General features: G+C 71.9%; 93 protein-coding genes, 1 pseudogene and 2 riboswitches. Of the genes and pseudogenes, 40 read left to right on the forward strand and 54 right to left on the reverse strand.

The features are described 5' to 3' along the window. Positions 1-140: 140 nt before the first annotated feature. The 5 genes from ABH928_RS28505 to ABH928_RS28525 all read right to left on the reverse strand — a co-directional run bounded on the left by ABH928_RS28505 (position 141) and on the right by ABH928_RS28525 (position 8,471). Positions 141-2,720: a glycosyl hydrolase gene (locus tag ABH928_RS28505; RefSeq protein WP_370071492.1), complete on the reverse strand. Its 2,580-nt coding sequence runs from the start codon at positions 2,718-2,720 to the stop codon at positions 141-143. Between the two features lie 179 nt (positions 2,721-2,899). Continuing rightward, entirely contained in the window at positions 2,900-4,042 is a 1,143-nt protein-coding gene (locus ABH928_RS28510; protein ID WP_370071493.1) for an amidohydrolase family protein, read from the reverse strand. Then, positions 4,042-5,535 carry a glutamine synthetase gene (locus ABH928_RS28515; RefSeq protein WP_370071494.1) on the reverse strand — a complete coding sequence of 498 codons (1,494 nt, stop codon included), beginning with the start codon at positions 5,533-5,535 and terminating at the stop codon, positions 4,042-4,044. Before ABH928_RS28515 ends, ABH928_RS28510 begins: the two co-directional genes overlap by 1 nt. Positions 5,536-5,628: 93 nt before the next feature. Further along, the gene (locus ABH928_RS28520; RefSeq protein ID WP_370071495.1) at positions 5,629-7,032 is read right to left on the reverse strand and encodes a hypothetical protein; all 1,404 of its coding nucleotides are present in this window, start codon (positions 7,030-7,032) and stop codon (positions 5,629-5,631) included. Between the two features lie 320 nt (positions 7,033-7,352). Further along, positions 7,353-8,471, reverse strand: a complete 1,119-nt coding sequence (locus ABH928_RS28525; RefSeq protein WP_370071496.1) for an alpha/beta hydrolase family protein — start codon at positions 8,469-8,471, stop codon at positions 7,353-7,355. A 314-nt stretch (positions 8,472-8,785) separates the two neighbouring features. Between ABH928_RS28525 and ABH928_RS28530 the strand changes: the two genes are divergently transcribed. The 8 genes from ABH928_RS28530 to ABH928_RS28565 all read left to right on the forward strand — a co-directional run bounded on the left by ABH928_RS28530 (position 8,786) and on the right by ABH928_RS28565 (position 21,141). Beyond that, entirely contained in the window at positions 8,786-10,186 is a 1,401-nt protein-coding gene (locus ABH928_RS28530; RefSeq protein WP_370071497.1) for an NAD(P)/FAD-dependent oxidoreductase, read from the forward strand. 147 nt (positions 10,187-10,333) lie between these two features. Continuing rightward, positions 10,334-10,489: a hypothetical protein gene (locus ABH928_RS28535; RefSeq protein ID WP_370071498.1), complete on the forward strand. Its 156-nt coding sequence runs from the start codon at positions 10,334-10,336 to the stop codon at positions 10,487-10,489. A gap of 29 nt (positions 10,490-10,518) precedes the next feature. Then, positions 10,519-10,712: riboswitch (cobalamin riboswitch) on the forward strand. 33 nt (positions 10,713-10,745) lie between these two features. After that, positions 10,746-11,696: a cobalamin biosynthesis protein gene (locus ABH928_RS28540; RefSeq protein ID WP_370071499.1), complete on the forward strand. Its 951-nt coding sequence runs from the start codon at positions 10,746-10,748 to the stop codon at positions 11,694-11,696. Next, on the forward strand, positions 11,693-13,207 hold the full coding sequence (locus ABH928_RS28545; RefSeq protein WP_370071500.1) for a cobyric acid synthase: 1,515 nt from the start codon (positions 11,693-11,695) through the stop codon (positions 13,205-13,207). The genes ABH928_RS28540 and ABH928_RS28545 overlap by 4 nt, the downstream gene beginning before the upstream one ends. 119 nt (positions 13,208-13,326) lie before the next feature. After that, on the forward strand, positions 13,327-16,998 hold the full coding sequence (cobN, locus tag ABH928_RS28550; RefSeq protein ID WP_370071575.1) for a cobaltochelatase subunit CobN: 3,672 nt from the start codon (positions 13,327-13,329) through the stop codon (positions 16,996-16,998). A gap of 44 nt (positions 16,999-17,042) precedes the next feature. Next, the gene (locus ABH928_RS28555) at positions 17,043-19,151 is read left to right on the forward strand and encodes a putative cobaltochelatase (protein WP_370071576.1); all 2,109 of its coding nucleotides are present in this window, start codon (positions 17,043-17,045) and stop codon (positions 19,149-19,151) included. A 2-nt stretch (positions 19,152-19,153) separates the two neighbouring features. Continuing rightward, positions 19,154-19,750, forward strand: a complete 597-nt coding sequence (cobO, locus tag ABH928_RS28560) for a cob(I)yrinic acid a,c-diamide adenosyltransferase (protein ID WP_370071501.1) — start codon at positions 19,154-19,156, stop codon at positions 19,748-19,750. Then, positions 19,744-21,141: a cobyrinate a,c-diamide synthase gene (locus ABH928_RS28565; RefSeq protein ID WP_370071502.1), complete on the forward strand. Its 1,398-nt coding sequence runs from the start codon at positions 19,744-19,746 to the stop codon at positions 21,139-21,141. Before cobO ends, ABH928_RS28565 begins: the two co-directional genes overlap by 7 nt. 278 nt (positions 21,142-21,419) lie before the next feature. On the opposite strand, the gene ABH928_RS28570 is transcribed toward ABH928_RS28565, so the two are convergent. The 4 genes from ABH928_RS28570 to ABH928_RS28585 form a co-directional block, all read right to left on the reverse strand. After that, entirely contained in the window at positions 21,420-21,800 is a 381-nt protein-coding gene (locus ABH928_RS28570; protein WP_370071503.1) for a DUF397 domain-containing protein, read from the reverse strand. 335 nt (positions 21,801-22,135) lie between these two features. Further along, positions 22,136-22,987: a helix-turn-helix domain-containing protein gene (locus tag ABH928_RS28575; RefSeq protein ID WP_370071504.1), complete on the reverse strand. Its 852-nt coding sequence runs from the start codon at positions 22,985-22,987 to the stop codon at positions 22,136-22,138. After that, entirely contained in the window at positions 22,984-23,496 is a 513-nt protein-coding gene (locus ABH928_RS28580; protein ID WP_370071505.1) for a DUF6879 family protein, read from the reverse strand. The genes ABH928_RS28575 and ABH928_RS28580 overlap by 4 nt, the downstream gene beginning before the upstream one ends. Beyond that, a complete protein-coding gene (locus ABH928_RS28585) occupies positions 23,480-23,674 on the reverse strand; it encodes a hypothetical protein (RefSeq protein ID WP_370071506.1) in 195 nt (64 codons plus the stop codon). Before ABH928_RS28585 ends, ABH928_RS28580 begins: the two co-directional genes overlap by 17 nt. Before the next feature lie 136 nt (positions 23,675-23,810). Here ABH928_RS28585 and ABH928_RS28590 point away from each other — a divergent pair, with 136 nt between their 5' ends. Together ABH928_RS28590 and ABH928_RS28595 are read left to right on the forward strand one after the other, a co-directional pair. Continuing rightward, entirely contained in the window at positions 23,811-24,224 is a 414-nt protein-coding gene (locus ABH928_RS28590) for a YchJ family protein (RefSeq protein ID WP_370071507.1), read from the forward strand. Between the two features lie 97 nt (positions 24,225-24,321). Beyond that, positions 24,322-25,614: a xylan 1,4-beta-xylosidase gene (locus ABH928_RS28595; RefSeq protein WP_370071508.1), complete on the forward strand. Its 1,293-nt coding sequence runs from the start codon at positions 24,322-24,324 to the stop codon at positions 25,612-25,614. A 15-nt stretch (positions 25,615-25,629) separates the two neighbouring features. Here ABH928_RS28595 and ABH928_RS28600 read toward each other — a convergent pair whose 3' ends face one another. The 7 genes from ABH928_RS28600 to ABH928_RS28630 are packed head-to-tail and all read right to left on the reverse strand — an operon-like array spanning position 25,630 to position 33,203. Continuing rightward, on the reverse strand, positions 25,630-27,705 hold the full coding sequence (locus tag ABH928_RS28600) for a hypothetical protein (protein ID WP_370071509.1): 2,076 nt from the start codon (positions 27,703-27,705) through the stop codon (positions 25,630-25,632). Then, on the reverse strand, positions 27,702-29,114 hold the full coding sequence (locus ABH928_RS28605) for a lipopolysaccharide biosynthesis protein (RefSeq protein WP_370071510.1): 1,413 nt from the start codon (positions 29,112-29,114) through the stop codon (positions 27,702-27,704). The genes ABH928_RS28600 and ABH928_RS28605 overlap by 4 nt, the downstream gene beginning before the upstream one ends. Beyond that, on the reverse strand, positions 29,111-29,959 hold the full coding sequence (locus ABH928_RS28610) for a polysaccharide deacetylase family protein (RefSeq protein WP_370071511.1): 849 nt from the start codon (positions 29,957-29,959) through the stop codon (positions 29,111-29,113). The genes ABH928_RS28605 and ABH928_RS28610 overlap by 4 nt, the downstream gene beginning before the upstream one ends. Beyond that, the gene (locus tag ABH928_RS28615) at positions 29,956-31,005 is read right to left on the reverse strand and encodes a glycosyltransferase family 2 protein (RefSeq protein ID WP_370071512.1); all 1,050 of its coding nucleotides are present in this window, start codon (positions 31,003-31,005) and stop codon (positions 29,956-29,958) included. Before ABH928_RS28615 ends, ABH928_RS28610 begins: the two co-directional genes overlap by 4 nt. Then, positions 31,002-31,496, reverse strand: coding sequence for a hypothetical protein (locus tag ABH928_RS28620; protein WP_370071513.1), 495 nt, complete (start codon positions 31,494-31,496; stop codon positions 31,002-31,004). The genes ABH928_RS28615 and ABH928_RS28620 overlap by 4 nt, the downstream gene beginning before the upstream one ends. Continuing rightward, positions 31,493-32,422, reverse strand: a complete 930-nt coding sequence (locus tag ABH928_RS28625) for a hypothetical protein (protein ID WP_370071514.1) — start codon at positions 32,420-32,422, stop codon at positions 31,493-31,495. The genes ABH928_RS28620 and ABH928_RS28625 overlap by 4 nt, the downstream gene beginning before the upstream one ends. After that, positions 32,415-33,203, reverse strand: coding sequence for a glycosyltransferase family 2 protein (locus ABH928_RS28630; protein ID WP_370071515.1), 789 nt, complete (start codon positions 33,201-33,203; stop codon positions 32,415-32,417). The genes ABH928_RS28625 and ABH928_RS28630 overlap by 8 nt, the downstream gene beginning before the upstream one ends. A 546-nt stretch (positions 33,204-33,749) precedes the next feature. On the opposite strand from ABH928_RS28630, the gene ABH928_RS28635 reads away from it, so the two are divergent. From ABH928_RS28635 to cobC, 9 genes are all read left to right on the forward strand, one after another. Further along, a complete protein-coding gene (locus tag ABH928_RS28635) occupies positions 33,750-34,994 on the forward strand; it encodes an ATP-grasp domain-containing protein (protein WP_370071516.1) in 1,245 nt (414 codons plus the stop codon). Positions 34,995-35,122: 128 nt separating this feature from the next. After that, the gene (locus ABH928_RS28640) at positions 35,123-36,346 is read left to right on the forward strand and encodes an FAD-dependent oxidoreductase (protein WP_370071517.1); all 1,224 of its coding nucleotides are present in this window, start codon (positions 35,123-35,125) and stop codon (positions 36,344-36,346) included. 106 nt (positions 36,347-36,452) lie between these two features. Next, positions 36,453-36,577: riboswitch (cobalamin riboswitch) on the forward strand. A gap of 29 nt (positions 36,578-36,606) precedes the next feature. Next, positions 36,607-37,374: a precorrin-2 C(20)-methyltransferase gene (cobI, locus tag ABH928_RS28645; protein WP_370071518.1), complete on the forward strand. Its 768-nt coding sequence runs from the start codon at positions 36,607-36,609 to the stop codon at positions 37,372-37,374. Continuing rightward, positions 37,371-38,237 (forward strand): precorrin-4 C(11)-methyltransferase, encoded by an 867-nt coding sequence (gene cobM / locus ABH928_RS28650; protein WP_370071519.1) that lies wholly within the window; start codon positions 37,371-37,373, stop codon positions 38,235-38,237. Before cobI ends, cobM begins: the two co-directional genes overlap by 4 nt. Then, the gene (gene cbiE, locus ABH928_RS28655) at positions 38,234-39,541 is read left to right on the forward strand and encodes a precorrin-6y C5,15-methyltransferase (decarboxylating) subunit CbiE (RefSeq protein WP_370071520.1); all 1,308 of its coding nucleotides are present in this window, start codon (positions 38,234-38,236) and stop codon (positions 39,539-39,541) included. The genes cobM and cbiE overlap by 4 nt, the downstream gene beginning before the upstream one ends. Next, complete coding sequence (gene cobJ, locus ABH928_RS28660) at positions 39,538-41,274, forward strand: precorrin-3B C(17)-methyltransferase (RefSeq protein WP_370071521.1); 1,737 nt, start codon at positions 39,538-39,540, stop codon at positions 41,272-41,274. Before cbiE ends, cobJ begins: the two co-directional genes overlap by 4 nt. Positions 41,275-41,339: 65 nt before the next feature. Continuing rightward, positions 41,340-41,975, forward strand: a complete 636-nt coding sequence (locus ABH928_RS28665) for a precorrin-8X methylmutase (RefSeq protein ID WP_370071522.1) — start codon at positions 41,340-41,342, stop codon at positions 41,973-41,975. Then, a complete protein-coding gene (locus tag ABH928_RS28670) occupies positions 41,972-42,904 on the forward strand; it encodes a sirohydrochlorin chelatase (protein WP_370071523.1) in 933 nt (310 codons plus the stop codon). Before ABH928_RS28665 ends, ABH928_RS28670 begins: the two co-directional genes overlap by 4 nt. Continuing rightward, positions 42,894-43,970 carry an Rv2231c family pyridoxal phosphate-dependent protein CobC gene (gene cobC, locus ABH928_RS28675; protein WP_370071524.1) on the forward strand — a complete coding sequence of 359 codons (1,077 nt, stop codon included), beginning with the start codon at positions 42,894-42,896 and terminating at the stop codon, positions 43,968-43,970. Before ABH928_RS28670 ends, cobC begins: the two co-directional genes overlap by 11 nt. Before the next feature lie 15 nt (positions 43,971-43,985). Here the strand turns inward: cobC and ABH928_RS28680 are convergent, their stop codons facing one another. Beyond that, the gene (locus ABH928_RS28680; RefSeq protein ID WP_370071525.1) at positions 43,986-45,092 is read right to left on the reverse strand and encodes an SCO1860 family LAETG-anchored protein; all 1,107 of its coding nucleotides are present in this window, start codon (positions 45,090-45,092) and stop codon (positions 43,986-43,988) included. Positions 45,093-45,417: 325 nt separating this feature from the next. Next, positions 45,418-48,090 (reverse strand): MXAN_6230/SCO0854 family RING domain-containing protein, encoded by a 2,673-nt coding sequence (locus tag ABH928_RS28685; protein ID WP_370071526.1) that lies wholly within the window; start codon positions 48,088-48,090, stop codon positions 45,418-45,420. Between the two features lie 494 nt (positions 48,091-48,584). Between ABH928_RS28685 and ABH928_RS28690 the strand changes: the two genes are divergently transcribed. Then, entirely contained in the window at positions 48,585-49,814 is a 1,230-nt protein-coding gene (locus ABH928_RS28690; RefSeq protein ID WP_370071527.1) for a peptidase S8, read from the forward strand. A gap of 110 nt (positions 49,815-49,924) precedes the next feature. Here the strand turns inward: ABH928_RS28690 and ABH928_RS28695 are convergent, their stop codons facing one another. Further along, the gene (locus ABH928_RS28695; protein ID WP_370071528.1) at positions 49,925-50,158 is read right to left on the reverse strand and encodes a hypothetical protein; all 234 of its coding nucleotides are present in this window, start codon (positions 50,156-50,158) and stop codon (positions 49,925-49,927) included. Between the two features lie 324 nt (positions 50,159-50,482). Here ABH928_RS28695 and ABH928_RS28700 point away from each other — a divergent pair, with 324 nt between their 5' ends. Then, positions 50,483-51,136, forward strand: a complete 654-nt coding sequence (locus ABH928_RS28700) for a MerR family transcriptional regulator (RefSeq protein WP_370071529.1) — start codon at positions 50,483-50,485, stop codon at positions 51,134-51,136. A 312-nt stretch (positions 51,137-51,448) separates the two neighbouring features. Here ABH928_RS28700 and ABH928_RS28705 read toward each other — a convergent pair whose 3' ends face one another. The 4 genes from ABH928_RS28705 to pepN form a co-directional block, all read right to left on the reverse strand. Next, the gene (locus tag ABH928_RS28705; protein WP_370071530.1) at positions 51,449-52,126 is read right to left on the reverse strand and encodes a uracil-DNA glycosylase; all 678 of its coding nucleotides are present in this window, start codon (positions 52,124-52,126) and stop codon (positions 51,449-51,451) included. Between the two features lie 80 nt (positions 52,127-52,206). Beyond that, positions 52,207-54,933, reverse strand: a complete 2,727-nt coding sequence (locus ABH928_RS28710; RefSeq protein ID WP_370071531.1) for an AAA family ATPase — start codon at positions 54,931-54,933, stop codon at positions 52,207-52,209. A gap of 175 nt (positions 54,934-55,108) precedes the next feature. Beyond that, a complete protein-coding gene (locus ABH928_RS28715) occupies positions 55,109-56,203 on the reverse strand; it encodes an amidohydrolase family protein (RefSeq protein ID WP_370071532.1) in 1,095 nt (364 codons plus the stop codon). A 2-nt stretch (positions 56,204-56,205) separates the two neighbouring features. Next, complete coding sequence (pepN, locus tag ABH928_RS28720) at positions 56,206-58,791, reverse strand: aminopeptidase N (RefSeq protein ID WP_370071533.1); 2,586 nt, start codon at positions 58,789-58,791, stop codon at positions 56,206-56,208. A gap of 276 nt (positions 58,792-59,067) precedes the next feature. Here pepN and ABH928_RS28725 point away from each other — a divergent pair, with 276 nt between their 5' ends. The 3 genes from ABH928_RS28725 to ABH928_RS28735 all read left to right on the forward strand — a co-directional run bounded on the left by ABH928_RS28725 (position 59,068) and on the right by ABH928_RS28735 (position 60,857). Further along, positions 59,068-59,760, forward strand: coding sequence for a hypothetical protein (locus ABH928_RS28725; RefSeq protein ID WP_370071534.1), 693 nt, complete (start codon positions 59,068-59,070; stop codon positions 59,758-59,760). 66 nt (positions 59,761-59,826) lie between these two features. Further along, the gene (locus ABH928_RS28730) at positions 59,827-60,015 is read left to right on the forward strand and encodes a hypothetical protein (RefSeq protein ID WP_370071535.1); all 189 of its coding nucleotides are present in this window, start codon (positions 59,827-59,829) and stop codon (positions 60,013-60,015) included. A 191-nt stretch (positions 60,016-60,206) separates the two neighbouring features. Then, positions 60,207-60,857 carry a LysE family transporter gene (locus ABH928_RS28735; protein WP_370071536.1) on the forward strand — a complete coding sequence of 217 codons (651 nt, stop codon included), beginning with the start codon at positions 60,207-60,209 and terminating at the stop codon, positions 60,855-60,857. Here the strand turns inward: ABH928_RS28735 and lgt are convergent. From lgt to ABH928_RS28770, 7 genes are all read right to left on the reverse strand, one after another. Further along, positions 60,851-61,792, reverse strand: coding sequence for a prolipoprotein diacylglyceryl transferase (gene lgt, locus ABH928_RS28740; protein WP_370071537.1), 942 nt, complete (start codon positions 61,790-61,792; stop codon positions 60,851-60,853). The genes ABH928_RS28735 and lgt overlap by 7 nt on opposite strands. Positions 61,793-61,880: 88 nt before the next feature. Then, the gene (locus tag ABH928_RS28745; RefSeq protein ID WP_370071538.1) at positions 61,881-62,120 is read right to left on the reverse strand and encodes a hypothetical protein; all 240 of its coding nucleotides are present in this window, start codon (positions 62,118-62,120) and stop codon (positions 61,881-61,883) included. Positions 62,121-62,604: 484 nt separating this feature from the next. Further along, positions 62,605-62,787, reverse strand: coding sequence for a hypothetical protein (locus ABH928_RS28750; protein ID WP_370071539.1), 183 nt, complete (start codon positions 62,785-62,787; stop codon positions 62,605-62,607). A gap of 354 nt (positions 62,788-63,141) precedes the next feature. Beyond that, a complete protein-coding gene (locus ABH928_RS28755) occupies positions 63,142-63,996 on the reverse strand; it encodes a helix-turn-helix domain-containing protein (protein WP_370071540.1) in 855 nt (284 codons plus the stop codon). Further along, a complete protein-coding gene (locus ABH928_RS28760) occupies positions 63,993-64,529 on the reverse strand; it encodes a DUF6879 family protein (RefSeq protein ID WP_370071541.1) in 537 nt (178 codons plus the stop codon). Before ABH928_RS28760 ends, ABH928_RS28755 begins: the two co-directional genes overlap by 4 nt. A gap of 5 nt (positions 64,530-64,534) precedes the next feature. Then, a complete protein-coding gene (locus tag ABH928_RS28765) occupies positions 64,535-64,735 on the reverse strand; it encodes a hypothetical protein (protein WP_370071542.1) in 201 nt (66 codons plus the stop codon). Between the two features lie 116 nt (positions 64,736-64,851). Beyond that, positions 64,852-65,265: a hypothetical protein gene (locus ABH928_RS28770; protein ID WP_370071543.1), complete on the reverse strand. Its 414-nt coding sequence runs from the start codon at positions 65,263-65,265 to the stop codon at positions 64,852-64,854. 99 nt (positions 65,266-65,364) lie between these two features. Here ABH928_RS28770 and ABH928_RS28775 point away from each other — a divergent pair, with 99 nt between their 5' ends. Beyond that, a complete protein-coding gene (locus ABH928_RS28775) occupies positions 65,365-65,952 on the forward strand; it encodes a hypothetical protein (protein ID WP_370071544.1) in 588 nt (195 codons plus the stop codon). 240 nt (positions 65,953-66,192) lie between these two features. Here ABH928_RS28775 and ABH928_RS28780 read toward each other — a convergent pair whose 3' ends face one another. Beyond that, entirely contained in the window at positions 66,193-67,122 is a 930-nt protein-coding gene (locus tag ABH928_RS28780; RefSeq protein ID WP_370071545.1) for a proline dehydrogenase family protein, read from the reverse strand. A gap of 240 nt (positions 67,123-67,362) precedes the next feature. After that, on the reverse strand, positions 67,363-68,991 hold the full coding sequence (pruA, locus tag ABH928_RS28785) for an L-glutamate gamma-semialdehyde dehydrogenase (protein ID WP_370071577.1): 1,629 nt from the start codon (positions 68,989-68,991) through the stop codon (positions 67,363-67,365). Between the two features lie 214 nt (positions 68,992-69,205). On the opposite strand from pruA, the gene ABH928_RS28790 reads away from it, so the two are divergent. After that, positions 69,206-70,960 (forward strand): PucR family transcriptional regulator, encoded by a 1,755-nt coding sequence (locus tag ABH928_RS28790; protein ID WP_370071546.1) that lies wholly within the window; start codon positions 69,206-69,208, stop codon positions 70,958-70,960. Positions 70,961-71,020: 60 nt separating this feature from the next. Continuing rightward, on the forward strand, positions 71,021-71,215 hold the full coding sequence (locus ABH928_RS28795; protein ID WP_370071578.1) for a hypothetical protein: 195 nt from the start codon (positions 71,021-71,023) through the stop codon (positions 71,213-71,215). A gap of 3 nt (positions 71,216-71,218) precedes the next feature. Here ABH928_RS28795 and ABH928_RS28800 read toward each other — a convergent pair whose 3' ends face one another. Beyond that, entirely contained in the window at positions 71,219-72,427 is a 1,209-nt protein-coding gene (locus ABH928_RS28800; protein WP_370071547.1) for a hypothetical protein, read from the reverse strand. 149 nt (positions 72,428-72,576) lie between these two features. On the opposite strand from ABH928_RS28800, the gene ABH928_RS28805 reads away from it, so the two are divergent. Then, positions 72,577-73,569 (forward strand): hypothetical protein, encoded by a 993-nt coding sequence (locus tag ABH928_RS28805; RefSeq protein WP_370071548.1) that lies wholly within the window; start codon positions 72,577-72,579, stop codon positions 73,567-73,569. Positions 73,570-73,592: 23 nt separating this feature from the next. Here the strand turns inward: ABH928_RS28805 and ABH928_RS28810 are convergent, their stop codons facing one another. Continuing rightward, complete coding sequence (locus ABH928_RS28810; protein ID WP_370071549.1) at positions 73,593-74,243, reverse strand: TetR/AcrR family transcriptional regulator; 651 nt, start codon at positions 74,241-74,243, stop codon at positions 73,593-73,595. Positions 74,244-74,347: 104 nt separating this feature from the next. On the opposite strand from ABH928_RS28810, the gene ABH928_RS28815 reads away from it, so the two are divergent. After that, the gene (locus tag ABH928_RS28815; RefSeq protein ID WP_370071550.1) at positions 74,348-75,850 is read left to right on the forward strand and encodes an APC family permease; all 1,503 of its coding nucleotides are present in this window, start codon (positions 74,348-74,350) and stop codon (positions 75,848-75,850) included. Between the two features lie 154 nt (positions 75,851-76,004). Here ABH928_RS28815 and ABH928_RS28820 read toward each other — a convergent pair whose 3' ends face one another. Continuing rightward, positions 76,005-77,768: a hypothetical protein gene (locus tag ABH928_RS28820; protein ID WP_370071551.1), complete on the reverse strand. Its 1,764-nt coding sequence runs from the start codon at positions 77,766-77,768 to the stop codon at positions 76,005-76,007. A gap of 357 nt (positions 77,769-78,125) precedes the next feature. Here ABH928_RS28820 and ABH928_RS28825 point away from each other — a divergent pair, with 357 nt between their 5' ends. Continuing rightward, positions 78,126-79,412: an MFS transporter gene (locus ABH928_RS28825; RefSeq protein WP_370071552.1), complete on the forward strand. Its 1,287-nt coding sequence runs from the start codon at positions 78,126-78,128 to the stop codon at positions 79,410-79,412. Here the strand turns inward: ABH928_RS28825 and ABH928_RS28830 are convergent. From ABH928_RS28830 to ABH928_RS28875, 10 genes are all read right to left on the reverse strand, one after another. Next, the gene (locus ABH928_RS28830; protein ID WP_370071553.1) at positions 79,339-79,836 is read right to left on the reverse strand and encodes a hypothetical protein; all 498 of its coding nucleotides are present in this window, start codon (positions 79,834-79,836) and stop codon (positions 79,339-79,341) included. The two genes, ABH928_RS28825 and ABH928_RS28830, sit on opposite strands and share 74 nt — an antisense overlap. Before the next feature lie 241 nt (positions 79,837-80,077). After that, a complete protein-coding gene (locus ABH928_RS28835) occupies positions 80,078-81,169 on the reverse strand; it encodes a hypothetical protein (protein WP_370071554.1) in 1,092 nt (363 codons plus the stop codon). A 94-nt stretch (positions 81,170-81,263) separates the two neighbouring features. Continuing rightward, entirely contained in the window at positions 81,264-81,551 is a 288-nt protein-coding gene (locus ABH928_RS28840; protein WP_370071579.1) for a metal-sulfur cluster assembly factor, read from the reverse strand. A gap of 98 nt (positions 81,552-81,649) precedes the next feature. Continuing rightward, positions 81,650-82,105, reverse strand: coding sequence for a Fe-S cluster assembly sulfur transfer protein SufU (sufU, locus tag ABH928_RS28845; protein WP_196196415.1), 456 nt, complete (start codon positions 82,103-82,105; stop codon positions 81,650-81,652). Between the two features lie 21 nt (positions 82,106-82,126). Further along, positions 82,127-83,383: a cysteine desulfurase gene (locus ABH928_RS28850; protein WP_370071555.1), complete on the reverse strand. Its 1,257-nt coding sequence runs from the start codon at positions 83,381-83,383 to the stop codon at positions 82,127-82,129. Further along, on the reverse strand, positions 83,380-84,144 hold the full coding sequence (gene sufC, locus ABH928_RS28855) for a Fe-S cluster assembly ATPase SufC (RefSeq protein WP_370071556.1): 765 nt from the start codon (positions 84,142-84,144) through the stop codon (positions 83,380-83,382). Before sufC ends, ABH928_RS28850 begins: the two co-directional genes overlap by 4 nt. 4 nt (positions 84,145-84,148) lie before the next feature. Next, positions 84,149-84,475 (reverse strand): non-heme iron oxygenase ferredoxin subunit, encoded by a 327-nt coding sequence (locus ABH928_RS28860; protein WP_370071557.1) that lies wholly within the window; start codon positions 84,473-84,475, stop codon positions 84,149-84,151. Continuing rightward, positions 84,472-85,674, reverse strand: coding sequence for a Fe-S cluster assembly protein SufD (gene sufD, locus ABH928_RS28865; RefSeq protein WP_370071558.1), 1,203 nt, complete (start codon positions 85,672-85,674; stop codon positions 84,472-84,474). The genes ABH928_RS28860 and sufD overlap by 4 nt, the downstream gene beginning before the upstream one ends. A gap of 59 nt (positions 85,675-85,733) precedes the next feature. Then, positions 85,734-87,146: a Fe-S cluster assembly protein SufB gene (gene sufB, locus ABH928_RS28870; RefSeq protein ID WP_370071559.1), complete on the reverse strand. Its 1,413-nt coding sequence runs from the start codon at positions 87,144-87,146 to the stop codon at positions 85,734-85,736. Further along, complete coding sequence (locus ABH928_RS28875; protein WP_370071580.1) at positions 87,143-87,931, reverse strand: helix-turn-helix transcriptional regulator; 789 nt, start codon at positions 87,929-87,931, stop codon at positions 87,143-87,145. Before ABH928_RS28875 ends, sufB begins: the two co-directional genes overlap by 4 nt. 285 nt (positions 87,932-88,216) lie before the next feature. On the opposite strand from ABH928_RS28875, the gene ABH928_RS28880 reads away from it, so the two are divergent. Both ABH928_RS28880 and ABH928_RS28885 read left to right on the forward strand, forming a co-directional pair. Continuing rightward, positions 88,217-89,146 (forward strand): ABC transporter ATP-binding protein, encoded by a 930-nt coding sequence (locus tag ABH928_RS28880; RefSeq protein WP_370071560.1) that lies wholly within the window; start codon positions 88,217-88,219, stop codon positions 89,144-89,146. A 92-nt stretch (positions 89,147-89,238) separates the two neighbouring features. Next, on the forward strand, positions 89,239-89,958 hold the full coding sequence (locus ABH928_RS28885; protein ID WP_370071581.1) for an ABC transporter permease: 720 nt from the start codon (positions 89,239-89,241) through the stop codon (positions 89,956-89,958). Between the two features lie 114 nt (positions 89,959-90,072). Here ABH928_RS28885 and ABH928_RS28890 read toward each other — a convergent pair whose 3' ends face one another. Beyond that, positions 90,073-91,425, reverse strand: a complete 1,353-nt coding sequence (locus ABH928_RS28890) for a Cys-Gln thioester bond-forming surface protein (RefSeq protein WP_370071561.1) — start codon at positions 91,423-91,425, stop codon at positions 90,073-90,075. A gap of 407 nt (positions 91,426-91,832) precedes the next feature. Between ABH928_RS28890 and ABH928_RS28895 the strand changes: the two genes are divergently transcribed. Next, positions 91,833-92,801: a heme A synthase gene (locus tag ABH928_RS28895; protein ID WP_370071562.1), complete on the forward strand. Its 969-nt coding sequence runs from the start codon at positions 91,833-91,835 to the stop codon at positions 92,799-92,801. A 131-nt stretch (positions 92,802-92,932) separates the two neighbouring features. On the opposite strand, the gene ABH928_RS28900 is transcribed toward ABH928_RS28895, so the two are convergent. Further along, a complete protein-coding gene (locus ABH928_RS28900; protein ID WP_370071563.1) occupies positions 92,933-93,256 on the reverse strand; it encodes a hypothetical protein in 324 nt (107 codons plus the stop codon). Between the two features lie 91 nt (positions 93,257-93,347). After that, complete coding sequence (locus ABH928_RS28905) at positions 93,348-94,289, reverse strand: heme o synthase (protein ID WP_370071564.1); 942 nt, start codon at positions 94,287-94,289, stop codon at positions 93,348-93,350. A gap of 354 nt (positions 94,290-94,643) precedes the next feature. On the opposite strand from ABH928_RS28905, the gene tkt reads away from it, so the two are divergent. The 6 genes from tkt (at position 94,644) to ABH928_RS28935 (ending at position 101,634) form a co-directional block, all read left to right on the forward strand. Further along, entirely contained in the window at positions 94,644-96,719 is a 2,076-nt protein-coding gene (gene tkt / locus ABH928_RS28910) for a transketolase (protein ID WP_370071565.1), read from the forward strand. Between the two features lie 31 nt (positions 96,720-96,750). Beyond that, entirely contained in the window at positions 96,751-97,893 is a 1,143-nt protein-coding gene (tal, locus tag ABH928_RS28915) for a transaldolase (protein WP_370071566.1), read from the forward strand. Between the two features lie 74 nt (positions 97,894-97,967). After that, positions 97,968-99,488, forward strand: coding sequence for a glucose-6-phosphate dehydrogenase (gene zwf, locus ABH928_RS28920; protein ID WP_370071582.1), 1,521 nt, complete (start codon positions 97,968-97,970; stop codon positions 99,486-99,488). Next, positions 99,485-100,534, forward strand: coding sequence for a glucose-6-phosphate dehydrogenase assembly protein OpcA (gene opcA, locus ABH928_RS28925; protein WP_370071567.1), 1,050 nt, complete (start codon positions 99,485-99,487; stop codon positions 100,532-100,534). Before zwf ends, opcA begins: the two co-directional genes overlap by 4 nt. Then, positions 100,531-101,313, forward strand: a complete 783-nt coding sequence (pgl, locus tag ABH928_RS28930) for a 6-phosphogluconolactonase (protein WP_370071568.1) — start codon at positions 100,531-100,533, stop codon at positions 101,311-101,313. The genes opcA and pgl overlap by 4 nt, the downstream gene beginning before the upstream one ends. 108 nt (positions 101,314-101,421) lie before the next feature. Further along, the gene (locus tag ABH928_RS28935) at positions 101,422-101,634 is read left to right on the forward strand and encodes a ribbon-helix-helix domain-containing protein (RefSeq protein WP_370071569.1); all 213 of its coding nucleotides are present in this window, start codon (positions 101,422-101,424) and stop codon (positions 101,632-101,634) included. Between the two features lie 34 nt (positions 101,635-101,668). Here the strand turns inward: ABH928_RS28935 and ABH928_RS28940 are convergent, their stop codons facing one another. Further along, a complete protein-coding gene (locus tag ABH928_RS28940; RefSeq protein ID WP_370071570.1) occupies positions 101,669-102,220 on the reverse strand; it encodes a PadR family transcriptional regulator in 552 nt (183 codons plus the stop codon). Between the two features lie 90 nt (positions 102,221-102,310). Here ABH928_RS28940 and ABH928_RS28945 point away from each other — a divergent pair. Then, positions 102,311-103,424: pseudogene (locus tag ABH928_RS28945) on the forward strand (LLM class flavin-dependent oxidoreductase). A 116-nt stretch (positions 103,425-103,540) separates the two neighbouring features. On the opposite strand, the gene ABH928_RS28950 reads toward ABH928_RS28945, so the two are convergent. The 5 genes from ABH928_RS28950 to gap form a co-directional block, all read right to left on the reverse strand. Then, entirely contained in the window at positions 103,541-103,828 is a 288-nt protein-coding gene (locus ABH928_RS28950) for an RNA polymerase-binding protein RbpA (protein WP_370071583.1), read from the reverse strand. A 248-nt stretch (positions 103,829-104,076) separates the two neighbouring features. Continuing rightward, positions 104,077-104,316 (reverse strand): preprotein translocase subunit SecG, encoded by a 240-nt coding sequence (secG, locus tag ABH928_RS28955; protein WP_370071571.1) that lies wholly within the window; start codon positions 104,314-104,316, stop codon positions 104,077-104,079. Positions 104,317-104,465: 149 nt separating this feature from the next. Next, positions 104,466-105,260 carry a triose-phosphate isomerase gene (gene tpiA, locus ABH928_RS28960; protein ID WP_370071572.1) on the reverse strand — a complete coding sequence of 265 codons (795 nt, stop codon included), beginning with the start codon at positions 105,258-105,260 and terminating at the stop codon, positions 104,466-104,468. 11 nt (positions 105,261-105,271) lie between these two features. Beyond that, positions 105,272-106,489 (reverse strand): phosphoglycerate kinase, encoded by a 1,218-nt coding sequence (gene pgk, locus ABH928_RS28965; RefSeq protein ID WP_370071573.1) that lies wholly within the window; start codon positions 106,487-106,489, stop codon positions 105,272-105,274. Between the two features lie 138 nt (positions 106,490-106,627). Continuing rightward, positions 106,628-107,632 (reverse strand): type I glyceraldehyde-3-phosphate dehydrogenase, encoded by a 1,005-nt coding sequence (gene gap, locus ABH928_RS28970; RefSeq protein ID WP_370071574.1) that lies wholly within the window; start codon positions 107,630-107,632, stop codon positions 106,628-106,630. Positions 107,633-107,954 lie beyond the last annotated feature (322 nt).

The raw sequence follows: 107,954 nt of genomic DNA on the forward strand, positions 1-107,954 counted from the left end.
TTGCCGGCCGCGCCCCCGGCCGCCCGCCCCCCGGGTGCCGCGGGGCGGGGGGGGGGGGGGGGCCCGCCCCCGGGGGGGGGGGGGCGCCCCCCCCCCCCCCCCCCCCCCCCCCCCCCCGCGCCCCTTGGGGCACGAAGTGCCTAGTCCCGACCGCCGGCGAGTTCACGGAGCGGCATGGTGTAGATGCCGCGCCCGTGCGTCGCCGCGTACACGTTGCCGTCCGGGCCGACGAGGATCTGGTCCACCGCCACTGCGGGCAGCTCGCCGATCGCGGCCCAGTGGCTGTGGCCCGGGGCGCGGTACATCGCGCCGAGGTCCGTGCCCAGCAGCAGGCCGCCCTGAGGCGTCAGCGACAGCGAGTCCGCCGGGATGTCCGGCAGGTTCGCCGAGATGTCGGACCAGGTCGCGCCCGAGTCGTGGCTCTCGAAGACGTGGCCGATGCCCGCTCCGGGGCCCTCGTTCCAGTTGCGCGAGAACCCACTGACCGTCAGATAGACGTGGCTGCTGTCCTTCGGGTCCACGACCACGTCGCTGAGGTAGCGGTCCGGTACGCCCGCCGGGAGCGTGAGCTGCTGCCAGCCCGTGCCGTCCGCGTTGCCGACGGCCACGCCGCGCTGGAAGCCCTGCGGGTTGCACGGGCCGCACCACGCCGCGTAGATCTTGCCGCCGGAGGAGGCGACCGCCGTCGCCACGCGTCCCGCGCCCAGGTCGTACGCGCTCGTCCACGCGCTGGAGGAGCGGATCGCGAAGCCCTGCGACTGCACCCAGACGTTCTCGCCGCCCGCCACCCACAGGTTCGGGTTCTGCAGGTCGGAGGTGAACGGCGCGATGAAGCGGGCGTTGGACGTCGCGTTGTCCGGCGGGGCCACGTTGTACGTGGTCGGCGCCACCAGACCGCTGTTGACCGCGCAGTCCTGGGTGACGTTGATCTCCAGGTAGACGTACTCCTGGGCCTCGTTGCAGCCGTTCTTCGGGTCGACCAGCGACATGCCGCCGTCGCCGCCGAAGTTGGAGCCCATCACCGTGTCGACGGCCTTGGAACCGTAACCCCGGAGGATCGACTGGCCGTTGTCCTGCATGCCGCCGGTGACGACGGTGCCCTTGCCGTTCGGGTCGGCGCCGACGCCCACCGAGTAGTACTGGAGGGTGTCGATCGTGCCGTCGTTGAGCGAGACCCAGTCGGTGGCGTGGCCCAGCGAGTTGGCCTGGCCGTCGAGCGGACGGCGGTAGGCGCCACCGTCGTTGCCCGCGTAGACGTAGGTCTGGCCCTTGTAGCTGCCGATGGCCAGGGCGTGCTGGTCCGGGTGGGTGGTCTGCGGGCAGGTGCCGCTCTGCTCGCTGGGGTCGAGGCTCCAGCAGGCGAGCGGGAAGTTCCAGTACGGGCCGGGCGTGGTCCACGTGGTGCCGCCGTCGGTGGTCTCGAAGACCTCCTCCAGACCGGCGTAGACGTGGTCGTGGTTGTTCGGGTCCACGATCAGCGACTCGTCGTACCAGGACTGGCCACCGACGTTGGTGAGCACCGAGCCGGAGGCCCCCAGCGAGGCCGCCGTGGCGACCTGCGTCCACGGGCCGAACGGCGAGCCGTTCTTGGAGACGTAGATGCCGCCCAGGCCGCCGCCCGCGTTGAGCGAGTTCGGGGACTGGACCAGGGCGTAGTAGCGCTGGTGGTCCGCGGAGGGCGCGAAGGTGACCGTGCCGATGTCGCCCGGGTCGGTCGGCAGCGCGCCCATCGAGGTGAGCAGCTGCCAACTGCCGTTGACCTTGGTGTAGTAGCCGTTGTAGGTGTCGCCGGAGCGCCAGCCCGCGGCGACGACCACCCGGCTCGGGTCGGCCGGGTCGAACGCGATGTCGTTGACGATGTTCTTGTAGGCCGCGTTCGGGTCGTTGGCCAGCGAGTGGCCGGGCAGGTAGTCGGGGCTCGGAGCGAACTCCAGCTTCCAGGGCCCGCCCAGGTGCGTGACCGAGTGCGACCAGAGGCCCTCGGAGGTGGCGGCGTAGATGGTGTCGCCGCTGATGCGCAGCTCGTGGATCGCGGTCGACTGGAGTTCGTCGCCGCCGACCCGGTCGCGCGAGGTGAACTGGCCGTGCCGCGGGTCGGCCAACAGGTAGACGCCGGAGCCGAGGTAGGCGTCGGCGTTGGTGTTGGCCTCGCCGGTGCCGAGCCAGAGGCGGCCCCGGCCGTCCAGCGCCAGCGCGCCGGTGGCCTGCGCGGAGAGCCCGTCGCTGATCGGCGTCCAGTTGCCGCCGGCCTGCGTGGACCGCCAGACGCCGCCGCCCGCCGAGCCCGCGTAGACGTCGCCGTTGCTGTCGGCGGCCATCGCGGTCATGCGGCCGGTCACCTGGCCCATACCGGCCGTGGAGTTGGAGTCCTGGTCGCGGTAGCGCGAGTCGTCCGAGTTGTACGGGAGCATGGTGGCCTGGCGCCAATTGCCGCCCGTACGCGGCATGTTCTGCAGAGCGGTCCAGGCCGCGCCGTACGCGCCGGGGGCGACGATGCCGGGAGCGTTGACCTCGTCGGCCGCCTGTTGGGCGCCGTTGGATATGTCGTCCGACTCGTCGTCTCCGCCGTCACCACCGCCGACCATGGCGTGCACGCCGCCGCTCTGCGGGTGGTTGTGGTGGACCGGCATGGCGATGGCCGGAGTTGCGGCCATCAGGCCGCCGACCGCGGCCAGGGTTATCAGTGTGAAGCGACGGCTGGTGCGGTGCGGGGTCGTCAACAAGTCCTCCCCGAGACTGTGGGTGTGCACCGGGTGATGGAGCTGGGCAGGGCCTGTCGGTTCCAGGCCGCGTGCGACTTGACCACACGGGGAGGGGTGGCAGCTAGTGCCATGGCACACGAATTTACGGAACCGTTATGGCATCACTTCTCGCTCAGTGATCGCATTCTCACGTACCGTCACATCGTGCAGGTGGCAAGGCCGTAGAGCTGCCCCGCGTTCTCGCTGCCGATCAGCGAGGCAATCCTGGCCGCTTCAACGGCGTTGCCGGGCACGGCCTCTGCCAACCAGGAGCCGAGCGCGTGGCGAAAGGCAGCCGCACCCGCGCGGTGCAGCTCCGGCAGGCCGTAACCGTCGGTGGAGAACAACACCTTCCGGAACGGTGCGAGTTCGAGCGTCTCCGCCAGTACCTGACGTGCGCCGGCAGCGCCGGTGTGGGTGAGCGTCAGACCGACGTCGCAGTAGACGTGCGGGAACGACTGCGCCAGCCAGGCCGCCTGGCGGTGGTAGGGCCAGCAGTGCAGCAGCACCAGCGGGGTGCCCAGCGGTTGGGCCGCCCGGACGAAATCCGTCAGCAGGGACGGGTCGGACCGGTGCAGGGTGAGGTCGGGATCGCCGAAGCCGGTGTGGAGTTGGAGCGGAAGGCCCAACTGGAGCGCCGTCCAGAGCAGGTGGCGCAACAGCACCGGATGCGTCAACCGGCCGCCCCCGGAGGCCAGATACTCCCCCGCCGCACGCCGCGTCTCGGCCGGCGACGGTCGTGCGGGATCGAGGTCGAGCCCGTAACGGTAGGCGACAACGGACTTGAGGCCGACCGCATGCCGGGCGGCCCGGTGCAGCGCGGCTCCGACACCCTCCGCCCAGCCGTCGGCGGTCAGTCCCGGGGCCACGTGCTCGGCGACGCGCTCGATCCGGACGATCTCGTGCACGTCCGCGCCGGCCAGACCGCCGAACTCGTCGGGCGAGAGCAGCGGGACGCCCGCCGCCTCGGTCAGGCCGGTGTCGACCAGGCAGACGTCGAAGCCCGAGCGGCGCAGCATCCGCCGGGTGACCTCGGCCGCGCCGAGCTCGCGGCGGCGCTCCAGATAGGCCGCCACGGGCGCGAACGCGGGCAGGTCCAACTCCGGTGCGCACCAACGGCGGACGGCCAGCCCGAGCGAACTGTCCCAGACGGCGTGCGGATCGGCGGGCGGCTGGTCCGACTCGGTCAGCAGCGAGGCGAACGCCGCGTCGCCCAACTCCGAGGCGACGACGGAGTGGCAGTGCTGGTCCACCAGCCCGCCGATGTCCCAGAGCGCCGACTCCCCCTCGCCCGCCGGCATCAGTAGCGCCAGCGGGTCGCGGCGATGACATCCTCGGGCGGCCGGGCCCCGTAAGCCTCCTGCTCGGCGGCACGAACGGCGGCGACGGCCTCGAAGAGCACCTCACCGAGCGCCTCGTGGAGCACCGTCGAGACCCGGAAGGCCGCGAGCGACTCCCCCAGGTCGGTCGGCAGTCGAGGCGGCCGGCGGTCCGGCGGCAGCAGCGCCGGGTCGCCCTGGGCCGGTTCCGGCAGCTTGGCGCCCGTGTCCATCCCGGCCAGGCCCGCCGCGATCACGCCGCCGACCGCGAGGTACGGGTTGGCGGACTGGTCGAAGCACTTGACCTCGACATTGGCCGGAGCGCCCGACTCCGCCGCGGCCTGCTCGGCGTAGCGGCGGCGCTCGCTCTCGTCCAGGTCGCGCAGCAGCGCCTGCGTCGCCTCCTCGGCATCCGTGTCCTGCCGCAGCAGCCCGGGGACGGGCGGGTAGGCCCGCGTGGCGGGCCTCGGCGGACGGGGCAGCAGGTGCGGCGCCTCGACGACGCGAAGGGCGGCCTCGCGGTTCTCCACGCCCCAGCAGCGGTACACACCCGCCCAGTGCGACGGCACCAGCCGCAGGTAGCTGGCCACGCTGGGCGCGCCGAGCGCCAGCAGGGCGGGCAGCTCGTCGAGGATCCCGCCCAGGAACGACTCACGGGCGACGGGGTCGGCCATCAGGTTGTGCCCGTCCTGCCAGGCGCTGAGGTGCAGGTGGCCGCCGTTGCCGACGCCGCCCGCCTCGAAGGCCGGTGCGAACGAGGCCCGCAGCCCGTGCCGCGCCGAGACGGCCCGGATCGTCGCCCGGACCAGCACCGCGTCGTCCGCCGCCGCGACCGGGTCGGCGGCGGCGATGGAGACCTCGAACTGCCCTGGCGCGTACTCCGGGTGAATCTGCTGCACCGTCAAACCCTGGGCTTCCAGGGCCAACAGCACGTCGCGCAGGTAGTCGGACAGGTCGGTCAGCCGGTGCAGCCCGTACGCGGGGCCGTCGGTGGGGTAGGTCGGCGGCTCGCCCGGAGCCGCCTGCCGCTGGACGATCCACTCGGTCTCGAACGCGGCGCGGAAGGTGATCCCGAACTCGGCCCCCCGCGCCGCCATCGCGGCGGCGAACTGCCGCTGGCAGGCCGGATGCGGCGTCCCGTCCTGCGCGTACCGGTCCACCGGCACGAAGGCCCAACCGGGCTGCCCGGCGAGCCTGACGGCGCGGTCGAGGTCCGGGAAGAGTCGCAGATCGCCGTCGGGGCCGCCGATATGACGGCTGGTCGTGATCGCGTCGTCGACCAGGAAGACGTCGAAGACCGGCGACATCCCGATCCCGTGCACGGCCGCGTCGGGGAGGCGGCTCAGCGGGATGCCCTTGACCCGGGCGATCCCCGCGTTGTCCACCCAGGTCAGCGCGACCGCGTCGACCTCCTCGGCGCTGAGCCGCGCGGCGGTCAACCGCGCCTGCGCCCGGGCCTCGTCCCGCTCCGCCACCTGCCGGCCTCCCGTCGTCGCACCCACGTCGAACCGTTGTCGAGCCGTCCTGGAACCAGGGTCGTCGAGCCGTCGTCGTCAGGCGGCGTCTGCTCAGGCCCCGCCGTCGTGCACGCTGAACGCGCTGCGCCGCGCGGCCCGCGCGACTCCAGGATCGGGGTGCGCCGACGCCACCGCCGCCAGGACATGCCCGGCACGCGGGTGACCGACCTGGCGGGCCAGCGCGAAGAGCCGTCCCGGGTCGCCGTCGGCGGCGCCCTGGACGTGGCGGACCAGCATCCCGGTGTCACCGTGCTCCAGCACCGCCGCCCCCGTGTCCACCCAGAGCCAGGCGGCGTCCTGCTGGTCCAGCACGTCGGCGGGCAGCACGCCCTCGTCGCTCTGCTCGGCCAGCCACAGCAGCGCGTAGGGCCGCAGCATCGGCTCGTCGCAGGCGTGCCGGACGGCGGGCTCGGCCGGATGTCCGGCGACGCGCAGCGCCTCGAAGGCCAGACCGCGCAGCAGCGCGTCCTCGCCGCGCGCGACGTCGAGCAGGTCGGTCACGGCGCGGTCGACCTGACGGGCCGCCAGCCAGGCCCGGTACTCGGCGCGCGCGGGGCCGGGCGTGTACCCGGCACAGGCGGCCAGCAGCTCGTAGGCCGACTGCTCGATGTGCCCGGCGGCGGTCTGCGCCACCGTGCAGATCTCCTCCAGCTTGGCCCGCACGGCCCAGTGGCCCAGCGGGGTCAGCTCGACGCTGTCCTCGGGTCTGCGCACCAGCGCGCCCACGGCCGCGAAGCCCTCCAGCATCCAGCGCAGCACCGCGGCGATCTCCCCCGGCGTCGGCGGCAGCGCTGCGCCGGCACGCGCCTCCGCGTCGCGTGCGTCGGCGCGGATCGCCGAGACGGCCAGAGCGGCGTGCGGCACGGGTGAGGCGACGGTCGGGTGCAGGCCCGCATGCCACTGCTCCTCCATGCCGCGACGCAGCAGCTCCAGCAGCTCCGCCTCGTCGACCGGACCGGCCACCAGGTGCAGGAACGAGAGCAGTTGCGGGGCGTGGTCGACCGCCTGCCCCGCGAGCTGGGTCAGCGCCCGGTCGGGCACGGAGACCAGCAGCGTCCAGGCGTCGAAGAGCGCGGTCCAGCCGCGCAGGACGGCCTCGTCGTCGTGCTCCCAGGCGTGCAGTCGCCAGCCCGGCCCCGCGCCGCTGCCGCGCAGCTCGATCAGGCCGGTCAGCCGCGCCCGTTCCCAGGCCGCGACGGCCTGGTCCAGCGTCAGCGCGAGCGACTTCGCGGCGGCCTCGGCGTCGCCGGGCAGGAGGTCCCCCCGGCGGTCCACGGCCGGCAACTCGCCCGCCCAGTGCGCGATGCGGACTGCGTCCGCGAGCAGGCGCCGGGCGAGGGGCGCGAGGCGCGCCGGGGCAGACTGGTAGGAGGGGGGCGTGCGGCGCACCTGACCGGCGGGTCGGGGCAGTCTCGCTACGCGGGCATCACGGTCGCGCGGATTCCGGGACGTCACGCCGTGCAGTCTTCCCCGTCGCACGGCAACTTGTCACATCCTCAGGCGTGGCGCAGGTCAGGAGTGCGACGAGGTGCGCGAGTGGCGCACGATTTGCGCCTACAACGGCGGAGGTTGGGCGTTGCGAGGCTTTTACTCCGGGTCGATACGGGGACATTTTTCGCTCCACGGGTAGGTGCACAACCAGGGGCGCGGGGAACTGCGCGACAAGCCACCGGCGTGCAGATGGTCCTCAAAGCGCAGGGCCATCCGCACAGGGTGGGTTACTCGCGCAGTTCCCCGCGCCCCTGGGCAAAGTGCAACCGTCCTCTCGGCAACCGTTAAAGGAGGGGCGTCAGGAACCGCCTCAGCAGATCCTCGTACCCGTGGGGATCCGCGTTCCACAACGCCTCGTGCTCGGTGCCCGGAAACTCCCGGTACAGGACGAGATCGTCCCTCCGCTCCGCAAGCCGCCGTACCGGTGCGATCGGGGCCACCGTGTCGTCCGGGCTGTGGAGCAGCAGCGCCGGCGCGGTCAGGCCGTCGCCCTCCGCCAGGCGGTCGAACGCCGCCGTGTCGACGCCGCTGCGGCCCTCCGCCGCGCGCATGCCGAGCTCCGCGAGGGGCTGGGGGACGCCGCGACGGGTGGCGCGGCGTCGCGCCGCCTCGCGCCAGTCCAGCACCGGCGAGTCCAGCACGAGCCCGCGCACGATGTCCCGCCACGCGGACCGCTCCGCCGCCTGCAGGGCCATCGTCGCGCCGATGCCCCACCCGTAGAGCAGGACCCGGCTCGCGCCCGAGTCGACCGCCAGGCGGATCGCCGCCTCGACGTCGCGCCACTCCGTCTCGCCGAAATGGCCCATGCCGTCCGGGGACGCCGGTGCGCCCGGGTCGTTGCGGTAACTGATGGCCAGCACCGGCATCTTGAAGTGTTCGAACACCGGCAGCAGCGGCAGCACCTGTCCCCGGTCCGCGCCGTCGCCGTGGATCGCGATCACCCACGGGTCGCGCAGTCCGGGCAGGTACCAGGCCGGCATCGGGCCGAGCTCGCCGCTGACGTGGGTGTCGGAGAAGTCCATGCCCAGCGCCTGCTTGGGGTCGCCGCGCAGCACCCACGGTGTCAGGACGACGGTCTCGCCCTCCTCCGGCAGCACGGAGCCGCCCGGCAGGACCTGGCGGATCACTGTCTGCGCGGTGGTGGAGAGGACCGGACCGATCACCACATGGCCGTCCGTGCCCCACTCCAGCGCCCAGCGGCCGTGCCGCTCGGTCTCCGGGGTCCGGGTCAGCTCGATCATGCCCGGCGCGACGGAGTGGACGCGCAGCCCCCCCGTCGAGGCGGGCGCCGCGCCGCTGGAGCGCACCGAGAGCTCGGAGACCACCCGTCCGACCGCCAGGGCGACCGCGCCCACGCCGACGGCGGAGACGGTGGCCACAGCGGCTGCCTTGCCCCAATGCATGTCGCTACCCCTGCTCCCCGCTGCCGCCGTACCGGCACGTGCTGCCGCACCGGAACCGCTGCCGCACCGGATCGTGCCGACGTTCTCTCCATCCCAGTACCCGCTGGGCGCCCGCGCCACCGGAGCGCGGCCGGACGGGAACACGGGACGCGGGTGACCGCACCCTCGACGGTTTGTCCGGAAACCCGCGCAGGACCTTGACACTGTGTGCATTGCCGCTGCTCCCGGCCCTGGATAGCGTGCCCGAACCGGCGGAGCCCGGCGCTCCGCACCGAGGCACCCGCTCCGCACCTCCTCAAGGAAGCAGGTCTCCCGTGGGCACCTCCGCCACCGCCAACGGCGGTGTCTCCTTCTGGTACTCGGCCATCGGCCTCCCCGACCCGCGACGGCCGCTGGACGGTTCGACGGAGGTCGACGTGGCCGTCGTCGGCGGGGGCTACACGGGGCTGTGGACGGCCTACTACCTCAAGCAGGCGGACCCCTCGCTGCGCGTCGCCGTGCTGGAGCAGCGCTTCTGCGGCTACGGCGCGTCCGGCCGCAACGGCGGCTGGCTGTACAACGGCTTCGCCGGGCGCGGCGTCTTCGCCAAGCACTACGGCAAGCCGCGCGCCATGGCGATGCAGCAGGCGATGAACGAGAGCGTCGACGAGGTGCTGCGCGTCTGCGACGCCGAGCGGATCGACGCCGACCAGGTCAAGGGCGGGGTCCTGGAGGTCGCCTACACGCCCGCGCAGGTCGGGCGGCTGGACGCGTTCGTCGCGGGCGAGCACGCGTACGGCGAGACCGAGGTGGAGCGGCTGACGGCCGCCGAGGCCTCGTCCCGGATCGCGGTCTCCGGTGTCCTGGGCGGCAGTTGGACCCCGCACGGCGCGCGGATCCAACCGGCCAAGCTGGTCCGGGGCCTTGCCGAGGCGGCGGAGCGACTGGGCGTCAGGATCTACGAGGGCACGACGGTCACCGAGATCCTGCCCGCCGTCGGCACGGCCCCCGCGCGCGCCGTCACCGACCAGGGCACCGTCTCGGCCCGGTACGTGCTGCGCTGCACGGAGGGCTTCACCGCCAACCTGCGCGGCGAGAAGCGCACCTGGCTGCCGATGAACTCCTCCATGATCGTCACCGCACCGCTGCCCGCCTCCTTCTGGGACTCCGTCGGCTGGGACGGCCGCGAGACGCTGGGCGACTTCGCGCACGCGTACATGTACGCGCAGCGGACGGCGGACGACCGGATCGCGCTCGGCGGACGCGGCGTCCCCTACCGCTTCGGCTCTCGCACGGACAACGACGGCTCGACGGCGGCGAAGACGATCGACCAGCTGACCGAGATCCTGACCGGCTTCTTCCCCGCAGCGCGGGGTGTCGCGGTCGACCACGCCTGGTCGGGCGTGCTGGGCGTGCCGCGCGACTGGTGCTCCACGGTCGCCGTCGACCAGGCGTCCGGCCTGGGCTGGGCCGGAGGCTACGTCGGCAGCGGCGTCACCACGACGAACCTCGCCGCGCGGACGCTGCGCGACCTGGTGCGCGGCGAGGCGACGGACCTGACGGACCTGCCGTGGGTGGACCACACGGTCCGCCGGTGGGAGCCGGAACCGTTCCGGTGGATCGGGGTGCACGGGCTGTACGCGGCGTACCACTTCGCCGACCGACAGGAACGCGGCGGGCGCGCGGGGACCTCCCCCGTCGCGAAGGTCGCGGACGTGATTTCCGGGCGGCACTAGAAACGGCACTGAACGTAGTCGCACCACCTGCGGGAACAAAGCCTCAAGCAATACCCGACGTGCGGATTCCGCCAGGGTGACGGACGCTGTTGGAGGGACGGATCGGGGTCCGTCCGGGCCTGCAGCATTCGACACCTTGGGGTGCCCATGTCTGTCTTCCTGTGCCTGCTTGTCGCCCCGCTGGGACTGATAGTCATCCTTGGCCTTTCCTGGTTCGAGGATCACGTCCTCAGCCCGCCCACGAGCCCCGCCGACCAGGTGGTGCAGAAGTCCGTCGAACTGCTCAAGCAGCAACGTCCGTGATCCGCGACACCGACCCGGTCGGTTGACGCTGCGTCCGGCGACATGGTGGGATCCTTACGCCAATCGGAGGCAAGGAGAGGAAGCCGGTGCAAATCCGGCGCGGTCCCGCCACTGTCACCGGGGAGCACCTGCGAACGACGGCCACGGCGGCTCATCGCCGCTGGAAGGCCCGTAGGTGCGTCGATCCGGAAGCCAGGAGACTCTCGCCTTCGGATCGTCGATCCAGGGCGCGGACCCTGAGTGAGGACACGCAGCGGTGCGCAGCAGCGCGTTCGCGTACGGGGCCGTGGTGGGCTATGCCGCCGACGCCGTGTTCGGCGACCCCCGACGTGGTCATCCGGTAGCCGGGTTCGGGCGTTTCGCCGCCGCGCTGGAGCGGCGTCTCTACAAGGACCATCGCGGCTCGGGAGCAGTCTTCACGCTCGCCGCGGTCGGTTCCGTCGCCGGGGGCGCGCTGGTGACGGAGCGCACGCTGCGGCGCTCGCGCCCCGCTCAGGCGGCCCTCGCCGCCGCGTCCGCCTGGGCGGTTCTCGGGGGCGCGTCACTCGTCCGCGAGGCGCGCGGGATCGCGTCCGCGCTGGAGCGCGGGGACATCGAGGCGGCGCGCGAACGTCTGCCGCACCTGTGCGGGCGTGACCCGCGTCAGCTGGACGCGCAGGAGATCGCCCGCGCGGTCGTCGAGTCCGTCGGCGAGAACACCGCCGACGCCGTCGTCAACGCGCTGATCTGGGGCGCCCTCGTGGGCGCGCCGGGGCTGCTGGCGTTCCGGGCCGTCAACACGCTGGACGCGATGGTGGGTCACCGCTCGCCGCGGCTGCTGCGGTTCGGCTGGGCGTCGGCGCGGCTGGACGACGTGGCCGGGTGGCCGGGTGCCCGGCTGACGGCGCTGCTGACCGTCGCGGCGAGCGAGGACCGGGGGCGCGCGTGGCGCGTCTGGAGGCGTGACGCGGGCGCGCACCCGAGCCCGAACGCCGGTCATGCGGAGGCTGCCTTCGCGGGCGCGTTGGGAGTGCGGCTCGGGGGCACGCTCCGCTACGGGGAGCGGGTCGAGCACCGACCGGTTCTGGGTGCGGAGTTGCGGCCGGTCGCGGTCGCGGACGTGGAGCGCGCCTGTCGGCTTTCACGCCGGGTGGGCGCGCTGGCGCTGGCGACCACCGTGACGGTCGCCCTGCTGAGGGGGACCAAGCTGAGGGGGGCAAAGAAGTGAGCGGGGCACTGCTGGTCGCCGGGACCACCTCCGATGCGGGCAAGAGCGTCGTCACGGCGGGTATCTGTCGCTGGCTCAAGCGACAGGGCGTCAAGGTCGCGCCGTTCAAGGCGCAGAACATGTCGCTCAACTCCTTCGTGACCCTTGACGGCGCGGAGATCGGCCGGGCCCAGGCGATGCAGGCGACAGCCGCGGGCGCCACGCCCGAGGCGGCGATGAACCCGGTGCTGCTCAAGCCGGGTGGCGACGGGCGCAGCCAGGTCGTGGTACTGGGCAAGCCGGTCGCCGAGGTCGGCGCGCTGGACTACCGCGAGCGCAAGCCCGCGCTGCTGCGGATCGCCCTGGACTGCCTCGCCGACCTGCGCGACCGCTACGACGTGGTGATCTGCGAGGGCGCCGGCTCCCCCGCCGAGATCAACCTGCGGGCCGGGGACATCGCCAACATGGGCCTGGCCGTCGCCGCCGACCTGCCGGTGGTGGTGGTCGGCGACATCGACCGGGGCGGCGTCTTCGCGTCCATGTTCGGGACGCTGGCGCTGCTCTCCGCCGAGGACCAGGCGCACATCGCGGGCTGGCTGGTCAACAAGTTCCGCGGCGACGCGCGCCTGCTGCAGCCCGGACTGGACATGCTGCACCGGGTGACGCACCGTCCGTCCCTGGGCGTGCTGCCGATGCTGTCGGGGCTGTGGCTGGACGCCGAGGACTCGCTGGACCTGGCCGGCGTGATGGCGCGCGGCGACGCGGGCGGGCCGGTCGGCGCGGACGTGCTGCGGGTGTCGGTGGTGCAGTTGCCGCGGCTGTCGAACTTCACCGACATCGACGCGCTGGCACAGGAGCCCGGTGTGCTGGTCCGCTGGGCCACGCGCCGGGAGGAGCTCGCCGACGCCGACCTGGTGGTGCTGCCCGGCACCCGGGCCACGGTCGCCGACCTGGCGTGGCTGCGCGAGCGGGGGCTGGACCGGGCCGTCGCCGAGCGGGCGGCGCGCGGGCTGCCGGTGCTCGGCGTCTGCGGCGGGTACCAGATGCTGGCGCGGACGATCACGGACGAGGTCGAGTCGAAGGCGGGCAAGGTCGCGGGCCTCGGACTGCTGCCGGTGGACATCCGCTTCGCGGTCGAGAAGACGCTGGCGCGCCCGGTGGGCGAGGCCTACGGCGAGACGGTGCACGGCTACGAGATCCACCACGGCGTCGCCACCGTCTCCAGCACCGCCGCTGGCGGCGGCGAGCCGTGGCTGGACGGGTACCGGGCGGGGTCGGTCTGGGGAACCACCTGGCACGGCGCGCTGGAGAACGACGGGTTCCGGCGGGCGTTCCTGCGCGAGGTCGCTGCCGCCAGCGGGCGTGCGTTCGTGCCCGCCCCGGACACCGGCTTCGCCGCCGCACGCGAGGAACGGCTGGACCGGCTCGGGGATCTGATCGAGCGTCATGCCGACACCGACGCGCTGTGGCGGCTGATCGAGGACGGGGCGCCGGGCGGGCTGCCGTTCGTGCCGCCGGGGGCGCCGACGTGACCAAGAACTCTTCACCAACAAGCTCGACAAGCAAGGGAGTTGACCGGGTGGACCAGGACCAGCAGGCCCCGACGGAGCACGAGAGCGGGGGCCAGGATGCGGACGGAGCCACGGTCCTGCTGCTCTCCACCGCCGACACCGACCTGCTCGCCGCCCGCGCCTCCGGCGCGCGCTACCTGATCGGCAACCCGACCCGGACCGACGTCGCGACCGAACTCCCCGCACTGCTGGCCGACGCGGACGTCGTGGTGGTCCGGCTGCTCGGCGGGCGGCGCGCCTGGGAGGACGGGCTGGCGGCCATCGCCGCGTCCGGACTGCCGACGGTGCTGCTCGGCGGCGAGGCCGTGCCGGACGCGGAGCTGATGGGCATGTCGTCCGCCCCGGCGGGCGTGGTCGCGGAGGCGCTGCGCTACCTGGTCGAGGGCGGCATGGCCAACCTGGCCGAGCTGGCGCGCTTCCTCTCCGACACGGTGCTGCTGACCGGCGAGGGCTTCTCGGCCCCGCAGGCCATGCCGCAGTTCGGCGTTCGGGGGGCTGCGTCAATCGAGGCGGGCGAACTGCGGGACGGCCGCCCGACGGTGGGCGTGCTCTTCTACCGGGCGCACGAACTCTCGGGCAACACCGCGTTCGTGGACACGCTCTGCGCGCAGATCGAGGCCAAGGGCGGCAACGCGCTTCCGGTGTACTGCGGTTCGCTGCGTGGCGCCGACGCCGGGCTGTTCGCGCTGCTCGGGCAGTGCGACGCGCTGGTCGCCACCGTGCTCGCCGCCGGTGGGACCGTCGCCGCAGACGCCTCGGCGGGCGGTGACGGTGAGGAGAGTTGGGACATCGGGCAGCTCGCCGAGCTGGACATCCCGGTGATCCAGGGCCTCTGCCTGACCACCTCCCACGCCGTCTGGGACGAGTCCGACGCGGCGCTCTCGCCGATGGACGCGGCGATGCAGGTGGCCATCCCCGAGTTCGACGGCCGGCTCATCTCCGTCCCGTTCTCCTTCAAGGAGACCGGCGCCGACGGCATCCCCGTCTACGCCGCGGACGAGGAGCGCGCCGGGCGGGTCGCCGGGATCGCGCTGCGGCATGCGGCGCTGCGCCACAAGCCCAACGCCGAGAAGAAGTTGGCGATCGTCTTCACCGCCTATCCGACCAAGCACTCGCGTGTCGGCAACGCGGTCGGCCTGGACACTCCGGCCTCGGCCGTGCGGCTGCTGGACGCGCTGCGCGCCGCCGGCTACGGCGTCGACGGCTACCCGGCGGGCGGCGACGAGCTGATCCACTCGCTGATCGCCGCCGGTGGCCACGACGTCGAGTGGCTGACCGAGGAACAGCTGCGCGCCGCGCCCGCCCGCGTGCAGCTGAAGGACTACCAGCAGTGGTTCGACGCGCTGGACGACGAGCTGCGCGAGGGCGTGCTGGAGCACTGGGGCGAGGCTCCCGGTCAGCTCTACGTCGACGGCGACGAGATCGTGCTGGCGTCACTGGCCTTCGGCAACGTGGTGCTGATGATCCAGCCGCCGCGCGGCTTCGGCGAGAACCCGATCGCGATCTACCACGACCCGGACATGCCGCCGTCCCACCACTACCTGGCCGCCTACCGGTGGTTGGAGACTGCGACATCGTCGGGCGGGTTCGGCGCCGACGCCGTCGTCCACCTGGGCAAGCACGGGACGATGGAGTGGCTGCCGGGCAAGGGCCTTGGCCTGTCGCGTGGTTGTGCGCCGGACGCGGTGCTGGGTGAACTGCCGCTGATCTACCCGTTCATCGTCAACGACCCCGGCGAGGGCACCCAGGCCAAGCGCCGCGGGCACGCCACCATCGTCGACCACCTGGTCCCGCCGATGGCGCGCGCCGACACCTACGGCGACCTGGCCAAGCTGGAGCAGCTGCTCGACGAGTACGCACTGGTCAGCGATCTGGACCCGGCCAAGGCTCCGGCCGTGCGGGCGCAGATCTGGACGCTGGTCAAGGCCGCCGAGCTCCACCACGACCTGCATGTCGACGAGCAGCCGGACGACGAGGCGTTCGACGGGTTCGTCATGCACATCGACGGCTACCTGTGCGAGATCAAGGACGTGCAGATCCGCGACGGCCTGCACATCCTGGGCGGCGGCCCGGTGGGCGAGGCGCGGGTCAACCTCGTGCTGGCGGTGCTGCGTTCGGCCCAGATCTGGGGCGGGCGCGCCGACGCCCTGCCCGGCCTACGGGCAGCGCTCGCCTCGCACTTCGGGCTGGTGGAGAAGGAGTTGCTCGCCGAGCCGGGCGCTGCCGTGCACGTCTCCGAAAAGCTGCGCGCGCTCGTCGACGGCCCGGCGCGCACCGGCTCGGACGCGCTGGACCTGCTGGAGCAGCTCTGCCGTCGGCTGGCCGAGGGCATGGAGGCGCGGGACTGGGCCGTGGACACTGCTCCGGGCCTGGTCCTCGATGTGCTGGGCGGGCCGCTGGACACCGCCGTCGCCGTGCTGGAGTTCGCCGCCGAGGAGGTCGTGCCCCGACTGGCGCGCACCACGGACGAGTTGGACCACATCCTGCGCGCGCTGCGCGGCGGCTACGTGCCCGCCGGACCGTCCGGCTCGCCGACGCGCGGGCTGGTCAACGTGCTGCCGACCGGCCGCAACTTCTACTCGGTCGACCCCAAGGCCATTCCCTCCCGGCTGAGTTGGGAGGTCGGCCAGGCGCTGGCCGACTCGCTGGTCGCGCGCTATCTGGAGGACACCGGCGCCTACCCCAAGTCCGTCGGCCTGACGGTCTGGGGCACGTCCTGCATGCGCACGCAGGGCGACGACATCGCCGAGATCCTCGCGCTGCTGGGCTGCCGTCCGGTCTGGGACGACGCCTCGCGCCGGGTCACCGGCTTCGAGGTCGTGCCGCTCGCGGAGCTGGGCCGTCCGCGCATCGACGTGACCGTGCGCATCTCCGGCTTCTTCCGCGACGCATTCCCGCACGTCGTCGGCCTGTTGGACGACGCGGTGCGGGCCGTCGCCGAGCTGGACGAGCCCGCCGAGTCCAACTACGTGCGCGCCCACGTCGACGAGGACGCGAGCGAGCACGGCGACCGGCGCCGGGCCAGCGCACGCATCTTCGGTTCCAAGCCCGGCGCGTACGGCGCGGGCCTGCTGCCGCTGATCGACGCCCGCAACTGGCGCTCCGACGCCGACCTGGCCGAGGTCTACGCGGTCTGGGGCGGCTACGCCTACGGACGCGGCCTGGACGGCCGGGCCGCGCGCGGGGACATGGAGCAGGCCTTCCGCCGGATCTCGGTGGCGGCCAAGAACGTCGACACCCGCGAGCACGACCTGGTCGACGCGGACGACTACTTCCAGTACCACGGCGGCATGGTGGCCATGGTCCGCCACCTGACCGGCGAGTCCCCCGCCGCCTACGTCGGCGACAGCGCCACGCCCAGCCAGGTCAAGACCCGCACCCTGGGCGAGGAGACGCACCGCGTCTTCCGCGCCCGCGTGGTCAACCCGCGCTGGATGGCGGCGATGCGCCGCCACGGCTACAAGGGCGCCTTCGAGATGGCCGCGACCGTCGACTACCTCTTCGGCTACGACGCCACGGCGGGCGTGGTCGACGACTGGATGTACGAGAAGTTGGCGTCGGAGTACGTCTTCGATCCGACCAACCAGGAGTTCATGCGCACGTCCAACCCCTGGGCGCTGCGCGGCATCACCGAGCGGCTGCTGGAGGCGGCGGACCGCAAGCTCTGGGCCGAACCCGACCAGTCGACCCTGGACCGGCTGCGCGCCACCTACCTCGAGCTCGAAGGCGACCTGGAAGGGGACGCGGAGTGACTGTCCGTCAGGATTCCCGGTATCCGTTCACCGCCGTGGTCGGCATGGACGACCTGCGGCTCGCGCTGCTTCTGAACGCGGTATCGCCGCAGGTCGGCGGCGTGCTGGTGCGCGGCGAGAAAGGCACCGCCAAGTCGACCATGGTCCGCGCGCTGGCCGGGCTGCTGCCCGCGCTGCACGTGGTCTCCGGCTGCCGCTTCGCCTGCGACCCGGCGTCCCCGGACGCGCAGTGCCCGGACGGCCCGCACGTCGTCGAGGCGGCTGCCGTCGCCGAGCGCCCCACCTCGCTGGTCGAGCTGCCGGTCGGCGTCAGCGAGGACCGGATCGTCGGCTCGCTGGACCTGGAGCGGGCCCTGGCCGAGGGCGTGAAGGCCTACGAGCCGGGCCTGTTGGCGGCGGCGCACCGCGGCGTGCTCTACATCGACGAGGTCAACCTGCTCCACGACCACCTGGTCGACCTGCTGCTCGACGCGGCGGCCATGGGCCGCTCCTACGTCGAGCGCGAGGGCGTCTCGGTCCGGCACGCGGCGCGGTTCCTGCTGGTCGGCACGATGAACCCGGAGGAGGGCGAGCTGCGTCCGCAGCTGCTCGACCGCTTCGGCCTCACCGTCGAGATCGCCGCGACCCGCGAGCCGGAGCAGCGCGCCGAGGTGGTCCGGCGTCGCCTCGCCTACGACGCCGACCCGGAGGGCTTCGCCGTCCGCTGGCAGGACGAGGAGCGGGCGCTCGCCGAGCGGATCACCGCGGCGCAGGAGCTGCTGCAGCAGGTCGTGCTCGGCGATGCGCCGCTGCGTCAGATCACCGCCGTCTGCGCCGCGTTCGAGGTGGACGGGCTGCGGGCCGACATCGTGATGGCCAGGACGGCGGTGGCGCTGGCCGCTTGGGCCGGACGCACCCAGGTACTGGCCGAAGACGTGCGCATCGCCGCGCAGTTGGCGCTGCCGCACCGGCGTCGACGCAACCCGTTCGATGCGCCAGGGCTGGACGACGAGAAGTTGGACGAGACGCTCCAGCAGTTCGCCGGGCAGGAGCCCGAGAGCGATCCGGACGGTGACCCCGACGGCACCCCGGACGGAGACGGCCCGGACGACTCGGGTCCCGACAACGGCGGAGGCGGGGGCGATGGCGGAGGCGGCGGTCAGGACGCGCCCAACGCGCCCGAGTCCCCGGCCGAGGCCACGTCCGACGATACGGGCGATGCCGGCGAGGCGGGCGGGGCGGGCGAGCCCGGCAAGGCCCAGCCGCAGCAGTCCCCCTCCGCGCCCGCGCCACGCGAAGCCGCTCCGGTCGCGGCCGACCAGCCGTACAAGACGCGGCTGTTCAAGGTCCCCGGCACCGGCGAGGGCGTCCAGGGACGCCGCTCCCGCGCGGAGACCGACGCCGGCCACACAATCCGCGCCCAGCGCCCCACCGGCGCGCTCCAGCGGCTGCACCTGGCCGCGACCGTCCAGGCCGCCGCACCGCACCAGCGGGCGCGCGGGCGCAACGGACGGGCGCTGGTGCTGCGCAAGGACGACTTCCGGCAACAGGTCCGCGAGGGCCGCGAGGGCAACCTCGTCCTCTTCGTCGTCGACGCCTCCGGTTCGATGGCGGCCCGGCAGCGGATGTCGGCGGTCAAGGGCGCGGTGCTGTCGCTGCTGATGGACGCCTACCAGCGCCGGGACAAGATCGGGATGATCTCCTTCCGGGGCTCGAACGCCGATCTGGTGCTGCCGCCGACCTCGTCGGTGGAGGCGGGTGCGGCCCGGCTGGAGCTGCTGCCGACCGGCGGCCGGACGCCGCTGGCCGCCGGACTGCTGCGCGCGCACGAGACGCTGCGCGTCGAGCGGCTGCGCGACCCGATGCGGCGTCCGCTGGTCGTCGTGGTGACGGACGGCCGGGCGACCGGCTCGCGCTCGGCGCTGGACGACGCGCGGCGCGCCGCCGGACTGCTGGCTGCGACCGGTACGGCGAGCGTCGTGGTGGACTGCGAGAGCGGCCCGGTCCGGCTCGGCCTGGCCGCCGAGTTGGCGCAGCACCTGCAGGGCCCGGCCGTGGCGCTGGACGAACTGCGCGCGGACACGGTGACCTCGCTGGTGAAGACGATGGTCGGGACCATGCAGAACTCGAAGCGGAACTCGAAGCAGCACTCCAAGCAGAGGGAGGCGGCGTAACCATGCCGCAGGGACAGCCGACCAGTGTTCCCGACGACGGTCTGACGACCCGTCAGCGCCGCACCCTGCCCGTGCTGGCCGTCCACACCGGCCCCGGCAAGGGCAAGTCCACGGCCGCGTTCGGGATGGCGCTGCGCGCCTGGAACCAGGGCTGGCCGATCGGGGTGTTCCAGTTCGTCAAGTCGGCCAAGTGGAAGGTCGGCGAGGAGCACGCGCTCAAGGTCCTCGGCGCGAGCGACGAGGGCGGCACGGTCGCCTGGCACAAGATGGGCGAGGGCTGGTCCTGGGTGCAGCGCGAGATCGCCGAGAGCGAGGACGCGGCGCGCGAGGGCTGGGAGCAGGTCAAGCGCGACCTGACCGCCGAGACCTACCGCTTCTACGTGCTGGACGAGTTCACCTACCCGATGCACTGGGGTTGGATCGACGTGGACGAGGTGCTGGACGTGCTGGCCGCGCGGCCCGGCTCGCAGCATGTCGTCATCACCGGCCGGTACGCGCCCGAGAAGCTGGTCGCGGCGGCGGACCTGGTGACCGAGATGACCAAGGTCAAGCACCCGATGGACGCCGGCCGCAAGGGCCAGCGGGGCATCGAGTGGTAGCGGTCCCGCGCGTCGTCCTGGCCGCGCCCGCCTCGGGCACGGGCAAGACGACGGTGGCCACCGGCCTGATGGCCGCGCTGACCGCGCGCGGCCTGCGGGTCTCGCCGCACAAGGTCGGCCCGGACTACATCGATCCGGGGTACCACGCCTTGGCGACGGGGCGTCCGGGCCGCAACCTGGACGCGTTCCTGAGCGGGCCGGACCGCGTGGCACCGCTTCTGCTGCACGGCGCTTCCGGTAGCGACATCGCCGTCGTGGAAGGCGTGATGGGCCTCTACGACGGCGCGGCGGGCCGCGGTGAACTCGCGTCGACCGCGCACGTCGCCAAGCTGCTGCGGGCACCGGTGGTGCTGGTCGTGGACGCGTCCTCGCAGAGCCGCTCGGTGGCGGCGCTGGTGCACGGCTTCGCGTCGTGGGACCCGGAGGTGCGGATCGGCGGGGTGATCCTCAACCGGGTCGGCTCCGACCGGCACGAGGCGATGCTGCGCGAGGCGCTGGAGGAGGGCGGCGGCGTTCCGGTGCTGGGCGCACTCCGGCGCAGCGACGCGGTCGCCACACCGAGCCGCCATCTGGGCCTGATCCCGGCCGTGGAGCGCGACGCGGACGCGTTGCGCGCGGTCCGGGAGATGGGCGAGTTGGTCGCGGCGGGCGTCGACCTCGACGCGGTGCTGGCACTGGCGCGCAGCGCGCCGGAGTTGCGGGCGTCGGCATGGGACGCGGACGAGGAGATCGCCGCGCTCGGTCATTCCCTCCCCACCGGGCAACGTCCGGTCGTCGCACTCGCGGGCGGTCCCGCGTTCTCGTTCTCCTACGCGGAGAACGCGGAGCTGCTGACGGCGGCGGGGGCGGACGTGGTGACGTTCGACCCGCTGCACGACGAGAAGCTGCCCGAGGGCACGTCCGCGCTGGTCGTCGGCGGCGGCTTCCCTGAGGTCCACGCGGCGGAGCTGTCCGCCAACCGTCCGCTGCGGGAGGCGATCACGGCGCTCGCCGCGTCCGGCGCGCCGATCGCGGCGGAGTGCGCCGGTCTGCTCTACCTCTGCCGCACGCTGGACGACCGCCCGATGTGCGGGGTGCTCGACGCGGACGCGGCGATGTCACCGCGACTGACCCTCGGCTACCGCGAGGCCGTCGCCCTGACCGACAGCCCCCTCGCCCCGGCCGGCCTCCGCGTCCCGGGCCACGAGTTCCACCGCACCGTCACCACCCCGGGCGCAGGCCCCACTGCGGCGTGGGGCTGGCGCACCTTCGAGGGCAGGCTGACGACCGAGGGCTTCGCCACCCCGACCCTCCACGCGTCCTATCTGCACCTCCACTGGACGGCCGCGCCGAGCCTCGCGGCCCGGCTGGTGACCAACGCCGCGCGGTACGCGGAGCAGCGCCAGGGCTAGCCGCGCGCAGAGCGGCGCATAAGACAGTTACCCCGGCCATCCGTCGCGGGAGACGGCCGGCCGGGGCTGGTGCCGACAAGCGCGAACTCCCTAACTCGACCCGACGTAGATCTGCGTGTCAGTCAACGAACAGGGAGACCCACTGCTGGACCGACCTGGCACTGGCACGCAATCCCGTTGGGGATTGCGTGACGTGTTCGGGGTACGGGTCGTGCTCACGAATGATGAACCCGGCCGGGTCCTCTCCGGGCAGACGCGTGCCGCACAGACGTATGACGCTACCCTCCGGGTCGGCCCACACGAGATCTGCCGGCCCTGGGCGCAAGCCGTCCGGAGCCGACACGCGTAGGGGCCTTCCCAGCCGTCGTCATCTCCTCGTCCGTGGCACGGAACTGGTCGAACTGGCCGGACCGCACGCCCTCTACGAAGATGGTGAACTCAACTCGCGAGAAGGCCAGCACGGGGGCCTTCTCGTCCTTGTCGTCCGAGACGCCGACCATGCGCTTGCCGTCAGCGTCGGGTAGCTCCGTGACGATGACGGAGTCCTTGACGATGGGGTCAAGGTCGGTGTCGTACGCCTTGATCCAGCGCACACCCTCCGGCGCGTTGGGGTTGTTCCACGGGATCGTTGTCCTGCTGTTCGTCAGTGTGCCCATCATGATCTGTCTCCTCTGTGTCGTCGATCGGCGACCTGGAGTGCTCGCAGTCTGCGATGAAGACCAGCCCGTGAGCTGATGTGCGGTGTCGACGTTGCTCCTCGGCCGCACGCCTCATCCATGCGATGTCCCGCAGGACCGCCGCCGACAGGCGAGCCTGCCGCAGCCGGCTGCACTCTTCGCAACGGGCGGAGCTGCCCGGATTCCCTTCCGCTTGCAGAGCCCACACAGACGCGCTCATCCGTCACCCCAGGTGCACCGATTCGTGGTTTCGTCACGACGGTAGGGGGCTGCGACTGCGAGAATCCATGATCATTCAAGCGCCTGCATAGAAGCATTCAGCGGTCCCGCCGAAAGTCCTCGGACCACGCTCGCAGCAAGGTCCGCGCATCGTCCTCCTGCGCAGCCTCGCCGGCGAAGAAGTCGAACAGCTCCCGGTAGTGCTCGACATCCTTCGGGTCCCTCAGAGCCAGTCGGCCCGTGAACAGTTCCACTGTCACCAGCTTCGCCCCGTAGACGGTGAACGTGTGGAACGGAGCATCCGCTACCTGAGCGGACAAGGGCAGCACGGCAACGTTCACATTGGGCAGCAGAGAGACGGAGAGCAGCCGGTCCAGTTGCATCGCCATGACCAAGGGATCACACAGCCGCCACCGGACAGCAGATTCGGTCAGGAGAAAGTCGAACCGCTTCGAGCCGTTGAGGAGAACGGCTTGGCGTTGCAACTTGAGGGCGACTGCCGTGTTCACGTCGCCGTCCACCGGATCGATCGGTGGACTCATCGCCGTGCGCATGTAGTCCGGGGTCTGGAGAAGTCCCGTGATCATCGCTGGGAGGAAATAACGGATGTGCTGCGCCCCAGCCTCGAGAGACGCCAACTCACGCTGCCGTACGTCCAGCCCTCTGCGTACCGAGGACCGCACGTCCTCGTACTCGGCGTTCGCAACTCGGGCGAGGGCCAACAGTTCTCGGCCCAACTCGTCGTCTACGCCCAGGGCATTGAGGATCTGTTGAACGTCCACCACGGTCGGCAGAGTGCGCCCGTTCTCCAATCGGGACACCTTGGACTGACTCATGCCGCAACGGACAGCCAACCGTTCACCAGAAAGGCCGGAGGCACGTCGAAGATCCCTGAGCGCTGCGGCCAGGTCCCGGCGTTGCTCTCCGGCCTTGCTGGGGTCGAGGGTCAATCTGCGCTGTACTCCATGAACGGAACCGACAGCGAGAGGGCAAGGTCCCGCCACTTCCGGTACTGATCAAGGTCGGGTCCGTCGAGCAGATCCCGGCTGATCTGCGATCCGTCCGACCGGTAACGCATCTCTACCACGTTCTGGTCATCGAACAACCAGAAGTCCTGATCAGGTAGGCCAGGGTTCGGCTGGTCGGTGAGATCGAGAATCCGGACTTCTTCGCCGGCGGCCACGTTGTGCACGTAGGCCGCGAACTCGTAGCGGAGGTAGTCCGTCAAGGGCCGAGTGAGGACATGCACGCGGCCGATCCACCGGCCGGACGCCCGAAAAGCCCGAATCCGGGTGAGCCACGGGTCGTCGTCCGGGATGTGCAGTCCACCTGTCTCCAGAAACGCCATGAACTCTTCGTCTTCGTCCGGCATCGCGTACGCGTTCCGCGTTTCCAGCCGGAACGCCTCCCGCTCGAACGCATCGAAGTACGTCCTCCAGGCGTCACCAGCCAAGTGCACGGACCGCCTCCCTGAGCACGCTCTCGGGGATGCTGACGACAGCCTCACCCTCCGGGGTCCTGTGCTCCACGATGTCGCCCTGCACCGCGATCATGCCGGGCTCATCCGTCGTATAGATGGTCGGGCAGTCGTCGTTACAGCACTCCGGGTCTCCGCCGGCGATCCTCACAAGCTGCACGGTGCCTCCTCCGTTATGCGGTGACGTGCATAGGACGCTACGGACACGCCGCCCACCCCAGCAAGGCCCATTCACGTTCCCGCATAGACCCGCGCTACTCCGGCTCTGTGCGGAATGGGGCCCGGAACGCGGGAGAATGGCCCGCATGAGCAGCAAGTCCCGGAAGTCGTTCTCCGCCTGCCCCTGTGGTGGGCCCCGCCCGTACGCCGAGTGCTGTGGCCCGCTGCATGCGGGCAGCGCGCAGGCGGCCACGGCCGAGCAGTTGATGCGGTCGCGCTTCGCCGCCTTCGCGAAGCAGGACGCCGCGTACCTGCTGCGCAGTTGGGCGGCGGAGACGCGGCCCGGACGGGTCGACTTCGATCCGGGACTGCGGTGGGAGCGGCTGGAGATCCTGGGCACGACAGAGGGCGGGCCGTTCCACTCCGAGGGGACGGTCGAGTTCCGCGCCCACTACCGCGAGGGCCGCGCCGCCGGCTCGATGCACGAGAAGAGCCGGTTCCGGCGCGAGGGCGGCGCGTGGGTCTACGTGGACGGCGACATCCGCGACTGAACGTCTCCTGTACACCCGCCCAAGCGCCCCCGATCACCGGTCCTGACGTGCTTTCATGGGTCACGTGGGGGGTCTACTCGGACCGTGCCGGGGGGCGATGCGGCCGCGTCCGCGCCACTGGGCCGCTGTGCTGGCCGTGGCGCTGACGCTGGGCTGCCTGGTCGCCCTGCTGAACTCCGGCACCGGCGGGGGCCACCCGGCCTGGCCGCCCGACACCTCCGATCTGACGCCGGGTTGGGGCTTCACCCATACCCAGTACAGCGCCGACGACAGCGACGCGTCCGCCGCGGCCGCCGTGCGGCGGGAGGTGGGCGCCGTGCCGCTGGCGCAGGACCAGGCGCTGATGGGCTGGGGCGCGGACAACCCCGAGCCCTCCCCCGGCGTGTACGACTTCAGCCGCCTGGACGCCCGGATCGCGCTGATCACCGGCAGCGGCGGGCGGCCGGTCATCACGTTGTGCTGCGCACCCGACTGGATGAAGGGCGGCCAACCGGGTCGGACCGACTGGAACCAGTTGGAGACCGCCCCGTCCCCCGCCCACTTCGCCGACTTCGCCGCACTGGCCGCGACCGTGGCCCGCCGCTACCCGCAGGTCCACGACTTCCTGGTGTGGAACGAGTTCAAGGGCTTCTTCGACAACACCGCCGACGCGTGGGACGCGGCCTCCTACACGGCCCTCTACAACGACGTCTACCGCGCGCTCAAGGCGGTCCGGCCGGACATCCTGGTCGGCGGCCCCTACCTGCCTGTCGACAGCTACCCGACCGGGACGACCGCCCGTCCCTCGACGGTCTCCGGCCCGTGGGGGACGGTCGACCAGCGGGCGGTGGACGCGTTCCGGTACTGGCTCGCGCACGAGGCCGGGGCGGACTTCGTCGTCGTCGACGGTTCCTCCCTGCCCAAGGACGGCGGCTCGGGGGTGGACGCGTTCGCGGCGACGGCGAAGTTCAGCGCCGTCACCCGCTGGATCCACTCGCTGACGCCGCTGCCCGTGTGGTGGTCGGAGTGGTACGTCGAGCCGCCGGACTCCGGCTGGACCGAGCCGCACCGCGACGCGGTCCTCGCCGCCGGGATGATGGCGCTGGCCCAGGGCGGTGTGGCGGCTGCCTTCTACTGGAACCCGGAAACGCCCACCGGTCCCTGTCCCGGCTGCCTCTGGGACCAGTCGGGTCAGGCGCTGCCGCCGCTGACGCTGCTCCAGGGCTTCGCCCGTTGGTTCCCGCCGGGCACGCGGGCGGTCCCGCTCACCACCGGCGGCCCGGACGTCCTGGCCCTGGCGCAGCCCGCCGAGGGCGTCGCCGTGAACACCGCCGACCGGCCGGTCAGCGTCGTGCTGAACGGCCGGACGCGGACCTTGGGGCCCTACCAGGTCCTCTGGTTCTCCCGCTGAGAACGACCCCGCAAACTAACGCACCGTCAGAAATCGCTCGACGACGGCGGTCAGGAAACCCGCCACCAGCAGGCCCGCGCTGAGAGCGAAGGCCCAGCCCCGGCCCCGCGTCATCCGGCTCGCGCCCGCCCGCAGCGCGACCACCTCCCGCCGGAGCAGGAACGGCACCAGTACGGCCAGCAGCACCGCCTCCGTCAGCGTCCAGCCCGACCAGTGAACCACCGGGCCGATGGGGCCGATCCCGATGTCGGTGGCGGCCTTGCCCGGTGGGGGCGCCGAGAGGCGGTAGAGGGCGGCGTCCGGAGCCCGCACGACCGCGACCAGGTGCGGATCCGCGTCCAGAGCGGCGCGGGCGCGGGCGTACCAGTCGGGCGCATAGCCGTCGTTGGCGGCGAGATCCGCGCCCTCGGTCTGCGTCACGATGAGGTAGCTCTGCGGCCCGGCGCTGCGCAGCGCGGTCTCGAACGACCCGACGTCGGCCGGGTCGGACGGCGCGGTCGTGCCGACGTAGTCGATGGTGTCCATGCCGCGCTGGTTCCACGGAATGTCCGGCGTGGTCGTCGGGGCGCCGACGGGGCCAAGGTAGAGCACGCGGGCGCTCGGCGTGGCGTGCTGGTAGACCCAGCCGAGGGCGGCCACCTCGCCCGGCGTCACCCGCTCGAACGGCTCGTTGCCGTACCGGGCGATGCCGAAGGCGGCCACCGCGATCGCCGCCCAGGCCGTGACCAGCACGGAGATGCTCCGCCCCGGCCGCTCGCGTCCCGGATGCTCGCGCGGGTAGAAGAAGCAGGCCGCGAGCGGAGCCACGCCCGGCAGCGCGAAGAGGAAGACCCGCAGTGCGATCTCGCCGCCGTAACTCTGCATGCCGAGGGTGAAGAACGGCATGAAGGCGAGCACCAGCAGCACCCGGTCGCCCCGGTCGGCACTGTCCGGGGCGTAGCCCGCGCGACGCCTGCGCCACCAGCCCAGCACCCCCAGCCCGAACCAGGCGGCGCTGAGCAGCACCCGCAGCTCCAGCACCGCCTGGTGGGCCGGATCGCCCTTGACCCGTCCGGCAACGCCGCTGCTGACGTTGGAGCCGAGGTGTCCGAGCCCGCCGAAGATGGTGTCCAGGTGGCCCGACCAGAAGCCCTCCGCCGCCAGGCTGATCCACGCCAGCGCCAACGCGCCCAGCAGCACGGCGAACCAGAGGCTGAGCGTGGTCCGCCTCAGCAGCCGCAGCAGTCCGACGGCGGCGATCATCACGAACGGCGTGAGCTGGTGCGAGACCAGCGCCGCGGTGAAGAGCAGCAGCAACAGGCCCAGCAGCAGCCCGCGTTCGAGGCCCGATCTGCCGCAGACACTCCGTTCGCTTCCCGAGCGCCCCCGGAAGACGGTCAACAGGACGGCCAGGAAGCACAGGTAGAGCGCGTAGGTGTAGGCCTGCGGCGAGAAGTAGTCCTGGCCGATCCAGGAGCCGACCGAGAAGAACCAGAGCGCGCACCACCGTGTCCGCCGCGGCAGGTCGAGAGCCCGCAGCACCACGGCTAGCGCCGTCAGGCACAGCAGTTGCGAGCCGACCTGGCTCCACTGCAGCACCGGCAGCGGGTTGCCGATCCCGCCGGAGCGGAACAGCAGCGCGGCCAACCCGAAGAAGCCGGGCCAGCTGAACCGCGCGTCCCAGAGCGGGAGGGTGTGACCGGTCCGCTCGATGTAGTCCACGAAGCCGAGGTGCTGCCAGGCCGTCGGGAACCGCGGCAGCGGCTCCACCAGCGCCGCCGCGCCGTGCAGCGCCAGCACCGTGGCCAGCAGCAGGAAGAGCTGCAGCCGGGGACGGGCCACGGCTGCGTTGAGGCCGAGGAAGTAGAGCACGCCGAGCCCGCACGCCGACGCCAGGGCGGCCGGGGGCAGCGCGGAGACCAGGCCCAGGCCGTCCATCCGGTCGAGCGCGGCGCCGGTGACGGTGGCCATCGACGCCAAGAAGACGCCGAGGGCCAGGGCCGATGTGGTCCAGAGCACGGCCGTGGCCGGACGCGAGCGCCGCGACCCCCCGGGCTCGGGTCGCGGCGTCGCTCCGGTCGGGTCGTCAAGGACGACGGGCGGTGCGGTCACGTGGCGTCCTCCGTTGCGGCCTCCGTTGCGGCTTGCGGTACGACATGCGTTGCGGCCTGAGCTCCGACACCCGGCCTGTCGCGCAGCACGCGGAGCAGGCCGGGCAGTGCGCAGATTGCGACGGCGCCCTGGCTGATCAGCACGGCCAGGCCGACACCCGCGATGCCCATCCGCGGCATCAGCAGCAGCGAGAGGCTGAGCACCAGGGTGCAGAGCAGCCCCTGGAACAGTGCGACCTCACGGGTGCGGCTGCGGGCCCGCAGCGTCCCGAAGTAGAGTTCGATCAGCACCCGGAGGAAGCCCGCCGCCGCCAGCCAGCGCAGCAGCGGCGCGCCCGCGGCGGCGTAGCCGGACCCGAAGACGTCGAGGATCGGGCCCGCCAGCAGCCCGAGCAGGGCGAAGCAGGGCAGCGTGACGCAGGCCATCCGGGCCAGCGCGCCGCGGGTGTTGGCACCGAGCTGGGACGGCTGACGCGAGGACTCGACGGTCAGGGAGGCGGCCATGTTCACCGCGAGCAGGTCCAGCGTGCCGCCGATGGTGTTGATGATGTAGTAGACGGCGTTCTGGTCGGAGCTGACCTTGGCCGCGACCAGGACCGGGACGAAGTAGGTGACGACCAGGTTGAAGACCGAGCCGGTGTAGTCACCGGCCAGGAACCGGCCGATCTGCCTCTCCGTCGGCGGCAGCAGGTCGCCGTCGGCAGCCGCGACTTGACGTGGAATCAGTCGCCGTAGGATCAACCAGCCGAGCGGCAGCACGGAGAGCGCGATCGCGGCGACCCAGGAGACGAAGACGCCGGTGGCCGGGATCGCCCCGGCCAGCAGGACCAGCAGTACCGCCTTGCCCACCGAGAAGGACAGGTTCCCGACCGGCACCCAGACGGCGGACCGCAGTCCGATCAGCACGCCGTCCTGCAACGTCAGCCAGGACCAGGCGAGCACCGCCAGCAGGAACCCGGCGGACCGCTGCCAGCCGCTGAGGAAGGCGTAGTGGGAGCCCCAGAGCGGCAGCGCGGCCAGGAAGACCACCGTGATCGCCGATGAGGCCAGCGCGTTGACCCCGTACGCGCGGCGCAGCAGCCGTCCGGTGGCACGGCCGGCGACCGGGACGAAGCGGGCCAGGGCGCCGGTGAACCCGAGCGCGGTGAGGCTGGACAGGAACTTCATGGCGGCGATCGCCGCCGAGCCCTGCCCCATGTCGGCCTTGCTGTAGTAGACGGCGGCCAGCCACCAGTAGACGAGGCCCAGGCCACCGGAGATGACGGTGTTCACCATCAGCGCGTAGCCGTTGCGGAACAGCGGTGCACGCGCGTCGGAGCGTGCCGGCTCCGGGTCCGGCCGCCGATCGGGCCGGGGCTCGGGCTCGGGTTCGGGCTGCGTGACCGCGTCGTGCGGGGAGGTCGCAGTCACCGCAGGCTCCGCCCCCGGGTCCGCGCGAGCGTGCGGGTGCGGCGGACCACGGCGTAGCCCTTGGTCAGGGCGTGGTCGCCCAGGAAGTGGAGGGTCACCGAGCACCCCTGCACCAACTGCCGGAAGGCCGTGTCGGTCGTTCTCCGACGGATCGTCAATCGGGTGAGCTGATAAGGGCCTTGCGAGCGGCACGCGAGCGTGTTGGCCACCACGCTCGCGCCCGTCCATCCGGCTGCGCGGACGGCCGCGCGGACGCACGCGTCCGAGTAGCCGAACGGGTAGCCGAAGACGCGCTCCGGACGGCCCAGCCGGTCCTCCAACAGGTCGCGGCAGCGGACCAGTTCGTCGCGCATGGTCGCGCGGTCGACGGCGTCGAGCGCGGCGTGGCTGTGGCTGTGGCCGCCGACCTCGATCCCGGCCGACTCGATCTCGGCCAGCTGCGACCACGTCAAGGTGTCGTCCGGCCGCACGCCGGCCCGGTCGCGTCCGGCGTCGGCGAGCCAACCGGTGGTGGCGAAGAGCGTCGCCGGGAGCCCGCGGTGCACCAGCCTCGGCAGCACCTCGCTGTGGAAGTCCGCGTATCCGTCGTCGAAGGTCAGCACCACCGGCCGGTCCGGCAGCGGCGCGCCGCCGCGCCATCGGGCGAGCAGCGCACTGAAGGGGACCGGCGTCAGGCCGAGTTCGGCGAGCGCGTCCAACTGGGCGGCGAAGGCGTCGGGGTGGACGGAGAGTGCGGCCGTCCCGGCGGGCGGGTCGGCGCGGACCGAGTGGTACATCAGCACAGGCACACGCTCCTGCGCCGGTCTCGCGGGGTCCGACAGCTCGGACCGGTTCGGGTGGTTCACGACGCGTGCCTCCTCGCGCGCAGCCCGGCGGCGTAGCCGCAGGCCGTGATCAGCAGTCCGGCGGTGATCGCGCCGGCGCGCCCGAGGCCGTCCGGCTGCCCGCGCAGTACATCCCGCAGGCCCCTGGCGATGCCTGCGGGCAGCACCCGCCGCACGTAGGCGCGCTCGGTCGCGAGCCCGTCGGTCGCACCGACCTGCGCGGTGACCTGGGCCTTGGACAGGCCCTCCGCCCAGCACCGGCGGCACAGATAGCGGAACCGCTCGCGTTCGGACGGGACATGATGGTGGATCACGGCCCGGTCGTCGTATCGGAAGGAGGCGTCCGGGCGGGCCTGCTGGATCCGGATGCAGAGCTCCGTCTCCTCGCCGCCGCCCGCCGCTGCGCCCGTGGTGCCGGCGCCGCGCCCGATCCCGGACGGGAACCCGCCGGTCACGGCGAAGGCCGAGCGGCGGAACGAGGCGTTGCCGCCGAGGACGTTGCGCACCCGTGCCCGACCGACCGGCATGCCGCGGTAGCTCGCGCCGTGCACCCAGTCGAACTCCTCCGGATACCAGCCGGGTCGGCGTCCTGAGGCCCAGACGGGCAGGGTGCGGCCGCCGACGCCCATCACTGACTGATCGTCATATCCGGTGGTCAGTACGGACAGCCAGTCCGGCTCGGCGGAGGCGTCGTCGTCCAGAAAGGCCACCACCTCGCCAAGGGCCGCCTCGGCCCCGGTGTTGCGGCCGCCGGAGAGCCCCTTGCCGTGGGCGTTGGGCAGGACCCGGACCAGCGGATCGTCCTGGTGCCTGGCCCGCAGGCGGGCCAGCAACGCCTCGTTGTGGTCCACCACCACCAGGACGTCCACCGGTGGCACGGGCTGCTGCGCGCACGCCGAGTCGATCGCCGCGCAGAGCTGCGGCCAGCGTTGCTCGGTGTAGACACAGATCACCACCGAGGCGGTGACGACGGCGCGTTCGCGAGTCGGTGCGCCCAGCGGTGCGTCAACCGGTGCGTCAATCGATGTGCGTGGATCGAGAATTCCGGCTTCGTCGGATGCCGTCATGGTGCGGCGCTCCCCCTGGGATCGGTCGTGCGGGCCGACGGACGCGCGGTCGGTTGCGCGCTCCCCCGGCGGGTGCCCAGCGCGCCGAGAGGCCTCAGCGCGAGCAGGACGAGGGTCAGTGCCAGCGCGGCCAGTGCTCCCCCGGACGGCGACCAGAGCCGCAGCGTCAGCATCGCCTGGGCGATCACGGCGTCGGCGGCCAGCCCGCCGAAGACGCCGATCAGCAGGCGCAGCGGCAGTTCCTGTCCCGGCAGTGCCCAGGCCAGCGCTGAGCCGGGACCGGCCAGCAGAAGGAGCAGCGTCAACGCCGCGACGGGCTGGGCGTGCAGACCGATCGAGGAGAGCACCGTGGCCGTCGCCGCCAACCCCAGCAGGGCCCACACGGCCACGGCCAGCGCGCGTGCCGCGTGCCGCCCGATCTCTGATTGCGCGCGGTCAGGTCGCGGGCGGTCGGGACGCGTCCGGTCGGGTTGCGTGTGGTTGTCCGTCACCGCTGCCACTCCTCGGCGGAGAGCACCACGGACGGATACGGCCGCAGCGCGGTGATCGGCGGCGCGGCGTCCGACCGGGACGCGGCCGGATAGACCGGCAGCACCCGTTCCGTGGCAAAGCCGCAGGCCACCAGCCGGGCCGCGACCCGACCCAGTGCCGCGCCGGTGTGCGGCGGCCCGTCACAGAGCAGCGCGACGCCGCCGATCCGCCGCACGCTCTCCGCGAGCTGCGGCTCCTCGGGCAACAGCGGTCCCTCGGGGCGGACGGTGCGGCAGACGACGTGCCGGAAGTCGAGGTCGGTCAGCGCGGCGGCTATCAGGGGGGCCAGGTAGGAGCCCTCCGGACGGACGCCGAGGACCAGCAGCACCCGGTCGCGGTCGGGGTGCTGCTGGGCGAAGCGTCCGGCCAGCGCGGCGCAGTCGGCCGGACGCAGACCGCCTCCGCTCCCGGCCTCCGCCGAGGGGGCGAGCCAGCGCGGCGGTTCGGCGCGCAGACCGCGCAGCCAGCGCAAGGCGGCGCTCGGCACCCCGGCGCGCAGTGGCTCCAGCGCGCCCTTCAGCCCGGCCAGCGCCGCCTCCCGCTCCTGCTCCGGCTCGACCAGGACCGCCTCGGCCAGCACGTTGGCCAGGTCCCTGATGGTCACGTGCCACTGCTCCAGTCCAAGACGTCCGCGCAGCAGCACAGCTCCCCGGGCCAGCCGCTCGTGGCCGAAGCGCACGGCACGGACGCCCGCCCGCACCGGCAACGCGGCTCGCGCTGGCACCGGCAGGAGACGCGGTGCGCCCTGGAGCCGATCGGCCGTCAACTGTGCGAGCGCCGAGGCGGCGACGAACGCCGCCTCGGCGTCGGCGCGTTCGGCGGCCTGAACGACGCTACGGGCCAGCGCCGACGCGGTGCCGTCGGCACCCGGCCAGCGGTCAGGCATGACCCGCCCCCGGCGCGACGGGGGCGGCCACCGCGGAAGTCACCGCGGAGGTCACCGGCGTGGCCTCGGAAACCGGCTGCAGATCCGTTTCGGCACGCTGCACCGCGCGGACGGCTCCGGCCCGGCCGGTGCCGGCCGTGCGCTCACGCAGCAGCGTGCGCAGCACCCGGTGGCCGTCGCGGAACGTCCGCAGGTTGGACTGCCCGGTGCGGCGCGGGAGTTCGAGCGTCGGCACCTCGGCCACCCGCAGCCCTTCGAGCAGGGCGCGGCAGACCATCTCCGTCTCGATCTCGAAGCCGGAGGAGCGCAGGTCCAGCCTCTCCAGAGCCTCACGCCGGAAGCCGACGAAGCCGTAGCAGAGGTCCGTCAGCGAGGCCTGGTACAGCAGGTTGGTGAGGGCCAGCAGCGCCCGGTTGCCGCACCGGCGCAGCGCGGTGATGTCGAGCGAACCGCCGCCCCCGGTGAACCGGGATCCCTTGACCACGTCGTAGCCGTGCTCCAGGAAGTGCACGTAGCGCGGGATCTCGCGCGGCGACATGGAGCCGTCGGCGTCGATCATGACGATGAAGTCGCCCTTGGCGTTGAGGAATCCGGTACGCAGCGCGTTGCCCTTGCCCGGACCCGACTGCGGCACCACCCGCAGCGACGGCAGGATGGCGAGCGCCCGTCCGGCGGTGTCGTCGCTGGACTCGCCGTCGACGAGGATCACCTCGTCGACGCAGTCGGGGATCCGCCCGAGCACCCAGCTGATGTTGGCTGCCTCGTTTCGTGCCGGGACCACCAGGCTGACCGAGCCGCGGCTGCGGCCGGCCCGGAGGCCCGCGATGTCCTTCGCGGCGTCCCTGGCGGATTCCCCGACCGGCGTCCGCGCTGAAGCACGGACAGTTCCGGCCGTTTCGCTTGCAATGTCGATGGGTTGCACCTCGGTCCCCCCACAGGTCCCCCCTCACGACGCAGCACGGCGTCGTGACGGTGCGCGAAAAAGAAGGGCCATTCCCCCTGGGCCCGGTGAAGCGGCTCCCCCACGCCGCCTCAAGCAAGGTATCCGGGCCGAAGGCTCCGCGATAGCGATACGCGACAATCGATGCTCACCCGCGCATAACTTTCGTGACCTGAGCGGAACAGAACAATGCGTCATGCATTCGATCGTTGCTCACGCGTCACATCCGCACTCGTCCGTCACAAGAAGCAGACCGCTTCGTCGCGTGCGCCGTTGTGCGCCCCCACAGGTCGTCCGAAGTCCCTTGTGGACCAGTCGAGCTGCGGGGTACCTTGCGATTCGGTCAGCGCCAGAAATGGCGTCGCCGCCGTATCCCGGGGGGGACTTGTGGCACATCGGCCTTTGGCGCCGGATACCCGCACGCCCGCGCTCGTGCTGAAATTCGGTCATTATCCGCTGCATCACGGTGGAGTTGGCGCGATCCGCTCGCTCGGCCGGCTCGGCGTACCAGTGCACGCGGTCACGGAGGACCGGCTCACCCCGGCCGCCGTCTCCCGGTACACGCGCCGCGCACACGTCTGGCGCACCACCGGGACCGAGCCGCCGGACCGGCTCCTGGCCGGCCTGTTGCGCGTCGGGGAGCGGATCGGACGCCCCGCGCTGCTGATCCCGACGGACGAGGAGGCCGCGGTCCTGGTCGCCGAGCGGCAGCGGGACCTCGCCGACCGGTTCCTGTTCCCGCGCACGCCGGACGGCCTGGTCGCCGCGCTCGCCAGCAAGCAGGGGCTGCACGACCTGTGCCTGCGCCACGGCGTCAGCACGGCCCGCGCGGCGTTCCCGGAGACCCGGGCCGACCTGCTCGCGTTCGCCGAGACAGCGGTCTTCCCGCTGGTGGCCAAGAACCGCGACCCGTTCACCCGGCGCTCGCGTCCGGCGGTCCCCGGCACCACACGGATCGACGACGTGGACGCGCTGCTCGCCCTCGCCGAGCGTTGGGGTGAACAGCCTGGCGTCGTGCTGCAGGAGTACCTGCCGCGGGCCGACGCGGAGGACTGGATCGTACACATGCACACCAGCACCGCCGAGGATGCCCGTGTTCTGTTCACCGCCGTGAAAGCGCGCTCCTGGCCGCCGCACGCGGGAATGACGGCGATGGCGGTCACCACGCCCAATGAAGAACTCGCACAGTTGTCCGCGGATTTCTGCAAGGAGATCGGATTCGCCGGCGTCTGCGATCTCGACTGGCGGTTCGACCGGCGCGACGGACGGTACAAACTCCTGGATTTCAATCCCCGCATCGGAGCACAGTTCCGGCTTTTCGAGACGGAGGCACGGGTGGATCTCGTCCGGGCACTCCATCTCCACCTGACCGGACGGGAGATTCCCCGCGCGGAACAGATCCAGGGCCGCCGGATCGTGGTGGAGAACATCGACCTGCTGGCCCGGCTCGCCTACCGCCGCTCCGACTACCGCACTCCCTCCCTGCCGCCGCGCGCCCGGTGGACCGAGCGAGAACTGGGGTGGTGGGCGCCCGACGACCCGCTGCCCTTCCCGGCGATGCTGGCCCGTTCAGTGGCGCCCGGCCTCAAGTACCTGGCCGCCAGCCGGGCGCGGCGCTTCCGACAGCGCTGAACCGACCCGACACGACCCGACACGCCCGTGGCGGTGCGGCTGTCGTGGCACGCCCCGAGCCGATCGCGCCGAGCCAACCGCGCAGCAGCCGTCCGTCCAAAAGCCGTGCACCGAAAAGGAGCAGCTCCATGTCCCAGTTCTCCTCCGGTAGTTCCCGGACCGTCGCAGTGATCGGCGCAGGTCCCTACGGGCTGTCGGTCGCCGCCCACCTGCGCGCGACCGGTCTTGCGGTGCGCGCCTTCGGCGACCCGATGTACAGCTGGCGCGACACCATGCCGGTCGGGATGAACCTCAAGTCCACTCCCGACGCCTCCAACATCTCCGCGCCGACGGCCGGGTACCGTCTCGACGACTACTGCCGGACCAACGGGGGGACGGCCCCGAGCGGACACGACCGGGTCCCGGTCGACCTCTTCGTCCGCTACGGGCAGTGGTTCCAGCAGCAGGCCGTGCCCTTCCTCGAGCGCGAGCACGTACGGAGCGTCCGTCAGAACATCGGTGGTGGCTTCCGGCTGGAGCTTGACGGAGGGGAGGCCTTCGACGCGGCGGCGGTCGTGGTCGCCAGCGGACTGACCGGCTTCGCACACATCCCGGGCATGCTGCGGACCGTCCTGGGGGCCGACGGCCCGTCGCCGGACGGCCCCCTCTCGCACACCTCGCAGCACCGCGACATGGCCGCGCTTGCCGGACGGTCCGTCATCGTGGTCGGCGCCGGACAGTCGGCGCTGGAGGGTGCCGCCCTGCTCCACGAGGCAGGTGCGCAGGTCGAGTTGGTGGCCCGCACGCCGCACGTGCGGTTCGGCGCGGCACCCGCGTACGGCCTCAGGTGGCAGCCGGAGTCCCCGATGGGCGCGGCCTGGTCGCTCTGGACCATGGCCCGGTACCCGCAGTCCTTCCGCGCCCTGCCCGTGCAGGCGCGGCTGCAGCTGGTCAAGAGGGTGCTCGGGCCGAGCGGGGCCTGGTGGCTGCGGGCCCGCGCGGACGGCGTCTTCCCCGTCCACACCGGCCAGTCGCTGCGCGGCATCCGGCGCGAGGGCGACAAGGTGGTGCTGATCACGGAGGACCGCGACAGCCGCGCGACCCGCGAGCACACCGCCGACCACGTGCTGTCCGCCACCGGCTACCGGGTGGACCTGTCCGCCGTCCCCTTCCTCGCCCCCGAGCTGCGCGGCCGGATCGCCCGGGTCGGCGGCTTCCCCGAACTGGACGCCGGGATGGCCGCGTCGGTGCCCGGCCTCTGGTTCACCGGGCTCCCGGCGGCGGCGAGCTTCGGCCCGTTCATGCGCTTCGTCTGCGGTACGGACTTCGCCTCGACGCGGATCGCGGAGGCGGTGCGGGCGCGGTTGGCGTAGTTCCGGGACAGCGTCAGGGGCTCGATCCCAGCGTGGGCCAGGCCACAGCAGGTCCGGTTGACTGCCATACGCGCAGCATGGTGGGATTTCGAGGCCTGAAAAGACCTGAAGAACTGAACACGGCGGCAATGACGAGGAAGTCCGGTGCGAATCCGGCGCGGTCCCGCCACTGTCAGCGGGGGTATGAAGCCCCGTGAGCCAGGAACTCTGGCCGCCGTTACCACGAGCCGGGGCGCGGACCCCGAGTGAGGACTGCTGCCGTGCGCGTACGCGCGTCTGGCCCACGCCTGGTCGGCGTGGGTATGGGACCGGGTGATCCGGAGCTGGTCACCGTCAAGGCGGTGCGCGTACTGCGCGAAGCCGACGTCGTCGTCGTGCCGGTCATGGACAGCGGCGAGACCGGTCGGGCCGAGGCCACCGTGCTGCACCACGCGGACGCCGCCAAGGTGGTGCGGGTCGTCTTCGCCCTCAACGAGCGCGAGGACCGGGCCCGCCGCGAGGCCGCCTGGGACGCCGCCGGTGCCCGCGTCGCCGAGTTGCTCCGCGCAGGCGAGGACGGGGACGAGGACACCGGGGTGACCGTCGCGTTCGCGACGATCGGTGACCCGAACGTGTACTCCACCTTCACCTACCTCGCCCACACGCTGCGCGAGCTGGTCCCCGGCCTGACGGTCGAGACCGTGCCGGGCATCACCGCCATGCAGGACCTCGCCGCCCGGAGCGGCACCGTGTTGGCCGAGGGCACCGAGCCGCTGACGCTGGTTCCGGTGACCGCGGGCGCGGACGTGCTGAAGGACGCGCTGGCCGGTCCGGGCACCGTGGTCGCCTACAAGTTCGGCCGCTTCGCGCGTCAGGTCGCCGCCGCGCTGGCCGAGTCCGGGCGCGACGCCGACACCGTCTGGGGTGCGTCGCTCGGCCTGCCGGACGAGCAACTGCACCCGGCCGGCTCGCCGCTGACCGGAGAAGTGCCGTATCTGTCGACGCTGATCGCCCCGGCGCGGCGCGAGGGCCGAGGGGGAAAGCTGTGACGACGCACGCAAACGGAAGCACTGGCAAGGTGACGTTCGTGGGCGCCGGTCCCGGCGCCGCCGACCTGCTCACCTTCCGCGCCGCGCGCGCCATCGCCGAGGCGGACGTGGTGATCTGGGCCGCCAGCCTGGTCCAGGCCGAGGTGCTGGAGCACGCGCGTCCGGACGCCGAGATCCTCGACTCCTCGCTGATCCCGATGGAGGACGTGCTCGCCGTCTACGAGCGCACCGCCCGCGAGGGCGGCCGGGTGGCCCGGATCCACTCCGGCGACCCGTCGCTCTGGGGCGCGGTGCAGGAGCAGCTGGACCGCTGCCGCGCGCTGGGCCTGGAGACCGAGATCGTGCCCGGCGTCTCCTCCTTCTCCGCCGTGGCGGCCCTGGCGCAGCGGGAGTTGACCATCCCCGAGGTCGCGCAGAGCGTGATCCTGACCCGGCTGGGCGGCGGCAAGACGCCGATGCCGCCGGGCGAGGAGGTCCGCGAGTTCGCGCGCCACGGGACCACCATGGCGATCTTCCTCTCCGCCGCCCGCACCAAGCAGCTGGTCGAGGAGCTCGTCGAAGGCGGCTACGCCCCAAAGACCCCGGTCGTGGTGGCCTACCAGGCCACCTGGCCCGAGGAGTTGCTGCTGCAGTGCACCGTCGCCACGCTGGAGGCGACGGTCAAGGAGCACAAGCTCTGGAAGCACACGCTGTTCCTGGTCGGCCCGGCGCTCGGCGCCGAGGGCACCCGTTCGCACCTCTACCACCCGGGGCACTTCCACACCTTCCGGAAGGCGGAGCGCGGCGCGCGCCGGACGCTGCGCGCGGCCGGGGCGAACGTCGAGGTCGACGTCACCGTCGACCGCGTCGCTGATCTGCCGTGATCACCGTTCTCGGCGAGGAGCACGGCTCCTCCGCCCCGCTTTCGAACGGCCCGCACCAGGCACTTTTGGCGCGTGCCGCGCTCGTCCTCGGCGCGCGGCGGCACCTAGACGCGGCGCAGGTACCGGCTGATCGGGCGCTCCCCCTCGGGCCGCTCGCGCCCGCGCTCGACGCCGTCGCCGCGCTGGTCGAACGCGCCCCGGACGCCGATGTCCTGGTGCTGGCCTCCGGCGACCCCGGCTTCTTCGGCATCGTCCGGGCGCTCGCCGAGCGCTTCGGGCCGGGCGCGCTCAACGTGCACCCCGGCGTGAGCAGCGTCGCGCGCGCCTTCGCGCGCCTCGGTGTGCCGTGGGACGACGCCATCGTGGTCAGCGCGCACGGACGCGATCCGCACCCGGCCTTCGCCGTCTGCCGTGCACAGCGCAAGGTCGCCGTGCTCACCGCCCCGGGCGCGGGCCCGGCCGAGCTGGGTGCGGCGCTCGCCGCGATCCCCTCGTCCGGACCAGCAGACGGCTGGCAGCGTCGGATGGTCGTCGCCGCCGATCTCGGCGGGCCGGACGAGAGCCTGGTGACGGTCACCCCGGCCGAGGCCGCGTCCCGCGACTGGCCCACCGTCAACCTCGTGCTCTGCCTGGCCGACACAACGCCCGTAGGTCCCGCGATGCGCAGCGTGGCCGGGTACTCCGGTCCGCCGCACGGTGGTTGGGCGCTGGCGGAGGACGCGTTCGAGCACCGCGACGCGATGCTGACCAAGGCGGAGGTCCGCGCCTTCGCGCTGGCCCGGCTGGGCCCGCGGCTCGGTGAGCTGGTCTGGGACATCGGCGCGGGCAGCGGCTCGGTCACCGTCGAGTGCGCCCGTCTCGGCGCGGCCGTCGTCGCGGTCGAGCGCGACGCGGACGGCGTGCAGCGCGTCCGCGCCAACGCCCGTGCGCACGGCGTCGACCACGCGGTCGCGGTGGTCCACGGCAGCGCGCCCGCCGCGCTCGCGGACCTGCCCGAGCCGGACGCCGTCTTCGTCGGTGGCGGTGGGGCCGACCTGCCGGCGATCGTCGCCGCCGCCTGCACACGGGCCCGGCGGACCGTCGTGGTCACCCTGGCCGCACTGGACCGGGTGCCCGAGGCCCGCCGCGCCCTGCTCGACGCCGGATTCCGCTGCGACGGCGTGCAGTTGCAGGCCAACCGGCTAGCGCCGCTGCCCGGCGACTCGGTCCGGCTCGCGGCGACCAACCCCGTCTTCGTCCTCTGGGGCCGACGCCCTCCCCTGACCGAACCGTCCACCGCCAACCCCACAGGAGCACCGTCGTGATCGGCCTGATCGCCGCCACCGCCGCAGGCCGCCGGGCCGCCGTCCAACTCGCCGACGCCCTGGGGCCCGACACCTGCCGGGTCTACGACGCGCCCGTCGGCGAGGCACTGCGCACCGCGTTCGGCGAGTGCGAGCAACTGGTCTGCTTCCTCGCCACCGGGGCGACCGTCCGCCTGCTCGCACCGCTGCTCGCGGCCGAGGGCTCGGACAAGCACACCGACCCCGGCGTGGTCTGCGTCGACGAGGCCCGCCGCTTCGCCGTCGCGCTGATCGGCGGCCACGAGGGCGGCGCGAACGCGCTCGCGGCCCGGGTCGCCGACGCGCTGGACGCCCAGCCCGTGGTCACCACGGCGACCGACGCCACCGGTCTGGCGGGCCTGGACACGCTCGGCCTGCCGGTCACCGGCGACGTCGCCGCCGTCAGCCGCGCGCTGCTGGACGGCGAGCCGGTCCGCCTGGTCGGGGCGGAGCGCCACCCGCTGCCCGCCTTCCCGGCCAACGTCTCGGCAGAGGTCTCGGCCGACGCGCCCGCGAGCGCCCCGGCCATCGTGGTCGGCGACGAACTCCCGGCCGACGGTGCCGCTTCCGCGACCGTCCAGCTGCACACGCCGAGCCTGGTCGTGGGCGTCGGCGCCAGCAAGGACGCACCCGCCGAGGAGATCCTGACGCTGATCCGCGAGACGCTCGCGGAGGCCGGGCTCAGCGAGCGCTCGATCGCCTGCCTGGCCACCGTCACCGCAAAGGCCGACGAGCCAGGACTGCTGACGGCTGCTCAGGAGTTCGGCGTCCCGGTCGAGATCTTCGAGGCCGACGCGCTCGCGGCCGTCGACGTGCCGAACCCGTCGACCGCACCGCTGAGGGCCGTGGGCACGCCGAGCGTGGCCGAGGCGGCGGCGCTGATCGCGGCGGGGGCGGACGAACTCCTGGTCCCCAAGCGGAAGTCCGCGCCGGAGGGCCGGGCCGCGATGGCGACGGTCGCGGTCGCCCGCAAGCCCGTCCGTGGTCGGCTGGCGATCGTGGGCCTCGGCCCCGGTGCCCGCGACCTGGTCACCGACCGGGCCCGCGCCGAACTGCGGCGCGCCTCGGTGATCGTCGGCCTGGACCAGTACGTCGACCAGATCCGCGACCTGCTCCGCCCCGGCGTGCGGATCGAGGCCACCGGCCTCGGCGCGGAGGAGGAGCGCGCCCGCAGCGCCGTCCGCCTGGCCCAGCAGGGCCTGGCCGTGGCGCTGATCGGCAGCGGCGACGCGGGCGTCTACGCCATGGCCTCCCCGGCGCTGGCCGAGGCGGGCGACGACATCGACGTGGTCGGCGTGCCCGGCGTGACCGCCGCGCTGGCCGCCGCCGCACTGCTGGGCGCGCCACTGGGCCACGACCACGTCTCGATCAGCCTCTCCGACCTGCACACGCCGTGGGAGGTCATCGAGCGCCGGGTCCGCGCAGCGGCCGAGGCGGACCTGGTCGTCACCTTCTACAACCCGCGCAGCCGCGCCCGGGACTGGCAGTTGCCCAAGGCGCTGGCGATTCTCAGTGAGCACCGTGAGGCGGCCACGACGCCGGTCGGCATCGCCCGATCCGTTTCCCGTCCCGACGAGTGGCACTCCGTCACCACCCTGGCGGCGCTGGACCCGGCGGACGTCGACATGTTCACCGTGGTCACGGTCGGCAACACCGCCTCCCGGCAGATCGCCGGACGGTTCGTCACCCCGCGCGGCTACCGGTGGCAGGGGTGAGCGTCGCCCCTGAACCGGGAACCCTGGTCGCTCCACAGCCGCAACACCTCGGAGGTGCCGCTTCCATGACTCGCCGTCAGGTCCACCCCATCGAGCAGGAGTCGTACCGCAGGCTGCGCGCCCGCGCCGACACCTCGCACCTGCCGCCGCTGACCCGCGCGGTCGCGGAGCGTGTCGTGCACTCCAGCGCCGATCTCGCCTACCTGGACGACCTGGTGATCGCCGACGAGAGCGTGCTGCGCTCCGCCGCCGACGCCCTGGCGGCCGGCGCGCCGCTGGTCGCGGACGTGGAGATGGTCGCCGCCGGGATCACCGCGCGGCGCGCGCTCTGCCATGTCCGGGACGCCAAAGGCGATCCGGCGACCGGGCTCACCCGCTCCGCCGCCGCGATCCGCCTGGCGCTGGAGGAGGTCGGCCACGGCGCGGTCTGGGTGATCGGCTGCGCGCCGACCGCGCTGGAGGAGTTGCTGCGACTCGACGCCCGCCCCGCGCTGGTGATCGGCCTGCCGGTCGGCTTCGTCGGCGCGGCCGAGTCCAAGGCCGCCCTGCGCGAGTCGGGGCTGCCCGCCGTCAGCAACGTCTCCGAGAAGGGCGGCTCCGCCGTCGCGGCAGCCGCCGCCAACGCCCTTCTCTACCCCGACCTCTACGAGTCCGCCTGCGACGACGTCGCTCCTGCACCATCCCCGAAGGAGTCCCTGTGACTGCCCCCGCGCTTCTCCTGGTCGGCCACGGAACCCGCGACGACGCCGGAGCCGAGGCCTTCCGCGCCTTCGTCGACTCGCTCAAGGACCGGCTGCCGGACACGCCCGTCGGCGGCGGGTTCATCGAGCTCTCCCCGCCGCCGCTGGCCGACGCCGTCGCCGAGCTGGTCGAGCAGGGCGCACGGCGCTTCGCCGCCGTGCCGCTGGTGCTGGTCTCGGCCGGGCACGCCAAGGGCGACATCCCGGCCGCGCTGGTCCGCGAACGCGAGCGCCATGCAGGCACCAGCTTCAAGTACGGCCGCCCGCTCGGCCCGCACCCGTCGCTGCTGACCGTCCTGGAGCGGCGGTTGGACGAGGTGCTGCGTCCGGAGGAGCGCGCCGACACCATGGTGCTGCTGGTCGGCCGCGGCTCGACCGATCCCGACGCCAACGCCGAAGTCGTCAAGGTGGCACGGCTGTTCTGGGAGGGGCGGGGTCTGGCCGGGGTCGAGCCGGCCTTCGTCTCGCTGGCCGCCCCGGACGTGGCAACGGGCCTGACGCGCTGTCAGCAGCTTGGCGCCAAGCGGGTCGTGGTGCTGCCGTACTTCCTCTTCACCGGCATCCTGCCGGACCGCGTCGCCGAGCAGGCCCGCAGCTGGGCGGAGACCCACCCGGACGTCGAGGTCCGCCAGGCCGATGTGCTGGGCGCCACCGAGGAGTTGGCCGAGCTGGTGCTGGAGCGCTACCGCGAGACGCTCGCGGGCGACCTGCGGATGAACTGCGACACCTGCGTCTACCGCATCGCCATGCCCGGCTTCGAGTCCAAGGTCGGCGCACCGCAGCGCCCGCACCACCACCCGGACGACCCGGGCCACGACCACGGGCACGGCGACGACCACGGGCACCACCCTCACGACCACGCCCACGGGTCGCACACGCATGCCCACTGACCCTGGAGCCGCTCGACCGACCGCTCAACCCGGTTCCGCCGAGCCGGATCTGCGCCACCACGGCGACAGTGAGGTCGGCGGCGGGCTGGTCGACCTCGCGGTCAACGTCCGGACCGGAACGCCGCCCGCCTGGTTGCGGCGGGTCCTGGCCGACAGCCTCGACGGGCTCGCCGCCTACCCGGACGGCAGCACCGCACGTGCCGCGGTCGCGGCCCGGCACGGCCGGGCGCCCGAGGAGGTGCTGCTGACGTCGGGCGCGGCGGAGGCGTTCGTGCTGCTCGCACGCGCGCTCCGACCGCGCCGCGCGGTCGTGGTGCATCCGCAGTTCACCGAGCCCGAGGCCGCGCTGCGCGACGCCGGTCACCCGGTGGAGCGGTTGCTGCTGCGCAAGGAGGCGGGGTTCCGACTCGACCCTTCGGCGTTCCCCTCCGAAGCCGATCTGGTCGTGGTCGGCAACCCCACCAACCCCACCTCCGTGCTGCATCCGGCCACCACGCTGGCCCAACTGGCCCGGCCCGGCCGCGTTCTGGTCGTGGACGAGGCCTTCGCCGACACCGTCCCCGGCGAGACCGAGAGCCTCGCCGGGCGGTCGGACGTGCCGGGCCTGGTCGTGCTGCGCAGCCTGACCAAGACCTGGGGTCTGGCCGGGCTGCGCATCGGCTATGTGCTGGCGGAACCGGAGTTGATCGCCACACTCGCCGCCACACAGCCGCTCTGGCCGGTCTCCTCCCCTGCGCTGGCCGCGGCGATCGCGTGCAGCTCCCCCGCCGCACTCGTCGAGGCCGACGCCGCCGCCAAGGCGACCGCCGCCGACCGCGACCACCTGTTGGCCCGCCTCGCCGAGCTCCCGGACATCCGGGTGCACGGCACCCCCGAGGCGTCCTTCGTGCTGGTCGAACTGCCCGGTGCGGACGAGGTCCGACTGCGGCTGCGCGCGGCCGGGTTCGCCGTCCGACGCGGCGACAGCTTTCCCGGCCTCGGGCCGGACTGGCTGCGCATCGCGGTGCGCGACCGCGCCACGACGGACGCCTTCTGCGCCGCATTGGCGCGGGTGCTGGACGCCTGACGATTTGACGACCCGTCAGTCGCGCCGACGGCGCCGGGTCAGGGTGACCGCGCCGGCGCCCGCGCCGAGGAGGAGAAGCGCGCCTCCGGCGATGGCCGGGGTGGCGCTGCTGCTCCCGGTCTCGGCGAGGTGGCCCGTCGTGGTGTCGGAGGCGTCCGACCCGGTGCCCGAGCCAGTGCCCGTGCCGGAACCGCCGGAGCCGGACGCCGCCGAGGCGGAGGAGCCCGGGGTCGGCTGCCCACCGCCGCCGCCCGTGACGCCGCGCGTGCTGCCGCCGCCGGCGCTGCCCCCCGAGGCCTGAGCGGGCGAGCTGCTCGACGGCCCACCGGACGGCGTGCCGCCACCGGAGCTGCCGCCACTGCCACCGGTCCCGCCGCCGCTGTCACCGCCGCCGCTGCCGTCCCCCTTGGTGCAGGAGACGTCCGCCAGCAGGAACTTGCCGGTGACGGCAGCCACGTTGAGGTTGAGCGGGTTCACCGAGACCTCCAGGTCCAGCGCCGTCGCCGCCGCCGAGTCGGAGGTGGTGCTGTGCTTCGACAGCCACAGGTCGACCTCGCCGAGCGCGGGCACCGGGACGCGCGTCTCCCCCGACGCACTGAGGTGGACGTGCAGGCCCAGCACCGTGATCTCACCGAGCACGTTGGCCTCGGCGGTCGGCGCACCGTTCGCCGGGCAGTCCGCCGTCGCGGTCACGGCCTGGAGGCCGAGCAGCTCGGTCAGCGGCAGGCCGGGCAGGTGCAGGTGCGCCTCGGCCAGGGTGACGCTCGCGTGCGAGCCGTGCGCGTCGGCGGTGGCCGAGCTCTCGCCGACCTTGGCCAGCAGCAGGTTGACCGGCTGCCGCCGCCCCGGGCCGCCGACGCCGCCGACCACGGCGGTCAGCGCGGTGTCCTGCTTCGACGACGGGGCGGTGATCCGGTTCAGCGACACATCGATGGGCACATCGATGGCGCCGTTGAGCAGCCTCACGTCCAGCGCGGCCTCGGCGGTGGTCGCGGAGGCGGTACCGATACCCCCGCCCGATCCCCCGTCGGCATGCGCGGGAGTGGCGACCCCCAGCATGGAAACGGCGGCGAGCGCGCCGGAGAGCGCAAAGGGCGTGGCGAAGCGACGACGGGTGAACAAGGTGAAACCCCCACCTGGGAACGTGCGTACGCCGCTTCACGCTGACGGGCATCGAATTGCACGGACGAGCGGCGCACGATCTCGGACGCCGCCCATCCTTGCGAACCCTCCGTCACAGTGGCAGCACTCACCGTCAGTTCACTCTTAAGGGTGACTATGAATCAGAAACCTCAGGCACCACACACTCGTTAACGCCCAAACCTGGTAACACTGCAAGGCGGCCTCACCACGGAAATCCGGCGCCCGTCTCAAGGCCCATGGCCCAAGGCTCAAGCCCAAGACTCAAGCGCCAACCGCCAACCGCCAAGCAAAATCCCAGCAGCACTCAGGACGGTCGCAGCGCCGTGACCACGTCCGCCGCGGTGAGCAGTCGGACCCGGGCCGCGTCGGGGGACGCGGACGCCGGATACAGGGCGTAGACCTCGGCGTCCTCGGCAAGCCGGACGGCGTCGCCGCGCAGCAGGTAGGCGAGCCGGGCGGGTGTCGAGGCCAGCAGTTCGTCGGCGCTGCCGTCGTGGTCCGGCGAGCCGATGCGCCCCGCGAACGCAAGGGTCTCCTCATCTGCCCGGCGGGTGTAGCGGGTGGCGGTGCCGTCGACGTGGCGGAGGGCCACATCGGTCGCGCGGGCGGCGGCGTTCCAGGCGGCCAGCTCACCCAGGCCGACACGGGCGCCGCTTGCGTAGAGCGCGGTGAGTTCCCGTGCCAGCAGGCCGAGTTGATCCTCGTGCCGGTGGACGGCGTGGTCACTGCCGGTGACGCCCTGAACGACGTCGAGCCAGCGCAGCGTCCGCGCCGCGGTGTCGAAGACGAAGGGCACGCTCGCCCGCGCGCGGCCGACCAGGTCGAAGCGCTGCTCGACGGCGCGCGGGTCGAAGATCTCGCCCACCTGGCCGGGCTGATCACGCACCATGACCCCGGCGAAGGCCTCGGCCATGTCGTCGAAGGCGACATTGTTGAAGGAGAAGCAGACCGCGACGACGTAGCGCACACCCGTGTCCACCAGGAGGTCCAGGTCCAGGTCCGCGAACTCGGTGGCCCCGTCCGGTGCGGGCGCGCTGGTCAGGTCCCCGGAGTGGACCGCGGCCGAGTCGGCGAAGCGCAGGTGGGTGTAGTCGCACGTCCCGACGTGCTTCCAGTCGGTGTCGAACATCGCCAGCGCGAGGTCGAGGTCGACCCGTCCGTGCTCCTCGTCCTCCATCCAGTGCAGGAACAGGCGCACCGATCGGCCTTCCGCCACCGGCAGTTCGCTGCCGCGCGGCAGGGTGAGCAGCGCCCGGGAGGCGGTGCGCTCGGCGAAGGGCGCGACGATCCCGTCGAGCGCCGCATCGAGCACGGCCAGCTCGACACGCGGTGCGGCAGCGGCACGGCGTGCGACCTCGCCGGTCAGCACCGTCACCGCCGCAGCGACGACCTCGACCGGGATGGGCGCGCGCTCGTCGGCGACGATGTGGGCCTTGGCGTTCCCGCCCTTGGGGAAGAAGACGCGCTGCGGCACGGTCGGCGCGAGGCGGGCCCGCAGGGCCCCGAGCGCGGAGAGCAGCACCGCCGGAGAGACCTTGGGCACGGCTGCGCGCGCCGCGCCGAGGACCGCGCCGGTGTGGTCGTCCGCCCGGCCGACATCGCCTCCGGCGGCGAGGCGCAGCATGAGGTCGAGACGCCGCAGCAGTTCCCCCGGACGCCGCGTCAGCAGTGCCAGCGCCTGCGGCAGATCCCGGTCGTGCAGCGCGGTCTCGACCTGACAGCCCCAACTGGGCAGCGAGACACGGCCGCAGGCATCCAGCGTGAGCGGGGCCGAAGCGCCCTCGGACAGGGTTTCGGCGAGCGTCGTCCCCGTCGTCCCCGTCGGCCGGGTCCGGCGCAGCGCGGCGACCGCCAGCGCGGCGCTCGGGTACCGCCCGGCGTACTCGAAGACGTGCAGCAGTTCCGCCAGCGGGAGCCAGCGGTTGCGATACCGGCGCATCTCCTCCGCCGCCACCGTCGGGTCGAGGCGGTCGAGAGCGGTCAGCAGGGCGCGGCGGACGGGCCTGCGCAGGCTGGTGAGACGCGGGCGGGTCAGCAGACCCGCGTCGCCGCCGGCCAGCACCGAGGCCAGGCGCAGCACGTCGGTGGCCGTCGTCAGACGCACCGTCACCTCGGGCAGGGCCATCTCGAGGTGACCGGGGTCGGCCAGCAGCCAGGCGAGCACCAGGGCCTTCGTCTCCCGCCCGGGGATCTCGGCCGGGAGCCAGGAGACATCGGTGCGGCCGGCCGCGTCGAGCAGCGCCAGCAGGTCGTCACGGTCCTGCGGGCTGAGCGCGCCGGAACGGTCCAGCAGGCCCGCGAGCTCGGCCCGCAGGTCGGCGGCAAGCTCATCCGCTCCGCCACCGAACGTCAACATCCGTAGCCGGTGCGGAAGTTCACGCCCCTGGTCGGCTTCGGCGCGGGCCCGACCGGGCCGCAGGAAGGGATCGGCCGGGTCGATCCGGCGGTGGCAGATCGGGCACGCGGAGAACTCGGCGCCGTCGAAGCAGGCGCCGCAGACCAGATGCGCACACGGTGCGACCGCCCGCACCACGCCGGTGCGCCCACACAGCACACAGGGCTGCTCCGGCTCCTGGAGCAGCACCGTCAGCACCCGCCGCACGTAGAAGTCGGCGGTGTCGGCGGGGACGGTCTCCGGGAATCCGCGGAACAGCGGGACATGCGGCCGGTCCGCACCCAGGGCCGCGTCGACGTCGGCCAACAGTGCCCGCCCGGCGGCGGCGAGCGCCACGTCGCCGAGCGAGGCGAGCGCGTCCCGGAGCGGCCCGGCCAGCAGGTAGCCGCGGTCGAGCAGATCCGCTTCCAGCAGCGCCACTCCGATCGACCCCCGCGCGGACTCCGTCGACCCCGTCCGCCGCCCTGCGACGGCGGTCGGCAGGTGGACGACGCCTCGCCGCGCCAGCAGCACGCTTGCCAGGCTGCGCGTGACGGCGGCCGTGCTCGGAGCGTGCGGGCCGGTCGTCGCGGTGGCGGGCATGCGTCGGATCCCTCCTGGGGTGCCCCGCTGTGCAGACGCAGACGCAGGGGCGGGCGCGGGCTTGGGCACGGGCTTGGGCGTGGAAAGTCCCGCCCGCCGACGAAGGCACAGAAGACGGCGAGCGGGACGGGAAGTCGAGGTGCGACGGAGATGGAGCGCACTCGTGTCAGGTGAGAGTCGGAGAAGGAAGCACCCTCGGGAGCCGCCGCACAGCGCCGAAGCTACCAGGCCAACAGCGCACGTCGCCAATGGTTTCAGGACCGGAACGCGGGCCCTTCCGTTACGGCTGACGCATCAACTGTTAAACCTGAATGCGATCTTCCGCAGCCCTCTTGTCGCGCTGCGGACAGGCGGATAGGTTCACGCCCAGTCGCCACCACTTCAGAGGGTGGTCAGAAGTTCCACGCAATTCCCTGCTCAACCCGCAGACGGGGGCGCCCCCTTCTTGCGGTCGCACCTGCACTCCCCCGGTCCCCAGTTCCAGGAGAAGTCCGTTGCGTACCAGCTCGATATCGACCGCCGCCCGCGCCGCCGTCCCGCTCATCGGGTCCGCCGCCCTCGCCATCTCCGGCCTGATCGCCGCCATGCCCGCGCAGGCGGCCACCGGCCACGGCGTCGCCTGGTCCCGCTCCTGCGCGGTGGACCTGACCCCGGGTCACGCCTTCTGCAACGCGCTGCACGTCACCAGCGCCTCCGAGCACGTCAGCGCCAAGGGCATCACGCCGAACGCGACCCCGTCGGGTTACGGACCCTCCGACCTGCTCTCGGCCTACAACCTCCCGGCCAACGGCGGCGCCGGACAGACCGTCGCCATCGTCGACGCCTACAACGACCCCAACGCCGCCGCCGACCTCTCGGTCTACCGCTCGCAGTACGGCCTCCCGGCCTGCACCACCGCCAGCGGCTGCCTGAAGATCGTCAGCCAGACCGGCAGCACCACCCTGCCGAGCAGCAACTCCGGCTGGGCCGGCGAGGAGTCGCTCGACCTCGACATGGTCTCCGCGATCGCGCCCAACGCCCACATCATCCTGGTCGAGGCCAAGACGGCGAGCATGACCAACCTCGGCACGGCGGTCAACGAGGCCGCCAAGCTGGGCGCGACGGAGATCTCCAACAGCTACGGCGGCTCCGAGTCCTCGGCCGACACGGGCTACGACTCCACCTACTTCAACCACCCGGGCATCGCCATCACCGCCTCCTCCGGCGACGGCGGCTACGGCGTGGAGTACCCGGCCGCGTCCCCGAACGTCACCGCGGTCGGCGGCACCTCGCTCTCCAAGGCCTCCAACACCCGCGGTTGGAGCGAGTCCGTCTGGTCCACCTCCTCGACCGAGGGCGCCGGCTCCGGCTGCTCCGCCTACGAGCCCAAGCCCGCCTGGCAGACCGACAGCGGCTGCAGCAAGCGCACCGTCGCCGACGTCTCCGCCGTGGCGGACCCGGCCACCGGCGTCGCCGTCTACCAGACCTACGGCGCTTCCGGCTGGACCGTCTACGGCGGCACCTCCGTCGCCTCCCCGCTGGTCGCCGGCGTCTACGCCGACGCGGGCGCGCACAGCACCTCGGTCCCGACCAAGAACCTGTACGCCAACACCGCCTCGCTGAACGACGTCACCACCGGCTCCACCGCCAGTTGCTCCCCGGCCTACCTCTGCACCGCGGAGACCGGCTACGACGGCCCGACCGGCCTCGGCACCCCCAACGGCCTGACTGCCTTCACCGGCTGACGTTTCACCATCTGAGTCAGGTCACCCAGAAGCACGCAACGACCCGGCCGCCCCCCGCGCGGTCGGGTCGTTGCGTGTTCCTCCTTGCCAACCCGCCGTTCCGGCGAGCGTCAGTGCTGGGTGGCCGCCGCGATCACCAGGAGCAGCATGAGGATGCCCACAGCGACCAGGCATCCGGCGCCGCACCCCGACGAGCCCTGGCGATACTCGACGATGCCACCGGGATCGAGGTAGGGGTGCCGCTTCTCGTAGTGACTCGCGATGCCACGCTCACCCTGTGACTGGTGCCCCCTGGGCGTGCGGTACCCGCACTCACCGCACCGGTACCGATAGCTGTCGGCCATGTCGCTCTCCCTCCTGTGCGCCGTTCGCGGCCTCCCGCATCCCCCGTGTTTCGGTCAGCCGGCCTGCGGCGACCGGTGCGCGAACCGCTCTTTACGTCCGCGGCGACGCGGTCAGCAGCACCTTCGCCAGCAGCACGGCCACATCACCTCGGCGCCCGCGGTCGTATGACCCGGAGCCGGGGCCGAAGCGGGCTTGGCGAACACAGCGGTCCCCCTCCATCGCGACGAGCAGTCGAATAGCGCTACTATCCGACTACGCGATGGTTGGATAGTGACACTCACCGAGGGGCGTACGCAAGGGCGTCCACAGGAAAGGCGCAAGACATGCGGTTGGCAGAGCTGAGTAGGAACAGCGGGGTGTCCACCGCGACGATCAAGTTCTACCTGCGCGAAGGCCTGTTGCCGCCGGGCCGTCAGATCAACGCCAGCAACGCGGAGTACGACGAGGAACACCTGCGCCGCCTGCGCCTGATCCGGGCGATGATCCAGGTCGGCCGGATCCCGGTGGCGACCGTCCGCCAGGTGCTCGGACACATCGACGACGACTCCCTCAGCGGCTCGATCCGACTCGGCGCGGCCATGTGGGCGCTGCCGCAGGTGCCGGAACCGGACGAGGAGGACAAGCACATCCGGAGCGTCCGCGAGGATGTCGACGCCCTCCTGGAGCAGCTCGGCTGGACCAACGCCCTGGCGCTGCGCACGATCTCGCCGTCCTACCGCTCACTGGTGTTGGCTCTGGCCTCCTTCCGCCGCCTCGGCTACGGCGAGAGCGCTGAACTGCTGGTGCCGTACGCGAAGTTGATGCAGCAGATGGCCAACCTGGACCTGGACTTCATGGAGACCCACCCATCGAAGGCCGAGCAGGTCGAGGTCGCCGTCCTGGGCGCGGTCCTGCTGGAACCGGCACTGACGGCACTCCACCGGCTCGCCCAAGAAGAGGAGTCGACGCGCCGCTTGGGCTGGACCGACGAGTCCTGACTCCTTCCGCCTCGGGCCCAGGCGGGCACGATCCGTAAGAGACGGGGCGAAGGCGACCGCCGTTGGTTCGAGAGAGCCTGCAGTCCGTTCCACGTCCCGGATCAGCCACGGCATATGACCGATCATCACTTCCGGGAAGGAGGGTGAGCAGCATGGGCGACACCTCCCGCAACAAAACCCGGGAGATCGCCGACGAGGAGCTCGACAACGTCGCGGGCGCCCTGGGTGCGAGCGGCAGCATCAGCGACCCGACCGCTCTTCGCCCAACAGCGTTGAGCGGGCAGTCCGGAAGATCCGTCGATCCTATGAGCGTTACGGCAGGCGCCAGTCCACCGGCTGCGCGCCCTGCTTGACCAGCAACTCGTTGGCGCGGCTGAACGGGCGCGACCCGAAGAAGCCGCGGTCGGCCGACATCGGGCTGGGGTGGGCCGACTCGATGCACGGGACCTGGCCGAGGAGCGGACGCAGGTTGCGGGCGTCACGGCCCCAGAGGATCGCCACCAGCGACGCATTGCGGGCGACCAGGGCGCGGATCGCCTGCTCGGTCACCGCCTCCCAGCCCTTGTTGCGGTGCGCGCCGGGGTTGCGGGGAGCAGTGGTGAGCACCCTGTTGAGCAGCAGTACACCCCGGTCGGTCCACGGCGTGAGGTCGCCGTTCGACGGCGCGGGCAGGTCCAGGTCGCGCTGGTACTCCGTGAAGATGTTCACCAGACTGCCCGGCAACGGCCGTACCTCCGGCGCGACGGAGAACGAGAGCCCGACGGCATGTCCGGGCGTCGGGTAGGGGTCCTGCCCGACGATCAGCACCCGGACCCCGTCGAGCGGCTGCTGGAAGGCGCGCAGCACGTTGGCCCCGGCGGGCAGGTAGGTGCGCCCGCCGGCGATCTCCGTGCGCAGGAACTCGCCCATGGTGGCGATGTTGCCCGCCACGGGCGTAAGGGCCTGGGCCCAGCCGGTTTCGACGATCTCGTTCAAAGGACGTGCTGCCACGCCGTCAGCCTAGCCACTTCCACCGACGGCTCGAACCAGGGCCCCGAACCGGCCTCCCCGGCCCTACAGTTGCGCCCGCCCTACAGTCGCGCCCGAGCCGCCTCCGCCAGCCCGTCCGCCGAGCAGGCGACGGCCAACTCGGCCGCCTGCTCGAAGGTTTCCCGCGAGGGCAGCCCCATGTCCCGCCGCGCGACGGCAAGGTCGAGCATCGCGCGAGCCCGCTCGTACGGAGCCGGAGCGCGCTCCAGGACCTGGACGGCCGTCCCCAGCCGGGCGACGCGCTCGGCCGGGTCCTCGGTCACCTCCGCGGCGGCCCGCAGCGCCGTGCCGATGGCCGAGAGCGTGCCGTAGCGCTCGGCCCGCTCCAACTGGTCCTCCGCCAGGGTGCGCGCCCGGTCCAGGTCGCCGAGCCCGGCACAGGCGGACATCAGGCCACGCTCCCAGCCGCACCAGCCCGGGTTGCGCATGCCACGGGCGTCCAACCGGGCTCCGGCCTCGGTCAGTTCGGCCTCGGCGTCGACGAACTCGCCACGGGCGAGCAGCAGCGTGCCGCGCACGGACTGAGAGTCGGGGAAGACCACAGCGTTGGAGTACGGCGCATGGAACCGGTAGCGCTCGGCCAGCGCGCCCGCCTCGTCGAGGGCGCCGCGCGAGGTCAGCACCAGGATCAGCGTGCCGACGGCGTACCAGTGCACCGGCGTTCCCTCGCCGACGCGGTTGGCCAGGTCGAGGCCGAGCCGGGCACTCTCCTCCGCCGCGGCCAGGTCGCCGGTGCGGTAGTGGACGTAGCCGCGGATGGTGTGGCCGAAGGCGAGGTGCGCGCCGCGCCAGCCCGCCTCCTCGTACTCGGCGATGCCCTTGGCGAACAGCTCCAGGGCGCGCTCGGGCCGGTCCCCGTACATGTAGGTCAGCGCGACCAGCACCGGGACCTCGAAGCCCCACTCCGGGTGTGCCCAACGCAGTTCGCCTTCCAGGGCCAGGTCGCTGTAGTGCAGCGCGACGTCGACCGGCTCGCCGCGCACGGTGGCGTCCCAGGCGCGCAGGCCCAGGATGTAGCGGGCGGCGATGCTGCGGTCGCCCTCGACGTCGAGCCGCTCGGCCAGGTCGGCCAGCCGCTTGGACCGCTCCTCCGAGCCCTGTTCCCAGGCGTCGAAGGCGCACCACATGAAGTTCCAGACCAGCAGCTTGAGGCGGACCTCGGCGGAGTCGGTGCGCAGCGCCTCCGCGGCCATGGTGCTCGCGGCCTCGGCCAGGTTGTTGCTGTGCGCGAGCGACTGGGCCAGCCGGACGCTGATCTCCTCGCGCAACCGCTCGGGAACCACCGGCTGTTCCAGCGCGGTGCGCAGTTGCCCGGCGGTGGCGGCCGGGTCGTAGAGCAGGGTGGAGCAGCCGAGTTCGTAGAGCACGTGCGCCCGCTCCCCGACCGGCGGCGGCTCCTCGGCGGCCCTGGCCAGGCAGCGCTGCGCGGTCTCCGGTGCTCCGGACTGCATGAACAGCTGGGCAGCGGCACGCAGTTGGTCCACCAACGCGGCGTTCCCGCTGGGCGGGACCTCCAGCCAGTGGCGGGCGGCCACCACCGGGCTGCGTCCGGCTTCCAGCACCGCCCAGGCGGCCCGGTCGTGGAGTTCCGCGCGCATCTCCTCGGAGATGCTGCGGTAGACCGAGGAGGCGATCAACGGGTGGACGAACTCCAGTGTCTGACGTCCAGTCAGTATACGTGCCTCGCGCAGGCGCTCGGCCGCCGCCTCCGCTTCCCCCGGCATCAGGGCGGCCACGACGGCGGCCAGGGGCCGCGGCGTGGCGATGCCCAGGACCGCGACCGCGCGGGCGAGTTGGACCGGCCCGGAGCCGAGGCGCTGCAGCCGCGCGATCAGACCGCTGCCCTTGGTCTCGGCGCTGAGCTCACGCAGCCGCGGCCAGGACGACTCGACGGGGACGATCCCCCGCTCCTCGGCCTTGGCGACCAACTCGACGGTCTCGAACGGGTTTCCGCCGGTGACCGCCCAGATCTCGCGGGCGAAGCCGTCCTCCACCCGTTGCCCGGACTCCGCGTACATCCGCCGCACCAGCGCGTCCACCGCCTCCGGCGTCAACGCGGCCAGGCCGAGCGGGCGGACGCCGTTGTGCCCGGCCATACCGCGGAAAGCGTCGGCCCAGTCCGGCAGTTCGTCCGGCCGGTAGGCGACGACGAGCAGCACGGGCAGGTCGGCGACCCGGGAGGAGAAGGCGGCGAGCCAAGCCAACGACTCCGCGTCGGCCCAGTGCGCGTCGTCCACGACGAGCACCAGCGGCCCACGGGCGACCGCCAGGTTGGTGACCACCCAGTCCAGGCCGTCGCGGACACCCTGCGGGTCCGGCGCGGCCCCGGTGGTGGCGATTCCGACGGCCGGCGCCACGATGTCGTACCAGGCGCCGAGCAGTTCGCGTTGGCCTTCCTCGCCGGCGGACTCCAGCAGCATCCGCAGCAGCCCGCGCACGACGTGGAACGCGGAACCCTGCTCCTGCTCCCCGCCACGGGTCGCCAGCACCAGAAGCCCCGCGGCCTCGGCCGCCTGCCGCACCTCGGCCAGCACACTGGTCTTGCCCAGCCCGGCGGCCCCGGTCACCACGACCAGCCGGTCCGTGGCAAGGTCGGCCACCCCGCTAGACGCGGCTTCGGTCGCGGCGTCGGACGCGGCTTCGGACCCACTGCCCGTGCCCGGCCCACCGGGCCCGCGACGCCCGTCGGATGCGGCCGACCCGGCCAGCTCAGCCACCGCCGCACGCACGGCGGCGAGTTCGGTGTCGCGTTCGAGCAGCCCGTGCACCCTGACCTCCCAGTTCGCTGGCCCGAGAGTAGTCCTGACGGACCGCCGTTGGAGCGGTTCGGCAGTTTGATCTGCGGGTAGGGATGCCCCGTTCGGGCAAGGTACGGACAAGTGCGGTCGAAGCGGACGCGCAGCGCCCCGAAGCGGGGTGTACGACCAGTTGTGCGGACGGAGTTCAGCCGCCCGTCGGCCTGCCGTTCACCACCACGAGCCGCGGATCCCGCAGCACCCGGACGTCCGCGCGCGGGTCCTCGGCGAAGAGCACCAGGTCGGCCGGAGCGCCCTCCGCAAGGCCCGGACGCCCGAGCCAGCGCCGCGCGCCCCAGGTCGTGGCGTCGAGCGCGGCGATCGGCGGCAGACCGGCCGTGACCAGCTCCGCGACCTCGTCGGCGACCAGCCCGTGCGCCAACGAGCCGCCCGCGTCGGTACCGGTGAAGATCGGGACGCCGGCCTCGTAGGCGGCGGCCACCGTGGCGTACCGGCGCGCGTGCAGATTGCGCATGGTGCGGGCGTAGTCGGGGAACTTGGCCTCGCCCGCCGCCGCGTGCTCGGGGAAGTGGGCGATGTTGACCAGCGTCGGCACGATCGCCACCCCGCGCTCCGCAAAGAGCGGGATGGTGTCCTCGGTCAGCCCGGTGGCGTGCTCGATGCAGTCGATCCCGGCCTCGACCAGGTCGCGCAGCGCGTCCTCGCCGAAGACGTGGGCGGTGACCCGGGCCCCCTCCTCGTGGGCGGCGGCCATCGCGGCCGCAAGGGCCTCACGGGGCCAGCACGGTCCGAGGTCGCCGGTGCCGCGGTCGATCCAGTCGCCCACCAGTTTGACCCAGCCGTCGCTGCGCCGCGCCTCCTGGCGGACGTAGTCGGCGAGCTGGTCCGGCTCGATCTCGTGCGCGTAGTTGCGGATGTAGCGGCGGGTCCGGGCGATATGACGACCGGCCCGCACCACCTTGGGCAGGTCCTCGCGCTCGTCCATCCAGCGGGTGTCCGCCGCGGACCCGGCGTCACGCAGCAGCAGTGCGCCCGCGTCGCGTTCGGCGAGCGCCTGCTTCTCGCTGGTCGCGTCGTCGACCGCGCCGTGGGCGTCGAGGCCGACATGGCAGTGGGCATCGGTCAGGCCCGGCAGCACCCAGCCCTGGAGGGTCCGTACGTCCGCCCCAGGGGAGACGGGTGCGGTGAAGCTGATCCGGCCGTCGACCACCCAGAGCTCGTCGCGGACGTCCTCCGGGCCGACCAGGACCCGTCCCTTGACGTGCAGTATCGGCTGATCCACCGTCACTCCCCCTCCTTCGCGGCGCTCGTGGTCCCCGGGTCCTCGTCGCCGCCCTCCGGCTCGCCCGCGTCGCGTTCCAACGCACGGCTCCTGACGGCACGTCGCATGTCGTCCAGCCGGTCCGACAGCCCGCGCCGCAGCGCCGCGCCGAGATCCTCGCGGCAGAGGTACCGCTCGCCGATCGCCAGCACCTCCGCAGAGGCGGCGTGGCCGGGGAACCCGGACGGCGCGGTGAGCGCACGGGCGATGGCCGGGCCACGGCGCTCGGCGACCGCGGCGGCGTCGGGGAAGAAGCGCTCCGGCAGCGAGAGTTCGTCGAGCAGCTCGGCCTGCTCCGGCTGCCAGATGCCGTCGATGGTGGCCCGGAACAGGTAGTTGGAGAGGTCACCGGCGAACACGGCTTCCCAGGCGGCCAGTTTGCCGTCCCGGTCCGGCAGCGCGGCGCGGCAGCGGGCCGCACCCTCCGCGCTGGTGGCGCTCGGGTCGCGGTCCACCTCGGCCACGATCTCAGCCTCGCCCGCCGCGCCCAGCACGCAGAGCCGCAGCAGCAACTGCCAGCGCAGCGCCGGGTCCAGCTCCGGGCCACCGGGGACCGCGCCCTCGTCCAGCCAGCCGCGCAGCTCGGCCCGCTCCACCGAGGTGGAGGCGGCGTCGATCAGCCCGCGCACGGCGACCAGGCGCAGCCCGCTCGCACCCGGGTCGCCCTCGGTCCGGCGCAGCAGCGAGCGGCAGACCCCGGCCAGCCGCGCCAGCGCCCACACGCGTCGCTCCGGCGGCAGGTAGTGGTCGCTGCATCCACCACGGGCGAAGGCCAGCACGTCCTGCACCAGGTGCACCGAGGTCTCACCCGGCAGATGGGCGGCGACCAGCTCGAGGAACTCGCTCGCGGGCAGCTCGCCGTCGCGGACCTGGTCACGAGCGCTGTTCCACAGCACGGCCCGGGCCAGTACGTCGGGGACCTGCCCCAGCGAGTCCCTGACGGTCCCCCAGGACTTCTCGTCCAGGCGGATCTTGGCGAAGGCCAGGTCGGTGTCGTCCGGCACCAGCAGTTCGGCGCGCCGCTCGGGCAGCATCGCGGGTTCACCGGGAACCAGCTCCAGCGGTGTCCGTTGACGTAGCGTCAGCGTCCCGTCCGGCAACCGGTCGTAGCCCGCGACGGTGATCAGGTGCGGACGCAGCTGCCCGTCCGCGCTGCGCTGCTGCAGCACGCCGTCGGCGGGACGGAGCGTGTCCAGCCCCGTCGTCCGCAGCCACCGCTCGGCCCAGGCGTGCACGTCCCGGCCGCTGGTCCCGGCGAGCGACTGCAACAGGTCGTCCAGGGTGGCGTTGCCGAAGGCGTGCGCCTCGAAGTGGCGGTTGACGCCCGCGAAGAAGGCCTCGTCGCCGAGCCAGGCCGCCAACTGCCGCAGCGCGGCGGCACCCTTGGCGTAGGAGATGCCGTCGAAGTTCTGCAGCGCCTCGGCGGTGTCGGCGACCGACTCGGGGGCGACCGGGTGCGTCGACGGGCGCTGGTCGGCGTCCCTGCCCCAGGCCTTGGTGGACGCGAAGCCGGTCCAGGCGGCGGTGCCGAACCGGGTCGCGTCGGCGACCACGCGGAAGCCCATGTACTCGGCGAACGACTCGTTCAGCCACAGGTCGTCCCACCAGCGCATGGTGACCAGGTCGCCGAACCACATGTGGGCCATCTCGTGCGCCACCACGATCGCGCGGTGTTCCCGCTCGGTCTCCGGCACGGCGGACCGGAACAGGAAGGTGTCGCGCAGCGTCACACAACCCGGGTTCTCCATCGCACCGACGTTGAACTCCGGTACGAAGCATTGGTCGTAGCCGCCGAAGGGATAGCGCTGCCGGAACAGCCGGTGGTAGGCGTCGAAGCACTGCCTGGTGACGGTCAGCAGCTCCTCGGCGTCCGCGTCCAGGTAGGGCGCGAGCGAGCGACGGCAGTGCAGGCCGAGCGGGATGCCGTCGTGCTCGGAGCGCACCGAGTGCAACGGCCCGGCGACGACGGCGACCAGGTAGCTGCTGATCGCGGCGGTGGGCTCGAAGCTGGTCCGGGTGGCGCCGCCGGCTGCGCCGTGTTCGGGCAGCTCCTCGCGGGTGCCCGTGGCGTTGGCGACGACGGTCCAGGCGCTCGGCGCGGTGACGGTGACCCGGTACGGCGCCTTGAGGTCCGGCTGGTCGAAGGCCGTGAAGACGCGCGGCCCGTCGTCCAGGAACGACTGGGTGTAGACGTAGACCTCGCCGTCGGCCGGGTCCACGAACCGGTGCATGCCCTCGCCGGTACGGGAGTAGGCCATGTCCGCGTCGACCAGCAGCTCGTTGTCGTCCGCGAGGTCGTCCAGCGGGAACCGCCCGCCGTCCAGCGCGCCCGGATCCAGCTCCCGCCCGTTGAGCACGACGCGCCGCAGGAGCGCCGGCTTGACGTCCACAAACGTCGCGGCGCCCGGGGTCCGGCAGCTGAAGTTGATCACGGTGACGGACCGGAACGCGTCCTCCCCGGCCGTCAGATCCAGCTCCACGGAGACACAGCGGACGTCGAGCAGACGCCGCCGGACCTCGGCTTCGGCGCGCGTGAGGGCAGCAGACATGAGGATCATGCTAGGCGCTTAGCCGGTCCGGGCGAAGAACCGATCCACCCCCGGACGCGCGTAGGGGGCGTGAGCTGCGACAACGCGCGGTTTGTCCCCACTGAGAGGGGTTGCACCACCTCAGGGGCGCGGGGCCCTGAGGGCGTGCAACTCCTTGGCCGACCGGTGCGGCTTCCCCTGCCGTCTCTCGGTCCTCGAAGCCTGTCAGTGCTGCGCGCTAGACCGTCCGTACACGCCACATACGGCTGTTCAACCCCTGGTCCCCCTGGAGGCGGCATGGACCCCGACGCCACCACCCCCGCCCACCGCTACCTCTCGCTCGCCGGCCTGCGGCACCGCGGCTGGACGCCCAGTATGGTCGCCAAGCTGCTCGGCTCGCCCGACAAGACCGTGCGCAATCCGCACTTCCGGAGCGCCGCGCCGTCCCGGCTCTACGCGGTCTCCCGCGTCGCCGCCGCCGAGGCGACGGACGCCTTCGCCGCGCTCGCCACCGCCGCCGCCCATCGCGCCGCCAACTCCCGTGCGGCGGCCCAGCGTCGACGCCGTGCGGTGCTCGCCGAGGTCGCGGGGCTGGACATCCGCGTCCCCCGGCTGTCGCCGGAGTGCCTCACCCGACGGGCCGTCGCCCACCGCAACCACCGGGACGCGCTGCGCGCCTGCCGATACGGGGACCACGCCGCGGCCCCGGCCCGTCCCGACGCCGCCGAGCCGGGCGCGCTGCGCCGTTGGCAGGTCAACTACCTGCGCCACGCGCTCACCGACTACGACGCCGTGCTCGACGGCCTGCACGGCAGCGCCGGCCGCGCCGAGGCCGAGTGTCTGCTGCGCCGACGCGTGTACGAGGCGATCGGCACGGCGTATCCGCAGCTGGCCGCCGAGTGCCGCCGTCAACTGAACGAACGTCAGCCCGCCCCCCTGCTTGCGGAGGGGGACGGGCGGGCGGGCGACGCCCCTGTCGGCTCGGGCTGAGCCGCACGACCGTCCACGACCCGAATTCCCGCGCCGATTGTCAGTCGTCGACGATAGATTCGAGGCATGCAGAACGTGATCACCCCGCTTTCGCGAGCCGATCTCGCGAACAACCGCATCCGCGCGCTTCTCGCGCGCGCCCGCGGCCGTCGTCTCACGACGTCGGAGCGGGATCTCTACACCCGCCTCGTCAACGAGTACCTCGCCGCCCGCAACGCCGCGAACCAGCCCCTGGAGATAGCCACCGCCGCCTGAACCGCGGCGTGGCTGCTTCATCGAAAGCAAAACGGCTTGCGGGGCAGCCTGGAATGCCCCGACCATCGGCCCATGACCGGGTCACCCCTCCTCACACTGCCGCTGCCGCCGTCGCTGCCTTCCTCAGCCACGGCGGAGCACGGCCGACAGCAGTCCGGCCGCCGCCCGGGAGGCTCGATCCCGCACCGCGCATGAGCGCGGGCAGCGCAAGCAGCGCGGCTCTCGTCGCCGGGCTCCTCGCTGGTTATGGCATCGCCATGCCGGTAGGGGCGGTCGGGACGTACCTCGTGGCACTCACCGCCCGGACAACACTGCGGATCGGATCGTGTGCCGCTTTCGGCGTCGCGACCGCTGACGGCCTCTACGCACTGGTCTCCGTACTCGGGGGCTCGGCCCTGGCGCCCGCCCTCACCTCGATCACCGTGCCCCTGCACTGGGCCTCGGCCACGGTGCTCGTCGCGCTCGCGGTGCTCGGCGCGACGCGCGCCGTCTCCCGGTACCGCGCGCGGCAGCGTGCGGAGCCGGAGGACCGCGCCGCGCTCAGCCCGGCGCAGGCGTATCTCGGGCTGCTCGGCATCACGCTGATGAATCCGATCACCGTGATCTACTTCGCCGCCCTGGTGCTCGCCCGGCAGGGCGCAACCGCGCCCGGTCGCTGGGACGAGGCCGTGTTCGTCGCGGCCGCCTTCGCGGCGTCCGCGAGCTGGCAACTCCTGCTCGCTGGCGGCGGAGCACTGCTGGGTCGTGCCCTGACCGGCCCTTACGGGCGCCTCTGCACGGCCCTGCTCTCCAGCGCCGTGATCTTCGGTCTCGCCGTTCGCCTACTGCTGCAGCGTCACTGAGGCTCGGGCGAGTCAGGCAACTCGGGCGACTGGGGCGGCTCAGACGGCTGGGGCGATTCGACCTCGTCCGATGTCACCGACCCCGTCGCCGACTCCGACCCCGACCCCGTCGCCGACTCCGCCTCCGCCTCCGCCTCCGCCTCCGGTCGGGGGCTGCGCCGCTGCAGGACGACGAACCAGACCAGGCCGAACAGCGTCAACGCCGAGGCGACGTAGAAGTTCAGGCGCAGACCGAGGAAGTACTGGGAGGGGTCGACACGCAGCGACTCCTCGAAGATGCGAAAGGCCGAGTACCCCGCGACGTAGAGGGCCATCAGGCTGCCGGGCCGGACCTTGCCGCTCCTGCCGAGCCTGATCAGCAGCCAAGCGAGCAGCAGATCCCAGACGAGCTCGTACAGGAACGTGGGGTGGAACGTCGGGTCCTGGAGGTAGCCCGGCGGCCGGTAGGCGGGCGCGATCTCCAGCCCCCAGGGCAGGCTGGTCGGGCCACCGAAGAGTTCCTGGTTGAAGTAGTTTCCGATCCGGCCGATCCCCGAAGCGACCAGCAGGCACGGCGCCAACGCGTCCATCATCGCCAGCACGTCGGCCCCGGCCTTGCGCAGCCGCCAGATGCCGACGACCGTGGCCAGCGCCACCCCGCCCCAGATGCCCAGCCCGCCGTCCCAGACCGCCAGCGGCCCCCACCAGTGTGGCGGGATGTACTTGGGCGTGGTCAGGTCGAAGTAGATCCGGCCCCCGACGATCCCGGCGGGCACGCACCAGATCGCGATCTCGTCGACCAGCGCCGGGTCGCCACCCACCGCGCTCCACCGCCGTCGGCCGAGCAGCACGGCGAGGCTGATGCCCACGATGTACATCAGCGCGTAGAAGTGGATGAAGAGCGGCCCCAGGTGGAAACCGTTCACCGACGGGGACGGGATGGCGGCTAGCTGCATGCTGCGAGGGTAACCGCGCCCCCTGTCGAACCCCGACCGCCCCCGCCACCAGGGCACTCCCCCACGCCGGGCGGACGCCCGCCGCGGCTTACCCGTTACCGCTGCCGCAGTGGTTGAGGTGTTCGGCCTCGTCGCCGCCCCAGTGGCTGAGGACGGGCACGACGGCCATCTCCTGGAGGCAGGACACGGCGCTGGAGAAGTCCCAGGGGCGTGGCGGCTCGGCCGGGCCGATGTGACGGCCTCCGTCGGCGGCGCACGCGGGCGCGGCCGACGCGAGGGCGGCGGTGGTGGCGATGACGGCAGCGGTGACGATCTTCTTCACGCTCACGCCGGAACAACGAGCCGCCGGAGCGACGGTCACGTCCCAGGTACGTCGTTCAGGTGAGGCCGAGCGGCCCGCGGCCGTCCGGACGGGCCGGACGGTCCGTCGCGTGAGTCCGGTTCGCGGGGCCTCTTTGGTGTTGGTGCCGTGCTGCGGTTGGCCCGTCGCAACAGTCCGGCACCCGACGGCCTCGGGCAGCCCCTCCACGAGCCGCCAGGCGGCAGCTACCTGGCGGCCAGCCGAGCCCTGCGTGCATCGTGCCCGGGGCAGTCGCAGCCGTACACCCGGCCGTTGACCTTGTAGACGCCGACACCGCAGCTGCACGCGCAGTCACTGACCCCCGTGCAGCCGGGAAAAACGTAAGTGCCGCCGTTGGACGACTGCCACGTCCTGACGCCGGGCGTGGGCCAGGTGAACGGCACGAGCGTCTCCGGATAGGCCGGGCGCGGCGAGACCGCGTCATGGCCGTGCCCTGGTAGCTCGCGGGCGCTCACCGGCGCCGCCGTTTCCGTGCGAGCTCCGCGAACAGCTCGGCGCGGCGGGTCAGCATGTCCTCGGCCTCGGCGCGGTGGTCGAACGCGAGCGGGTAGCCGTCGCCGTCGGCCATCAGCCGGCCGCCCTCCCGGACACGGAAGACGTCCCAGTGCGCGTCGTACTCCACGGTCGCGCTCACGACTGGACATCGCCGTCGGCCTGGTGGCAGGTACAACCGCAAGCGACCGACACCCAGCCGAGCGCGCGATGCCGGTAGCCGGGCGCCCGGCACTGCTGGTGCAGGTCCGGCCAGCGGTCAGCACCGACCTTGCACGGCGGCGTCAGGTACGGGCGCGGTAGGGGTCCAGGTACAGCAGGGCTTGTAAGCGTAGGCGCGTTGCTCATCGGAAGGGTCCTCGCATCCGGGCGAGTGAGGGCTCATCAGTCGGCGGTGCGAGGCAGCGCTCGAACCGGCCATGAGCAGCACGTTAAGCGCGGGTGCTTCTCGAAATGAGGGGTGCTTCTCGACGTTTCTCGGGCACCGCTGGGCGCTTCACGAGATTGCGCGCGGAGTCTCCAGAGAGGCCCTGGCGAGGGCCATCAGACGGCGCGCGTGGCGGCCGTAGACGGCGGCCTGGTCGAGGCGCTGCCAGACGCGCTCGTACAACGTGAGGTCATCGGCGTCGTCGAGCCAGAGCTCGGCGTTGACGGTCTCGACGATGACGAGCCGGTGATCGTAGATCCAGAAGCCGTGACGCGGCGTCACACTCATCTGAGCACCGAAGGGGACGACGCCCAGCTTGACGGTGCTGAGTCCGATGAGCCCGGACAGGCGGTCGAGTTGGCCGATCATCACGTCGACCGGGCACGGCAGCACGCGCAGGGCCCCCTCCCAGAGCACCGCGTGGAAGACGTGGCCCGGCTCGTACAGCAGCTCCTGGCGGCGCATGCGCGCCTGCACCGCAGCCTCGGTGTCGCGTGGCGTTCCACGCAGGTCAGCGTTGTTGAGCAAGAGATGCCGGGCGTACTCGGGCGTCTGGAACATGCCGTGGATGACCGTGGACTCGTAGGCCCGGATCAGCTCGGTCCGCCGCTGGTGCGCGAGGGCTTCCTCCTGCCGCGCGCGGTGCCCGGTCGCAAGCTGTCGGCGCCAGGAGCGATAACTCGTCTCCAGCCCGTTCAGCCGCCCCTTGAGCTCGGCGGCTGCCTCGGGCTGACCGACCGCGAGCGCCCAGGCGTCGAGGTCCGCGGGCGTCGGTGTCTGCTTCCCGTTCTCCAGCTTGGACACCTTCGAGGGCGGCCAGTCGAGCCGCCGCCCGACCTCCCGGCCGGACAGACCAGCCTCGGCGCGCAGTTGACGGAGCCGCGCGCCGAGGGCCTCTCTTCCGCGCTGGAAGTCGGTGGTCACACCTTGGACCGTACCCGCTGCGTGAAGTCGGCGTAGGGGACGGCGTAGTGCCAGGCCAAATCCCTCAGCTGGCAACCCGCCAGGACGACGGACGGATCGTCGAACAGCTCAATGCCGAGCGACTGGTCACCGTCGTAACGGAACTCCCCGAGGACCTGCGAGTCGAAGAGCCAGAAGTCCCGCTCGGGCAGCCCGTAGCCGAGGGCCTCCGACCGCATCAGGTAACGGATGTCCTCCCCAGCGGCCACCGTGTCGCCCGTCCCCCACAAGAGGAACCGCTGGTAGTCCGTCGGCGGGTCGTCGAACATGCGGACCCGCTCGACACGGACGCCGCGGCCGGTCAACGAGCGGATCGTGCCCAGCCAGCCCTCGCGCCCGGCCGTGCCCGGGTCCTCGCCGCGAAGGAACGCCTGGAAGCGCGGGCTCTCGTAGTCGACCTGGTAGACCCGCCGGGCCTCCAGCCGCCATGCGGTGTGCTGGAAGCCCGTGCGGAAGAACTCGGTGATCTCGTTCGCTTCGACGAACTGGGGCACGCGGTCTACTCCTTGGGGGCGTGCTTGGTGAGGAGCTCACGCGGCACGACGACGAAGTTCTCACCTGGGAGCACGTCCCTGAGCTGGGTCAGGGCCTCCTCGTCGGTGAGCTCGTAACCCTGGACGACGATGTCGCCCGTCGGGGTCTCGTACAGGGTGGGGCAGTTGCCGTCTTCGGAGCTGGTGCCGAGGAACTTGAGCTTCATGGTCCGACCCTTCGCTCGTGCTGGCGTGATGCTCAGGACCGTCGAACCGTAGCGAGAAGCGCCTGCGCCGGAAAAGCACGCCGCGGTGGTGGGCGCCGGGTGGCGTCGCGATCTTGTCACCCTCGGGACGTACGCTCGGACGCTTGGCTGACGTGCTCCCGATCCCCGACGAATTGGTCCAGCTTCAGCGCGCCATTGGTGCTGGCGAAGACGGCGATCTCCACGACCACGGCGTGCAGGTATTTCGCCCGCAGCTCGGGGACGTTGGCGAAGTGTCCGTCGACGAGCGTGCCGGTGCCCTGCACCGCGTTGCCGTTCTTGGCGATTCGCAGGCCGCGGTTGCCGGTCGCATTGTTCGGGAAGCGCACGGTCCCGGACACCCTGTGCCAGCCCGGTGTCTGGGCGGTGTAGCGGGACGGGTTACTCGAGGACCAGCCGCAGTAGGTGTCGGCGAGGATGCCGCTAAGTCCGCGAAGTTGATCGGAGTCCAGGTGCTCGCGCTGCGGCACAGGTGGGGCAAGCCCCGACATCGGCACCTCCAGGGGTCTTTGAGACATAGCGGAATGCCGAGGAACGGGGCGTGTGGGTGGGTATGCTGGCGCCCGCTTTCTTGATCTCCAGGGGGACTTATGCGCAGCTTCGTACGATCAGCCGCAGTTCTGGCCGCTGCCTCCGCGATCTGCGCGAGCGTGGTCACGTCGGCGCAGGCGGAGGCTGTTCCCGCTCAGAAGCCGGCGGCGAGGGTGAGCACGAACCCCAATGCGGGAGACTTGTATCTCGCCGTGAACGGGCTGCCGAAGACCGTCAAACTCGGTGAGACGGTCAATGTCGTCTATTGGTACATGCAGACGAGCCAGGACACGTTGGTCCCGGCGGAAGCTGACCTGGAGCTGTCGGGCTACGAGGCCAGCCTCTGTCTCAAGGGGATGTCGCTTCAGATTCTCGACCCCTCCACAGGCAAGTGGGAGAAGTCGGGCCAGCCGGATTGCGGAGACGCCGGCTTCCTCCTGCCCTACTGGTCGAAGCCGATCTCTGTCCGCCCTCACTACTGGGCGCACCTTGACATGAAGATCACCTTTGGTGCCGGTACCCATCTCGGAGCCTGGCACCTGAGCCCGTTCATGGGCGGTTTCCAGCTCTGGAAGCGACCGGGTGTCTACGACCCCCGAGACCTGCAGATCATCGCCCCCAACTACGCCTTTCAGGTCGAGCGCTAATCCGAGCGAAGTGAACCATCAGGCCAGGTCCCCGGCGAAAGCGCACGCACTTCATGCCGGAGACCGGTTCGCGCGGGCGCGCAGCGCTGGACGCGTGGATGAGCGTCGATTCCTAGTGGATCTGGACGTGCACTCCACGGGTTGGCAATCGATCTCCCGAGCCGCCGAGTGGCACAGACCATCTCAACACACCTGCGGCGGAGCCCTATCAGGCTCCGCCGCAGGTGAGATGGTATTCCGTCAGCTCTTCGTCGCCAGCGCGCGAAGGAAGAACGCCAGGTTGGCCGGGCGCTCCGCGAGGCGGCGCATGAAGTAGCCGTACCACTGGTTGCCGTAGGGCAGGTAGACGCGCATGGTGTTGCCCTCGGCGATGAGGCGCTCCTGCTCCTCCGGGCGGATGCCGTACAGCATCTGGTATTCGAAGGAGTCCGCCGAGCGGCCGTTCTGGGCGGCCAACTGGCCCGCGACGCGGATCAGACGCGGGTCGTGGGAGGCCACCATCGGGTAACCCTCGCCCGCCATCAGGACCTTGAGGCAGCGGACATAGGCCAGGTCGACCTCGGACTTCTTCTGGAAGGCCACCGACGCGGGCTCCTGGTACGCGCCCTTGCAGAGGCGGACGCGGCTGCCCGGACCGCTGAACTCGGCGCAGTCCGCCTCGGTGCGGTGCAGGTAGGCCTGCAGCACGACGCCCAACCACGGGTAGTCCGCGCGCAGTTCGCGGGCGATGCCCAGCGTGGAGTCGGTCGTGGTGTGGTCCTCCATATCCAGGGTGACCGTGGTGCCGACCGCTGCCGCAGCCGCGCAGATGCGGCGGGCGTTCTCCAGGGCGACCTTCTCGCCGTCCTCGGGCAGGAACTGCCCGACGGCGGACAGCTTGACGGAGACCTCGGCGCGGTCGGCCAGGCCGGTTTCGGCGAGGGCCGCGAGCAGCTTCTCGTAGGCCTCGGCGGTGGCCGCCGCCTGGGTGGCGTCGGAGGTGTCCTCGCCCAGGTGGTCGAGGGTGATCCGGCGGCCGGTGCCGACGAGCGTGTCAGTGACGGAGACGCCCTCGTCCAGGGTGTCACCGGCGACGAAGCGCTTGACGATGGCGCGGGTGGGCGGGAGCTGCTCGATCAGCTTGCGGGAGCGCGGGGACCGGGAGGCCGCAAGCAGGGTGGTACGGAGCATGTCAACTCCTGGGAGTGCGGGAGAAGCAGGGAAGCGGAAGCGGGGAAAGCAAAGACAGGAGTACCGACGGCGTCCCCTCCCCCGGGGGGAGTTGGGAGGGGACGCCGCCTCCGTCGGCTCACCGGCCGTGCAGGGCAGGCGAACCGACGGGGGTGCGACGGTCGTCGATCAGCGGGCCGGGCGATCCCGTCCGACGACCGTCACAACTGGGGCCGGAGCCATCAGGGAGCTGATGGACCGTCAGCCCATGTGCGGGTAGCGGTAGTCGGTCGGCGGAACGAAGCTCTCCTTGACCGAGCGGGCGGAGGTCCAGCGGAGCAGGTTCTGCGCCGCGCCCGCCTTGTCGTTGGTGCCGGAGGCACGGCCGCCGCCGAAGGGCTGCTGGCCGACGACGGCGCCGGTGGGCTTGTCGTTGATGTAGAAGTTGCCGGCCGCGAAGCGCAGCTTGTCCATCGCGTGGGCGATGGCGGTGCGGTCGGTGGCGAAGACGGCGCCGGTCAGGCCGTACGGCGAGGCCGCGTCCAGCTGGGTGAGCGTGGCGTCCCAGTCGGCGTCCTCGTAGACGTGGACAGCCAGGATCGGGCCGAAGTACTCCTCGCGGAAGTACTCGGCGGCCGGGTCCGAGCCGACCAGGACGGTCGGGCGGACGAAGTAGCCCACCGAGTCGTCGCAGCTGCCGCCCGCGAGGACCTCGACGTTCGGGTCAGCGGCGGCGCGCTCGAGTGCCGCCTTGTTCTTGGCGAACGCGCGGGCGTCGATGACCGCGCCCATGAAGTTGGACAGGTCCGCCACGTCGCCCATGGTCAGCGACTCGGTCTGGGCCTTGACCTCGTCCTTGATCCGTGCCCACAGCGACGCCGGCACGTAGGCCCGCGACAGCGCGGAGCACTTCTGGCCCTGGAACTCGAACGCGCCACGCACCAGCGCAGTGGTGAGCGAGGCCGCGTCGGCGGACGGGTGGGCGATCAGGAAGTCCTTGCCACCGGTCTCGCCGACCAGCCGCGGGTAGGTGCGGTAGGAGGCGATGTTCTCGCCGACCGACTTCCACAGGTGCTGGAACGTCGCGGTCGAACCGGTGAAGTGGATGCCGGCCAGGTCCGGGTGCGGGAGCACGACCTCGGAGACGGCCAGGCCGTCGCCGGTGACCATGTTGATGACGCCCTTGGGCAGGCCCGCCTCCTCCAGCAGCTGCATCAGCAGGTGGGCGGCGAACTGCTGGGTGGGGGACGGCTTCCAGACCACGGTGTTGCCCATCAGCGCCGGGGCGGTGGGCAGGTTGCCGGCGATCGCGGTGAAGTTGAACGGCGTGATCGCGTAGACGAAGCCCTCCAGCGGGCGGTGGTCGGTGCGGTTCCACACGCCGGGCGAGGAGATCGGCTGCTCAGCCAGGATCTGGCGGGCGAAGTGGACGTTGAAGCGCCAGAAGTCGACCAGCTCGCAGGGGGTGTCGATCTCGGCCTGCTGCGCGGTCTTGGACTGGCCGAGCATGGTCGCGGCGGCCAGCGTCTCGCGCCACGGGCCCGAGAGCAGGTCTGCGGCGCGCAGGAAGACGGCGGCGCGGTCGTCGAAAGACAGCGCCCGCCACGCGGGACCGGCGGCCAGCGCGGCCTCGACCGCGTCGCGTGCGTCCTGCGCGGTGGCGTTGCGCATCGTGCCGAGCACGGCGGCGTGGCGGTGCGGCTGCACCACGTCGATCGGCTCGCCGCCGCCCAGGCGGCGCTGGCCGCCGACGGTCATCGTCAGCTCGACCGGGGCCTGCGAGCCCAGCCGCTTCAGCTCGGCCTCCAGCCGGGCCCGCTCCGGGCTGCCCGGGGCGTAGCCGTGCACCGGCTCGTTGACCGGCGCGGGAATCTGGGTCACAGCGTCCAACACGCGCGTTCTCCTCGTTGAGACGTCCAGACGGACGGGACGTTCGGGCGGATCAGTGCTCCTGGGCCACCTGGCAGCTCACCAGGTGAATCCAGGGGCATCCAGGGGGATCGTCGACCGACCGGGCGTGGTTCGCACGTCGGCGCGGTCCGTCGAGTCACACGCTAGGCCCGTACGAAGCGCTCCTCTTTGTCCGGGCGCATAAGATCTGACCATGGAGCATGTCCGATCGGACAACACTGCCGAAGACCCCCAGGAACCGGCCCGACCGGCCCCACCGGTTCCGCCGGTCGAGCCGGACCTCCCGCCGGAGCTGCCCGTGCCGCCGGTCGAGCCGGACCTCCCACCGGAGCTGCCGCTGGTCCGTCCCGGTGGCCTCTCGCTGCGCCAGCTGCTGATGTCCCTGGGCGAGCCGGTGGTCGAGCTCCAGTGCGCCCCGGCGGGGCTGGACGTCGAGGCGGTCGACGTTGCCCTGCTCGACCCGGAGGACCCGCCGACCGCGCGTCCGGGCGAGCTGGTGCTGGCCATCGGCGTGCGCGGACGCGCGGCGATCCCGGCACTGCGGGCCGCGGCACGGGCCGGCGCGGCGGCGGTCGCGGTCCGCATCGACTCCTCCGCGCAGCGCGAGACGCTGCGCGACTTCGCCGAGCAGGCCGGGATCGCGCTGCTGTCCGTCCGCCGCGAGGTCCGCTGGGAGCACCTCGACGCCCTCGCCCGCGCCGCGCTCGGCAGTGGCCGCCAACTCCCGGGCGGCGCCGTGGAGAACGGCGCGGAAGAGGGCGACCTGTTCGCCCTGGCCCAGACGACTGCGGTACTGACCGGTGGCATCGTCAGCATCGAGGACACTGCCAACCGGATCCTCGCCTACTCGCGCTCCGCCGACTCCGACGAGATCGACGACCTGCGACGGCTCACCATCCTGGGCTGGCAGGGACCGGAGCCCTATCTGGCCAAACTCCGCGAGTGGGGCGTCTTCCAGCGCCTGCGCGCGGGCGACTCGGTCGTCGCGATCGACGAGCACCCGGAGCTGGGGCTGCGCCGCCGTCTGGCGGTGGCGATCCGGTCCGGCGAAAGGCAGTTGGGGACGATCTGGGTCCAGGAGGGCGCGACGCCGCTCGCCGACCGCGCCGACCAGGCCCTCCTCGGCGCGGCCCGGGTCGCCGCGCTGCAGCTGATGCGAAGGCGACGACTCGTCAGCTCGGAACTGAGGCTCACTCAGAATCTGCTGTCCGGCGTCCTCCAGGGCACCACGGCGGCCCAGTCGCTCGCCGGCCATCTCGGCCTGGACGCCAAACGACCGGCCGCCGTCCTGGGGTTCGCCCTGCCGGGCTCGGACGAGTTGCACCGCGAGGAGACGCTCAGCCTGATGGCGGTCCACGCAGCCGCCCGCCACCGCAGCGCACTGGTCGCCGCAGCGGACGAACGCGTCTACGTGCTGCTGCCCGAACTCCCCCACGGCATCGCCGCGGTGACACTTCTCGGTTGGGCACGCGAACTCGCGGAGGCGGCGACCCGGCACCTCGCGGCGGCGACGGCGAGCGCGCCCGTCCGCGGCGCGGTGGGGACCGTCTCCGCCGGACTCGTCGGCACCGCCGCGTCCCGCCGCGAGGCGGACCGGGTGCTGGACGCGATGGCGTCCGGGCAGGTCGACGCCCAGGTCGCGGAGATCACCCAGGTGCAGGCCCAGGTCCTGCTGGCCGAGACCCTCGCCCTGCTCGCCGCCGCCCCGGCGGTCCGCGACCCGCGCCTGACCGCGCTGCTCGCCCACGACGCCCAGCACGGCGGCCAGTTGGCCGCCTCGGTGCTGGCCTGGCTGGACGCCTTCGGCGACGTCCGCACGGCAGCGGCAACCCTGCACATCCACCCCAACACCCTCCGCTACCGCGTCCGCCGCGCCGAACAGCTCACTTCCCTCGACCTCAGCCGTCCGGAGGACCGCCTGCTGGCCATGCTGCAGCTCCGCCTCTGACCACGACCGGGCTGTAACCACGATCGGGCTGTGGCCACGATCGGGTGAATCGGGTCAGAAATCTCCCAACGCCGGGCCGCGGTCAAGCCCGCCCAGGGCTCCCTGGCTGCGGAGGGCCTCGCGCCGAGTGCCGAGGAATCGGCCGACGCCGAGGCCTACGTCAAGGCCTACGTCAAGGGCGAACTGTCGGCAGACGAGATGGTCGAACGGGCGTTGTCCCGTCACCGACCGACGCCTGACCGCCTCGTTGGCTGAGGGTCACTGCCGGGGTGGCGCGTCGTGCCAGGTGCGCCAGAGGTCGAGCCAGGAGGCGCGGGACTGCACCCGCAGTTCGTGGAGGAGACGGGCCTCCTCCGGGGAGCGGGCGCTGCCGGGGGTGGCCGCGATGCCCGGGAGGTCCAGGCGGTGCCAGTCGCGGAGCCAGGCGCGTTGGGCGGGGGCGCTGCGGACCTCGCTCTCGAACGCGGTGAACCGGATGCTCTCCTCCAGGGCGGCCTTGCCCTCCGGGGAGTCGGGGAACCAGTCGGCTGCCTCGGAGAGCGAGACCATGTGGTTGACCAGCGCGGTCACCGACTCGTTGGCCTCGTCGTGGTCCTCGCCCGCCAAACGCATCTGCTGACGGACCGCCTCCTCCCAGAGGTCCCCGTGGCGACCCGCGTCGCGACGCGGGAGGCGCGGCACGCGGTGTTCGCGCACGGCAGCCTCCACCCGCAGCGCGTGGGCGACGCAGTAGTCGACCAGCTGCCGGTGCGCCGCGAGGTTCAGCGGCGGGTCCGCCGGGCCCTGCTCGGACTCGGCCGCAGACCGAGCCGCAGGCGTCGCGCCCGGCTGCCCGGCGCGACGACCCTCGTCAAGCCTGCGGCGCCGCACCAGCAGGGCGTTGAGCAGCGCCTGGCGCCCGACCGCGTACGGCTCCAGGTCGTGGACGACGCGCAGCGCCACCCGGTCGGGGTCGACGCCGCGGCCGGTGACGGTGAGCACGACGCGGCCGTCGGGCGCGCGCAACCGCGCGGCCCAGATCGGGCCCTCGCGGCGCAGGAGGGCCTCCACCGGAACGCCGTCCACGGGCAGGCGCATCTGCGACTCGACCGCCAGCCCCGCGAGCACGTCCCCCGTCGCACCGGGCGACTCGTCGATGCCCGCATGGCTGAACAGCCGGTCGCGCTCGTCCTCGACGATGTCGGCCAGGCCGTACTCGATCGTCCCGGCGCCCGCGTCCGCATTGGCGACCTGGAGCCACGGGCCCTCCGCGGTCATCGGCTCGCCATGGCAGAGCACGACCTTGACCAGTACGCCGTTGGTGATCTGCCACTCCGTCAACGCGGGCGAGGGCAGCAGCGGCGCCGTGGGCGCGTAGAGCGGAAAGGGACAGGAGGAAAGGGTGTTGAGGTCGGCTTGCGCCGCGTCGCGCCACAAGTCGTCCGGGCTGTCGAACCTGCCGAAGCTGCCGCCGCCGAACTTCACCACGCCTCCCCTTCACGTCGCGCTCCACCCTACGGAGTGACGGTCCTCGCGTGCACCATGCTCTGGATTACCCGTACGCCGTACGGCTGACGCACGAACGGCACGAGCACGTCTGCGCCACACCGACGCCCGCCGCGCGTCAGCGTGGTGGCATGACGCATGCTCACCCCGTGCACCGCACAGGTCGATCCGCCGCTGCACACTTCCTCGGCGCGACCGCCCTGCTCCTCGCCGCCGCGCTGCCCGGACTGGTCAGCCTGCCCGCAACCGCGCACGCCGAACCCTCCCCCGCGCGCTCGGCGCACCTCGGCGGCGTCCACGACCCGGCGCTCGGCGCCTCCCCCGAGCACTGCACCGGGCCGACGGAGGCCGGCAACGGCGGCGCGCTGGCCCTGCTGCTCGACTGGCCGGACCGTCCCGTGACGCCGGGAACGACGCAGGTGCTCGGCATCCACGTCACCAACCTCAGCGCCCGGCCGACCACCGGCCCGACACAGGTGGTCGTGCACAACTTCGCACCGAACCGGCTCAGCGCGGACCCGAGCCTCCACCCTCGGACCACGGCGACGGACCTGGCCCTCTCGCTCCCGGCCGACCTCCCGCCCGGCGCGACCGCGTCCGCAGCGGTGACGATCGGCCTGGGTGCGTCCATCCCGCCGGACGCCACCGAGCACTGCTCGGTCACCGCGACCGGCGGCCCGGACGACCGGGCGACCGCCGCCTACGACGTGGTGACGGGCGCTCCAATCGTGCATCTGACGGCGGCGGTGCTGCCGCTGTCGGCGCGGCCCGGGCAGACCGTCATGGTCCAGGCAGTCTTCGGCAACACGGGACCGTCGAACGAGTACACCGGCCCGGCCGTCTTCACCTTCACCGCTCCCGAGCACACCCACTGGACGCAGCCCCACGCCTACCGCTGCACGCCGGACGCAGCCACCCCGGACCACCCGGCCGCCACCCGGCTCAGCTGCAACTACCCGGGCGCACCGCTGACCTGGCGCAACGAGCTCGAGCAGCTCCCCCTCACGGTCGACACCGACGCCGTCCCGGGCACCACGCTCACCGGCGGTCGGGTCGACGCCACCGATCCGTTCGACCCGACCCCCTTCCGGGGCGCGGAGTTCGGCGTCACGGTGACGCGGTGACGCGCTCACACGCTGACGGTCGGTCACATCCTGTCGGCCGTCTTCCCGCTCGCCCGCCCGTCGATGCCGTCCAGCAGCAGCCGCAGCGCCAGCTCGAAGCCGCGCCCGTCCAGCCCGCTCGCACCGCCGCCCCTGGCGAAGGAGCCTGACAGCGCGTCGGCCAGCGCGGGGTACTCGGGGCGGTAGCCGTCCGGTTCACGGGTGAAGCCTGCGGTGAAGGTCTCCAGCGCGGAGCCGAGCACCAGGTAGTCGAGCGCGGCAGCGGTCTCCGCGGCGTCGGCGGGGTCGAGTCCGGCGCGGCCGAACGCGCCGAGCAGTGCGTCGTAGCCGCGCAGCGCCCGGTCGGCCTCGACGCGACGGCGGGCCAGCAGCGCGATGGTGTTCGGGTGCCGCAGGAACACCGCGCGGTAGCCGCGCGCGTACCCGGCGAGCCCGGCCCGCCAGTCCGGGTCGGCCAGCGGCGTGTGGTCGACCTCCTCGTTCACCAGCTGTGAGACCGCGTCGACCAGCGCTTCCTTGCTCTCGACGTGGTTGTAGAGCGAGGCGGCCTTGACACCGAGACGCTCGGCGAGCGCGCGCATGGTCAGGCCGTCCGCGCCCAGCTCGTCCACCACGTCCAGCGCCGCCGCGGCGATCCGCTCGCGCGTCAGCAGCGCCCTGCTCGGTCGGCCCACGCCGCAAACTCCCTCTTCCGCAGTCGGCATTCGACGGCTATCGTGCCAGATCAATCCGACTGACTAACTAAGTTAGTTTTATGTCCCGAAGTGGAGGCCGCACCTTGGCGACCGACGAACCCGACCAGCACGACAGCGACCGGCTGGAGGCCCTCGGCTACCGGCAGGAGCTGAGACGCAGCCTGAACATCCTCGGCAACATCTCGATGGGCTTCGCCGTGGTCTCCCCCGTCGTCGGCCTCTACGCCGCCGCACAGGTCGGCATGAGCGTGGCCGGGACGGCGTGGGTCTGGGCGCTGCCGCTCTGCCTGCTCGGCCAGTGCCTGGTCGTCTGCGTCTACTCCGAACTCGCCTCGCAGTGGCCGCTGGCGGGCGGCGCGTACCAGTGGAGCCGCCGCCTGGCGAGTCCGGCCTTCGCCTGGCTCAGCGGCTGGATGTGGCAGTTCGCGGTGATGTTCGGCAACACCACCGTCGCCTACCTCGCCTCACCCTGGCTCTTCGCGCTGTTCGGCACGGTGCCGACACCGACCGAGCAGGTACTGGCGTCGGTCGGCTTCATGTTCTTCTGCACGCTGGTCAACGCCTACGGGATCAACTTCCTCCGCTGGTTCGTCAGCCTCGGTATCGCGGCGGAGGCGGTGGCCTCGGTGCTGGTCGGGGTCACGCTGCTGCTGGTCTTCCGGCAGCACGGGTTCTCGCTGCTCACGAACTTCCTCGGCGCGCCGAAGGGGCTGGGCGTCAGCAACCTCGACGGGTTCCTCGCGGCGGTCGCGGTCGCCGGGTGGGCCTTCATCGGCTTCGACGCCTGCGTCTCGACGGCCGAGGAGACCAAGGACGCGGCGCGGCAGGTCCCGAAGGCCATGTGGTGGTCGCTGCTCAGCGTGGGCCTGGTGGTGATCCTCAACGCGATCTCGGTCGAACTCGCCCACCCCGACCCGGCCGAGGTCGTCGCGGGGAAGGACCTGGACCCGGTCACCACGGCCGTGACCCACGCCTTCGGCGGCTGGGCGGACAAGCCGTTCGTGCTGGTGGTGCTGGTCAGCTTCACCGCCTGCCTGATGGCCTCCCAGGGCGGCGCGGCCCGCGGGCTGTACTCGCTCGCCCGCGACGACGTCTTCCCGTTCGCGAAGCACGTGCGCAAGGTCAACCGCCACAGGGCCCCGATCGGCGGGCTGGTCGCCGCCACGGTGATCAGCTGCGCGGCGCTGCCGCTGGGTCTGAACACGTCGGCCATGGGCAGCTTGATCACCTTCGGCAGCGCGGCGACGTTCGTGCCGTTCTTCCTGCTGACGGTGGTCGCGCTGGTCGCGCGGCTGCGCGGCAGCTGGGCCCCCTCCGGCGCGGTCCGCTACGGGCGTCTGGGGACGCCGCTGAACGCACTGGCCGTGCTGTGGACGGGCTTCGAGGTCGTCAACATCTGCTGGCCCCGCGCGATTCTCGCGCCTGTCGGCGCGCCCTGGTACCAGGTGTGGGCCGCGTTGCTCGGCGTGGGCCTCGTCTGCGTGGCGGGGGTGGCGTACCTCGCCGTCCGCAAGCCCCACCTGCGCATGCGCGCGGCAGACGAGGACCGCCCCCTCGGCGACGAGCTGGCGCCCGCGGTGCTGTAGTTGCACTGCTTGAGGGGCGCGGGGAACTGCGCGAGCAACCACCCCGTGCGGATGGGCCTGCTCGTTCAGCGACACACCACACTGGGTGGCTTGTCGCGCCCACGCGGCGGAGCCGCACACGAGCAGAGCCCCGCGCCCCTGCCGGAGGCGCGCGTCAGCGCCCCGCGGACTTGGCCTTGAACGCCGCCTTGCGGGCCTGCTTGGCCACCGACTTGTCGGGGTGCAGGGCCCCGACCGCTTCCAGCACCGCGCGGGTGTAGGTGTGGTCGACGCGCCACATCTCCTCGAAGAAGCGCTCCGAACCGTCCGGGCCGGGCAGCATGCGGATCAGTTCGAGCATGGGCTCCTCCTCACCGCCGGTGTCGATCAGCTGGGCGGCCAGCGCGTCGACCGTGGTCCAGAGGACGACGTCCCGACCGGGCGTGGGGAAGTCGGTGACGCCGCGTTCGGTGAGCCACGCGCCGGCGATGCCCGCGAGCTCGGGGTCGGTGAGTGCCTCCCGCGCCGCCGGCTCGGCGGGAGTGCCGAGGTGACGCAGCGCCACCTGGCAGTACAGGCGGCGGACCGGCGCGACGAGGTCGTCGCCCCGCGCAGCAGCCAGCAGCTCGCTCGCGGCCGGGAGCGGCTCCCGACCGGCGATCCACTCCAGGATCTCCTCCTCCGGCAGCACGTTCGGCGACTCGCAGATGCCGCGCAGCAGCGCCTCCGCGTCACCCTGCGCGTGCTCGCCGATCAGCGGTGCGCCGATGCCGTCCTCGAGCAACCACTGGCGGACGCCGAAGACGCCGAGGTCGGTCAGGCGGACATGGCCGAAGCGGTCGACGTCCGCGTCGTCCAGCTCCAACTCGCCGCCCTCGCCGAAGGTCGACTCGTCCTCCTCCTCGAAGAGCGCCGGGTCGATCGGGCGGTAGTCGAGCATGCCGAGGTCGGCCAGGTCCTGGAGCATCGGGTCGAGGATGACCATGGTGTCGGTGATCTCGCCGAGCAGCTCCTCGGTCGGGTCCTCGCCCTCGGGGACGACGAGCAGGGCGGCGAGGACGCCGAGTGGCAGCGTCTGCTCGGTGCGGGTCGGGGCGAGCGCGCGGGTCTCGTAGAGGACCTGGAGGGCGTCGTCGAGCAGGCCCTGAGCCTCGTCGCGGGCTTCCTCCAGCCGCGAGTACTCCTCCTCGGACTCGTCCTCCTCCTCGGTTCCCTCGGCTCCGGCCGCCACCTCCGCCAGAACCTCGTCGTCCTCGGAGTCCGCAGAGTCCTCCTCGTTCTCCCCGTCCTCCCCGTCCTCCTCGTGCTCTTCGTCCTCGTCGTCTTCTTCGTCCTCCTCGTCCGCCGCGTCCGCCGCGTCCCGGGCGGCCTCGACGTCGTCCAGCGCCGCCTCCACCGCCGTGGCGGCGATGATCGACGCGGAGGTCAGCCAGTCGTCCAGGATCGCCTCGACGTCACCGGACGCCAGCCGCTCCAGCTGCGGACCGGCGACGCCGCGCTCGGGTGTGTCGGCCTTCTCGGGGTTGCCGTCGGCGGCGGACTCCAGCACGACCAGCTCCAGGTCGACCGCCAGCGCCCACGCGCGCTCGATCTCACCGATGTCCTCGGACTCCAACTCCAGCGCCTTCACGGCTGCCGCGGCCTGCTCCTCGGGAAGCTCGCCCCACTCGTCGACGGGCTTGCCCTCGCCGACCCAGCGGGCCAGACCGATCGCCTGGGCGAGGAGCGGCGAGGCCAGCGCAGACTCGGCCAGCGCCTCGGGCGCCGCCAGCCGGACCGGCGGAACCAGGATCAGCTCCTCTTCCTCCGCGTCCTCGGCGTCCACCTCGCCGACGGTGCCGGGACCGCCGGTGGCACCGTAGAGGGTCTCCAGGTCGAGGTCCGCGGGGAGGGCCCGGCCCTCGTCGCCGGAGCCGTCCTTACGACTGCGCGCTGCCATGATCCGACCTGTCTCTCGCTCGCCCCGGACCGCCGGGAACCCGATGTGTTCCAGCTGGAGCCGCCTGACCACCTGGGCGGCCAGACCCTGGGCCGTCACGCCGTCAGGACCGACGTGAGCAACGGCACAAGCGCTCCTGAGCCGAGAGTAGTCCCTGGTAGGCCCCGTTGCCGTTTCCCTTGACAGGCGGCCAGGCCGTATCCTCCGCTGGGCTGATGCGCACACCCCGCGCCCAGGCTCCGCACCCCCTTGCACGCCTGCTCCACCCGGACCCTCCCCCAGCCTTCGGCCGGGGGCCCGCACCCGGCAACACCCCGCCGACCCGGCCCGGAGCCCAGACGCCAGGAGACCCCTGCCATGGCGGAACTCTCCCCTGCCTCGACGCGCCTTCGTGAGGCCCTGCTCCCGCTCGAACTCGCTCCCCCCGAGCGCCTGCGCACCCCGACGCTGAGCCGTTGGAACGCGCTGCGCGGCGTCCGAGTGGGCCTGACCGTCGCGGTCCTGCTGCTCCTGCTCATCGGAGCCAACCTCGCGACTCCCCTCTATCCCGCGCTGCAGACCCGACTCGGTCTGAACCCGGTGGACACCACCGTCCTCTTCACCATCTACGTGTTCGCCCTGGTCCCGGTGCTGGCCGCCGTCGGCCACTGGTCCGACCAGCTCGGACGCCGGGCGCTGGTGCTCCCGGCGGTCGTCCTCGCTGCGGGCGGCGACGCGGTCTTCGCCACCGCGAACGGCCTCGGTCAGCTGGCCGCCGGGCGCGCCATCCAGGGCGTCGCCGTCGGTCTGGCGACCAGCGCGGCCGGTGCGGCCCTCGCCGACCTGCTGCCGGACCGGCCCGCCCTCGCCGCCAAGCTGACGCTGGCCGCCTCGGCAGGCGGCGTCGCGCTCGGCCCGCTGCTGGGCGCGGCGCTGGCCCAGGGCGCGGACCCGGTGGTCACGCCGTTCACCCTGCACGCGATCGCACTGCTGGCGCTCTGCATCCCGCTGGCCATGCTGCACCCGCGCGCGCCCGGCCACCACGCCGCCCCGGTTCGCGTGCCGGGTCGGCTGAGCCTGCGCCCCCGCGCGCTGAGCCTGCCGCGGCAGGGCCGCGGGATCTTCCTGCTGGCGGCGGGCACCGGGTTCGTCTCCTACGCGGTCTTCGGCGTCTACCTGAGCCTCGCGCCCAGCTACGCGGCCTCACTGCTGCACACCCACGCGCCGATCGCGGGCGCGGGCGTGGCCGCGCTGCTGCTCGGCTCGTCGGCGGTCGCGCAGCTGCTGGCGCGCCCGACCCGGTCGCGGGCCGTGCCGGTGCTGGGCATGTCGGGCCTGGCGCTCGGCCTCGGCCTGGTCGTGCTGGCCGGGTACGCGCACCTGCCCGTGCTGCTCTTCGTCGGCAGCATGCTGGGCGGCGCGGCGCAGGGGCTGGCCTTCCGAGCCCTGTTCGCCCGCGCGGTCGCCGCGATGGAGCCGGAACGCCGCGCGTCCCAGCTCAGCGCGCTGTGGGTGGTGGTCTACCTGGGCAGCTCGCTGCCGATCGTCGCGGTGGGCTTCCTGGCCCGCGCGTACGGCATCCTCCCGGCGGTCACGGTGTTCGCCGCCGCCGCGGGAGCTGCCTGTGTGGGCCTGGCGGTGGCGTCGGCCCGGTCGAGTCAGTAGCCGTCTTCTGCGCCTGCGGCTCGACGAGCTCGCCGCTCACCACCCACGGGCGATCGTGCCGCCAGCCGAGCCCGGCTCGTCGCTCCTCCGCGATCCGGGCCCGGATGACCAGCAGATCGACGAACGCGATGAGCGCGAGCAGGCCGCAGACCGCGGCGAAGCCGAGGAAGGTGTTGCGACCGCTGACGTCGCCGGGCTTGGCGTTGACGGAGACGAACGCGAAGAAGCCGGCGGCAAGGAGGTAGAGCGGCCCGAAGATGGCGGCGAGGAGCCGCCGCGCGGGCAGGTCGCTCAACGCGGTCGACGGCTCGCTCCCGCTCCTCGCCCGGCGGCGGGCAGGCGGGGACTCACGCGCGCCCGAGCCCACCGGCGAGGTCAGCGCGCGCGGCGGCGGGCGATGCCCCCGGCCGAGCGCGAACTGCATACGCGGCCCCTACCCCGAAAGGGACGTTGCACTCACCCCAGGGGCGCGGGGCTCCGCTGATAAGCGGCTCCGCCGCACGGGCGCGACGAGCCACCCTGGGAGGGAAAGCTCCGAACGTTCAGGGTTCATCCGCACAGGGTGGTGTTCTCGCGCAGTTCCCCGCGCCCCCGAGGTGCATGGCACCTCGCCCGCAGATCCGCGCGCCCCCGAGGTGGCTGCAACGTCCCTCTTTCGAAAGAGGTCACATCCGCCCCGCCGGCTGGCGGTCCTGTGGCCGCCGGGGCGGAACGGGCGTGGCCGGGAAGTCGCGGGGGCCGGTCCACAGCGCGGGGACCGCGTCCGCCCAGCGGCAGAGCTCGTAGGCGATGGACTCGTAGTTCACGCGCCAGCCGCGAAAATGCTCCCACGCCTCCTCCACCGGGCGTTCCTTCGCGAAACCGGTCGCGGCGATCATCGCCACGGCCGCGTCGAACTCGGCGAAGCTGAGCCGGATCGGCGTGTTCGGCTGCGGGTCGGGGTCGAAGGAGATCCTCATGGTGCGGGCGATGTCGCGGAGCGACGAGAAGCCCGCGCGCAGGACCAGACGGGCCTCCGGCGGCGCGGACTTCGGGGCGATGGAGAGCTGGATCGCCGCCGCGTCCATCACCGCGAGCAGGCTGACGATCCAGCTGCGCTGCGGGCGTGGCGAGCGGAACGAGAGCAGCAGCGGGTAGTTGGAGTGGCTCTCGCCGATGTCGGCCGCCAGACGCTCCCAGTCGCGGTAGAGCGCGGGCAGCGCGGTCTGGGTGTCTACCAGCCACTGACGGGCCAACAGTTCCGGTCCCCACGCGGGTTCTCCGGCGCGGGACTCCAGCAACGTCACCTCCGTCTCGCGACGGTTGTACGCGCCGTACAGCGTGGGCAGGTACGCGATCTGCAGCGCGATGATCAGCGGACCACTGGCTGCGGCGAGGAAGTCCAGTCCGGAGAGCTTGAGCCTGCTGCCACTGGCGAAGCCGAGCGTGAACAGGCTCGACCCGGCCTCCCGCACGGCGGTGCCGAAGTCCAGGGTGGACAACCCGTACAGCAGGCACGAGTACGCGAGGAGCATCCCGCCGAGCCACGCGGTCAGCATGCCCAGCAGCACCAGCGGCGCGAGCCACGCCTGCGCGCGGTCCATCGCCCGGAACGTGCCGAGGGGCGCGGCGGAGAGCCGCAGCAGGTACCGGAAGCTGCGGGTCAGCCGGAAGACGAGGGCGGAGTACAGCCCCCTCGGAACCACGAGCGTCCGGAGCACGCTGCTGACGACCATGATCAGCAGCAGTACGCCCAAGGCGATGGAGAGAGCTCTCATAGATCACATTGTCTTGCAAACGGCTTCAGGGGCGCGGGGAAGCCGCCCATCGGCAGAGCCCCGCGCCCCTGAGGGGGTGCAACAACCTCTTGGATCAGACGTTGAAGCCCAGCGCCCGCAGCTGGTCGCGGCCGTCGTCGGTGATCTTGTCCGGGCCCCACGGCGGCATCCAGACCCAGTTGATCCGCAGATCCTTGACCAGGCCGTCGGTCGCCGTGCGGGCCTGGTCCTCGATGACGTCGGTCAGCGGGCAGGCCGCCGAGGTGAGCGTCATGTCGATGGTGGCCACGTCGGCCTCGTCGACGTGGACGCCGTAGATCAGGCCCAGGTTGACGACGTCGATGCCGAGCTCCGGGTCGACGACGTCCATCAGGGCCTCCATGAGGTCCTCGACGGCGACGGAGCCCTTGCTGACACTCTCGAACTCGGTCGCGGCTGCGGCCTCCGGGGCCGCCTCCGCAGTGGTCTCAGTGGTCTCGCTCATGCGCTCTCCTTGACGGGCGCGTCGGCCAGGGCCTGCGCCGTGGCGTCCTTCCAGGCCATCCAGCTCAGCAGGGCGCACTTGACGCGCGCCGGGTACTTGGAGACGCCCGAGAACGCGATCGCGTCCTCCAGCACCTCCTCGTCCCCCTCCAGCTGGCCCTTGGACTGCATCAGCTCCAGGAAGGCCTCCTGGATCTTCTGGGCCTCGCCCAGTTCCTTGCCGACCAGCAGGTCGTTCAGCACCGACGCGCTGGCCTGGCTGATCGAGCAGCCCTGGCCCTCGTACGAGACGTCCTTCAGCACGGTCCCGTCGAGCTTGACGCGCAGCGTGATCTCGTCGCCGCAGGTCGGGTTGACGTGGTGCACCTCGGCGTCACCGTCGCGCAGGCCACGGCCGTGCGGGTGCTTGTAGTGGTCCAGGATGATGTCCTGGTACATCGAGTCGAGCTTCATCGACCGCCGCTCCCTTTCCGACTAACCGAAGAAGGCGCGGACGTGGTGCAGCCCGTCGATCAGGGCGTCCACCTCCGCCTCGGTGGAGTACAGATAGAACGACGCCCGCGTGGTCGCCGGAATTCCGTAACGGAGGCAGACCGGACGGGCGCAGTGGTGGCCGACGCGCACGGCGATGCCCTGCTCGTCCAGCACCTGGCCCACGTCGTGCGGATGGATGTCGCCCAGAGTGAAGGAGATCGCCCCGCTGCGACCCTCGGCCGTGGCCGGGCCGATGATCCGCAGGTCGGGGACCTCCTGCAGGCGGTTCACCGCGTACTCGGTGATCGTGTGCTCATGGGCGGCGATCGCGTCCATGCCGATGCCGTTCAGGTACTCGATGGCCGCGCCCAGACCGACCGCCTGCGCGATCGGCGGGGTGCCCGCCTCGAACTTGTGCGGCGCGGGGGCGTAGGTCGAGGACTGCATGGAGACGGTCTCGATCATCTCGCCGCCGCCCAGGAACGGCGGGAGGTCCTCCAGCAGCTCCTGACGACCCCACAGGACGCCGATGCCCGTGGGCGCCAGCATCTTGTGGCCGGTGAAGGCGACGAAGTCGGCCTCCAGCGCCTGCACGTCCAGCGGCATGTGCGGGGCGGCCTGCGAGGCGTCGATGACGACCAGCGCGCCGACGGCCTGCGCCCGGCGGACGATCTCCTCGACCGGGTTGACCGTGCCCAGGATGTTGGAGACCAGCACGAACGAGACGACCTTGGTCTTCTCGGTGATGATCTCGTCGATGTTGGACAGGTCCAGGCGGCCCTCGTCGGTCAGGCCGAACCACTTCAGCTTCGCGCCGGTGCGCTGCGCCAGCAGCTGCCACGGGACGATGTTGGAGTGGTGCTCCATCTCCGTGATGACGATCTCGGAGTCGGCGTCGACCTTGTAGGGCTCGTCGGCCCAACCGAGCATGTTGGCGACCAGGTTGAGCGACTCGCTCGCGTTCTTGGTGAACACGACCTCGTCGCGGCTGGGCGCGTTGATGAAGGACGCGACGGCGTCACGCGCGCCCTCGTACAGCGCCGTGGCCTCCTCGGCGAGCGTGTGCACGCCGCGGTGGACATTGGAGTTGTGCAGCTCGTAGTAGTCCGTCAGCGCGTCGAGGACCTGCCTGGGCTTCTGCGAGGTGGCCGCGTTGTCCAGGTAGATCAGAGGCTTGCCGTTCGGCAGGATCCGGCCGAGGACCGGGAAGTCCTTGCGGATCGCGTCGACATCCAGCGTGCGAGAGGTAGGGATCACTCGGCTGCACCGCCCTTCACGTACTGCTCGTAGCCGTTCTCCTCCAGCTGGTCGGCCAGCTCGGGGCCACCGGAGGTGACGATCTTGCCGCCGGCGAAGACGTGGACGAAGTCGGGCTTGATGTAGCGCAGGATGCGCGTGTAGTGGGTGATCAGCAGGGTGCCGACCTCACCGGTCTCGCGGGCGCGGTTGACGCCCTCGGAGACGATGCGCAGCGCGTCGACGTCCAGACCCGAGTCGGTCTCGTCGAGGATCGCGATCCGCGGCTTGAGCAGCTCCATCTGGAGGATCTCGTGGCGCTTCTTCTCGCCGCCGGAGAAGCCCTCGTTGACGTTGCGCTCGGCGAAGGCCGGGTCCATCTGGAGGTCGGCCATGGCCTCCTTGACCTCCTTGACCCAGGTGCGGAGCTTGGGGGCCTCGCCGCGGATCGCGGTGGCGGAGGTGCGCAGGAAGTTGGAGACGGAGACGCCGGGGACCTCGACCGGGTACTGCATGGCGAGGAAGACGCCTGCGCGGGCGCGCTCGTCCACGGTCATCGCCAGCACGTCCTCGCCGTCCAGCAGCACCTCGCCACCGGTGACGGTGTACTTGGGGTGGCCGGCCAGCGAGTAGGCCAGGGTCGACTTGCCGGAGCCGTTCGGGCCCATGATCGCGTGGGTCTCGCCCTGCTTCACGACCAGGTCGACGCCCTTGAGGATCTCGCGCGGGCCGTTCTCGGCGTCGACGGAGACGTGGAGGTCGCGGATTTCAAGCGTTGCCATGGACTCAGGACTCCTGGGTGACGGAGACGAGCACATCGTCCCCTTCGATCTTTACGGGGTACACGGGGACGGGCCGGGTGGCGGGGAGGCCCGAGGGCTTGCCGGTGCGCAGGTCGAAGCGCGAGCCGTGGAGCCAGCACTCGATCGAGCAGTCCTCCACCTCGCCCTCGGACAGCGACACGTTGGCGTGCGAGCAGATGTCGTTGATGGCGAAGACCTCGCCCTCGGCGGAGACGATCGAGACGGCGATGCCGTCGACCTCGACCCGCTTCGGGGTGTCCGCCTCCAACTCACTGAGCGCGGCGACGCGCACGAAGCCGTTGCTGCTCATCCGACCGTGGCCTCCAGCTCGGCGTCGATCTTCTCGATCAGACGCTCCTGGAGCTCCGGCAGGCCGATCTGCTGGACCAGCTCGGCGAAGAAGCCGCGGACCACCAGGCGACGGGCCTCGTCGGCCGGGATGCCGCGCGACTGCAGGTAGAAGAGCTGCTCGTCGTCGAAGCGGCCGGTCGCGGAGGCGTGGCCGGCGCCGACGATCTCGCCGGTCTCGATCTCCAGGTTCGGGATCGAGTCGACCCGCGCGCCGTCGGTGAGCAGCAGGTTGCGGTTGAGCTCGTAGGTGTCGGTGCCCTCCGCCTCGGCGCGGATCAGCACGTCGCCGACCCACACCGCGTGCGCGTCCTGGCCCTGCAGCGCGCCCTTGTAGGCGACGTTGGAGCGGCAGTGCGGCGTGTCGTGGTCGACGAAGAGGCGGTGCTCCAGGTGCTGCCCGGCGTCGGCGAAGTACAGACCGTAGAGCTCGGCCTCGCCGCCGGTGCCGCCGTAGATCACCCGCGGGTGCAGGCGCACGACGTCGCCGCCGAGGGTGACGATGACGGACTTGAAGGTCGCGTCGCGGCCGATCAGCGCGGTGTGCTGGGCGGCGTGGACGGCGGTGTCGTCCCAGTCCTGGATGGAGACGACGGTCAGCTTGGCGCCGTCACCGATCAGGTACTCGACGTTGGCGGCGAGCACGGCGTCACCGGTGTGCTCGATCACGACCACGGCCTCGGCGAACGCGCCGACCTCGATCACCTGGTGGCCGTAGGCGACGCCGCCCTCGCCGTGGATGGTGATCCGGACCGGCTCGGTCAGCTGCGCGTTCTTCGGGATGGAGACCAGACCGGCCTTGCCGAAGCTGCTGAACGCCTGCGCGGCGACGCGGTCGACCGGCTTGCCGGCGGCGCCCACGCGGGCGTCGTCGCGCTCGACGGCGGTGACGAGGACGCCCTCGGGGGCGGTCACGTCGACCTTGATCGCGCCGGAGCTCGCCTCGGCGGTGCCGTCGTGCAGGCCCTTGAGGCGGTGCAGCGGCGTGAAGCGCCAGTTCTCCTCGCGGCCCTGCGGGACCGGGAAGTCGTTCACGTCGTAGGACGCGACGGCCTCGGTGCGGGCATCCGCAGGCTGTGCGGCGAACTCGCCGGGCACACCGGCGACCTGGATCGAGCCGGAGGTGGTGGATCCCCCGGAGGTGGTGGTGACGTCAGCCATGGCTGTCGTGCTACTCGCTTTCTGGAAAGGACTAAGTGGCAGATCAGGGGCGCTCGGGACTACCCGACGGCACCTTCCATCTGCAGCTCGATCAGCCGGTTGAGCTCCAGCGCGTACTCCATCGGCAGTTCCTTGGCGATCGGCTCGACGAAGCCGCGGACGATCATCGCCATCGCCTCGAACTCCGTCATACCGCGGCTCATCAGGTAGAAGAGCTGGTCGTCGGAGACCTTGGAGACCGTCGCCTCGTGACCCATGGAGACGTCGTCCTCGCGGACGTCGACGTAGGGGTAGGTGTCGGAGCGGGAGATCGTGTCCACCAGCAGGGCGTCACAGAGCACGTTCGACTTGGCGCCGTGCGAGCCCTCGCCGATCTCGATCAGGCCGCGGTAGGAGGTGCGGCCGCCGCCTCGCGCCACCGACTTGGAGACGATGTTGGAGGAAGTGTTGGGCGCCATGTGCACCATCTTGGCGCCGGCGTCCTGGTGCTGGCCCGCGCCGGCGAACGCGATGGAGAGCGTCTCGCCCTTGGCGTGCTCGCCCATCAGGTACACGGCCGGGTACTTCATGGTGACCTTGGAGCCGATGTTGCCGTCGACCCACTCCATGGTCGCGCCCTCGTAGGCCACGGCGCGCTTGGTGACCAGGTTGTAGACGTTGTTCGACCAGTTCTGGATCGTCGTGTAGCGGCAGCGGCCGCCCTTCTTGACGATGATCTCCACGACGGCGCTGTGCAGCGAGTCCGAGGAGTAGATCGGGGCGGTGCAGCCCTCGACGTAGTGGACGTAGGCGTCCTCGTCGACGATGATCAGCGTCCGCTCGAACTGGCCCATGTTCTCGGTGTTGATCCGGAAGTAGGCCTGCAGCGGGATCTCGACGTGCACGCCCTTCGGCACGTAGATGAACGATCCGCCGGACCACACGGCCGAGTTCAGCGAGGCGAACTTGTTGTCGCCGACCGGGATGACCGTGCCGAAGTACTCCTGGAACAGCTCCGGGTGCTGCTTGAGCGCGGTGTCGGTGTCCAGGAAGATGACGCCCTGCTCCTCCAGGTCCTCACGGATCTGGTGGTAGACGACCTCCGACTCGTACTGCGCGGCGACACCGGCGACCAGGCGCTGCTTCTCCGCCTCCGGGATGCCGAGCTTGTCGTAGGTGTTCTTGATGTCCTCGGGCAGGTCCTCCCAGGACTCCGCCTGCTTCTCGGTGGACCGCACGAAGTACTTGATGTTGTCGAAGTCGATGCCGGAGAGGTCGGAGCCCCAGGTCGGCATGGGCTTCTTGCCGAAGAGCTTCAGGCCCTTGAGGCGGAGCTTCAGCATCCACTCGGGCTCGTTCTTCTTCGCCGAGATGTCCCGGACGACGTCCTCGTTGAGACCACGACGGGCGGCGGCGCCGGCCGCGTCGGAGTCGGCCCAGCCGTACTCGTACGTGCCCAGGCCTTCAAGCTCCGGGTGAGCGGTGGTGGTCATGCGGGGTTCCTCCCGGATGCGGCGGTGTCGTCGTCAGTCGTGTCAGTCGTAGGGGGCTGGTCAGTCGATGGGGGCTGGAGGTGGGGCGGCGGTGCCGCCCTGGGCACGAAGGTCGTGCAGACCCCGTCGCCGTGGGCGATGGTGGCCAGCCGTTGCACGTGGGTGCCCAGCAGCTGCGAGAAGAGCTCGGTCTCGGCCTCGCAGAACTGCGGGAACTGCTCGGCGATGTGCGCCACCGGGCAGTGGTGCTGGCAGAGCTGCTCGCCGAGCGGCGCACTGCGCACCGTTGCAGCGTAACCGTCCGCGGTCAGCGCCCCGGCGAGGGCCTGCGCCTTGGCCTCGGTGTCCGGGCACGCGCCCAGCGAACCGGCGTAGCGCTCGGCGTCGCGGGCGAGACGGGCCCGTGCGAAGGCGGCGAGCGCCTCGCGTCCCTTCTCGCCGCCACCGGCAGCCTCTGCGAGGAAGCCGAGGGCGTCGGCGGCGAGCTGGTCGTACGCCTGGTAGAAGGTGCTCCGCCCGGAGTCGGTCAACAGGAACACGCGCGCGGGGCGGCCCCGGCCGCGGTGGCCGTAGACCTTCTGCTCCCGCGAGGTGACGAGCCCGGCGGCGGTCAGCGCGTCGAGGTGGCGCCGTACGGCCGCCTGGGTGAGGCAGAGTCGCTCGGCGAGGTCGGCAGCGCTGGACGGTCCGTGGTCGAGGATCGACCGCGCGACCCGGTCGCGCGAGGACGTGCCGGACTGCGGCGCGGTAGCAGTCGCTTCGACCGCCTCGCGTCCCTCCGCCATCTCGCGCGCGTATTTCACAACGCCATTGTTGCGTAATTCCTTCGGATGCAACAAGCAGAGCTGGTCAGCGGGCGGAGTGCCCTCCATCACTAAGGGTTACCTAAGCACCAGGGCCCGGAGGGCGGATCCAGCGGCGCGAGGAACTGCGCGACAAGCCATCCGTACAGGTGGAGCACCGAACGCAGGGCCATCCGTTCACCCGTGGCGTCTCGCGCGCAGTTGATCAAGCAGAGCCCCGCGGCCCTGGCGAAAGTGCAACGGAACGCCCCACCTAGACTCGTCCGCATGCATGACCACGCCCCCGCCGTCGAGATCCGGGATCTCACGAAGCGCTACGGCGCCAAGACCGCCGTCGACGGGCTGGACCTCACCGTCGCCCGTGGCAGCCTCACCGCCGTACTCGGCCCCAACGGCGCGGGCAAGACGACCACCATCGAGACGTGCGAGGGCTACCGCCGCGCCGACGCCGGGACCGTCCGCGTCCTCGGTCTCGACCCCGTCGCCGACGCGGCCGCGCTCCGCCCCCGCATCGGGGTGATGCTGCAGTCCGGCGGCATCTACCCCGGCGCCCGTGCGACGGAAATGCTGCGGCACACGGCCAAGCTGCACGCGAACCCGCTCGACGTCGACGAACTCGCCGAGCGTCTCGGGCTCGGCTCCTGCGGCCGGACGGTCTACCGGCGGCTCTCCGGCGGCCAGCAGCAGCGGCTCGCGCTCGCGATGGCCGTCGTCGGGCGGCCCGAGCTGGTCTTCCTGGACGAGCCGACCGCCGGTCTGGACCCGCAGGCCCGCCGCGCCACCTGGGACCTGGTCCGCGACCTGCGCCGGGACGGCGTCAGCATCGTGCTCACCACCCACCACATGGACGAGGCCGAGCAGCTCGCCGACGACGTCGCCATCGTCGACGGCGGCAAGGTGATCGCCCAGGGCAGCCCGGAGGAGCTCTGCCGCGGCAACGCGGGCAACACCATCCGGTTCCAGGGCCGCTCGGGCCTGGTCCTGGACACGCTGCTCAAGGCGCTGCCGGACGACTGCACCGCTGCCGAGCCCAGCCCCGGCAGCTACCTGGTCTCCGGCCCGGTCGACCCGCAGCTGCTGGCCACGGTGACCAGCTGGTGCGCCCAGTCCGACGTGATGCCCGAGAAGCTGTCGGTCGAGCGCCGCACCCTCGAAGACGTCTTCCTCGAACTGACCGGACGGGACCTGCGCTCGTGACCACCACCTCCCATGCGGCCACCTCCCCCACGGCCGCCTCCCCCACCGTCGGCGCCTACACGCCCGACCCGGGCGCGGCCCCGCTGGGCCGCATGCTGCGCGCGCAGACCGGCCTGGAGACCAAGCTGCTGCTGCGCAACGGCGAGCAGTTGCTGCTGACCGTCGTCATCCCGAGCGTGCTGCTGGTGCTGTTCAGCGCGGTCGACATCGTGGCGACGACCGGCCCCGGCAAGCGCGTCGACTTCCTCGCCCCCGGGCTGCTGGCACTGGCGGTCATGTCCACCGCCTTCACCGGCCAGGCCATCGCGACCGGCTTCGAGCGCCGCTACGGCGTGCTCAAGCGCCTCGGCGCGAGCCCGCTGCCGCGCTGGGCGCTGATGACCGCGAAGACCGGGAGCGTCCTGGTCACCGAGGTGCTGCAGGTGGCGCTGCTCGGCGTGATCGCCCTCGCGCTGGGCTGGCAGCCGCACGGCAACCCCCTCGCGGTGCTGCTCCTGCTGGTCGCGGGCACAGCGGCGTTCTCCGGCCTCGGGCTGCTGATGGCGGGCACGCTCAAGGCGGAGGCGACGCTGGCGGCGGCCAACCTGGTCTTCATCCTGCTGCTGCTCGCGGGCGGCGTGATCGTTCCGCTGTCGAAGTTCCCCTCCGCCGTCCGTCCGGTCCTTGAAGCGCTGCCGATCAGCGCCCTCTCCGACGGCCTGCGCGCGGTGCTCCAGCAGGGCGCGGCGATGCCCTGGGGCGACCTCGGCATCCTCGCCGTCTGGGCCGTCCTCGGCCTGGCCGCGGCGGCGCGTTTCTTCCGCTGGGAGTGACCGCAGGGCCCGGCCGCCCGACCGGCGGGCACAGAAACACCTGAGCCGTCGACGGATTCTCCGTCGACGGCTCAGTGCTTCAGCTCTGTCGATCCGTCAGCTCATGGCTCTCGGTCAAGCCGAGTGGCGGCCACGGGCACGCTTGCGCATCACGAAGACCGCCGCGCCGCCCAGCAGGACGCAGCCCGCGCCGACGCCCGCGATGACGGGGGTCGCGCTGCTGGCACCGGTCTCGGCCAGGCCCGGGCTGCTCGGCGAGGCGGAGACCGCCGGGGTGGGGCTGGCGGAGGGCAGGCTGCCGCCGCCGGTCGGCTTGCAGGTCAGGGCACCGGTGAAGGTCTTGGCGAAGCCGTTCGGGCCGGTCACCGTGATGCGGTAGGCCGCGCCCTCCTTCTCCTTGACGAAGACGGTGGTGGTCGCGCCCGGCACGACGGTCACGCTCTCGCCGCCGACCTGCGCGGTCCAGGGCTGGTCACCGCCGTTGCTGAGGGCGACGTCCACGCCGCCCTTCTTGCAGTCGGTGGCCGCGTTCGCCGCCGGGACCGCGCCCTTCGGCGCCCACTGCGCCTGCGCCTGGGCGCTGACCGAGACGGGAGCGGTACCAGCCAGGATCATGGTCTGACTGGAGCCGTCGACCGCCGCGAACGCGCGACCGACCGGCAGCGAGGTCACCGCACTCCCGGTCACCTGCGCGTTCCCCGCGGCCGTCCCCTGCGGGACGTCCACGTAGAGCTTCTCGCCGTTGACGGCGGTGGTGACCGGCCGGCCCGAGCCGTCGACCAGCTGCACCGAGGCCGGAGCGGAGAGGCCGAGGCTCACCGACTGCGCGCTGGTGGCGACCGTCAGCGGGCCCAGCCTGCCCGCGTGTCCGGCGACCGAGGACGGCGAGAGCGCCAGCGACGGAGCGGGCTCGCTGACGTTCTGGGCGTTGCTCTCCAGCCAGGTGGTCACGGTCGCCGCCGTGGCGTCCTCCGGCGTGGCGGTGACGTGGTCGGAGAAGTGCCAGATCGCGGCCTGCGTGGCGGCGGCGGCCTGGTCCGCGTCGAGACCACCGTTCACCCCGGCGGCAGAGGCCAGCGCCGAGGGGGTGACCACCGGGTACGAGTGCTGCAGGATCCACTCGATCTTGCCGCGGTCCGGGTTGCCCGAGAGCGTCGACTGGTCCCAGCCCGTCTCCTGGTACTGGACGCCGCTGTGCGTGTCGTGGTGCAGGTCGATGCAGTACACAGCGAGGGTCTGGCCGCCGTCCTGGAGCGCGACCGTGCCGCCGTAGGCGACGCCGGACTCACCGGCGACATCGACCTTGCCGTAGTGGATGAAGTCGCCGAGCGTGGCGACCGCACTGCCGTTCTGGTCCGCGACAGCGGTCCCGGCGGCGGCCAGCGGCCCCGCGATCGCGAACGCCCCGGCCGCCAACATCGCGGCCGCGAAGCGCTTCGCCCCTCCCTGCCCAGGTATTCCGAACATGACGTGCCCTCTCCCCTTGCCTGGAACGGGGGCTCTGGTTGCAGCGCGATCGTGCCACCGACCCCGAAAATGGCAAGGGACATGACACATAGCGGCGTTCGATCCAGCACGCCCCCCTGTGACGCCGGATACTAGTGACACCTGAGGGGCCTGTGCGACCCCAGTGCGCCAACGAGGAAAAGCCTCCTGACGCTCCGTCGGCGCGGCCGACTGCCAGCGGGGACTGTGAGCGGGAACACGGAAGCTCCGGTTCCGCAGAAATGTCCGGGAGCAGTGCACACGAACGGCCCGCACGTGTCCGGGGCGAACCGGGACTCCGCAGGTCAGTGCGGTCCTCGCGGGGCTCCGGCGGGGCCGTCCGGCCGAGCCCGGCCCCCCGTCCGGATTGTCGGGGGCCGCGAACTACGATGAGGCGCGTGCGTACCCCCTTCTCCCTCCTCGCCGAGCGCGTCTCCGTCCCGGACCGCTGGGTCCGCTGGACCGCGCTGGCGACGCTGGTGTGCAGCGTCCTGATCGTGGTCACCGGCGGCGCGGTGCGGCTCACCGGCTCCGGCCTGGGCTGCCCGACCTGGCCCACCTGCACGTCGTCGACGCTCGCGCCGACGTCGGCGATGGGCTTCCACGGCGTCATCGAGTTCAGCAACCGCATGCTGACCGACGTGATCTGTGTGGTCATCGGCCTGGCCATCCTGGCCTCGCGCTGCGCCAAGCCGTGGCGCAAGGAGGTCACCCGGCTCGGGTGGGCCCAGTTCTGGATCACGGTCGTCGACGCGGTCGTCGGCGGGATCACGGTGCTGACGCACCTCAACCCCTACGTCGTCGCGATCCACTTCCTGCTGTCGATGGTGCTGATCCTCACCGCCCACGCGATGTGGCAGCGCACCCGTGAGGGCGACGCCGAGCCGGTACGCACCGTCGGCCGCCCGATCATCCACCTCTCGCGGGTGACGGTCGCGATGACGGCCCTGCTGATCGCCGCGGGCACCCTGGTCACCGGCTCCGGCCCGCACCCGGGCGACAGCAGCGACGTCAAGCGGATGCCGTTCAACTGGGAAGAGATCACGCAGTTCCACGCGGACTTCGCGATGGTCAGCGTCGGCCTGGCCGTGGCGATGATCTTCGTACTGATGGCCGTGGACGCGCCGGCCGCGCCGCGCAAGCTGGCCAAGGTCTTCCTCGGGGTCCTGCTGGCCCAGGGCGTCCTGGGCTTCGTCCAGTACTTCACGCACGTCCCCGAGCTGCTCGTCGGTATCCACCTGCTCGGCGCCGCGCTGTGCTGGGTCTCGGTCCTCCGCCTCCACCTGTCGCTCCGCGTGCGCCCGGAGGTAGGGGCGCTGCCGCGCCCCGCGGACATCGAAGCCTTGGCAACCGTCTAAGCTGCAACACCTTTAGGGGCGCGGGGAACGGCGCGAGAAACCACCCAGTGCGGATGGCCCTGCTCGTTGAGGACCATCCGCGCCGGGTGGCTTGTCGCGCCGTTCCCCGCGCCCCTGGTAGTGCAACTAACTCAGATCTGAATGCCCGCCATGCGGCGCCACTCGTACGCGCTGGTCTTGACCTTGAGGCCGAGCTCGCCGTCGAAGTCCTCGTGCTTCGTGACGCCGGACAGCTCCACCGCGCGCTCCGCGACAGCGGGAGTCGGGGCGACCTGGTCGCCCCACGCGCCGTCCGCGCCGACGAGGGCGATGCGGGTGGCCGACGCGCCCACGTACTCCACGACGCCGTCGGCGCTGCCGCCGTGCTCGGCGGCGAAGGCCTTGACGTGCTTGGCGATGCGCTGGGCGCGCTTCTCGTCCTTGGGCGACAGGACGCTGGTCTCTTCGGTGGTCATGGACAGCAGACTACTCAGCGGTAGCGACACAGACGACCGGGCCCCGATGTGCTTTCCTGCACATCGGGGCCCGGCGAAGGTGAAACGAGACCTACTTCAGGAACGGGTCGATCGCGATCTCGACGAACAGCAGCGTCAGATAGGTGATCGACCAGTGGAACAGCCGCATCTCCTTGAGCTTCGCGCCCACGACCCCGGCCTTGGCGCGAGCCTGCAGGCCGTGCGCCTCCTTGAGCCAGAAACCGCCCAGGACCACCGCGGCGATCGGGTAGACCACGCTGGTGTGGTCCAGCGGCCACAGCGCCATGGAGACGGCGACCATGACCCAGCTGTAGATCACGATCTGCTTGGCCACGGCCTCATTGGTCGCGATGACGGGCAGCATCGGCACGCCGACCTTGGCGTAGTCCTCCTTCACCTTCATCGACAGCGGCCAGTAGTGCGGCGGCGTCCAGAAGAAGATGACCAGGAAGAGCACGACCGGCGGCCACGCCAGCGAGTTGGTGACCGCGGACCAGCCGATGAAGACCGGCATGCAGCCCGCGATCCCGCCCCAGACGATGTTCTGCGCGGTCCGCCGCTTCAGGCCCAGCGTGTAGACGAAGACGTAGAAGAGGAGGGCCGCGAGCGACAGTGCCGCGCTCAGCGGGTTGACCAGGACGGCGAACCACGCGGTCGAGCCGATCGCCAGCGCGATGCCGAAGACCAGCGCCTCACGCGGGGAGACCATGCCGGTCACCAGCGGACGGCGCTCGGTCCGGGACATCAGCGCGTCGATGTCGCGGTCGATGTACATGTTGAGCGCGTTGGCGCCACCGGCGGAGAGATAGCCGCCGACGACGACCTCAAGTACCAGCAGCAGGTTGGGCACACCGCGCTGGGCCAGGAACATCACCGGGACGGTGGTGATCAGCAGCAGCTCGATGATCCGCGGCTTGGTCAGCGCGATGAAGGCCCCGACACGGGCCGTCAACGGCCTCTGTCCGGGGTTCCCCTCGACCAGACCGGCCGGACGGGTTTCGACGGCGGTCACGAACACCCCTGGTTGATGAAGCTCACGAGTACCACGCCACCTTAGACGCTCCATATCTCGGCTCCGGCGGCGGGGGGCCGTGTCGGCGCAAAGCCCGTCGTAAGCGCACTGAACGAACGCGCGGATGAACGCGCGGGTGACCGCTCGGAGGCGCGCACGGAACACACGCCGAACAGTGCCCCGACGATCGCGCCGCACTGACCCGTTCAGCGCTCGTTGAGCGGGAACCCTTGTGCGCATGAGCGGTAGGCTCGCTCTGTACAAAGGGTCAACGTTCTGTGCCCAAGAGACCGCCGCCGAAGTCGGCTCCTGGCGCCGGGTCGAAAGACGTTACGGAAGGAGCCCTGATCCAGGGTGAGCACGACGCCGAACAGTACCTTCGAGTGGACCGAACTTGACCAGCGCGCGGTGGACACCGTGCGCGTTCTGGCGGCAGACGCCGTGCAGAAGGTCGGCAACGGCCACCCCGGCACGGCGATGAGTCTGGCTCCGGCCGCCTACCTGATCTACCAGCGCTTCCTGCGCCACGACCCGGCCGACGCCCAGTGGCTGGGCCGCGACCGCTTCGTCCTGTCCCCCGGGCACACCTCGCTGACGCTCTACATCCAGCTCTACCTGTCCGGCTACGGCCTGACGCTCCAGGACCTCGAGGCGTTCCGCACCTGGGGCTCCCTGACGCCGGGCCACCCTGAGCACGGGCACACCGTCGGTGTGGAGACCACCACCGGCCCGCTCGGCCAGGGTGTCGGCAACGCGGTCGGCATGGCGATGGCCAGCCGCTTCGAGCGCGGCCTGTTCGACCCGGAGGCTCCTGAGGGGGCCTCCCCGTTCGACCACACCATCTGGGCGATCGTCTCCGACGGCGACCTGGAGGAGGGCATCTCCTCCGAGGCGTCCTCGCTCGCGGGCCACCAGAAGCTGGGCAACCTGGTCTGCCTGTACGACGACAACCACATCTCCATCGAGGGCGACACCGAGACCGCCTTCTCCGAGGACGTCCTCAAGCGCTACGAGGCGTACGGCTGGCACGTGCAGCGCATCGAGCCCGCCGCCAGCGGCGACATCGACGTCAAGGCGCTCAACCGGGCGCTGACCGCCGCCAAGGCCGAGACCTCGAAGCCGTCCATCATCGCGATGCGCACGATCATCGCCTGGCCGGCCCCGAACGCGCAGGACACCGAGGCCGCCCACGGCTCCGCGCTGGGCGCGGACGAGGTCGCCGCCACCAAGCGCGTCCTCGGCTTCGACCCGGAGAAGTCCTTCGACGTCGAGCCGGAGGTGCTGGAGCACGCCCGCAAGGTCGGCGACCGCGGCGCGCAGGCGCACGCCGAGTGGGAGAAGCAGCTCGCCGACTGGCGTACCGCCAACCCGCAGCGTGCCGCCCTGCTGGACCGGATGACCGCGGGCGAGCTGCCCGAGGGCTGGGAGAAGAGCGTCCCCTCGTTCGAGCCCGGCACCTCGATCGCCACGCGTGCCGCGTCCGGCAAGGTGCTGCAGGGTCTGGGCAAGGTGCTGCCGGAGCTGTGGGGCGGTTCAGCCGACCTCGCCGGCTCGAACAACACCACCATCGACGCCACCTCGTCGTTCCTGCCGGTCGGCAACCCGCTGCCGGAGGCCGACCCCTACGGCCGCACGGTGCACTTCGGCATCCGTGAGCACGCCATGGGCTCGACCATGAACGGCATCACGCTGCACGGCAACACCCGCATCTACGGCGGCACCTTCCTGGTGTTCTCCGACTACATGCGTCCGACCGTGCGTCTGGCCGCGCTGATGAAGCTGCCGGTCACCTACGTGTGGACGCACGACTCCATCGGCCTGGGCGAGGACGGCCCGACCCACCAGCCGGTCGAGCACATGGCCGCGCTGCGCGCCATCCCGGGTCTGAACATGGTCCGTCCGGCCGACGCCAACGAGACCGCGGTGGCGTGGGAGGAGATCACCCGCCGCCACACCGACAACCCGGCCCCGCACGGCCTGGCGCTGACCCGCCAGGGCGTGCCGGTCTACCCGCGCAACGAGAACGCGGCCAAGGGCGGCTACGTCCACACCGAGGCCGAGGGCGGTAACCCGAAGGTCATCCTCATCGGCACCGGTTCCGAGCTGCAGTTGGCCGTGGCCGCCCGCGAGACGCTGCAGGCCGAGGGCATCCCCACCCGCGTGGTCTCGATGCCGTGCCTGGAGTGGTTCGAGGAGCAGACCAAGGAGTACCGCGACTCGGTGCTGCCGCCGGCCGTCAAGGCCCGCGTCGCGGTCGAGGCCGGTATCGCGCTGACCTGGTACCGCCTGGTCGGTGACGCCGGACAGGTCGTCAGCCTGGAGCACTTCGGCGCCAGCGCCGACGCCAAGGTGCTGTTCCGCGAGTTCGGCTTCACCCCCGAGGCTGTCGTCGCCGCCGCCAAGGAATCCCTCTCCGCCGCCGGGCGCTGAACCATTCGACACGCGAGGAAAGTGATTGATCATGACTGACGCACTGCAGCGCCTCAGCGACGAAGGCGTGGCGATCTGGCTGGACGACCTGTCCCGCAAGCGGCTCACCTCCGGCAACCTGGCCGAACTGGTCCGCGACAAGCACGTCGTGGGCGTGACCACCAACCCGTCGATCTTCCAGAAGGCGATCGGCTCCGGCGACGGCTACGAGGAGCAACTGGCCGACCTGGCCGTGCGCGGCGTGACCGTGGACGAGGCGGTGCGGATGATGACCGCCGCCGACGTCCGCGACGCGGCCGACGTGCTGCGCCCGGTCTACGACGCCAGCAACGGCCGCGACGGCCGGGTCTCCATCGAGGTCGACCCGCGCCTGGCCCACGAGACGGCGCCGACGATCGCCGAGGCCAAGCAGCTGTGGTGGCTGGTGGACCGTCCCAACACCTTCATCAAGATCCCGGCCACGGTCGAGGGCCTGCCCGCGATCAGCGCCGTGCTGGCCGAGGGCATCAGCGTCAACGTCACGCTGATCTTCTCGCTGGAGCGCTACCAGGCCGTCATGGACGCGTTCCTGACAGGTCTGGAGGGGGCCAAGGCCAGCGGCCACAACCTCTCCACCATCGAGTCGGTCGCCTCGTTCTTCGTGTCCCGGGTGGACAGCGAGATCGACAAGCGCCTGACGAAGATCGGCACCGACGAGGCGCTCGCCCTCAAGGGCAAGGCCGCCGTGGCCAACGCCCGCCTGGCGTACGAGGCGTACGAGGAGGTGTTCGGCTCCGCCGACGGTCAGCGCAAGCCGTCCGACCGCTGGAAGGCGCTGGCCGCCGCGGGCGCCAAGCCGCAGCGTCCGCTGTGGGCGTCCACCGGCGTCAAGGACCCGGCCTACGACGACACCATGTACGTCGTCGAGCTGGCCGCCCCGGGCACGGTCAACACCATGCCCGAGGCCACCCTCGACGCCGTCGCCGACCACGGCGTGGTCCGCGGCGACACGGTGACCGGCAACTACGCCGACGCCACGGCGGTGCTCGAGAAGATCGCCGCGGTCGGCATCTCCTACGACGACGTCGTCCAGCTGCTGGAGGACGAGGGCGTCGACAAGTTCGAGGTCTCCTGGAAGGAGCTCCTGGAGACCGTGCAGAAGTCTCTCGACGCGAAGGGCGGCTCCTCCAAGTGACCGATCCTGCGGCGGTAGCGGACGAGTCCGTTCTCGACGACCTCACGTCGGACGACGGGTCCGGCGAGACGAACGTGTGGATCAACCCCCTCAGGGACGAGAAGGACCGGCGGCTCCCGCGTATCGCGGGGCCGTCCGGCCTCGTCATCTTCGGCGTCACCGGCGACCTTTCGCGCAAGAAGCTGATGCCGGCGATCTACGACCTGGCCAACCGCGGCCTCCTGCCCCCGGGCTTCTCGCTGGTGGGCTTCGCCCGCCGCGACTGGGAGGACGAGGACTTCGCGCAGGTCGTGCACGACTCCGTCAAGGAGCACTCGCGCACTCCCTTCCGCGAGGAGGTCTGGCAGCAGCTGGCCAAGGGAATGCGCTTCATCCAGGGCGAGTTCGTGGACGACGCGGCCTTCGACAGGCTGCGCACGACCATCCAGGAGCTCGACAAGGAGCAGGGCACGGGCGGCAACTTCGCCTTCTACCTCTCCGTCCCGCCAAAGTTCTTCCCGCAGGTGGTCCAGCAGTTGAAGGACCACGGCCTGGCCGACCCGCCCAAGGGCTCGTGGCGGCGTGCCGTCATCGAGAAGCCCTTCGGTCACGACCTGGCCTCCGCGCAGGAGCTCAACAAGGTCGTCCACGAGGTCTTCCCGCGTGACGAGGTCTTCCGGATCGACCACTACCTGGGCAAGGAGACGGTCCAGAACATCCTGGCGCTGCGCTTCGCCAACTCGATGTTCGAGCCGATCTGGAACCGCGGCTACGTCGACCACGTGCAGATCACCATGGCCGAGGACATCGGCATCGGCGGTCGCGCGGGCTACTACGACGGCATCGGCGCGGCGCGCGACGTCATCCAGAACCACCTGCTGCAGCTCATGGCGCTGACGGCGATGGAGGAGCCCGCCTCCTTCCACCCCAAGGCGCTGGTGGCGGAGAAGCTCAAGGTGCTGTCCGCCGTCCAGATCCCCAAGGATCTGGGTCGGCACACCGTGCGGGCCCAGTACACGCACGGCTGGCAGGGCGGCGAGGAGGTGCCCGGCTACCTGGAGGAGGAGGGGATCAACCCCAAGTCCACCACGGACACCTACGCCGCCATCAAGCTGGAGATCAACAACCGCCGTTGGGCGGGCGTGCCGTTCTACCTGCGCACCGGCAAGCGGCTCGGCCGCCGGGTCACCGAGATCGCGGTGGTCTTCCAGCGCGCCCCGTACCTGCCGTTCGACGCCTCCGCGACCGAGGAGCTGGGGCAGAACGCCCTGGTCATCCGGGTCCAGCCGGACGAGGGCGTGACGGTGCGGTTCGGCTCCAAGGTGCCGGGCACCTCGATGGAGGTCCGGGACGTGACGATGGACTTCGCCTACGGCGAGTCGTTCACCGAGTCCAGCCCGGAGGCATACGAGCGGCTGATCCTGGACGTGCTGCTCGGGGACGCCAACCTGTTCCCGCGCCACCAGGAGGTCGAGCAGTCCTGGCGGATCCTCGACCCGATCGAGCAGTACTGGGACAGGCACGCCAAGCCCGCCCAGTACGAGGCCGGCACCTGGGGCCCTGAAGAAGCGGACGAGATGCTCGCACGAGACGGCAGGAGCTGGCGCAGGCCATGAAAATCGACCTCACCGACACCACCTCCGGCAAGATCAACGCGGCGCTGATCGACGCCCGCCGGGCCATCGGCACAGCGACCGTCGGCATGGTGCTCACCCTCGTCATCGTCACGGACGAGGGCAGCGCCTACGACGCGCTCAAGGCCGCCTCCGACGCGTCGCGCGAGCACCCCTCGCGCATCCTGGCCGTCATCAAGCGGCCGGGGCGCTCGCCCCGGGCGCGGTCCCAGGCCCGGCTGGACGCCGAGGTCCGGGTCGGCTCGGACTCGGGCACCGGAGAAACGGTTGTGCTGCGCCTCCACGGCGAGCTCGCCGCGCAGGCGCAGTCGGTCGTGCTGCCACTGCTGCTGCCGGACGCCCCCGTGGTGGTCTGGTGGCCGGAGAACGCTCCGGAGAACCCGTCCAAGGACCCGCTGGGCGCACTGTCCCAGCGCCGGATCACCGACGCGGTCACCGCGGAGAACCCGGTCCAGCAGCTGGCGGCCCGCGCCGCGTCGTACGCGCCCGGCGACACCGACCTGGCCTGGACCAGGATCACCCCGTGGCGGTCGATGCTGGCCGCCGCGCTCGACCAGCGGCACGTCAAGGTCGAGTCGGCGATCGTCGAGGGCGAGTCCTACAACCCCAGCACCGAACTGCTGGCGCTGTGGCTGGCCGAGCGGCTCAAGATCAAGGTCGAGCGGACCGTCAGCGAGGGCCCCGGCATCACCGGGGTCCGGATGCACACCAAGGACGGCGACGTCTGCCTGGACCGTCCCGACGGCCTGCTGGCGAAGCTCTCCATGCCGGAGCAGCCGGACCGGATGGTCGCGCTCAAGCGCCGGGAGACCTCGGAGCTGATCGCGGAGGAGCTGCGCCGCCTCGACCCGGACCTGATCTACGCCTCGGCGGTCCGTTACGGGGTGGACAGGCTCCACGACAACACGGTCGCCGGCGAGGTCGTCGACGGCTCGTCGGAGGGCGGGGACGGGAAGCAGGACCCGAAGCCGGCCGCCAAGACGGCGGCCAAGAAGAGCACCGCTTCGACGTCCAGGACCCAGAAGTGACGGCACCTCAACTGGTCGTGCACCGCGACAAGGAGCTCATGGCCCTTGCCGCGGCCGCACGGCTGATCACCCGGATCGTGGACGCGCAGTCCGCACGCGGCACCGCCTCGGTGGTGCTGACGGGCGGGCGCAACGGCAACGCGCTGCTCGCGGCGGTCGCCGCGTCCCCGGCGCGGGACGCGATCGACTGGTCGCGGCTGGACCTGTGGTGGGGCGACGAGCGGTTCCTGCCGGAGGGCGACCCGGAGCGCAACTACACGCAGGCGCGCGCCGAACTGCTCGACGCGGTGCCGCTGGATCCGGCGCGGGTGCACCCGATGCCGGCCTCCGACGGCCCGGACGGCAACGACCCCGAGGCGGCCGCGGCGAGCTACGCGGCCGAACTGGCCAAGGCGGCGCGCCCGCAGGACCGGCTCCGGGTGCCGGAGTTCGACGTGCTGCTGCTGGGGGTCGGTCCCGACACCCACGTGGCCTCGCTCTTCCCGGAGCTCCCGGGCGTGCGCGAGACCGAGCTGACCGTCATCGGAGTGCGCGGCGCGCCCAAGCCGCCGCCCACGCGGGTCTCGCTGACCCTTCCGACGATCCGCGCCGCCCGCGAGGTCTGGCTCCTCGCGGCGGGAGACGACAAGGCGGACGCCGTCCGCCTGGCGCTGTCGGGCCCCGGCCCGATCCAGGCCCCGGCGTCCGGTGCGATCGGCCGACAGCGCACCCTCTGGCTCCTCGACCGCGCCGCCGCGGCGAAGATCCCGCCCGCGCTCTACCCGCCGGACGTCGCGTAGACGTCGACAACCGGCACGGCTGAACGGCGCCCCGGCCCGTCTCCCCCTTTCGGAGGAGGCGGGCCGCATCGTGTGAGGACGAATGCCGTTCCAGGCCAGGATGGGGCCATGGCAATCAAGCGCGTCACCGTCCATCTGGACGCCGATGACCTCACCGTCCTGCGTGAGGCGGCCCGCTGGGCCGGGGTTCCGCTGGGCAGGCTCCTCCGCGAGGCGATCCACGCCAGGGCGGAGCACATGCGCGGGGTCCTCGGAACAACAACCCCCACCCCGGGCGATGCCGCGCGGCCTCGGGCGACCTCGCCCGACAGCCAGGCGTAGCAGCCCGCCGGGTCGGGCCACGGGGCGTCCGGGCTCAGTCCTTCCCGGTGACCGTGTCGAGCTCGGCGAGCATGCGGTCCATCCGGTCCCGCTCGTCCGCGTAGTACTGCTCGGCCCAGCGCAGGGTCAGCACCGGGAAGATCCACTCCGGGTGCACCTCGGCCGCGGTGACGTCCGCCGCCGCCTGGGCGCGGCGCTGCTCGGCGAGGTCGCGGTGGGCGTGCAGCGTCTCGCGCAGCCGCGCGGGCTCCTGGAGGTGCCCGAGCCAGAGCCGCAACATCGGCCCGTGCTTGAGCACCGCGGGCTCGACCGGCGCCGCGTCGGCCCAATCCCGCAGCGCCTCCTCCCCGGCCGGCGTGATCCGGTAGAGGCGCTTGGCCCGGATGTCCCCCGGCACCTCCTCCGAGGCGGCGTAGCCGACGGACTCCAATCTCCGTAGCTCGCTGTAGATCTGACTGTACGACGGGCTCCAGTAGAAGAAGCCCATGCTCTGGTCCGCCCACTTCTTCAGGTCGTAGCCCGACAGCTCCCGCCCGAAGGAGAGCAGGCCCAGCACGGCCCAACTGGTGATCGGCAGAGGCTTCATTCCCGCAGTGTACGTGCTACTACAACACGCCTTCCCTTCTTGGGATATGACTGCTAGTCATATGTCTAGTCGGCATATCGGAGGCAGCCCGTGAAGTTCTCCATGATCTTCGAAGCACAGCTGGCCCACCCCACCCCCGAACGCGAGCACGCCCTCCTTCACGACTGCGTCGACCAGGCAGTCCTCGCCGAGGAGGTCGGCTTCGACCGCATCTGGGCGGTCGAGCACCACTCCCTGCTCCGGTACGCGCACATGAGCGCGTCGGAGATCTTCCTGTCCTGGGTGGCGGCCCGTACCTCCCGGATCCGCATCGGCCACGGCGTGGTCACCATGCCCTTCGGCTACCAGCATCCGCTGCGCGTCGCCGAGCGGAGCGCGATGCTGGACGCCCTCTCCGGCGGCCGGGTCGACATCGGCGCGGGACGCGGCGCGACCACGCAGGAGATGGCGATGTTCGACGTCCGCGCCGAGGACACCTATCCGCAGGTGGAGGAGGCACTGCAGATCGTCGCGGCGGCGTGGCGGAAGGAGCAGTTCGAGTGGCACGGCTCGATCGACATCGGCCCCGGCGCGGTGCTGCCGCGCCCGGTCCAACTCCCGCACCCTCCCCTGTTCATGGCGTGCAGCAAGCACGACACGCTGCGCACGGCGGCCGAGTACGGCGTCGGCGCGCTGGTCCTCGGCTTTGCGGGCGCGGACGACGTCCGCGAGATGCGCGCGGTCTACGACGCGGCGCTCGCCGCGCGGGACGGCTCCCGCCTGGTCTCGTCGGAGGTCAACGACCACTTCGCGGCGCTCTGCCCGACGGTCGTCCTGGACGACGCGGAGGAGGCGTACCGCGCGGGCACGCGCGGGCAGCGCTTCTTCGCCGAGTCCATCGCCCAGTGGTACGGCGGCGGCCCCGCGCCCGTCGAGGACCCGGAACCGGACACGGACCACGCGGCGGCGATGGCCTCGCACCGCGAGGAGTTGGTCGCCAAGCTCCACGAGGCGAGGGTTCCGGTCCGCCCCCAGCGCGACGGGGACGTTCAACGTCGACCACGCCTACGGAACGGCGGAGACGGCGGTGGCTTACGTCGAGCGCTTGGCCGACATCGGCGTCGACGAGGTCATCTGCCTGATCCAGATGGGCACGGTGCCTCAGTCGGCGTGCCTGGAGACCATCCGGCAGTGGGGCGAGCACGTGATCCCACGGTTCCGGTAATTCCTTTGAACGGCGGGCCAGTTGCAAGGCCTAGGGGCGCGCGGCTCTGCTGATGTGCGGTTCCGCCGCGTGGGCGCGACAAGCCGGGCTGTGCTGCCGCCTCGCCGCGGACGTCGTCAGATCTCGCCGCGCAGCTTGGCCAGCGCCTCGGCGAGGATCGCCTCGCCGTCGGCGTCGCTGCGGCGCTCGCGGACGTACGCGAGGTGCGTCTTGTAGGGCTCGGTGCGCGGCGGAGCCGGCGGGTTCTCCTCGTCCTGACCAGCGGGGAACCCACAGCGCGGGCAGTCCCACGTGTCCGGGACCTGCGCGTCGGAGGCGAAGCTCGGCTTCGTCTCGTGTCCGTTCGCGCACCAGAAGGAGATGCGCAGTCGCGGCGCGGACTCGCCCCGCTCGGCCTCGCCCATCGGACCGGCCCCGACCCTGCTGCCACGGATGGCGTTCCCACTTGCCACGGTCTGACTCCCTGCGTGATGGTGCGGTACTGCGACCACCCGGTCGACTGGGCCCGGGCGAAGGTCGTCCTAGTGTACGGAACGCATAAGCGTCGCCCCACACCCCCGTCACAGACGGGCCGGTGACGACCGTCACCCATGATAGGCGTGGAGGCGACGCTCCGTCAGACCTCCTGACAGCGTCCTGCCGACCTGCGCAATCAGCCGTTCTTGGCCTTCATGAGCAGCGACAGGATGATGATGCAGGTGAACCATCCGACGCCCATGAAGATGGTGATCCGGTCGAGGTTGCGCTCGGCCACCGCGGAGCCACCGCCGGTGGAGGACATGCCGCCACCGAACATGTCGGACAGGCCGCCGCCCTTGCCCTTGTGCAGCAGGACCAGAATGACCATCATCACGCTGAAGAAGATCAACGCAATCGAAAAGCTGAGGATCACAGCCGGACCAATCTTTCAGGTGAGTGTCTGCTGGCAGCAGGCCCGGCACCCTACAGTGCCGGGACCTACCACCTTAGGCATGCGACAGCCTACGGGGAAACCCGTTGGCGAAACAGTCGCTCGAAAGACCGCGGTTCAGGCGTCGCCGCTCAGGAGACGGCCTGGTCGCGATAGCGGACGATACGGACGAACTCCTCCGCGTCCAGCGAGGCGCCGCCGACCAACGCGCCGTCCACGTCCGGCTTGGCCATGATCCCGGCCGCGTTGGAGCCCTTGACCGAACCGCCGTAGAGGATGCGGACCTTGTCGGCCACCGCCTGGCTGTAAAGCTCCGCCAGGCGGACCCGGATCGCGCCGCAGACCTCCTGCGCGTCCTCGGGGGTCGCCACCTCGCCGGTGCCGATGGCCCAGACCGGCTCGTAGGCGATGACGATCTGCTCCACCTGCTCGGCCGGGACGCCGTCCAGCGCACCCTCGACCTGGGCCAGGGTGTACGCGACCTGGTTGCCGGCCTTGCGGATGTCCAGGCCCTCGCCGACGCAGAGGATCGGCACGACGCCGTTCCGGAACGCGGCCTTGACCTTGCCGCCGACGATCTCCTCGTTCTCGCCGTGGTACTGGCGGCGCTCGGAGTGGCCGATGACGACGTAGGCGCACTTGAGCTTGGCCAGCATCGGGCCGGAGATCTCGCCGGTGTAGGCACCGGAGTCGTGCGCGGAGATGTCCTGCGCGCCGTACTTGATCTTCAGCTTGTCCCCGTCGACCAGGGTCTGCACCGAGCGCAGGTCGGTGAACGGGGTCAGGACCGCGACCTCGACCGCCGCGTAGTCCTTGTCGTTGAGCGCGAAGGCGAGCTTCTGGGTGTGGGCGATGGCCTCGAGGTGGTTGAGGTTCATCTTCCAGTTGCCGGCCATCAGCGGCTTGCGGGTGGTGGCGTCAGTCATGTCAGGGATGCTCACTTCTCCAGTGCGGCAAGACCCGGCAGGGTCTTGCCTTCCAGGTATTCGAGGCTGGCGCCGCCACCCGTCGAGATGTGACCGAACTTCGACTCGTCGAAGCCCAGCAGCCGGACCGCGGCGGCCGAGTCGCCACCGCCGACGACGGTGAAGGCGTCCGAGTCAAGCAGGCCCTGCGCGACGGCGCGGGTGCCGTCGGCGAAGGCGGGGTGCTCGAAGACGCCCATCGGGCCGTTCCAGAAGACCGTCTTCGCGTCGGCCAGCTTGGCCGCGAACAGCTCCTCGGTCTTCGGGCCGATGTCCAGGCCCATCTTGCCCGCAGGCATGGCGTCGACGCCGACGACCTCGGCGTCCTCGACCGCGGCCTTGGTCTTGAGGTCCGGGAAGCTCGCGGAGACCCGCACATCGACGGGGAGCACGAACTCCACGCCCTCGCGCTCGGCGCGGGCCAGGTACTCCTTGACGGCCTCGATCTGGTCCTCCTGCAGCAGGGACGTACCGACCTCGTGGCCCTGGGCCGCGAGGAAGGTGAAGACCATGCCGCCGCCGACCAGGATCCGGTCGGCCTTGCCCAGCAGGTTGTCGATCACGGCGAGCTTGTCGGAGACCTTGGCCCCGCCCAGCACGACCGCGTACGGACGCCGGACGTCCTCGGTGAGGCGCTTGAGCACGCCCACCTCGGTGCCGATCAGCAGACCGGCCGCGTGCGGCAGCCGCGCCGGCAGGTCGTAGACGGAGGCGTGCTTGCGGTGCACGGCGCCGAATCCGTCGCCGACGTAGAGGTCGGCCAGGGCGGCCAGCTGGTCGGCGAACTCGCCGCGCTCGGCGTCGTCCTTGCTGGTCTCGCCGGGGTTGAAGCGCAGGTTCTCGATGACGGCCACCTGGCCGGGCTCCAGGCCGTTCACGGCGTCGTGCGCGGCCGGGCCGACGGTGTCCTGCGCGAAGGCGACCGGCTGCCCGAGCAGTTCCGCCAGGCGCTCGGCCGCCTGCAGCAGCGAGAACGCCGGGGCCGGCGCGCCCTTGGGGCGGCCCAGGTGCGAGGCGACGACGACCTTGGCGTCGGCCTCGACGAGCTTCTTGACGGTGGGCAGCACGGCACGGATCCGGCCGTCGTCGGTGATCAGGCCGTCCGACATCGGCACGTTCAGGTCGGCTCGGACGAAGACGCGCTTGCCGGCGACACCCGGCCCGGCGATCAGGTCGTCGATGGTCTGCATGGTGGAGATGTTTTCCTGTTCTTCTGGGCGGTCGGCTGGGGAGTCGTCGGAGTGAGATTACTGCCCGACGGCATGCGGACAGGGTCCGGGCAACGCCTGCCCGGACCCTGTCGTCTCACACCTTCTGCTGTCTGTCCGTCAGAGCTGGCTGCCGACAAGGGCGGTCAGGTCGACCAGACGGTTGGAGTAGCCCCACTCGTTGTCATACCAGCCGAAGACCTTGACCTGGTTGCCCTGGACCATGGTCAGCGGCGCGTCGAAGATGCAGGAGTACGGCGAGTTGACGATGTCCCGGGAGACGATCGGGTCCTCGTTGTACGCCAGGATGCCCTTGAGTGAGCCCTCGGCGGCCTTCTGGTAGGCCGCGTTGACCTCCTCCTTGGTGACGTCCCGCTCCAGGGTGGCCACCAGGTCGGTGATCGAGCCGGTCGGAACGGGGACACGCAGGGAGGTGCCGTCCAGCTTGCCCTTGAGCTCCGGCAGCACCAGCGCGGTGGCCTTGGCGGCACCGGTGGAGGTCGGGATGATGCTCAGGGCCGCGGCGCGGGCGCGACGCAGGTCCTTGTGCGGGAAGTCCAGGGTGACCTGGTCGTTGGTGTAGGCGTGCACGGTCGTCATGAAGCCGGTGGTGATGCCGAAGGCCTCGTGCAGGACCTTTGCCAGCGGCGCCACGCAGTTGGTGGTGCAGGAGGCGTTGGAGATGATGCTCTGCTTCGTCACATCGAGCTTGTCGTCGTTGACGCCGATGACGATGGTGATGTCCTCGTCGCTGGCCGGAGCCGAGATGAGGACCTTCTTGGCGCCCGCGGCCAGGTGCTTCTTCGCACCCTCGGCCTTGGTGAAGATGCCGGTGGACTCGATCACGATGTCTGCGCCGAGCTCCCCCCAGGGGAGCTTGGCGGGGTCGCGCTCCGCGGTGACCTTGAAGGTCTTGCCATCGACGGTGATGGTGTCGTCCGTGTGAGTGACCTCGGCCTGGAAGGTGCCCAGGGTCGAGTCGTACTTGAGCAGGTGCGCCAGGGTCTTGGTGTCGGTCAGGTCATTGACACCGACGACCTCGATGTCGGCGCCCTGGGATGCGATGGCACGGAAGTAGTTACGGCCGATACGGCCAAAACCGTTGATGCCTACCCGGATCGTCACGAACCGATCTCCTCGCTGTTAGTCAGCCAGAGGGGCTGACGAGCTGGAATGGGATGTCCCCGACCGGTAACGACCCTACCTCCGCAAGGTGTTCTTGAGCACATCCGACCAGCCCTGAACGGGGGCTCTTTGGGCGCTTCTCAGCGCACGAACGACAGGGGCGCGGGGGGGGGGGGGGGGGGGGGGGGGGGGCCCCCCCACCCCCCCCCCCCCCCCCCCCCCCCGCCCCCGCCCGGCCCCCCCCCCCCCCCCCCCCCCCCCCCCCCGCCCGGCCCCCCCCCCCCCCCGCCCCACCCGGGCGCGGACGCCGGGCAGTTTGATC

Source organism: Streptacidiphilus sp. MAP5-3, assembly GCF_041262505.1.
Taxonomy (GTDB): domain Bacteria; phylum Actinomycetota; class Actinomycetes; order Streptomycetales; family Streptomycetaceae; genus Streptacidiphilus.

Excerpts from the sequence above, each read along its gene's own strand:
- ABH928_RS28510 (WP_370071493.1), bottom strand. The coding sequence starts at position 4,042 with ATGCCGGCGGGCGAGGGGGAGTCGGCGCTCTGGGACATCGGCGGGCTG.
- ABH928_RS28525 (WP_370071496.1), bottom strand. The coding sequence starts at position 8,471 with ATGCATTGGGGCAAGGCAGCCGCTGTGGCCACCGTCTCCGCCGTCGGC.
- ABH928_RS28535 (WP_370071498.1), top strand. The coding sequence starts at position 10,334 with ATGTCTGTCTTCCTGTGCCTGCTTGTCGCCCCGCTGGGACTGATAGTC.
- ABH928_RS28555 (WP_370071576.1), top strand. The coding sequence starts at position 17,043 with ATGGACGACCTGCGGCTCGCGCTGCTTCTGAACGCGGTATCGCCGCAG.
- cobO (WP_370071501.1), top strand. The coding sequence starts at position 19,154 with ATGCCGCAGGGACAGCCGACCAGTGTTCCCGACGACGGTCTGACGACC.
- ABH928_RS28570 (WP_370071503.1), bottom strand. The coding sequence starts at position 21,800 with ATGATGGGCACACTGACGAACAGCAGGACAACGATCCCGTGGAACAAC.
- ABH928_RS28590 (WP_370071507.1), top strand. The coding sequence starts at position 23,811 with ATGGCCCGCATGAGCAGCAAGTCCCGGAAGTCGTTCTCCGCCTGCCCC.
- ABH928_RS28595 (WP_370071508.1), top strand. The coding sequence starts at position 24,322 with ATGCGGCCGCGTCCGCGCCACTGGGCCGCTGTGCTGGCCGTGGCGCTG.
- ABH928_RS28615 (WP_370071512.1), bottom strand. The coding sequence starts at position 31,005 with ATGACGGCATCCGACGAAGCCGGAATTCTCGATCCACGCACATCGATT.
- ABH928_RS28625 (WP_370071514.1), bottom strand. The coding sequence starts at position 32,422 with ATGCCTGACCGCTGGCCGGGTGCCGACGGCACCGCGTCGGCGCTGGCC.
- ABH928_RS28640 (WP_370071517.1), top strand. The coding sequence starts at position 35,123 with ATGTCCCAGTTCTCCTCCGGTAGTTCCCGGACCGTCGCAGTGATCGGC.
- ABH928_RS28665 (WP_370071522.1), top strand. The coding sequence starts at position 41,340 with ATGACTCGCCGTCAGGTCCACCCCATCGAGCAGGAGTCGTACCGCAGG.
- cobC (WP_370071524.1), top strand. The coding sequence starts at position 42,894 with ATGCCCACTGACCCTGGAGCCGCTCGACCGACCGCTCAACCCGGTTCC.
- ABH928_RS28685 (WP_370071526.1), bottom strand. The coding sequence starts at position 48,090 with ATGCCCGCCACCGCGACGACCGGCCCGCACGCTCCGAGCACGGCCGCC.
- ABH928_RS28695 (WP_370071528.1), bottom strand. The coding sequence starts at position 50,158 with ATGGCCGACAGCTATCGGTACCGGTGCGGTGAGTGCGGGTACCGCACG.
- ABH928_RS28700 (WP_370071529.1), top strand. The coding sequence starts at position 50,483 with ATGCGGTTGGCAGAGCTGAGTAGGAACAGCGGGGTGTCCACCGCGACG.
- pepN (WP_370071533.1), bottom strand. The coding sequence starts at position 58,791 with ATGTCTGCTGCCCTCACGCGCGCCGAAGCCGAGGTCCGGCGGCGTCTG.
- ABH928_RS28725 (WP_370071534.1), top strand. The coding sequence starts at position 59,068 with ATGGACCCCGACGCCACCACCCCCGCCCACCGCTACCTCTCGCTCGCC.
- ABH928_RS28730 (WP_370071535.1), top strand. The coding sequence starts at position 59,827 with ATGCAGAACGTGATCACCCCGCTTTCGCGAGCCGATCTCGCGAACAAC.
- ABH928_RS28735 (WP_370071536.1), top strand. The coding sequence starts at position 60,207 with ATGAGCGCGGGCAGCGCAAGCAGCGCGGCTCTCGTCGCCGGGCTCCTC.
- lgt (WP_370071537.1), bottom strand. The coding sequence starts at position 61,792 with ATGCAGCTAGCCGCCATCCCGTCCCCGTCGGTGAACGGTTTCCACCTG.
- ABH928_RS28765 (WP_370071542.1), bottom strand. The coding sequence starts at position 64,735 with ATGAAGCTCAAGTTCCTCGGCACCAGCTCCGAAGACGGCAACTGCCCC.
- ABH928_RS28770 (WP_370071543.1), bottom strand. The coding sequence starts at position 65,265 with ATGTCGGGGCTTGCCCCACCTGTGCCGCAGCGCGAGCACCTGGACTCC.
- ABH928_RS28775 (WP_370071544.1), top strand. The coding sequence starts at position 65,365 with ATGCGCAGCTTCGTACGATCAGCCGCAGTTCTGGCCGCTGCCTCCGCG.
- ABH928_RS28780 (WP_370071545.1), bottom strand. The coding sequence starts at position 67,122 with ATGCTCCGTACCACCCTGCTTGCGGCCTCCCGGTCCCCGCGCTCCCGC.
- ABH928_RS28790 (WP_370071546.1), top strand. The coding sequence starts at position 69,206 with ATGGAGCATGTCCGATCGGACAACACTGCCGAAGACCCCCAGGAACCG.
- ABH928_RS28805 (WP_370071548.1), top strand. The coding sequence starts at position 72,577 with ATGACGCATGCTCACCCCGTGCACCGCACAGGTCGATCCGCCGCTGCA.
- ABH928_RS28820 (WP_370071551.1), bottom strand. The coding sequence starts at position 77,768 with ATGGCAGCGCGCAGTCGTAAGGACGGCTCCGGCGACGAGGGCCGGGCC.
- ABH928_RS28825 (WP_370071552.1), top strand. The coding sequence starts at position 78,126 with ATGGCGGAACTCTCCCCTGCCTCGACGCGCCTTCGTGAGGCCCTGCTC.
- ABH928_RS28830 (WP_370071553.1), bottom strand. The coding sequence starts at position 79,836 with ATGCAGTTCGCGCTCGGCCGGGGGCATCGCCCGCCGCCGCGCGCGCTG.
- ABH928_RS28835 (WP_370071554.1), bottom strand. The coding sequence starts at position 81,169 with ATGAGAGCTCTCTCCATCGCCTTGGGCGTACTGCTGCTGATCATGGTC.
- ABH928_RS28840 (WP_370071579.1), bottom strand. The coding sequence starts at position 81,551 with ATGGAGGCCCTGATGGACGTCGTCGACCCGGAGCTCGGCATCGACGTC.
- sufU (WP_196196415.1), bottom strand. The coding sequence starts at position 82,105 with ATGAAGCTCGACTCGATGTACCAGGACATCATCCTGGACCACTACAAG.
- sufC (WP_370071556.1), bottom strand. The coding sequence starts at position 84,144 with ATGGCAACGCTTGAAATCCGCGACCTCCACGTCTCCGTCGACGCCGAG.
- ABH928_RS28860 (WP_370071557.1), bottom strand. The coding sequence starts at position 84,475 with ATGAGCAGCAACGGCTTCGTGCGCGTCGCCGCGCTCAGTGAGTTGGAG.
- sufD (WP_370071558.1), bottom strand. The coding sequence starts at position 85,674 with ATGGCTGACGTCACCACCACCTCCGGGGGATCCACCACCTCCGGCTCG.
- sufB (WP_370071559.1), bottom strand. The coding sequence starts at position 87,146 with ATGACCACCACCGCTCACCCGGAGCTTGAAGGCCTGGGCACGTACGAG.
- ABH928_RS28875 (WP_370071580.1), bottom strand. The coding sequence starts at position 87,931 with ATGGCGGAGGGACGCGAGGCGGTCGAAGCGACTGCTACCGCGCCGCAG.
- ABH928_RS28880 (WP_370071560.1), top strand. The coding sequence starts at position 88,217 with ATGCATGACCACGCCCCCGCCGTCGAGATCCGGGATCTCACGAAGCGC.
- ABH928_RS28885 (WP_370071581.1), top strand. The coding sequence starts at position 89,239 with ATGCTGCGCGCGCAGACCGGCCTGGAGACCAAGCTGCTGCTGCGCAAC.
- ABH928_RS28890 (WP_370071561.1), bottom strand. The coding sequence starts at position 91,425 with ATGTTCGGAATACCTGGGCAGGGAGGGGCGAAGCGCTTCGCGGCCGCG.
- ABH928_RS28895 (WP_370071562.1), top strand. The coding sequence starts at position 91,833 with ATGAGGCGCGTGCGTACCCCCTTCTCCCTCCTCGCCGAGCGCGTCTCC.
- ABH928_RS28900 (WP_370071563.1), bottom strand. The coding sequence starts at position 93,256 with ATGACCACCGAAGAGACCAGCGTCCTGTCGCCCAAGGACGAGAAGCGC.
- tal (WP_370071566.1), top strand. The coding sequence starts at position 96,751 with ATGACTGACGCACTGCAGCGCCTCAGCGACGAAGGCGTGGCGATCTGG.
- opcA (WP_370071567.1), top strand. The coding sequence starts at position 99,485 with ATGAAAATCGACCTCACCGACACCACCTCCGGCAAGATCAACGCGGCG.
- ABH928_RS28935 (WP_370071569.1), top strand. The coding sequence starts at position 101,422 with ATGGCAATCAAGCGCGTCACCGTCCATCTGGACGCCGATGACCTCACC.
- ABH928_RS28940 (WP_370071570.1), bottom strand. The coding sequence starts at position 102,220 with ATGAAGCCTCTGCCGATCACCAGTTGGGCCGTGCTGGGCCTGCTCTCC.
- ABH928_RS28950 (WP_370071583.1), bottom strand. The coding sequence starts at position 103,828 with ATGGGCGAGGCCGAGCGGGGCGAGTCCGCGCCGCGACTGCGCATCTCC.
- tpiA (WP_370071572.1), bottom strand. The coding sequence starts at position 105,260 with ATGACTGACGCCACCACCCGCAAGCCGCTGATGGCCGGCAACTGGAAG.
- pgk (WP_370071573.1), bottom strand. The coding sequence starts at position 106,489 with ATGCAGACCATCGACGACCTGATCGCCGGGCCGGGTGTCGCCGGCAAG.